The following is a 115,343-nucleotide window of genomic DNA, read 5'->3' as shown; positions in this document are numbered from 1 at the left end:
TTTAAGATCGCCCTGGCTATGGACACCCTCTGCTTTTCTCCCCCTGACAAGGTGCTTCCTCCCTCTCCCAGAACCGTGTCATACCCATCCGGAAGATCCATGATAAAATCATGACAGCAGGCAGCCTTAGCTGCCTCCACCACCTGCTGCCGGGTGGCCTCTGGCCTTCCAAACCTGATATTGTTCTCTATGGTATCGCAAAACAGATATACGTTCTGGAATACCATGGAAATGTTCTTCATCAGGCTGTCCAGTTTATACTCCCGCACATCATATCCCCCCAGGGTTATGGACCCCTCCTGGACGTCCCAGAACCGTGCAATCAGATTGCATAGTGTTGTCTTTCCCCCGCCGGAAGGTCCCACCACGGCCGTGGTTGTTTTTTCCGGGACCACAAAGCTGACACCGTCCAGGATCCTTCTGTCCCCATAAGAAAACTTCACATTACGGAAGCAGATATCACCGTGGTCCGGGGACAGTTCCTGCCCCTCGATATCCATGGTGGGCGTCTTGTCAATGGTATTGGCTTTATCCATGGAGGCCCCCAGCATTTGCAGGTTATCCGACATATTCCCTGCGCTCTCCAGTTCCTGATAGAGCATAAAGGATGCCACCAGCATCAGAAGGCAGCGGGACAATGTCATGGTCCCCTCCGTATAGAATGACAGGGCAGATATCACAAGCAGTGTGCTGAAACAGCGCACCGTGATCTGTCGGACCGCCGCCCAGGGCACCACGGAATACTCCAGGGACAGCGCCCTGGCGCAGCTCTCATCCACGGTCCTGGCAATGGTCTGGTGATTGTCTTTCTCCAGACCATAAGATCTCACCACGCTCATGCCCTGAATATATTCCAGCACCGCCTCCACCAGATTTTCCTGGGCATGCTGCCTTGCTGGGCCGGTCCCGGATGCTGCTTTCTGTGAAAGTTCAGTGACCAGCACATACACCAGAATACCGCAGATGGAAATGCATCCCAGCCTCCAGTCAGCGGCTGTCAGGACCAGACACAGGGCAAAGGTATTCAGAAAACCTCCGATCACCATGACCAGGCAGCGGGCCGCTGTGTTCTCCACATCACTGAGGGTGGTTGTGACCACTGCCGTAATATTTCCCAAACTATTCTTGTTAAAATATCCCATGGGAATATAGCGCAGCCGGTCCCCAATGTGGACCCGCCTTTCCGCCACCATAAAATAACCGGTTTCCGTCTCCCCATTGGTGGAATAATAAAAGCACGCCATCCTTCCCAGGATTGAAACCAGCATAATGCCCACCACTGGCGGAAGGGCTGTATTTCTCTGTCCCAGTATCATATCCAGGGACAGCATCAGGGCACCAAACTGCATGGATGCAAATACAGTTCCCATAAATGCCACGGCCATGGCCTTTATGAGCAGCTTCCTGCGGCTGCCTGCAAATCCAAAAATTTTTTTCAATATTCCAAACATTCTTCTGTCCCTCCTCTTAAGCCGCGTCCTGGGTTCCCAGATGAGCCTTCCACATGTTTGCATACAGGGGGCATTTTCTTAAGAGTTCTTCCTGCCTTCCCTGGGCTTCGATCCTCCCATGGTTCACCACCACGATGTGATCCGCATCCGCAATGGTGGACAGCCTGTGAGCGATCACGATCAATGTCTTCCCCCTGGTCAGGGCTGAGATTGCCCGTTGGATCACCGCCTCATTTTCCGGGTCAATGCTTGCAGTGGCCTCATCCAGGATCACCACGGGCGCGTCCTTTAACATTGCCCTTGCAATGGAGATCCGCTGCTTCTCCCCTCCGGAAAGATGACCTCCTCCGCCTCCGCAGACGGTGTCATATCCCCGGTCCAGGGCGCGGATAAACTCATCACAGCCTGCCGCCTTTGCCACGGCCTCCACCTCCTGGTCAGTGGCATCCAGGCGGCCCATGCGGATATTATCCCGGACCGAGCAGTTAAACAGATAATTCTCCTGGGACACATAGGCGATCCGGCGGTTCAGCTGTTCCTGTGGTATCTGCCTCAAATCCACCCCGCCCAGGGAAATGGAGCCCTCCGTCACATCCCAGAACCCGGCAATGAGCTTGGCTATGGTGGATTTACCGGAACCGGACGGTCCCACCAAGGCTGTCACAGTCCCTGGCCGGATCTTTAGATTGATCCGGTGAAGGACCTCCTCCCCCGCCGCTCCGTAAGTAAAGGATACCTGATCCATCCCTATAGCCTGTCCGCTAACAGCAGCATACGCCTGGGGCCGCTTAAGTTCCGGTGCATCCAGTATCCCGGCAATCTCCCCCACATTGGTGCCCACCACTGCCAGATCATCCACAAAGGACATAGCCGCCAGCAGGGGGCCGGTAAATCCCAAAGAAAGGACAATGGCTGTGAGAAGATCAGAGGATGACAGGCTGCCCCCGGACCAGAGGAACAGACCCACAGGCAGGACGGTCACCAGAACCGAGGGGAGTACGGTCTGCATTGTGGCCATATACTTCTGGTTATCCTTCATCCACTCCACATAATAACCTGCATTTTCCTCAACCGCCTCTGAATACTTTTTGTAGGAACCGGCCGACTGGCTGAATGCCTTGACCACCTGGATCCCCCCTATGTATTCCACAATTGCGTTGGCCATACGCCGTCCCACTTCCACCGCCCCGTCCCAGCGGGCCGCGTAGGTCCTCCCGCTTTGGGATGCCGCGGCCAGCCCGACTATGGTGGTGGCCAGACTAGCCAGTCCCAGCCTCCAGTCCAGTGTAAAGATATAAACTGCAATGGACAGGGGAACCAGCAGATTCGATGTCATTTCAGGGATCAGATGGGCCAGGGTGGGCTCCATTCCCTCCACCCGGTCCACAATCGTAGTCTTGTATTGTCCTGAAGGCGTATCCAAGACAGTGCCCATTGGAACGCGGGACAGCTTTGCCAGCAATTCCTTTCGCAGATCACGCAGTGTATAAAAGGTGGCTGTATGGGACAGGGCGGTGGAACAGTTGGAGAGCACCGACTTGCCCAGGTATCCGCAAAACGCAATGCCGCACCAGGGCAGACATTGGCTGATGCCTCCTCCTTTCAGAAGAATGCCGATCATCTTGGCAATACAGAAATACGCTGCCATATTGCAGGCCACTCCCGCTGCCGCCAGTGCCACGGAGACCAGAAAACCCCGGTGGTACTCCTCTGCCCATCCCCATAACACGGTGAATGGCGATGGTTCCTTTTTCTTTTTCATCCGTTCCTTCCTCCTGCTTCCCAAAAATTAGCTTCGACTAACTATGCGTCAAAAATATATCGGGAACCATAACTATGAGATTCCCAATATCTTAAACCATCCGGCGGAATAAAACTCCCTGAGGCCGTCCATATGGGCGAACGCCTTGTCCCGGGGCATGTCATGGCGTACAGTCTCAAACATGCCGTTAAACAGCGCGCTTGATACGATATGGATCAGTTCATCATCAATGGGCCGAAGCTTATATCCGCTTTCATTCATCCGGTCAATCAATGCATGGCTGGCATTGGCCTCTATCTCCACCAGCTCGTCAATATAGTGCTCATACCGGGTGCCGGAGGAACAGCAGATAATAAGCTTAAATGCATCAAAATTGTCATAGACATGCTTCATCATCCAGATCTGCCCATTATCCGATATCTCCGGCAGGCCGGATAGCTGCTGTTCCAGAGGCAGTTGGGAAAAGGACTTTTGTATCTCGCGGTAGCGCTCCAACAGCTCTGCGGCCGGCTTTTCCACAAGCGCGCCAAACAGTTCTGCCTTATCCGTGTAATAACGGTAAATTGCCCCGGTAGTTACCCCCATGGAGGCTGCAATACTCCGCAGGTTCGCCCCCTGAAATCCACAGAGTAAAAATTCTTTTTTCCCCATTTCCAGCAGATCTGCCGCCAGCTTTTCGTTTACCAGTCTCATCCTGTCCTTACAATACCTCTCTAACTCAAAAAATAACGTTGCTATTTGATAACAACGTTATTTTATAACCTTCTCATTGGTTTGTCAATCGTGAATGTAAAAATACGTGGTTACTGAATTTTTTTCTCTTTACACAGTTCTCCACTTCAGTAAAAGTGCTGAATTAAGGATCACGATCACCGAACCTGCATTATGTACAAGGGCTCCTATCACAGGATTTAGGATTCCGGTCATTGCAAGGATAACGGCCACAACATTTAATGTCATGGAAAATGTAAGGTTGCATTTGATGGTAACCATCATCCGCTTTGCAAGGCGCAGAAGATGAGGCAGTTCCTTTATATCATCATTTACAAGGACGATATCCGCTGCGTCAACTGCAATATCGCTTCCAATTCCGCCCATTGCAATTCCAACATATGCTTTTTTCAGGGCAGGAGCATCGTTCACCCCGTCTCCCATCATGCAGACCTGCTTGTTCCGGTTCTGACATGTATGGATCCACTTTAATTTGTCCTCCGGGAGACAGTTAGCCTGCACATTGGTGATGTGAAGCTGCCCTGCGATATGCCTTGCTGTATTTTCATGATCCCCGGTGAGAAGCACGGGTGTGACGCCGGCCCTTTTTACTTCCTCAATGGTTTTAGCCGCGTCCCTGCGCAGTGTATCTGCAAGGGCGATAAACCCTGCCGCCTCTTTCCCAACTCCCAGGAAGATGACCGTACATCCATTGTCCAGGTATTGGTCCGCCTTTTCCAGTATCCTGTCTTCAATTCTTATATTTCGTTCGGAAAACAATTCCTGATTACCGGCAATGACCGCTTGCCCGTCTACCAGGGCGGCCACGCCGCGGCCCGGAAGCATTTGAAATTGTTCCGGCTGGGGAATCTCATTTTCATAGCTTATGCGGTAAGAATGGACCACTGCTTTTCCCAGGGGATGTTCTGATCGCTGTTCCGCACCGGCCGCGTACCTGTAAAGGGCATGTTCCGGAACTGCTTCTCTAAAACTATGTACCGCCACCACTTCCGGCTTTCCATTGGTAAGAGTGCCTGTTTTGTCAAATGTAAGATTGGAAATGGAAGCCAGCCGCTCCAGGGCATCCCCTTCCCGCACAAGAAAGCCATGCTTTGTGGCGTTCCCGATCGCTGCCATAATGGCCGTGGGCGTTGCCAGAACAAGGGCACAGGGGCAGAAAACAACCAGTATTGTTACCGCGCGTATGATCTCCCCGGTTGCCAGCCAGCTGACCATGGCCGCGGTCAGGGCAATGATGACGATCCAGGTTGCCCAGCGGTCGGCAATCCCCACGATCTTTGCCTTTCCCGCATCCGCTGACCGGACCAGACGGATCATGCGCTGAAGGGAACTGTCCTCCCCTACTTTTGCGGCCCTCATGTCAAAGGAACCGAACTGGTTTACCGTACCGCTGGACACCTCATCCCCTGCACGCTTATCAACGGGCAGCGACTCCCCTGTCATAACCGCCTGGTTGATGGAGGTCTGCCCTGACAGGATCACGCCGTCCACAGGGATGGTCTCTCCGGGCAAAACACGGAGCAAGTCCCCCACCCGTACCTGCTCCGCCGGTATGATCTGCTCTCCCGGTATTTCCTGAACCCCGGCGCTCTCCTGCCCCCCGGAGCCGGCGATCCTTCTTGCGGTTCTTGGCGTCAGATGAACCAGTTTTTCAATTCCCTCCCTTGCCCTGGCCACGGTCATATCTTCAAGCAGCGCTCCCAACTGCATGATAAAAGCCACCTCTCCGGCAGCAAAGTCCTCTCCTATTATAACGGAAGCGATCAATGCAATGGAGACTAATACATCTGCCTTGATGTCGAATTCCTTTGCCAATCCTATGACGGCTTCCAGGATGATGGGCAAGCCGCACAAAATAATTGCGATCCAGGCCATCTGGAAGGAAAATGGCTGAATCCCCAAAATACTTGCCGCCAGTGCAAAGCCGGAGATGGCCAGACATATGATATCCTTTTTCATTCCTCCCCATTCCAGCATCTTTTCTGTTTTTTCCAGCATTTTGTTTCTCCCTTCATCTTTTCCTGCGGGCCGGACTCCGGCTGATTTCCTCAACCCCCGCCCATATATACCCATATGGGTATATGTATATATTATACCTATGGGGGTATAGGTTGTCAACCAAAATAGTATTAATAAAAATCCATACCTTGGTTGACTCGGTTTGATATAAGTGCTATGATGGGCACAGTTCATCACAGGTATTTATATGTTCAAGGAGGTGAAACAATGGACGGCAAACCACGAAGTCGTAAAACTGTATTTAACATCTCATATAACAACATGAACCGGACCGGTTACGCTGGGTGCGGCTGGCCGTCTATTGCATTTTCACAAAGCTAAGACGGACCTGTCGTTTCTTTTGCGCCGCCTCTCGGGGTGGTTTTTTGTTGTTTTATGGGAACTCTATTATGGAAAGGAGTAATCCCAATGATATTTTTCAGAAAAAGAAACATGGAGATCCAACAGAAACAAACTGAAAGCGAGCAGCTTCTGCGCACATTTGCGTTCCTTGATTTAAAGGACCTATACCATCATTTTTCAGTCCCGGAATCGGGCCTGGATTCCCGGCAGGCAGCCCAGCGCCAGGAGACATACGGCAAAAATATGATCACAACAGATCAGAACAATACCACATTCCACCGTCTTCTGACATCTGTTATCAATCCCTTTAATATTGTTTTGCTGATTATTGCAGTCATAACTCTTTTTACAGACGTGGTCTATTCCCAGCACCCGGACTATGTGACCGTGTCCATTATTCTGTCACTGGTAGCAGTGTCAAGCCTGGTGGCATTTATCCAGGGGGAACGATCCAATTCAGCGGCGGAAAAACTTTCAAACATGATCTCCAACAAAGCGGATGTGCTGCGGGATGGGAAACAGGCGGAGATCCCCATGGAGGACATTGTTCCCGGAGATATCGTTCGGCTGTCGGCCGGCGATATGCTCCCGGCTGATATCCGCTTTCTGTGGGCCAAGGATGCCTTTGTGGCCCAGGGTCCCCTTACCGGTGAATCAAATCCCGTGGAAAAATATGCCCGGATTCCTTCCGCCAAAGAGGACGCGCTGACCGACCTTCAGGATATTGGTTTTATGGGGAGTAACATGGTAAGCGGCAGCGCCACAGGTATGGTGCTGGCAACAGGCAATGAGACTTACTTTGGCTCTATGGCAAAATCCCTTTCCGGCGACCGGGCAAAGAACAGCTTTGAACGGGGCGTGGATTCCGTCAGTTCCCTTTTGATCCGCTTAATGCTCGTGATGGTCCCCATCGTCCTGCTGATCAATGGTCTTACCAAGGGGGACTGGGGCGATGCGCTTTTATTTTCCATTACCATTGCAGTGGGTCTGACCCCGGAAATGCTGCCGGTGATCATGACCTCCACCCTGGCCAAGGGGGCGGTCCTCATGTCAAAGCACCAGGTCATCATAAAGACCCTGGGGGCCATTCAGACCTTTGGGGAAATGGATGTGCTCTGCACGGACAAAACCGGTACCCTGACTGAGGACAGGATTATTTTGGAAAAATATATGAATGCGTCCGGGGATGAGGACAACCGGATCCTGCGCCATGCGTTTCTCAACAGCTACTTTCAGACCGGCCTTAAAAACCTCCTTGACCTGGCTGTCATTAACAGGGCCCATGAAAACGGCATTGACCCGATCCTGCAAAATTATTCACGGCTGGACGAGATCCCCTTTGACTTTTCACGGCGCAGGATGAGTGTCCTGTTACAGGATGGACAAGGCAAACAGCAGCTTGTGACAAAAGGCGCAGTGGAGGAGATCCTGTCCATCTGTTCCTATGTGGAGTGGAACGGTGAACTGTCAAACCTGGACCAGGAGATTTTGCAAAAAGTACGGGCCGTATATGAGCGGCACAACAGGGACGGTCTCCGGATGATCGCCGTGGCCCAGAAAAATGACGTTCCCGCCGTGGAATTGCGTGTGGAGGATGAGCGTGATATGGTGCTCATCGGTTTTATAGGATTTCTCGATCCGCCAAAGGAGAGTGCCAAGGCAGCTGTCACCGCACTGTCCAGCCATGGGGTCCGTACCGTGGTCCTCACCGGGGACAACGAAGGTGTGGCGGTTAAAGTCTGCGGCAAAGTGGGCGTGGACGTGTCACATTATCTCACAGGAAGGGAAGTCGAGGCCATGGACAACGCTGCTTTGTCGGAGGCAGTGGAAAAATGCAGTCTTTTTGCCAAACTGTCCCCCTCCCAAAAAGCACGTGTGGTCCAGGCGATCCAGGCCAATGGCCACACCGTGGGTTACATGGGCGATGGGATCAACGATGCTCCGCCCTTACACCAGGCGGATGTGGGCATTTCCGTGGACACGGCTGTTGACATTGCCAAGGAGACAGCGGATATCATCCTGCTGAAAAAAGACCTGATGGTACTGGAGGAAGGCGTGGTGGCAGGGCGCAGGACCTTTGGAAATATTGTAAAATATATTAAAATGGCTGCCTCAGGCAACTTTGGCAACATCATTTCCGTGATCATTGCCTCCCTTTTCCTCCCCTTCCTGCCCATGCTGCCCGTTCAGATTCTGACCCAGAACCTGCTCTGCGATTTTTCACAGATGGGGATTCCATTTGACCATGTGGACCAGGATTATCTGTTGAAACCCAGAAAATGGGAAACCCGGTCCATCAAATCCTTTATGGCATTCATGGGACCCTTAAGTTCCGTGTTTGATATCCTGTGTTTTGCTGTTATGTGGAAGATCATGGGCGCTGATACAATGCAGCAGGCTCCCCTTTTCCAATGCGGATGGTTTGTGTTTGGAACCGTATCCCAGGTTTTAGTCATCCACATGATCCGAAGCGGTAAAATCCCCTTTGTGCAGAGCCTGGCGGCAAAACCGCTGCTTGTGTCCACCACCATGGTAGCATTTTCAGCATTACTGATCGGCTTCTCACCATTGGCATCCGGGCTGGATATGGCCGCCCTTCCCTTTAGGTTCCTTCCCTGGCTGATCCTCCTTCTTGTGGGTTACTGCGTTTCAACCCAACTGTGCAAACAGCTCTACATCCGGCATTTTGGCGAATGGCTGTGATCAAACCATAAAACAGGATATAAAAACGGCAGGGCTGGTCGGTTTCCAGATCCCTGCCGTTTCGTTTGATCTTACTGTATCCAGACTCCCTGCTCATTTACCGGGTATCCGTCCGGTGTCACGGTGTTCTTTAGCATCATTCCCTGCTTTGCACCGTCCTCCGTGTTAAAATAATACCACTTCCCATCGATTTGATGCCATCCGGTGTACATACTGTCCCATGGATCTGCTGGCGCCCATACCTGACACGGAGTAAATAATAGCAAAAAATCCAAAAAAGGGAGAGACTGTAAAAAGGTCAATCTATTAGATACAAATGTCAGCTGAAATTTTTCCAGAATCCGGCTCCTGTATGAAAACGGCCGAACACAAAGTCCACGGTAAATGCCAGACACTCCCGCACCATGTAATGGGGCAGCAGGATCCCGGAAAAAGGAGCCGCGATCCCGGTGACATCCTCCCCACCGGCAGCCCTTGCCGTCACCACTGCCCGGAACACATGAAAGTTGCTGGTTACAATCCCCACTTTCAGGTCCGTGCTGCCAATGATCTCATAGCTGTTCTTAATATTTTCCACCGTGGTGGTGGAATGTTCTTCTTTTATAATACGCGCCTCACTGATCCCGGATTCTCTCATCAGGCGGGCCATGCATTCCGCCTCGCTGATATCCTCCCCCGGGCCCTGCCCTCCGGACAGCACTGCCTTTGTGTCAGGATTTTCATTAAGGTAACGGATGGCAGTCTCTGTTCTGGACCGCAGGGCCGGGCTTGGCTCCTCCCCATAGACACCGGCTCCCAGAACAATGAGATAATGTAACCCCGGATCTCCCCGGGACACCACGCCGGTGAACACCATGGCCTCCACCACCCCAAAATACAGCAGCACAAAAGCCGCCAAAATACAGGCAGCCCTCCTGGATCTCCTGCCCTTAAACCATGTTCTGCCAGTCTGCGCCATTTTCCTGTCCAAAAATCCCAGGGCCATCAAAGCCACGCCGGCTGCCAGCCAGATCCAGAAAGCGGAAAGCTTAAAACTCCTGAGTATTCCTCCCAGGAGATAATAAAGGATACACAAACCGCCCGCTCCCAGCAGGAGCAGGGATCTCAATCGTATCCCCCCATTTCTTTTGTCTTTCATTTTTACTCCTTTTGTCACATCCATCTGAATGCTGCCTCCATTATATCATCTGGACCAAGGTAATCCCAGAGCGTATTTGTAAAAATGGGATTGCAATTCTTCCTCAGATATGTTAACATATCACATCTTTTCGCATAAAAATAATGTGTGTACTCCTGGAGATTCCGAGAGTACACATGTATCATTAGGAGAAACGTTTATGTATCCAAAAGGAATCATCATTGAATGCTGCTGCGTTTTACTGGGCACCAATCTGGGCAGTGTTATTAAAAACAGAGTACCGGTCCGTATCAAACAGCCCATGAATACCATCTTTGGTATTGCCGCCATTGCCATCGGCGTCACATCCCTGATCAGGCTTGAATCCCTGCCTGCTGTCATCATTGCCTTGATCCTTGGGGCTCTGATCGAGGAGGGGATTGATCTGGACCGCAATGCTGCCGTCCCTGGTGCTGATCTGGCCCTGTTCCTGGCTGTTTGGCCTGATGATGTGATTTCAACAGAAATGTGAAGTTCTTCCAATCACTTCATGGAAGCAGGCTGCAGGCTGCCATGTAGGCATACATGATAAGGGGCATTGACAATGCCGACAGCAGGGTGCTCAGGCATACGATTTTAACCGCATACCCGTAATCCTGAGCTCCCTTTTGGGCATATACCGCCACATTGGATCCCACCGGCGCTATGGCTGACAGCAGCAGGGCCATAGCCATGGCCTGATTATCAGGAAACATGAACCGAAGCACAACAACGGTGATGGCCGGTATCACCATCAGGCGCACCGCGGAACACTTCCATGCATTTTTATCACAAAGTATCTCCCTTATGGGCACATGCCCCAGGTAAACTCCCAGGATGATCATGGCTATGGGTGCATTCAGCCGGGCAATCGCACCCATACTGCTCTGTATCATGCTGGGCACCGGCAGCTGGAGCAGAAATATACACATTCCTGCCGCCAGTGCCGCTACCACCGGGCTCTTTGCCACTTCCTTCAGGGACACCGCCCTCCTGTCTCCTGACAGTATCATCTGCCCATAGGTCCATTGGAGCGCATTTAGGAGCGCGATCATTCCTGCCGCGCAGATCACTGCCTGTTCCCCAAGCGTGGCTGTTATAAGAGGGATTCCCATGAAACCTGCGTTTGAAAAAGCTGCGCCGAAATTGTCCACCGGCTTTTTTTTCAATAACAGATGTGAAACCATCATGGCTGCCGTCAGCACGGCTATGGCTCCGGCAAAGGACTGCTGGATCATCCTTATGTTCTTTGCGGACCGCTCCACACAGAAGGATTGAATGATGACGCAGGGCAGGATCACATACAGCAGCAGATGGGCCATGGATCTGCTTCCTTCCTGGGTTATAAGATTCTTCTTATACATCCACCAGCCGATAGCCATATAGAGAAACATTATGATGATCTGCCGGAGGATAATGGCTGCTGTCTCCATGGGCACCTCACTCCGTCCTTTTCACAAATGCCAGTTCCCGGTTCAGGAAATACGGCCTGTAGAAGGCAACCATGTCACTCATAGGCAGTACCTCCGCCGGTACCTGGATGTGCAGGACATCCTTTATGTAGTTCCTGCGCTCCATGAACACATGATAAAGCTGCGGATACGCCCTTTGCATCTCTGCCCTGAGTTCCCGGTCCGCCAGCACGATCCCGCTTTCACATCCGGCGCCTCCATATCCGGGCTTACCGGGAATGATATCGATCTGGAGCATCATGCCGCTTTTAAGTACTTCCTCTGAATCCTGGTAGATCGGGGATGACATCCACTCCTCATCCCCGGTCAGATGTCCTGGATTCAATGACCAGTTGTACGTTTCCTTTGGAAGCACATTCTGTATCTTCCGGTACAGCTCCCCTCCCGTCATTCCGATCCGTATTGACTCCAGCCACTGTATCACTGCTGCAAAATAAGGTCCTGCCAGCTGTTCCACATAATCCTGCACAGGCTTGGGCAGCTGTTCCCTTTTCTCCACCGCATAGCCTGCCCTGCTGCTCAGTCCTCCCTTATACCCCACGGTCAGGGAAACCTTGTCTCCCGCCTTTACTTTCCTGCTTCCAGGGTACAGGTTTCCATTCTCAAACCGTTCTCCGGCTGCCGCTATGGTGACCACACTGCACCGCTGCCCTGATGCGTTTAAAAAGGCTCCCAACTCCATCTCTGTCATCCCGGTCCGGATGTGCTCCAATGCATCAGCCATACAGTCTCCTGCAAGGGCTGCGCCGAATTCATAGTGGGCAATCTCATTTGCATTGTTGGTGGTCCGCACCCCATGGCTGCCTATGAACAGATGGGACACATTGGCCACCCGGGAACTCCCAACAATGGTTTTCACCGCCTCTGTCAGATAAGCGGGCAGATCCAGCAGCTTACGGTTATCTTCCACACGGCTGGTGAACATTTTCCAGCCAACCATTCCCACCCGCTGTCCGTGCAACAGCCCTGCGTCCGCAAAATATTCATGAATGGGCCTGTCGTCTTCCATGGGCTGGTTGGGAAGTGATAAAAACGGCACATGTATAAGGCCGGCCGGTATCCGGCTGTATCGGACCATTTTTGTATTTTCATTTCCCAGCATCAGGAAAGCGGTCCTGTCCCTGTGAAGTACCAGTATCCCCTCCTCAAAGCGGGGAAGAAACCCGGTCAGGTATTCAAAGTTGGAACCGTGCTCAAGGTCGCCATAGATCACCAGAACATCCAGGTTTTCCTGGTCCATTTTCCCTATCACCCGGTTCAGGCGTTCATCCATGGTGGCATCCGTCAATGCCACCGGTATCCGTTTCCCCCTTTTTGGCGGTTTCTCGACTCCTGTCAAACAATATCTTGTCATATGTCCAAACTCCCCTTATAAAATATCAGAATATTTTTCCAACTAAAGTCAGGATCCCATGGATGATGATGCTTACCACATTGTAATCCACTGCCGGGAAAGCTGACTGCGCCACCCCCATGCCTGCCAGGACCGGATACATCACAAGAGGCAGGAATGACAGTAATAATCCTGTCACAAAAGAACCTGCAATCGCCCCTCTCCATCCGCCTGTGGAATTGCCGAACACCCCCGCAGTCCCTCCCAGGAAAAAGCAGACATTGGCAGCCGGGATAAATACTACCGGCGCATTGGTGCTGGCCATGACAAATACAGCCATCAGGCTGGCAATGTATGCGGAAAGGAAACCCAGCATGACCGAGGTGGGCGCATAGGGAAATAAGGTGGGGCAGTCCAGAGCCGGCCTTGCATTGGGAATGATCTTTTCGGATATAGAGATAAATGCCGCTGTGATCTCTGCCAGAAACATCCTGACTCCGTACATAAGGACGTTCATACCTGCGGTAAATGTAACAGCCTGGATAAAAGGCCATACGATCCAGTGAACGGAGCCAGCCATCTCCTGGGTGGTCTGCTGTCCGGCCGCAAATGAGGCAATGTAGAACAGGATCAACATGATCACAGACATTCCAAGGGTAAAATCCTTAAAAAAAGATAACCATCCAGGAAGTTTCAGATCCTCTGTGGACTCATTCTCATATTTTGAAAAAAGCTTCCCGATGTAACCTGACAATGCGTAGGCACACATACTGAAATGACCAATGGCCATATCGTTGGATCCTGTAATTTTCCGCACAAACGGCTGGCAAAGTTCCGGCAAAAAGGCGGAAGCAAAACCAATGGAAATACCTCCCACAAGGATTGCAGCCGTATCACTGTATCCGTGGGATTTGATGACCAGGGCAAGCATCGCTCCGAACATAAATTGGATGCTGGTGAGAAATACTATGTTTTTGAACCTGGTAAACCTTGCAAATAGCAGGTTTGCCACAAAAGCCACTATGAAGGTTACGGACACCACATACCCATAGTTTTCCTTGGCAAGGGCCACCGCCGCCTCCGACATTGCCACCACCCCATTGATGTGGAATCCCACCTGAAACAGCGTGTTAAAGCTTTTGAGAACTCCTGTAATGGCGCTGCCTCCAAGGTTAAAGATCAAAAATCCGATCACTGTTTTTAAGGTTCCCTCAAACACCTTGGTCAAGGGCTTTTTCTGGAGCATCAGGCCTGCAAAAGCCACCACTCCAAGTATGATGGACGGTTCACTTAATATACTGATTACTACATTCATGGTTTTCCCCCTTCTCTTTACCCCTTTTACTTATCTTCTTTTGCTTTCAGGAACATCTGCATTTCTTTAAGAAGATTTGCCTTGTCCACTATGTTCTGGATCCCCACAATATACCGTTTCGGGTACTCGGCCTTTAACTCAGCCGCCACATCCGACAGCGTAAAAATCCCGTCTCCGTCAAATCCCGGCACCCCGTCAAGGTTCGTGTGTTCAATCTCAATGGGCAGCCCGTACTCTTCTATGACCTGATTCATTTTGATCTTTAAGATCAGGCTTGATCCCACTCCTGCCCTGCAGGCCACTAAAATCCGATACATGTTCTTCCTCCTTACTGATTAAAAAAATCGCATACCATACTGCTGTCCTCTGCCTGATCCAGCACTTCCAGGAATTCTTTCCTGCCCAAAAGTTCCGCGATCCTTGAGATGTTGTGCAGATGTTCTTCCCCATCCGCAGACGATAAGAAAATGATATATTTGACCGGATCGTTTTTATGTCCGAAACATACCGGATCTTTTAATGTGGTCAAAGAAACCGCATTTTCCAGCGCCCCGTATTCCGGTTTTGCATGGGGCAGAGCAACGTGTTTCATAATGATAAAATAAGGTCCCTCCTCTCTGGTCACCCTGACGATCTCGTCCACATACGCCTGCGTCACCTTATGTCTGCCAACCAGGGGACGGGCTGACTTTCTTATGGCATCCTCCCAGTCGGCCGCTTCAATATTCAGTTGAACTTCATCTCTTTCCAATGGTTTATGTGTCATGCTGCTGCTCCTTTCATGAGTCCAATATACGTTCTCCTGATAAAAAGTTCAATCTCCATTCATGACAGTTTTTGTCTGGTAGCCGCACAAAAATTGTCCTAATCAGTACCCCCGGCAACAGTGGTCATCTTTTATAATAAAGAAAAAAGCAAAGGAGATTTTTATATGGCGTTTAAAGAAATATGTGCAGCCGGATCCAGCTATGAGATGGGGCTGGCACATGGAAGCAAGGCAAAGGATATGGTTGCCGGTACGATTGATTACTACAGGCAAAAATTTGAACCGATCTGGAACTGCTCCTGGGCTGAGATCAAAGAATTTTCCAATCAGTATTATGACCTGATCCAGGCGGACTTTCCCCAATATATAGAGGAGATGAGGGGCATCTGCCATGGCTCCGGCCAGCAGTTTGATGACATTCTGGCAATCAACTGCCATTATGAGATCGCACGAAAAGGGGGACTGACGGAGCACAGCTGCAGTGTGATCGGGGTGGAGTCCGGCCGCAGCGCGGACGGCCGTACTTATATGGCGGAGAACTGGGATTACGGAGTTTTCCAGAAACATAACACCATTATACTAAAGCTCACTCTTCCAGATGATACCAGGATTTGTATGGTGACAGAAGCGGGAATTATTGGTAGAATGGGTTTTAACAGCAGCGGGATCGGATATTGCGGAAACACCCTGAAAAATGACCACGTGGGCCTAAAACTGCCCCTCCATCTGATGAAACGCCTGATCCTTGAACAGCACACCCTGGAGGATGTACGCAGAATGGTACACACCTTTGGAACGGGAAGCTCCTTTAACATACTGGCCGGTTCAAGCAGGGATGGAATATGCGATTTTGAAGTTGACAGCCGTCAGGCCACGGAACTTTTGCCCGCAAACGGTCTGATGCTCCACACCAATCATTTTCTTGCATCCGGCCTGAATACTGACAGGGAATATATAAAATACCTGAAAAATGAATCGGTCCTCAGATATGATTCACTGAAACAATCCCTGGAACATTTGGAAAGGATCAGCTTTCAGGACATCAAAAAAGCACTGGTACAGCACGGCAATCATCCCCAGGGAGTATGCACCCATGCCGACCAGGCACTGCCTGTAAGAAAGCAGTGGGCAACCATCTGTTCATTGGTCATGGATCTGACAGAACAGACCATGTATATATGTGAAGGAAATCCCTGCGGACATACCTACCTTGAAACAAAATTACCGTAAACATTTCACCCATGGCAGTCTCACTTGGAGGGAAAGATGAATAAAAACACGCTGTCCATCATTGAAAAGATAATCATAAACAGGGTATTAACCGTTCCCCAGCTTATGGGGGAAACCTCATTTACAAAAAGACAGATCGAATACCAGCTGGAATCCATCAACACCGTCCTGGCAGATTCCTACGGCGTGCCAAAGGACAGGCTCTTACAGGCCAGTCAGCCTGTATCCCCAGAGACGTTGGATTTGTTGGAAAAGATATTTCTAAACCAGATCCGGCATTATAATTTCGATCATGAAGAGCGGCAGTATTATATCTTCCTGGCGATCCTGTGCAACCAGGATTATCTCACCATCTTTCATCTCACAGATGAACTGTCAGTGAGCAAGACCACCATCCAGGCGGATATGAAAGACTTACGGAAGAATCTGGAATCCTACGAAATACGCATAGACAGTGACCGCGTATACGGATATACACTGTCCGGTTCCCCCTCCTCCTGCCTGAGTTTTCTGGTGAACGGAATCACCGGTGTCCATGGTCCCGTAATGGAACATTTTTTCAAAAAACACTCTATCCATGTGACAGACCATTACATAGGGACGATCCGCCGGATCGCAGGTACCTGCGGCATTTCCTTTGTTGAGAGCAGATTAAGGGAGTTTGTTTACATCCTGGTCATCCTTTCTGTCAGCAGGCAGTTTCCAAGCGGGAACCCCTTTAAACTTCCTGACTTTGTTTCCGAAAAAATGCCCCAGCTGAATGAATATAAATTTGCCGAGACGTTGCTGAAAGAACTGGGGCTTGATCTGGAAGAGGATAAAATAGAATATATCAGCGCATGGCTCATCGGCATCTCGGTATCGGACATTGAGAATGAGACACCGGACAAGTCCTATCTGGTGGAACTGCTGCGTCAGATGCTGATCCGCTTCCAGGCCTTAAGCGGTCTGCAGTATTCTGACCACAACAAGGCTTTGGCACAGCTCTATTCCCATTTCAGGCCTGCTTTTTACAGGAATCTGTATCATTTGCCCGTATCCAATCCTTTAACCCGGCAGATCCTGGAGCAGTATGCCGCCACCGCCACCCTGGTCAGGGAGACCATTAAGCCTTTAAACTATATCCTGTACTCCCCTTTTGCAGAGGACGAACTGGCCTATCTCACTGTCCATTTTGCAAGCTTTACCACGCAGAAAACCTATGGCAGCCCATACAGAAAACAAGGTGCCATAGTCTGTAACGCGGGCACCGGCTTTTCCGCCCTGCTGAAAAAACAGCTGGCCGGCTTGTTTCCTGAATTTGACTTTTTCTCCACCGGTTATGACGGACTCCGCCGTGAACTTCTCACCCAGACATGCCATGCTGTTTTTACAACTTCATTGGATTTTCAGCTGGAGGGCCTTGATATCCCTGTATTCTATGTGCCGTCCATTCTGAACAGCCAGGACAAATACCGTTTGTCCCAAAAGGTGTATCAAACATTTGAATCATTTGCCGATCCACTTCCTTCCGTACATGATCTGATCACCATTATTCATAAACATGCACAGATCCTATCCGAGGGAAAACTCAGAGGAGACCTGATCAGCTACTTTTCACAAAAAAACGGCCGGTCCTCTCCCTCCCGGCCGCTGTCCCTGTCGGACATGATCCGCCCTGCCCTGATCCAGACCAGGGCAGCTGCCCGGACAGCCGAAGAGGCCGTGCTTTTGTCAGCACAGCCTCTTCTCACCTGTAACTATATTACCCAAAACTATGTGGATTCTGTTATTGATACCTTTAAGAGCAGCCTACACCACACCGTGATCATGAAATCAGTTGCCCTGCCCCACGCAGCGCCTGACCGGGGTGTTCTAAAACCAGGAATATCCGTCACCGTCCTGGAACATCCTGTCATATTCAACGTGGAGAATTACGATCCCATCAGATACATTTTCTGTTTAAGCGCTGTTGATTATGAATCCCATCTATCAGCCATGGCCAGTCTGGTGGAATTTCTGGAGGACAAACAGTTTTATGAGATCCTGAACACCCAGAGCTGCTCCAATATATTCAACTATTTAATGGTGTACGGCTCCCGTTCTTCATGAAGTCTTTCATCCAGTAAAAGCTTTTTTTAGGATACCGTTTCAGGCTTCCCTTTCCTTTGTCGTCCATGTCCACGTAAACCCATCCGTACCGTTTCTTCATCTCTCCCGTGGACAGGCTTACCAGGTCAATGCCTCCCCACATGGTATAGCCCAGAACCGGTATCCCATCCAGCTCAACCGCATCCTTAATAGCCTTAAAATGGTCCTTCAGGTAATTGATCCTGTAATCATCTTCCACCCAGAAATCCTCATCCGGTTCATCTGCCATGCCCAGTCCATTTTCCACGATAAAAAGCGGCAGCTGATAGCGGTCCCAGAACTCATTGAGCACATAGCGAAGCCCCAGGGGATCGATGGTCCAGCCCCACGGTGTGGCCTCCAGATAGGGGTTGGGATCAAAGGAGAGCACATTCATCTTAAGCTCACTGTCCGCCGTACAGGTGGTGGAACGGTACATGCTGAAACTGATGTAATCAATGGTCCCCTGGCTCAGGATCTCTTTATCCCCTGGCTCAATGACCAGCTCTACTCCGTTATCCTTAAAAAAATCCGCCTGCCAGACAGGGTATTCCCCCCGAGCCATGACATCGATATAAAACAGGGTACGGCGGCGTATGGTCATCTGTGCAAACACATCCTGGGGCCTGCAGGTCCTGGCATAGACCGGGCTGGCGGCATACATGGCGCCAAACAGCGCGCCGGGCATCATCTCATGTCCCAGCTTAACAGCCAGTGCAGATGCCACAAACATATGATGGGCACACTGATAGGTGGCTGCCATGGTACAGTCCGTGGTTCCCAGATGGCTGTAACCATTGAGGGGGAGGATGAGGATCTGGCCGCCATGGAACTGGAGGCTTTTTTTCGCCGATTTCTTTAATTCTTAACGTCTCTCCTTCTCCCTATCATATGCCTGAATATAAACAAAATTATCGTTTTTACGCTCCATCCTGTACTCAGGGTCCAGAACAGCTTCAATGAACTCTCGTCCTCCTGATTCCACTGCCACAACGTTCATCCCCAGTTCCCGCTCCACATCCTCCACAGTCAGGTCGTCTAAGAAAACCTGTTCCCCCATCCGAAGCATGTTGGAGGGGATCTGCAGCACATCTCCCAGATACTCTCCCCTGTCCTTGCGCTCTTTCAGCTGCTTGATCAGGTCCTGCCCTGTGATCAGACCGGACACCGTTATGGTTTCCCCAAAGAAATCATTGCGGATAGAGAAAACATGGATGGTAAGCATTGGAAATGCCTCCATGAGCTGAGCTGCAAACTCACAAATGGTGGGGTATGTCAGCTTTCCGGTTGCAATGGTCAGGGTACGACTTACCGCCCCTTTAAGGGCGCTGTATTCCGAACTCCCTGTAACATCACTTAGGGCTTCCCGGAACTCATTGATGAACAAACGCATCATGCCAACGCCATTCTCCAGCTGGATATAGCCGTCATACCGGTCTTCCTCCGGAAACTCCCTTTCTGCTGTTATATACCACTCGTCACTGGCATGGATAAAGTGAAGCCCATACTGCCGGTAATACCCCTCCTGGAAGCTTTCTATCAGATCAATGATCTCCCCTGCCTCCTCCTTGGTGTACAGCCCAATGGGAAATAATCCCTCCCTATATTTTGTGATACCTGCCGGAACCACGGAAACGCTTCTTAAAAACGGAAGATATTCAGCCAGGTCACGGATGGAGCGCTCCAGCTCCGATCCGTCATTTACACCTTTGCAGCACACAATCTGCCCGTTCATCTCCACATGGCCATCGTACAGCATTTTCAGATATTTCAATTTTTCCCCTGCAAAGCGGTTATGGAGCATCTTGCATCTAAGCTCCGGATTTGTCGTCTGGACAGAAATATTAATGGGTGCCAACTGCATCCGTATAATCCGCTCTATGTCCTTCTCCTTCATATTGGTCAGGGTGATATAGTTGCCCTGCAGAAAAGATAGACGGGAATCATCATCCTTAAAATACAATGTATCCCGCATTCCGGGCGGCATCTGGTCAATGAAACAGAAAATGCATTGATTGCTGCAAGAACGGTAATCACTCATCAGGCTATTCTCAAACTCCACGCCCAGGTCATCATCATACTCCTTGTCGATCTCCAGAAGCCACTCCTCTCCGTCCGGTTTTCGGATGACCACCTCAACATACTCATCTTTGATCATGTACCTGTAGTCAAATACGTCCTCTATTTCCTCATTATTAATCAAAAGTAGTGTATCTCCCGGTTCAATCTCCATCTCCTCTGCGATCGAATCAGGATACACTTCTTTTATGATATGTCCGCTCTTCTTTTTCATCCAATTGTACTCCCTGTTCCAGCTGACGCCATTCCTTTATGTTCGTATCCGAATATAACAAAGATGATGCCGGCTGTCAAGGGGCATGGGCTGGGTTCCCGGGTTAGAGAATTTAATTGTAGCCTTATCCTCAAGCTTTATTGCCGCTGATTCATCTATAGGATTACAGCCTCCGGTTGTCGCTCTCTACAGCAGCCCCGCTGATTCAAAGATATTCCTCAGTGCTGTCCTCTTTTCATCTGTTAAGGACTGGAGAGGTCTTCTTACATGACCTCCCTTATATCCCATCAGGTCACAGCCATATTTAAGTCCGGCAATGCCATATGTACCTGTCACCGCGCCGTTGACCGGGAACATCCTCTGATAGAGAACCCTGGCCCCTTCCCAGTCTCCCCCGTCAAACAGTTCCTGGATCTTAACACATTCGTCCGGGCAGCAATTGGCCAACGCGTGGACACCTGCCTTTATTCCCAGAGTCAATGCCGGATACCATGCGCCGGCAGTGCCCACCATTACGTTAAATGAATCCGGTGTCACTCTTTTATAAGCAGCCAGCTGAAGTACATTTCCCGAACTGTCCTTCATTCCAAGAATGTTGGGATGAGATGCAAGTTTCTGTACCGCATCCGCCTCAATATTTACGTGTGTAAACTTAGGAACATTGTACAACAGTACAGGGATATCCACGTGGTCCGCCACCTGGGTAAAATAATCGATCAGTGCATTGCTGTCCATACTGCTTCCGAAAAAGCAGGGGGTAAGGATCAGAGCGCTCTGCGCCCCCAGGCTGGCTGCACGGTTAGTAAGTTCAATCGTCTGGCGTATGGATTCCAGTCCGGTCCCTGCCATAACAAATTTATCGTCTGCTGCATGTTCTACTGTCAGCCGTATCAGTTCTTCCTTCTCCTGCCTGTTTAAATAACAGGTTTCACTGTTGGAGCCTAATACCAGATAACCGGTTAACCCCGTATTGTTCCATTTTTCAATATTGTGTACAAATGCATCATAGTCCACATCCCCATTTTCCTTAAAAGGTGTAACCATCGGCGGGATCACTCCCTTAAATTGAAAATTACTCATCTTTTTTACCTCCATCAAGTTTTAAATCACACTGATCACCCAGGCACAAAGCAGTCCGGTACCTGCCAGCACCACGTTTTGGGCAACGCAAAGGGTCTTAAGGGTTGTCTTTGTATCATAGCCAAAGAATTCAGCAAACACCCAGAAAAAGCTGTTATTCACATGGGAGCCGCAATGAGAACCGGCTGAGATCGATATAAATGCTGCGATCGGGCTCATAAGCCCTGCTTCGATCAAAGGAATGGAGAGGGAAGCGCCCAACAGGGCTGCTACCGAACCAGAACCCTGGGCAAATTTAGACAATGCAGTGATCAGAAACGGAATCAGGATCACTGGTAAAAAGCTTGCCGCCAGCGCATCTGCGAACATCTGTCCCGCCCCTGTGGCATCCACCACCTTTGCCAATGCACCGCCGGCTGCCGTGATGAAGATAACTGGGCCGGCTGTTTTTAGCGCGTCCCCAATTGCTCCAAAGGTCTCTCCTTCAGGAAGTTTTTTCTTCAGGAGAAGGATCGCTGAGATAATGCCGATCACTAGTGCGATATTCTTATCCCCTACAAAACCGGTAAAGGCAAGCACCGGTGATTCCTTCGCCAAAGCCATCCCGCAGATTGAATTTACTACGATCAAGATGATCGGAATCAGGATTGGCAGAATCGCCTCTATAAATGACGGCATCTGTGATTCTTCCACACTGGCTGCCACCGCCTCCTTCTTACCCGTGTCATCTGTGCTGGTAAAATAGCCGGCAGGCTTCTTATCCAAAAACAGCATGCAGAACAATCCGGCTGTTACTGTGGATATTGCAGCTACCACCAAACCGTATGCAATGGATGTCCCCACATCCAATCCGATGACCGCTGCCACAGCCAGGGGCGCAGGCGTTGGGGCAACATAAGCATTGGTACATAAAAGGGCACAGGCTGTCAGGGTTGCAAAGACACAGATCACCCTTCCGGTCTTTCTGGAGACTGCCTTAATAATAGGAGAAAGCATGATAAGTGCAACATCCGAAAATACCGGAATGGATACAAGATATCCTGTTGCTGCCAGTGCAACACCGGCGTTCTTTTCACCTGTGACTTTTAAAAGTGAAGTTGCAATCCTCTGGCATGAATTGGATTTCTCCAGATAGGTCCCAAGGATGGTCCCAAATATGATGACAAGACCTATGCTTTTACATGTATTTCCAAAACCTCCTGTCAATGCATTGATCGTTTCTGATGACCCGACACCACAGCCCATACCAATGATCAGGCCTCCTAAAAGCATGCTCATAAACGGACCAAGTTTGGTCTTGATCATCAGAAACAGCATAACTGCCAGCCCTAATAAAAATACTATCATTGTTTGCACGGTAAACCCCTCCCATTATTTTATTTTTCCCTATATAACCATACCGCTCCTTCATCCGCTCCTGAAACCATGGAGCGGAATGCCTTTACAACCCCTTTTGCCGGATGATCCGGCCTCCTTACACGCTTAAGCCGGTCACTGATCTCTTCCTGTGTAAGCTCCACATTAATGGATCTGTTATCCAGGTCAATAGTTATGATATCCCCGTCTTCAACTGCAGCAATGGGACCTCCTTCCCATGCCTCCGGTGTGATGTGGCCCACACACGGCCCCCTGGTCGCACCGGAAAATCTTCCATCCGTTATCATTGCCACTGATGTGTGAAGCCCCATTCCCACCAGCATGGCCGCCGGTATGGAAAGTTCCCGCATTCCCGGCCCGCCTTTAGGGCCCTCGTAGCGGATCACAAGAACGCTCCCCGGCCGGATGGTCTTATGGACCATATAATCCCTTAGATCCTCCTCTGAATCAAAGCATACCGCCGGTCCCCTGTGAAAGAACATGGACGGCTCCACACCGCTTTTCTTTACCACACATCCTTTAGGAGCAAGGTTTCCTGTAAGGACGGCAAAGCATCCATCAGGATACAGCGGATCATCAGCATCGTGAATGATCGCTTTATCCACCTTCCTGTTGAATTTATCCAGATACTCTTTTAAAGTACCTCCCGTGGCAAGCTTTTCGTCTAAATTCAGGTAATCCTTTATACTCTTTAAGGTTGCCCCCACACCGCCGGCTTTATAATAATCGTAAATGCTATATTGGGATGAAGGCTTAAACTTTGCTATACACGGCACATCCTTTTGTATCTCATCAAACCGTTTCATATCCAGGTTCAGATCCATGGTTTTGGCAATTGCACACACATGAAGCTGCGCATTGCTGGAACCGCCGGTTGCCGATATATGGCGCAGACCATTGATCAGGGAATTCTCCGTTACAATGTGGGAAAATGTCACTCCTTCTTTTGTCAATGCCACGATCCGTTCCCCCACATCCCTGGCCTGTTTATATTTTGCCGCAGAACAGTACAGCATTGTGGTGGAATCCATGGGTGACAGACCAATGACTTCTGAAAATACCCCCATTGTATTGGCGGTTCCATACATGGAACAGGTCCCGCAGGAAAAACATATATTTTCCTTCAATACAGTAAATGTATCCTCTGATATGGAACCCACATTTCTCTCACCGATGGACTCCTTCAGATCAGGGGTTACGTATGTCCTCTCCTCCCCCTCGTAAGGCAGCATGGAGCCGGCGGTAAGGAACATACAGGGTTTATTCAGGGAAGCGGCAGCCATCAACATACCTGGGACGATTTTATCACATGAGCACAAAAACACCAGGCCGTCAAAGGAATTTGCATTGACCATCGCCTCTACGGAACCGGCTATCAACTCCCTTTGAGGCAATATGTAATGCATTCCTTCCCCATGGGACATCCCGTCACAGGGAGCCGGAACATTAAACTCAGCCGGGGCACCGCCTGCGCACCAAATACCTTCTTTTACATATTTAACAAGTTCCCCCAACGGCTTGTGGCCCGGATTCACATCCGTATAGGAATTGACAATCCCAATGATCGGTTTACGCAGGTCCTCCGTCCGATAACCACAAGAATTCATAAGACCTACATAATATGCTTCTTGGGGATCATCTACACGTGAACATTTCCATTTTTCCATTATTCCTCTCCTCTACTTATCAAAACTGACCATATTATCTATTGTACAGCGCTGTTTTATTTACATATTTATTATATTTCATTCATTTATAAATGAAAAACAGTTAAATAGACACTAGTACACAAGATATTTCTTGTGTACTCCATCTTAATATGCTATTCTGGTTATCAGAAGGGGGAAATCGTCATGACAAATGGATTTAAGATGTTTCTGCTGGCAGCGGAGGAACTGAATTTTTCCAGGGCTGCGGAACGCGCTTTTGTGACCCAGCAGTGCCTGAGTGATCATATCAAACGCCTGGAAGAGATGTATCATGTAACACTTTTCCAAAGAAAACCAAGGCTGCAGCTGACCCCGGAAGGCCATGCCATGTTAAGATACCTTTCAAGGATGCAGGCGCTGGAGGACAGTATGATCAATGAACTGTGCGACATCAGCGAAGGGGTACGGGGTACGATCAATTTTGGCGTCAGTTCCACCAGGGGCGGAATCATTATACCAAAGCTTATTCCGCAGTTTCAAAAGGACTTTCCCAATGTAGACGTGCAGGTACAGCTTAATGATACAAAGCGTCTGGAACTCCAGCTTATCAACAACAAATTGGATATTTTCCTGGGTGTGGACACAAGCCAGCATGTAATGTTCAACAGAGCCGGTGTATGTGAAGATTCCCTGTATCTGGTCATATCAGATACCCTGCTCCGCACTTACTTTCCCGATACATATGAAACCCGAATGGCGGAATTTCCAAAAGGCGCTGACTTAAGCCTTTTTAAAGAGGTTCCGTTTGTTCAGGGCCATAATACCAGCACCACTACCTATGCCATCAGCCAGTTCCTGATGAAATATGATATCGAATTAAAGATTCCTATTTCAGCCAGTAATTTTGATATACTCATTGAGTTATGCCAGACCGGGCTTTACGCAACCATCACCCCCTGTTTTCATCTGATCCGTCTGATCCAGATGAACCGGATGCTGCCCAACGAAATGAAAATGCATGTATTTCCTATTAAGAACTTAAATCACAAGCTCAACGTGGAGATCATAACCCACCGTGATGCGCAGCCCCTGCTTCACATGTCCACCTTTGTCAGAATGCTGAAGGATTTCCTCATAAAAGAAAACATGGAAATTGAACGTTACCTGATCCGGCATTCTGTCTCGGTGTGATATCTTGATGTTGTGATAAATCTAAAGGAGACGATCCTCCTGTTACGGATGACCGTCTCTGTCATTCTTCACTGTTTAATTATGAAGTATTTACTCTTACCTTACCGCGACACCAACCTGCCCACAGCCTCCTGCCAGCCATGATGCATCTTTTCTCTCATCTGATCATCCATTTTCACATCATACCGATCATATTTCAGGCAGCCAAATACTTCCTGTTCATATATGCCAAGCCCGAATCCGGCAGCATAGGCAGCTCCCATGCCGGACAGTTCTTCCACCTGGGGCACAAGGACCGGCGTGTCCAGTATGTCACTTTGGAACTGCATCAGGTACTTGAAATATTTCAGGCCGTCCGTAGAACTTCCCCATGAGCAGGACGGCCTGATTGAAAAGTGGATATGCTATGGAAATGAATACATAACCGCAAAGGAAGTAACCGTCATCCCCGGCCATGAGGTACTGTTAAAAGACCAGGCTGCCTATGGCTGTATCATCATTCAGGGATACGGAACATTTGGCCCATATCAAGCCGAAGCTGTAAACATGATGAGAGTCGGCAGCAAAACAGCCGATGAATACTTTGTAAGCAGGCGGCGGGCCAATAACGGTGTACGGATTGCAAACAACGGCCTGGCGGAACCCATGGTTATCCTGCAGCATTTTGGTCCGGATCATGCTGTATTTATATAACTAAAGAACAATCCCTTACATATCAGCAGCAAATCCTGGCTTTACTGCCCGGGGGCCACTGTCCTGACGGTATTCTCTTCCGCCCCCGGTCCTATGTTTTCCGGTCCTGCCATGGCTGCTTCACCGTCACCGCCAGGCCCAATTTTGCTGCCGGTACCGGGAACAATCCCGGCATCCACACCCGAACCCGGGGGGATATCCGTATCCGGCCCGGATTCCATACCCGAACCTATGCCAGGTTCGATTGAAGGCTGGGAATTTGATTGTGGGGTTCCATTTTCCACTGACTCATTCCCCGCCTCATTTTCTGCCCCATCTACTGCCCCATTCTCTGCCTCATTACTAGTCTCATTCCCCAGTCCCTTCCCAGTCTCATCCCCCTGTCCCATCCCTGTCCCATCCCCTGTCTGCATCTGAACGTCCTGGGCTGTCGGCATATCCGCCGATGTGGGCTTTGTGTCTTCTTTTTGGCCGGATGGGGATGTTTTTCCGGAGGATATATTGGTTGTCTTTTCCTCCTCTGTCCCTTCCATGTGATAGCAGAGCACCGGGATCCCGGCTTCAATGTTCTCAAATATGGTTTTTGCAACAGCCGGAGGAAGATTGATACAGCCGTGGGATCCATTTTTCTTATAGATCGTCCCCCCAAAGCTGGAACGCCAGTAACCGTCATGCATTCCTATATTCCCGTTAAACGGCATCCAATATGTGACCGGCGTATTGTAATTCTTTCCTCTCAAAACTGCATTTCTCTGCTTATAGGTCAAATCGTAAGCGCCTGCCGGAGTGCTCCATCCCTTTGCCTCATTACCGGAGACAAAATCAGATTCGACCAGCAGCCTTCCGTCTTTATAATAGTATAAATGCTGGGCTGTAAGATTCATTTCCACATAAGTGGTTCCGTAATCAGGGCCGTCATGGCTGGCCGCTGTCTGAAGATACACTGGCTCCCGCTCCCGGCTTTTGCCGGACAGGATGATTGCTGTCAATTCATCTGTTTCCTTCTGTTGGTCGATCATCCAGCCATAATGCCCTTTTGTAATGGACACCGTAGGACCATAGGAGGTCTTAAGTTCCTTTGCTTTATAGGCTGTATTGTACTTCTTTGCCAGCCCCTGGACATATGCCTCTGCCTTTGACCTGTCTATCACCACTGTTCCGTTTTCGTCATCGGACAGCCACCGCATAATGGCAGTTCCATCCAACACCTCGCTGCGGCTTCCAAACCGGTAGGTCACAACCGTATCCGCATATGGTTTCCAGCGCTCCAGCCTGGATTTAAGATCCGGATCATGTTCCAGGATTTCCGGGCTTTTATAAACGCCTTCCTGTTTCAGTGAGATCCGTTGCTGTAAACCGGCAACTGCTTTTTCTGTCTCTTCCAAAAGCAGCTGAGGATCCGGACAATTTCCATATTTCTCCGGAATGATCTGAAGTCCCTCTCCGCTGACATAGGCCAAGTGTGCGTCCTCCGGTTCCCTGGTCTGCTCCGGCTTCAGGCATGCCAGACTAAGAACCTCCTGTTCAAACTTCCCTTTATCAAAGGAAACCATATAATCCTGCCCGTACTCCTCCCCCTTAATGCATCGGATTCCCCATAACAGTGGATTCTGATATTCCAGTATTGTCTCCAGGCATCCGTCAAAGACCGGTGCAAGACCAATGTCCCTGCCCAGGATACGCTCCTCTTTTCCGTCCCTCTCCTCCACCACCAGTTCATAGCCGCTGATACCTTCGGTGATCTTTGACTTGACCTCCTCCAGATCCATCCCTGATACAGAGATCCCCCCTATCACGGTATTAGGAAGAAACACTTTGTTATATTTTAGGCTGAATAGCAAATAAACAACCACTGCTGCAATCACTAAAACCTGTATCATACGTCTGATGCATCTCTGCCGCTTTCTACCGCGGCGCTTCCGTTTCCCAGATGTGTATGGTTTCCGTTCTCCGCCCACGCTCTGTTTTCCCCGGCTTGGGCTGCCCTGGCCCTTAGCCGCGCTCCTGGATCTTTCCAACCGTTCATTCATGTTGCTGATATCCCTCTCTATTATAAACTGACGCTTTTCTGCTGCATTTTCATAGCAATATTGTAGCATTAACTTTGTATTGCGAGAACCGGAGAATTGTATGGCGTATAATTTCGGTCAGCAAGCAAAGAGGGACCGGCGCATGGCGCACGGTCCTTCTTTGGTATGATCATTCAAATTATCAGCGGGATATTGGTCTCGGCTTCACATCGGATACGAATTTACGGGCCTCCCGTTCCTCCTGCTCCATGATCCGCCTCCAGGCATCCGAAAACTCTTCCAGCCTGTTTTCGCACAGCAATGTGCTTATCTCCTTTGCGAATCCTGTATATCTCGCCTGAATGTTTTGGTTTCTGATCCGATACAGCATCACCGGGTATCCCCAGGTCAGCAGTCTTTGCAGCTTATGATAGCATTCACGTACGGTTGCCAGGGGGCAATACTGATCAATCCATTTAAAATACGCTTCAAAACATAGATGCACTCTTTTTTCCTGAATGAGTTGGGTAAATTTTCCGGTCAGGCGCTTCAGCTCCTCCGCCGTACATTCCTTAATGGTATACATTGTAATATCACGTATCGTCAGCGCAAAAATCTGAAGGCTTTCCAGATATAGGCTCATTCCTTCCAGGATACCGGGCATCCCGAAATTCAGTTTGGCTGTTCTCATAACCACCAGGGTTCCCTTTCCATGGAATGACTGGGTAACTCCCATTTGTGACAAAAGTTCCAGGGTGCGCCGTACCGTGGCCACGGATACATGATACTTTTGGGCAATCTGGGGCAGGGAGGGAAGATAGGTGCCAATCTGATATTCCCCTTTTACCACTTCCCAGATGAGATGGCCTGCAAGGGAATATTTGATCTGAGGCCTGCGGCGGTAAATATTCCACTGAAAGGGAATCCTGCTGCTGCCAATTAAATATTTAGTTCCTTCCTCCCTGATAAAGCGGGACAGGTCATCCATCAATTCTTTGTATGAGCCAAAAAAGATCTCCCTCAATAACTCAATGATCTCATGATTGGACATCCCCGTGTTCATCGGTTCCTGGTTTTCCAGCCGCTTATCCGTAAGATATGGGAAACGCAGATAGCGGATTTCTTCCCAAAACAGGTTCAGGATCAGCTTATTATTCAGCGTTCCCAAAGTCAGGCTGTAAAGTTCCACCAATACTGATATGACCCCCAGTGAGGGAAAGGCAAGGGCATTCCGTATCTTATCCCAGTCCTGCTGCGTCCCTTTCCTAAGTCCCTCCAGCCACAATGGCCCCATAAGCAGCGGGGCCGATTGGATCATATCTTTGATCCCTTCTTCACGGAGGGCAAAATACTTTGCTGCATGTTCCTTTACATCGCCTGATTTGGCCGCATATGTAACCACCGCTGTCTGATTGCCGGTCATTTTTATATGGCCCTTTCGCACCAGCAGTTCCAGGGCCGAATGAACGGCGGCAGGACTCATATGGAAAAACCGCCCTGTCTCCGGGATAGACGGCAGACATTCGCCGCATTTATATACCGCAAAAAGGATTCTGGATTCAAAATATTCGTAAATCACACGGTATAGCCCGTCATCTGTATACATATCGTTTCACCGGGCCGGCATTTTCATGTCATTTGGCCAGCATTATCATGACCGGACCAATCCTATGCGGCGCGTTCCCTTCTTTTGCAGTTGTTTTAATGTATTGTAAATTCTTGTTTTTATTTTTGCACGATTATATTATACAACGCGCTTTGATCTCCCAAAATAAAGATAAGTCGATAGGTCCCGTCCTGTGCATTTTGAGGAACAGCAATTGTAACAGAAGCATTATCCTCTGTCATTTGATTCTCTCCCGGGTCGATTTTTGTATTGCCCTTTATCTCCCAGCCTTCAACTCCAATATATGTACCGTTTTCTTTTTTCCTGACCTCAACCTGAATCTTTGTGGGCTGTTCCACGTATTCCATTAAATATGATACCGTAAATGGGATAACTGTTCCCGGTGCAGCCACACGTCCCTCTTTTTCGTCTGCTTCCACACTAAGGTTATATACGGGATCAGCCTTTACTTCATAGGATACCCCGGTACTGCTGATAAGGCTTTTACCGGCATTTATACCTACTGCGAAAAGTTGAGCCTCCATACGATTGCCTTCCAAAGATAAACCCGTTGTATGGGTCGTATCCATAATAACCGTTTGGTCCTGGTTTTCATTCAGGATCAGGTACACATTTCCATTAATTGGATAGTAGTTTTTGTCTCCGTAAATAAATACGGTCCCCTTGGGGAACTCTTTCCCCGCCTGCGATGAGAGCACCACTGCGGTTTTGTCTGATAGACGTGCATCCTGCTGTACGGAAACGGATATGCTTATGCTGTGTTCTCCTCTGGAAAAACCGCCCTGGCTGCCCAGTGTTATTGCAGCCATTGAATTATTGACTGTAAAATCCCCTCCTTTGGAGTCAGCTCCCGTGTCATTGCGCAGTCTGAGACTATATTCATCCGGTTTCAGGCCGCTTGTTCCGTCAAATGATACTATGACTGTAATGGTTTTAGAGGCAACGTTTTCTGTGAATTTATTGCTCTCCCACATCTGTGTAAAATGATTCAGCGGGATTTTCCCGTCCTGTTCCGTTCCCATTACAGTATAGAGATAGCATTGGCTTCCGCTCAGAAGTGTAAGCTTTGTACCGGCCGGCAGCTCATGTTTTGATCCATCTCCATTCTGCAGCTCCAGCCACACGCCGGAAGCGCCAATGACAGAATCCTGATTTTGAAGGGTAAAGGCCGCTGTAACAGAACTCTCCCGGGATATCACCACCGGTCCGGTATCCATCATGCCATTATATTGTTTTCCTGGCGCCATCCCGATAGCCGAAACAATGGATTCCTTCCAATGTATATTCAGTGTGACAGGCACCTGATTTCCATCCCCGTCCGTCAGGGTCAAAATAATCGCATCCGTGTCCTTAGGCGTAAAATCACCATTATTGTATAGCACAAAATCCATTGGCGCCTCATACCGGCTGTCCGTGGTGCCGAGAAAGACCGCGCCCAATGATTTGTCATATGTGTACAGATCATATGGTTCACTCATCAGATTTGCAGTATTCCACCCCTGGCTCTGAACAGGCTGCAATGTAATTGCCACATCATAACCTTCCAGATCAGCTTTCACTGCTTTTAAGGCAATCCCGCTTTCAGGTACCTTTATTCCGGCCAGGCTCAGGCTTCTGCTGGAATCCGCCGGGATCACCATTCTTCCCGTATAGCTTCCGCTCTCTGTTGCATAGAGATCAACGGTCTGTTCTGACAGCGCACTTGCTCTGGTGACGATCTCCACATTCAAGGTTACCACTTCCATCAGGTTGTTTCCCGCATAGCGTTCCACCACCACGGTCACAGTTCCCAGGTTCTGGCTTACCCGGATGCCGTCATTGTAATAGGTCAGATTAAATTCAATTTGGGGGATACCTGTACTATCCTGGACCGGCGCCGTGTAATCCCAATCCTTTCCAATAACAGAGTTACTGCCGTTCTTAAGCGCCGTTTTATCGGAAATGACTCTGGACATCACATCCCCGTCTCCCAGCTCCTGCCGCATCATCAACCCAAAAGTGGTTGCCGGTGTGTTTTGTATCCTCTCTTTTTCCTGTGTTTCATCAATATCCACACCTGATGTAATCCATGTCCCTGTCTCCTGGTCCAGCCCTGCATCCACCAAAGCCAGTTTATCCGACAGCGTAATCTCACTGATAACATATCTGGAATCCTGCGCATCATCTATGGGAGGAAGCTCGATGGTACCTTCTGCAACAGCAAATCCATCCTCGCCCTGACCCGCATCCCCCAAATTCCGGGCAGTCAGAACCACATGGCGTGTAGCGCTGGCATTTTCCCCGGCCACTTTCCAGTAGCGGTACAATGTTCCTATATTGGTGTACCCCAGTTCCATATCTTCTCCGGGCACTACAAACCCTCCATCCGATGGATTCAGGTCTGAGGTCTTTACTCTGGCAAATGCATACGCCTCTGCCGTATCTCCCGCGATCATATAAAAATATCCTGTAACAGCACCGTATTCCTCAGAGCCGTCCTGGGCTGTGCTGGAAATACGAAATACCGTTCCTGTGGCAAGGACCACTGTATTGGGAATATCCGCAAGGGTATCTTTAGTCACCGCATGATCCTCAGTTTGATCCATACTTTTCAGGTTTGCCACCCCATTGGATGCTGAATCCAATACCAATGTGCTTCCATCTTCTAAAACCAGGCTGTTCCCTAGTTTACCCAGGTTCTCGAAATTCCCCTTGTCTCCAATCCTGTTTAATGAATAAAGGGCCGTCTGGTTGGAATTGGCAACATCCGACTGGCCGGCCAGCCGGACATGGGACTGGATCAGACGTACCTGGTCTGCTCTTTGTATTGACGTGACTGCGCCGCTAACCTGCTCCGGCTGACCCGTTTCAGGGGCAGCCGTGCCAAAATGATCCAGCGTTACCAGACGCACGTCACCTGCATCACAGGATGCACCGCTGCCAAACACGCCTCCCCCTATCTCCATCTTTCCGGCACCGGCCCCATTAAAGCCATATCCGGTTCCGTCAATATAAATATGGGAAAAACCGTTCACTGTTATAGTGTCATAGTCCAGATCAGCGCCGTCACCTCCGTAATCTCCTCCCGCATAGACCGAACCTCCCACAACCAGGTCAGATGCACCCAAAACCGGCTTTTCGTCTGCATGGGATTTATAATAATTACATTTATCAACGGCCCCTGATCCAATGTGGACATGAGTGGATCCATTGACAATCCCCTGAAATCCTCCGCCAAAGACCTTTCCTGTAACCGTACCGCCTGTCAGATTCACAAACACAAGACCGGCTGCGGAAGTCTCGTCCTGGACTCCGCTTTTGCCGTCATTACTCAGTTCGCTTCCTCCATAGATATTTCCCCGCACCCATCCGCCTTCCATATTAACGGTGGAGCCTCCGTAAACAAAGCGGTCATCTGTCTTTCCCAGAGCCCCTCCATATATGGAGCCGTTTACCGTCCCGTTGGTCATATGTACAGCAGTCCTCCCATATGTGAGTCCTTCCTCCCCGCCTCCGTAAACATTTCCTTTGACGGTTCCCCCATTAATCATTACTTTTGTTGACCCTCGGACCTGGGCTGTCTTTCCTCCCCCGTAGATATAGCCTTCCACAACTCCGTCCTTTATTTCAACCGCTACTTTGGTATCCTCACATACACGGGCACATGTTTCATACCCTGTCTTGCTGACGCCTTGGCCTCCGCCGTAGATATTGCCCCGGATCGTGCCTCCGCACACCGTGATATTGGCTTCCCCATTGAGATATGCGTTTTCCTTGCCGTACTCTTTGTCAATATAGCCTTTACCGCTTGCATATATACTGCCTGTTATAACAGCGTCATTGTCTATGGTAATGTTCGCTTGTCCGGTTAAGCTTCCAAACTCAGATGCCGGGGTACCGTTTTCTTCATTGCCGCCGCTCACCTCCGAATCTCCGCCTATGCCTGCGGCATATATATTTCCCACAGTTCCCCCTGATACCTCTATATTTACCACTGACGGCTCTCCGCCGCTTACCACATATGCGGCGGAACCGGAACCATAGATATTTGCGACATTTCCTCCCGTTACATGAATATCCAGTTTTCCCTGATAGGTTGGAATCGCTGTGTTCCTTCCCGAACCAGCACCATAGACATCCGTAACAGACCCGCCTGAAATATTTATCGTTGTATTACCGCTATAGGGGGCTTTCACAGTAGTGTAACCCTGGCATCCGCCGATCAGTTTTGCTACTGTTCCTCCTTTAATATTGACGCTCACATTTCCATTCTTAATTTCCCCGCTGGCGCTTCCGGCTACGATACTGCTGACGACTGCGGTTCCGTCCACTGTGATAACCGCCTCGTTATCATTTGCGTCAAACGATGTTTTACTCCGTATATACCCGATAATCCTGTTGAACCGGCCACTGCGGACTTCAATTCTGCCCGGCTTGACTGTCAATGTCCCGTCTTTTGATGCTCCGTACAAATACAATCCGTTACACGTAACATCATCTCCAATGAGTATACTATATCCATTGCCGTATATATGGCCCATGTCCCCCAAGATCAATGACTCAAAGGCGATATCTTCATATAGATAGAACTCACTTGTTGCTGTTGCTGTGGTGCTGAAAAATTTAGTATTCTTTGTGGTTCCTTTAATGGTCACAGGAACCGGAACATCCTTTAAAAAATGGGACACAGCGTCATAGTCATAATTTTGGAGTAAAATAATCTGGTTGTTATCCGCAGTTCCGCCCTCATCAGCGGGCTTTAATTTTGCAGCAGCCGCCTCAATTGTTTTAACCGGGGCACTCTCTATGCCTGGATTACTGTCGTTTCCATTGGTCTGGTCCACATAGACTGTTTCAAGCACGGCCACACCGTTCGCAGGTTCCGAGTACAGTGTATCAGGATTCTCTGCTCCAAAAGTCCTGGCCAGCTGAAGGGGCGTCACCGCACAGCGGAACCGCTTTGTGATATCTCCCGCTTCTACCAGACGCTCATATACAGGAGAGTCCGCGCCGGTGATGTCTTCCCATCCCCCATCCTCCCGGATATCCCCATCCTGTTCAGAACATTGCCACTGATACAAAAAGGCATATCCGTCCAGGCTTTTTACAGCTTCTTCTGTATCCTTATTGATCAAGGTGTAGACCGCGCGCTCCCCTTCCCGGTCCGCCTTAACACCCAGTTGGCATGTTCCAATGGCCTTCCATGCGGAATACAGGCTTAGATAAACGTCCTCTCCCACATCCATATACGCTCCGGGCGCCAATGCTTCCTCCGGTCCTGTCCCCGGTGCCAAGGTCCACCCGGCAAACTCTGTGGAAAAAAGGGCATTATCATCCCATGGGGACGTTATTTCTTCCGGGCATTCCGGCAGACAGATCTGACCTTCACGGGCCGGAAGTTCCATTTCCGCCACATCATCCAGGGCCACTGTAATATAACTGTCCGCCATCAGATAACCGGCACATTCCGCTGCTTCAATAAATGTATCATTATCCGGAGAGCAGATGACCATACCGGTCTGTCCCTCATAGAAAATTGTTTCCGGATTCTCTATCTTCTGCTGTGAAATATATTCAATGTCATAATCCGGATCTTTATCCTTATGGGTATTGGAATCCTTTTTGGTGTTACTCCCTTTATCTTCCTTTCCTGCCTCAATCCCGGAAGGAAAATCCTGGGTTTGGCCATCCTCCTTGTCAGGGTTACCCGTATCAGGATTCACCGTATCATCTTCTGATGTCCCTGTTATATCCCCGGCCGTGGAATTGGTTTCATTGCCAGAGCTGTCGTCCTTGGATGAGCCATTATCCTGCTCCTTGCCGCTGCTGTTCTGGGAAGAATCATCTCCCGGTAAATCCGGGGCGGTATCGGATGAGCCGGAGTTGTCTTCAGAATTATCTTCGGTGTTGTCTTCTGAGTTATCTTCAGAATTATCTCCGGAATTGTCTTTAGAATTGTCTTCGGAATTATCTCCACCAGTGTCTGAATTACCTTTGCCGGTATCGGTGTTTTCCCCGGAGTTGTCCGGAGTACCATCACTTGTACCGGCGTTTTCTCCGGCAGCGTCTGAACTGCCGCCATTTGTATCAACATTCTCTATGCCGCTGTCTGATTTTCCTTCAGAGGAATCGCCTCCCCCTGAAATATCTGGATTTTCTTCCGCCATTCCCTCCCCCACACGGGGAACCTGATAATTTTCTATCCTGGCAGTGACTGAAAACAGCTTCTCCGGCTCTGTCTGGTCCGGCTCTGTCTGGTCCCGCTCTGTCTGGTCCGGCTCTTCCTGCCCTGTTTTCTCCTGGTCCGGCTCCTCTTTCCGGGTTTCTGCTTTCTTTGATTCCTCTTTTTTAGTTTCACCTTTCGTGGTCTGGTCTGTTTCTTCCTGATCCGGCTTATCCGCTGCGGTCCGGTCCGGTTCTTCCTGATCCGGTTCCTTATTCGTGGTTTGATCCAGTTCTTCCTTCGCTGAAGGGTCTGACTCTTTCTGGTCCGGCTGGTCCTTTTCCTCTGCCTGAGATGGGGTGGCCGGTTGGACAGGTTCACTTTCTTCCGGCTCTGCCTTTTTCCATTCTGTGATCTCTCCTCCCTCAAATTCATTGCGGATCACAGTAAATCCCGGTGCCCGGTCCAGGCTTTCTCCTGAAAACGCATAGTCACCGATCCCCACAATGCTTTCAGGAAGTATCAGCTCTCCCTGCAGTCCACCTAATCCATAGAATAAATAATCGCCGATATAGGTGATCCCATCCTCAATGACCAATGCATGGATTTCATCCGCATATTCCGAAAAGGGGGCGGTATCTCCGGTAAAATCTCTTGTATCACCATATCCTCTAACGGTCAGCACGCCGTCTTTCAGGACTGCCTTCACATCACCGCCAATGTCAAAGGATTTTTTATTTCCTTCTCTCGCATATGCCAGCATGGACCCAAAGTTCAGATTGCTCAATATAAGGCATAAAGCAAGACACAACGCCAGCATACGCTGCCCATCGTATCTTTGCCTCCTCAATTGATGTTTCCGGCTTTTCCTATCCATCTCATTCCCTCCGCTGCAAAAAAATGACTGTTATACTCATTTGGCCACGGACATCACCCGTCCGTTCTGCTTAGATCAATGGCATCTGCAAATGAACCCTGACCCGACAATATTATATCGTCCTCTGATTTCAGCAATACCAATGAATAGATCCCATATCCGGGCGAACGAAACGTACATTGATCATCTTTATAATCCTTAATACGGATGTCAGCTTCATCCGGTATCACACCTGACGGCAATGTGATCCTTATATCTTTTTCACCATCCCCGCAGACCATGGTCAGCACCGCTGCAATATGGCCGGCCTCATCCTCCACCACATACTGGTTACCCAGCTGCCTTTTAAATACGCCTGTAAGCGTCTTTTTATAAGGCGATTCTGATTCTGCAACTACCTTTATTTCTTCTAATTCCAATGGTCCCCCACTGTTTTCAGGTTTGGTTGTGGGCGTAACCACAAGCGGCACCGGAGTCTTTTCACCTGCATTCATTGTCCCGCTTATCACGGCAGTATCGCCGTTAACAGTGCCTCCTGTCACACTCACTCTATACGTAATATCCGCGGATGTTACTCGCTGTGAATCCGCAAAATTACAGAGCTGGATTGTTAAGGATTCCGCCATAGGATCAATAAAATATATAGCCAGGCCTTCGTCTTCATTTAACAGGTCACTGGCAAAGTAAAATGTCTGTGCCTCTACAACACCGCTTTGACTCTCCTCTTTCATATAACGTGCAGCCGCTATTCCTGCCAGAAACAGAAGGAGCATAAAAGCAATGGCCAATATCAGAACCGTTCTTTTCCCATTTCTGCCCATTTTCCTCATCTCAGACGCCTCCTATTGCTGCTCAACCGGAATGGTCTGTTCCGAGCTGACCGTCAGTGTCACCAAATCAATCTCATCCGCATATTCAGTGCCCGTCTGTTCCTCCGGCCATGTAACAGCCAGCGTATACGTATGAATAACAGAAACAGAATGGGGCAGATAACCGCCCTTTACAACCGCCATTCCGTTATTTAAAGTTAATTTTCCATTTTCTCCGGTCTCCGCAAATGTTCCGCCATGATCGGGGCTGCTGATCTCAGGGGTGAGCGCAAATTCCAAAGGAAGATTGCCGGTGGTCTCCACCCCGATGGAATAGTCCTGCCCAACTTCACTTATCACTCCATCTTCCATGTTCGTAACTGAAAATATGTAATCCTTCGTTTTACCAGGGCGCAGCCCGTTTACATGAATATCAATGGCAGTGCTGCTGTTGCCCCAGGCTGCCACAGAAGCGGCGGCCGTTCCATCCGCCTGTGCCGTAAACCGCGCATAGGACAGAGACCAGGCAGATATGCCTGCTGCGGCAAGCAGCAAACCATATCCCACAATTCTGGATTTTGTCAAATGTTTTCTCATTCTGATAGATCCCCTCCTGGCCCCTTAACCATCCTGACCACATCCGCCCCCCAAATAAGCCATATGGCAAGCATCATGATCAACATCATTCCTGCTGGATTTTTCAAAAATAGTACAGCCTTCCCAACCATAGGAATCACAACAGCCACCCTTCCTATGATATGATTTTCAGAAAGCAGTTCCTTGTCCGGAACATTATTGGCATCCCCTTTTGTCACAAATCCTTCCTGTGCCTTTTCCAAAATCCGATGAGTGACTGACAAGCCTCCGCTGTCAAACACAACAATGTCTCCCACCCTGTATTCCTTCTCACGATGAACAATGACCAGATCACCGATTGACATTGACGGCTCCATACTGCCGGAAAGAATGACTGCCCGGGACCACCCAAACAGCTCAGGCCGTATAAAGAAGCAAAGGTTCAGCAGTACTGCTATAACCAATGAGGCCAAAACCGCTGTGCGTAAACATTTTCCCATGCATCCCATTCAGACATCTCCTTTCCCGCCCTCAGATTAAGGTGCTTCCTGCTGGGCTGATATTTTAAGCCTGACCCTATAAGACTCACCTGCTTCGCCCGCCGCCGTGTCGATCCCATCATTTCCGCTCTCATACGGCCACTTCCACTCCAGAACATAGGAATGGCTCTCACCTGCACCCAGGCGCAGGGTATCACTTTTTACAGCGCTGCCTTTCTGCGTATCCCACCAGCCGGTAAGGGGCTTTTTGTCCCCTTCGGTTACGATCCGGAAACGCATGGGAATATGAATACTTCCTTCCTGAATTGACAGGTTACATGTAACATTAAAATCATTTTTATTTTCCAGTTTAAAAGGATAGCTGCCCTCCACCCCGGGCAAAAGAGTCTGATCATCTCCGGCCGGACCGGAAAACAATTGGATTTCCTGGCCCTGTGTCCAGCTCACATAAAAATTCGGGATCGGTCCTTCATCTTCATGATCACCGGTGTTTCCGCTGTTTCCGCCATCTCCGTTGGTGTCCCCGCTGTTTCCGCCGCCGCTGCCCCCGTTGGTATCTCCGTTACTTCCGCTGCTTCCTCCGTTGGTATTTCCGTTATTTCCACCACCGCTGTCTCCGCTGGTATTTCCGTTATTTCCACCACTGCTGTCTCCGCTCGCCGCTCCGTTACTTCCGCCGCCGCCATTCATTTCCCCATTGTTTCCTTCGCCGTGTTCTTCCCTTTTTTCCGGCTTTTCCCCGTTTCCATCTGCATCATATATGCTTCCTGATATGCTTTCATCCGAATCCCCTTGTGCATTTGTACCTGATCCAATGGGAGACACCTGATTATCCCCGGATATAACAACGCCGCCTGCTCCCGGCTGCCCGCGCTGTCCGTCCGGGGTCAGGATTTCTGTGCCACTATTATTTCTCTCTATGACCGTTCCGCCCGGCAGTATGATGTTCCCGTTTTCCATTATCCTGGTCCCATCGGGCAGTGATTGATCCTGATCCGGATAAACCACTTCATTTTCAGGGGTCAGAAGAGCAATGCCCAAAGGACCTTCGCTTGCCGGCGCAATCACAGTTCCGTCTGCGCTGACCACCGCACCTCCGGGTGTTACAAGGGTCCCCTCCCTTCTATGCGCTTCTCCTGTGGGGGTCACTATACGGCCGTCCTCTGTCAGGTAGGTCAGTTTCTCCGGATCAATATACAATGTGCTGTTCTCTTCATCCAGCTCAATCACCACTTCCAGCATCCTGACATCCACGGCAACTTCTATGGTGTACTTCCCGCTTTCCTTCAGGCTTACATTGACTCCCGAATCCGCCTGAGCCGCAAAAAGGTCAATGCTCCGCTCTCCCAAGACATTGCCTGCCGGGTCTAAAATCCGGACCTGATGTTCTCCGCCTTCCACATGGAAAAATGAAAAACCTCCAGCCGCATCCGTAACCGTTTCCCTGGGCTCACTGTGGAGCTGGACCCGCCCCCGTGCATAGGGCCGGCCATTGGTATAATTGATCTTTCCGGTCAAATGGAATATCTGCTGTATTGCAGACTCTCCTTCGGTTCCGTCAGGCGTGAGGAGTATCGTATCAATCCTCTGACCGGATGATCCCGGAAATGCAGACCTGCCAAGAATATATCCAGCCGCACAGGATGACAAAAGCATAAGCAGAAATAACAGCAGTACGGGGATCCATTTATGATCCCCTGCCTTCTTTTCAGGAACAAAACTGTTCGGATGTTTTTTGATCATAATCCCTCTCCTCTGCCGGCAGACACGGCTGATATTCGGTCTAAGAGAAAAAACGCGGCGGCTTGCCACGTTCTTTCTCTTAGGCTGAATGCGCTAAGACACCCTGCCTCCGGCACAGGGAGGCGGGGGTGGTTAAGCTGTTGTGGATGTCGGTTCCACCTGGGTTCCGGTAGCTTTAATATCCAGTGTCCAGGACTTACCGGCATAGTCATTATCGTTACGTGCCGCGGTATCATCGGAGCCATAATCCCATTCCCAGTTAACGGTAATGGTCTTTTTCATGGCGTCAGCTCCATCTGCATAATTAATTGTTCCGGTTATGTTGCCCCCCAGATTATATGTTGTATCACCTACATTGAATATCAGATCATCCGGCAGGTCCACATCTGATGCCGCAGTAATCGTCACACTATAATCAATACCAACCTCACTGCCTGACCCGTCTAGCACAATATCAAATGATCCTTTTGTCCCTGGAGCAAGTACTGTATCTTTGATGGTGTCCCCCTCATAAGCGGTTCTTCCCATATCGATTCCGGTGAATTCGGTTCCGTTTCCAGCTGCCTCAAAATTCCAGGCCGCCACCGTTGCCGTTGCCGTCCCTTCTACCTCGGTTACAAACTTTGCCAATGTCCCTCCTGTCAGACAGGTTGTCATCAGAGTCAATACCAAGGCTAATGCACCAAGACGCGCTACATAAGATTTTTCTTTCATATGTATTGTCCTCTCTTTCATTTCAAACTGGGAACCATGTATGACCGCCCAGACACGGCTCCCATGTGTCTGAGGCACTGCACCCAGGTATTACTCCTGGCTTATATAACAGCTTTTATCACACTGTGCCTGTGATATTCAGCCGGTGCATTCGTTTTTCACTTACAATCCAGGCTCTTTTTCTTCCTGTCCCATCTTCTCCCTGGCCCTGTAGCTGTACAATTCCGCCTCCAGATCAGCCCTATGCTTAGCCTCTTTCCTGTCAAGCTCCCTTCTTCTCCAGATGTCCCACAGGATAAACAGGCAAAGAGGGCATATCATAAACAAGATCATTCCTGTTGTGGACTGCATAAACATGATCCCATTGCCCAGTCCTGTAATCTTTCCTCCCCGCCAGATTCCCTGCACCTGGTCCGCTCTCACAGCTTTCCGGTCTGCCGTGTTGTTCCCATCGCCCTGTGTAATGTACCGCACCTGACCGTCTTCCCCCTCCCGGACCGCCACGATCCTATGGGTGATGGCCTGGCCGGAGTCCAGATAACAGATCACGTCCCCTGTTTGAAGCAGGTCCGGATCTGTTTTATGTAATAATATCATATCCCCTGTCAGAATCTCCGGCTCCATGGAACCGGATAGGACAATGGCCGGTTTTACTCCAAATACCCCCGGCATCTCGCCCGGCTTTGTGTAGGTACTGATGATCAATGTCAGGTTTATAACGATCACAGGAATAAAGATCATACACAATATCCCGCCTATCACAGACCCAATTGAACATTTCTTTTGTTTGCTCATTTCTATTCCTCCTTTGGGGAGATGTTTTGCTGCATCTTCTGCCGGATTCGGAATACCTCCCGGCAAAACTCTATATAATCCATGTCAGTCTCTTGTGTATCCCGTCTTTCCCATTCCGGATCAGCCCCATTTGTAAATACATTGACAACAAACTGGTTTTTATCATGCTTCATTTTCCTCTGTACCTCCCGAACGCTCAGCTCATCCGCCCCACGGTCCCGAATCCTTGGATTTACATACTCAGATTAGACAAACAGGCAAAATAAAAAGCCGATGCTGCATGCGTCAGCCGGCTTACTAAATCCTGCAGCTGGCTGACATCCCTGTTAAAAGGGGAAATCCCTGTAGCTTTGCGTCACTAGCTTTCGCTAGTTTTGCTGATCGATCATTTATATTATGGGGTATTTCTAAAGGAAACATCTCATATGAGAGATTACATAATATACATTATGTAATAGAATTCCGACTGAAAGCAGAGCAACACTTTCGTGGGGAACATTCGCCATATCCAAATTCAACTCTGCTCATGTGTTTTGGAAAAAATAGTGAAAAGTAAGAGGCCGGAATCCGGAAAAGTATTGAAAAAAACAGGTTTTAGATGCATAATAAAAACAGGATTAGGAAAACACATTTATTGGCCATTACATAATGTATATTATGTTCTGGTCTTTTTATATTAGAAGGCACATCCTTGATAAAACACGGGCATGTTCTTCTTCACTGGTAAATGTATAGATCCTGGTATACTCAATATTGGAATGTCCTAATATATCGGCCAGATGCACGATATCCTTCTGCATCCGGTAATATGTGACTGCAAACAGGTGGCGCAGATTGTGGGGAAAGACTTTTTCAGGGCTGACTCTTGCGGTTTTGCACAATGCTTTCATTTCCGCCCATACATTGCACCGGTTGACCGGAGTCCCATTTTTAGTAATAAAAACAGGCCCTGAATGGATCCCATTCTGGCGGCAGTATTGGATCAGGCTTTTTTTCAGCTTCTTTGGCAAAAAGACCGCCCGCTCCTTGCCTTTGTTGTAAATGGTAACATTTCCCCTTTCCAATGCCTCCCTTGTGATAAACCGGTGTTCACTGACCCGGATGCCGGTACTGCAGATTGCCTGGATCATCAGGAACAAACGGCTGCTGGATTTCGCCTTTGCCGCCAGAGCCAGCCTGTTGTACTCTTCTTTTGTCAGTTCCTTGTCCTTTTTGCGGAACGGGCTTCTCTGTATTTTAAACAGCTTTACCTGGCAGTCCTTTTTTTGAATAAAATCCAAAAAACGGTTCACTGACACCAGCATACTATTGGCGCTGGTGGTCTTGTATCCCTCTATGATCGCCTGTTTATAGCCGATCACCACCTCTTTTGAGATTTCCCCACCGTCAGGCAGCCATGAAAGAAACGCCCGCACATCTCTTCCGTATTTCTCAATGGTTGCACCGGAGCGCTCTTCCTCCAATAAATAATTTCTAAACCGGTATAGCTTATCCTCTAATTCACCATGGATTTTCATGGATTGCTTCCTCCTGTCATCAATCGGCATCAACTGGTATATATACATTAAAATGTATGTCTTTTACTATCCTAACACAGACAGATACCGCGGGGAAGGTAGGGGTATTTTACAATTTTTAACTTTTTCATGATACTTCTATGACAGTAATGGTGAGTGTGGAAAGGTGCGCAAAAAAGCTGAACACTCGGATGTTTACGAAGTGTTCAGCTAATATCATTTTTATTCAGATATGCATATGTATCTGTTGGGGCATTGTCAGGGTTATCCCATATGCCTGTGCGACAAAATTGGAAACAATCGCCATGTACATGGCTGCACCGGCCATATTGATGGTGTTGCCCAGGGGCACCAGAAAGCTGCTGACTTCCGGTGTCAATCCCAATTTCTCGGAAGCCCGCATATTAGACGGAAGCACTGCCATATTTGAAGTGGTACTAAAAACAATGAGCAGCGGTTCCTGCATCGCGTCCAGAAATTGTTTAGGTGTAATCTTGCAGATAAAAAACAGCATTGGGGCATAAACTACCAATATAAATACAATAATGCATCCATATACAGGATCATTTTTCCAAGGGGCGGAAGGCTATCCAATATAGATTGCTAAAGCGCTTTACCAATCAATGCTTACATTGCTAACCTTCTTCGTCTCTCTGCCCTGAAATGCTGTGTTTCATGCTTCACAGTTCTTACCGTTATGCTTTTCTTTGAGAAGCTGTTCTTTTTTCATCAAGCCCTGCTCATATTTCCGGATTTTGAGATTCAATGTGTCCAAAGACCTCTGCATGTCGGCCATGCGCTCCTCAAGGCGCCTGCGCTGCTCGATCAGGATCCCCTTTCTTGCGTCAATGGTTTCATCCCCCTGTTTAAACAGGGCCACGTATTCGATCAGGGCTTCAATCTCCACACCGGCCTTACGCATACATTTCATCAATTCGATCCATCCGCAGGACTCTTCATCATAGTCCCGGATTCCCCCGGAAGTCCGGGGTACTCTGGGAATCAGGCCGATCCGCTCATAATACCGCAATGTGTCAGCCGTTATATCATACTTTTTACAAACCTCTGCTATGGTCATGGCATACTCCTTACAGGCACATGGTCAGTATCTTTCTGATATCCTCACGGTTCAAAGGTTTATATCCCTGAAGGATCCCTCCGCCGCAGGCTTTTTCAGCCATAATATCAAAATTGCTGTCATCAATGCCGATCTCAGTCAATGTGGAGGCTAAGCCCAGCTTGCCAAACAGGAAGTCCGCTGTCATCTCAATACTCTTTTCGGCTACCTCCATTTCCGGAAGGGATGGGTCAATGCCAAACACATTCACACCGTATTGATAGAACCGGTGGGCCGTAGTCACATCCAGGACATATCTCATCCAGCGGGGTATTACAATCGCCAGTCCAAGTCCATGGGTGATGTCATAGATAGCAGACAGCTCATGTTCAATAGGATGGCAGGTCCACTCACAGTTCTGCAATGCTCCGGCAAATCCATTGATCGCCCATGAACTGGTCCACATCAGGTTTGCCCTGGCCTCATAATGATCCGGCTGTTCCATTGCAATGGGCGCATACTTCATCACTGTTTTGATCATACCTTCCATAAAGCAGTCCAGCATATACATGCTGCCGCCTTCCGGAACAAAATAGATTTCCAGCAAATGAGACAATATATCGGAGGAGCCGCAGGCTGTCTGATACTTGCTCACAGAATAGGTCTCCGTGGGGTCTAAGAAGGATACCTTTGGCTGCATGGGCGGGAACATGCGGCCGATCTTGTCTTTTGTTTCCGGATTGCTGATCACACCGCCGGAATCCATCTCAGAACCGGTTGCCGCCAAGGTGAGCACGGTTACAATAGGAAGGCATTGTTCCACCGGCACCTTATCCAGGAGAATGTCCCATCCATCCCCGTCATAATAAGCTGCAGCACCAATGTACTTGGTACAGTCAAGGACTGATCCCCCGCCCACTGCTAAAAGCACGTCTATCTTTTCTTTTTTACAGATATCCGCACCTACATTTACGGAGGATACCCTTGGATTGGGATCAATGCCGGAAAGCTCAAACACTTCCATTCCGGCTGCTTTTAACTGTGCCATCACACGGTCATAGAGACCGCTTTTCTTAATGGAACCGCCGCCGTAGCACAACAGGGCCTTCTTTCCAAAAGCAGATACTTCTTTGCCCAGATTATCCAACTGGTCCGGGCCAAAGTATACTCTTGTAGGGATGTCATAAACAAATGAATTCATATAGATCACCTTTCCTTTCCAAAAACATATTTTATGGTAATTTTTCATATTCCCGGTCAGTAACCGGTTCACACCATTCATTACCTGTATTGGTTCCCGGCACCTCCACTGCAATATGGCTGAACCAGGAGTCGGCTTTTGCACCATGCCAGTGTTTTACCTCTGCCGGAATTGTGATCACCGTCCCCGGCTCCAGGCTGACCGCATCCTTTCCCTCCTCCTGATACCAGCCGCTTCCCGCCGTGCACACCAGAATCTGGCCGCCGCCCTCATCTGCGTGGTGTATGTGCCAGTTATTCCGGCAGCCCGGCTCAAAGGTCACATTTGCCAGAAACACAGATGACTCTCCCGGTTTTGTCAGCGGGTTCAAATACGAGTTTCCTGTAAAATAGCGGGCAAACCCAGTATTAGGCGTTCCGATGCCAAACATGTTGACTTGTTCAAATTCCTCTTTTTCCTGAATTTCCATGGATCTACCTCCTTGTGATATGGTCATTATAAGTGTTGGAGTCAACTCCAAGTCAAGAGGTTTTTTAAATTTTTTCCTAAAATGAAATATTAACTTCTTGTTTCACCAACTAAATTCGTGATTGACGATTTCAGTCTTACACAGAATGTGATATGATTCTCTTGGTAAGTGGATTCCTCCAGTCAAGGAGGATTATTAATGCCTAAGAAAAAAGAATATGATCACAAACAATGATATAGACCAGGGCGTTTTTACTGCATTCAATCAACCATATAAAAACGTTAATGTTAAATAGGTCAGCTGGGAAACGCAGCAAAAGCAGCCATTCAATAGTTAATTCCCTTTACAGCCAGTCTCCCCTCGCTGACTCCGAATATAATGTTTGGGATCCCTTCTTTTGTCAGGGAAAAACCTGCCATACTGGGTGACATTCCTTCCTCGTCCGCACCTTCTATTGACTCCAGCATTTCCGGCGTAAAAATACGGTCCCGCCCCAATGCGGTCAGCTCCTGCGCGGTATCAATGGAAATGCCGCCGTCTTTGAATCCAATATAAAGGGGATAGGAGGCCAGGGACGCTAATGTGTCCAGGTCCTTTGATGCCACTGCGGCTTTTATCTCTTTTGCAAAATCTGATACATCGGACTTTGGAACAGTGAAATTGTCTTCGTAGGAGTGGATGTCTGAGCCTGACACATGTTCCTCCCCTGCCCCGGCCTGCGGCAGTTCCCCGGTATGGATCTCTGCCGATACCTCAGCCCCTGTCATCTGTCCACAGGCAGTCATTGTCATTCCTGCCATTGTAATATAAAGTCCGCACACCATATTCCTTTTCATGATTTTTATGATCTTCATAAATTTCATAACCTCCATGATCTTATTCTCACCTTTCCACCTCAAACTCCATTGCCCCATAAGCTCCGGGAGCGATCTCATACTTGTCAAACACAATGACCGGATTTCCCTTCTCATTGACATAAAATTTTGTGTTCTCATCAATACCGGAAAATCCCCCCTCATCCTGTGCCCGGAATTCGATCCCCTCCGTTTCCTGCCGTTCCCTCATGGCAGTTTGAATGCTCTCATCCGCTTTCCGGACATACTCGTCTCCCAGAAGCGTCTGAAGGGTGGCAAGCTTTCCGTTCTTCAGATCAATGGAGTAATATCTGGCCTCACTGTAAGCAGAAGTCCAGCTCTCAGTCCCCATGACTGCAAAGGAAAGGTAATCTTCGGTCTGGGATTTGATCTCATACCACACATTGATCTCAATGTTGTGGGCCGCCCACTCTTCCTCGGTTCCCCCTGTCTCCATAAATGCTTTCTTGTATTCCATTGCCCGCTGCTGCGCCTCCTCCCCATAGCGGATGCACAGTTCGTGTATCTCCTGATTCAGGGAATCGTCCAGCCCGTTGGTGTCGGCAGCGATCATTTCCACGCTGGGGATCTTCACCGATATCTTCCAGTCCCCCTCATCCTTTTCATAGGAGCGGAAGGTGAGAAGCCGCGCAACGCCTCCAACCACCGGAAGCCGGGCCGCCATATCTGCAAACGCGGTATTGGTGTTCAAAGCTGTGGTAAACACGATTGCCAGCCCGGCAGCCACTCCGGCGCATTTTCCCGCAAGTACCTTTCTTCTGCGGATCCTCACCACTTTTTCCCGTTCCCTCTTCCTGGCCCCGGACTCTTCCACCGCTGCCTGCACCCGTTTAGAAAGTTCCTTTGGAATCTCGGTCTTATCATATTTTTTCTTAGCATCTTCTAACCGGCTCATACCTCCACCTCCTGGATACTCTGCTTTAACTGTTTTAATCCACGGTATAGCTTTGTTTTTACCGTATTCAGATTGGATTTAGTGACATAGGCAATTTCCTTCAGGGACAGTTCCTCAAAATACCGCAGCTTAATAATGGTCTGCACATCCGTTTCCAGACAGTTTAGCTGGTCATAAAGATCATCCTCCGAATCATAGCCGGTTTCGTAATAAGGCACATCCTCATCCATACCATCCTCTGTCAGGGTTTCCCGCTTTCGCTGTTTGATAAGCCCTATGCTCTCATTGACAAGAATGCGGTAAAACCATGTTCTAACGGCATTTTCATCCCGCAGCGCCTGATAATGGTCCAGCGCTTTTAAGACCGCGCTCTGGACAATATCCAGGGCATCCTCCTTGTTGTGGACGTAACTGTAGGCCAGACGGTAAAACTTATCCTGGTTTTCCACAATATAGTCCACGATCCTGTCATATAAATCCTGTCTCATGGGTCATTTCCCTCTCCGTTTTGTAATTTGCTATCTGATCTATAGATTCTTATTTGAGCGAAAAAGTTTCAGGGCAGGATCATCTTTTCTGATTTCCCGCCCTGACTTCAGCCAATCTATATTTTTACATTTTGGTACTCTCATCCGCCAAATATAACGCCTGAATGATCTTCACCCCGTTCTCAATCCCCGTATAGCCGCTGTCAATACACAGATGATAATTGCGGGGATCTCCCCAAACCTGCTCCGTATAATTGAGGAGATAGGACTTTCTCTTTTTGTCCAGCTGCCTGATCAGCCGGTCCGCGTCCGGTTCCGGCACGCCGTATAATTCAACAATACGGCGTTTTCTGTACGCTTCTCTTGCGTAGATGAATACGTGAAGCGCCCCTGGAAGATCCCAGAGGATCTTATTGCCTCCCCGCCCCACGATAATACACGGCGACTCCTCTGCCAGCCTGCGGATGGTTTTGGACTGTTCCAGGAAAATCCGGTCGCTTAAGGTGGTATGCCCGGCTGTCACGGAACCATACATATAGGAAAAGCGGTCCTGCCCCCGCTTTTCGGCATTCTCAAAAAAGTCCCGGTGGATGCCGCTTTGACAGGCCGCCTCCATAAAAAGCTGTTTATCATACAGCGGAATGCCCAGGTTCCCGGAGAGCTGCTCCCCGATTTCCCCGCCTCCGCTTCCATATTGCCGGCTGATGGTTATGACCGTTTTTCTCATGTATTTTCTCCTCTGTATGGGTTGTTTCCACCCGGGGGATTTCCTCCCGGTGATGTTCCGTTCACCGCAGCCGCCATATTCTCCGATGCGGTCCGCTTCATGGGCCTGACAGAGAACAGGCAGACCAGAATAGTCAGTATGTCAGCGGCCGGCTGGGCCAGATAGATGCCCGTCACGCCCAATGCCCGGGGCAGAATCAGGATAAAGGGAACATAGAACAATCCCTGCCTTATCACGGACAGGAACAGTCCGTACCTGGATGCACCGATGGTCTGAAATGTGATGGTCATCATGTAGCAAAGTCCAAAAGCCGGATAGAGCGCCACCTGGGAAATCAGCAGCTTTGCGCCGTAACCAATGACCGCCGGATTTTGGTTGAACAGCATGATCAGCGGCCTAGCCAAAAGTATGTAGACCCCGGCCACCAACACCGTAAGGACCAGGGAAGCCCGCAGGGCAAACCGGACGCACTCATGGAACCGTTCCTCCTTATTGGCGCCAAAGGAAAATGATGCCACGGGCTGATATCCCTGCATAAACCCCATGATCACATAACAGCCGATCAGGATCAGCCGCTGGACCACGCCGTACGCCGCAATGATCAGATCCGCATCCGCCATGGGCTTGGCGGCTATATTGGTCAGTGATGTGGCGACTGCAAGGCAGATCTGAATCACAGCCGTAGGAATCCCGATCACAGTAACCGCTTCTATCAGCCTCCAATGGGGCCTGAAAAATTCCTTTTTGATCTTTATAACAGAGCGTCCGCTCATATAGAACCATCCCAGAATGAAAAATGTAACAAACTGGGAAACCGTGGTGGCAAGGGACGCGCCTCCCACGCCCATCCCAAAGCCCCATTCAAACATGAATATGGGGTCCAGAACAACATTGAGGGCCGCCCCGGTGATCACTGCAACGGATGAGATCTTGACCGAGGATTCCGCCCTGGCCGCACAGTTCATGCTCTGGGCCGGAAGATTGGCAATGGCTGCGATAAACATCCAGAACGCATAGTCCTTTGCCTGGGGCAGCACGGCCTCGGAGGCCCCAAAGGATCGCAGCAGAGGTTCCATGAAAATGATGCCCGCCACACACAGGAAAAATCCAATCCCCACAGAGATCCCCACCACGGATGTAACGGTGCGGTTGTCTCCATTCTTATCCCCCGCTCCCAGCTGGCGTCCTGCCAGCACCGCTGCTCCGGCTGCAAAGATATTCTCCACCGATACCATGATCAGCAGCAGCGGCAGGGTCACTCCCACGGCAGCCAGTGCGATATCCGATCCCAGCATACCAATGTAGGCTGTGTCCACAATGTTATAGACCGCCTTGGCCAGCAGCGCCAGGGTTGCAGGAACCGCCAGATTTGTGATCGCCCTTGAGGGTTTCAGCTCCCCCAATATGGATTCCTGGGGTTTGTTTTCCTGGGGTTTGTTTTCCTGGGGTTTGTTTTCCCGGGTCATTGCGCCACTTCCTTTCGCTCCACCACACCGTAAAGCAATACGTCCAATGCCCTGCGGCAGTCCTCCTCATGTGTCTTAAAATCAATGTCCTGTTCCCTCATATTCTGGTATCGCACATTCACATAATCCTGGAACTGGACAAAGAGGTCCACCACCTTTTCCCGGGAGATCCCCGGACGCAGCCTAAGAGGCGCCAGGATCCGCTCCAATATGGAGAGATTCAGGTTATCAAACTCAGCCTTTTGCTCCCGTACCGCTGCCTCCAGGTGGCGGGGCGGCATGATGACAGACTCACAAAATATCCGCTGGTACATGGGAAATGCCTGAAAGAAATCAAACCTGGCATTAAAATATGCCTGGAGCTGCCGGTGCACCGGCTCATTGTCGAGGATCAGCGCCTCCCGCAAAAATCCCGTCAGCGTTCGGAAACATTCCTCCACACAGGCCAGATACAGCTCATCCTTGGTCTGGAAATAGTGGAAAATAATTCCTTTTGAAAATCCTTCCCCCTCACAGATATGGTTCACCGAACTGCCCCCATATCCCTGTTCCGTAAATTCCTTCAATGCGCTGTCCATAATCCGGCGCTTTGTCTGCTGATTCTTTTCTTCCCGCTTCATGGAACCCATCCTTTCAATTATTGACCTATTGGTCAATTTCTTATAGGATAGCATATATTGACCTAGTGGTCAATATTATTGATTATGAAAAATGTATAAAGCCATTGAAGATGACAAAAGAAAATACGCCTGCGCGGCAAATTACCGCGCAAGCGCATAAACCATCTACTTATATGTGACATCTAACTTCTCACGCTGTACGGAACGGTAAAATCTCACATCCGGATAACCGAGGACCAATGTCATTGCTGCACGTTTCCCCCGGGGTACGCTCATTGCGTTTTTGATTTTGTGTGAAGCATTGGCGGCCATTGTAAAATATCCGCTGTACAGTACGCCAAGTCCATGTGCTTCCGCTACAAATTCCATGTTTTGCGCGGCAAGTATACCGTTTGTTTGATTCTTAGCCAGGATCACGATCACGGCGGGAGCGTTAAAAAAGAAAAAGTGGTCATCTATCTCATGATTCCTTGCCATGGGGTTTAACAGATCCGCCAAGGGCTTTATCTTTTTAAACAGGCTAACCGCCATTTTCTCAATACGGTCCTTTTCCTGATCCAACACGACATAGGACACATCCTGCATATTCTTTGCCGTGTGGGTAAGCCTGCCTGCCATACTGTCTCCGCTTTTTTATTATTTAATACCAAATTATGCGCAACGCACACTTTAACGCACATGCCGCAGCCGACACATTTACTTCCATCCTACAGCATCAGCCGCAAAGCAGGACGGACACCGCCTCTGCACCTGCCCTCATCCAGATTGCCTTTTAAAATATTGTTGCCCTGGATGCCTATATTGCCGTCAGTCCCCCAGATATAGGCCGCTTTTATGCCAACACGGCCAGGTGAGCGGAGCCACCACCACCAGCCCCGTCCATTTTCAAGATGGTGCGCGATCCGCCTGCTGTTATTCATATCTTTTCTTTCAAACCAGTATCTTTGATTTTTTCCGGGGTGATAAAGCTTTGAACTGCTGTCGCCAAAATAGTTGCACGCAGCCTCCTCAAGGCTTAACAAAAAGATTCTGTCCCATGTGTCTGCTCCGCCTTTTGTGCCATACCACTGGTTGTCCATATTTTGATTCAGCACGGAAATGATCCTTGACCGGTCCCTTTCGCTGAACTTATTATAAAATTCCCCGTTAAGATATGTTCGCAGGGAGCATTCCTCCCATGTTATATCTTTGTAGACATCATGGTAAGACCGCTCCTCTATCACATATTCAGTTATGATCAATGCAGTATTGTCCTGTACGTCAAGCACGCGCCATTCATAATCTCCAAAGGATATCTTATCTCCTGCCTGCATCCTTACCTCCCATATTTGTTACAATGTACTTTGTTCCATTCGCCATTTGATCACGCTTAAGGAGATTATACCATGATTTGTGTCGGATACCTATTGGATATAAGGCGTTTTCATAAGTAATATACTTGTTCATTCTTCCCGATCTACCTTGCATTGTTCGATATAAGCTTTGTAAACCTTCTGCAATGTTACTAGAAAATCATCTAAATCTCCCGCTATTTTGGGTGAATGATAAAGAGAATCCTCATAATAACCCGGATTTATATCAAATGGTATCTTTTCCCCTTCTGCAATTCTCCTAAGTTCATACAAAAGGAGTGCACGTGTATCATTCATCGCCCTGCAAAATATCATCTCGCAATCCACATAGATTGCTTTTTTATCATTTACCTTTACCATATGCGCTTTATCCTGCATGTACAGGTATAATTTTCGGATCATGTTCAATCCGTCAACTATTTTTCTAAATCCATTCTTTAAGGTCTGTGAGCTGAAATCTTCAACCGTAAAACTACATCGCCCTGTTCTATGATCACTTTTTCCCACATTAATAAAAGCAATTGTTTCAGTAATAGCCCGTTCAAAATCTTCCATACTGCATTCATATTCAAAATCCGTTGTAAAGGCTGGCCTGTTAAAGCAATGCAGCAGCTCCTCCAGTACCCGTTGATCCGTTACCGGTTCCGGCAGAGTATCAATATTTTCAGATATACATTTATATGCCTTCATAAACCGTTTATGGTCATCATCAAATAACCTTTCAATTTCCGAAATCAAATCCCTCATATCAACAATATCAGAAGACTGAAATCTACCATGTGAAATCCTTTTTATTTCCTCCTGGCTTTTCTTTTGAAATTTAACTTTTTTATCAATTGAAACGCACACAAATATTATCTGCTTACCGTATAATTCAGCGATCAATGTTCCATCTATTGCATTATCCGGATGATAGATCTTAGTATAAGCATCCACTACCTTATCAAAACCGCAAGCAGAAGTTACCTGAATCCCTATTCCGGCAGCGTCATCGCCCAAGTCTATCCCTGGATAATTCAACCGTACGCTATTTAAATCTTTACAACTATATCCATATACAATATTAATTATGTTACGAATAAATCCCTCCGATATCCTGTTTATATCTGTATAATTTTTGAAATTACAATATTGAATATAATTACATAAATGACACAAACGTTCTTCCAGATACGCAAATTGCTCCTGCCGCTTCATTTTTCACCATGCTTCCTCTTAAATTCACTTTCCTGCTTCCACGTAGATACATTTTCTGTCTTATTTTACCATACTGAGGAATATGCAACAAGAAAAGTTCACAATATAAATGATAGAAAAGATTGTATACATTAACCTATTACATCCCCTGTGAAAATCTGGTATATTAAATACTGCAATATGGCTGTAGCTTCTGTCGTGAAGGTCATTCACAGAAGCCGCAGTCTTTTTTGTGCTTTCATCTATCCATCATTTATGCATTCAACTAAAACGGAGGTCATTATGAATCAAAACGCAAACCAATATATGGCGGAGGAATCCATCGGAAAACTGATGCTCCGCTTCTCCATCCCCTGTATCATGTCGCTGCTGGTATCCGCCCTGTATAACATTGTGGATCAGATCTTCATCGGCCGCGGGGTGGGATTCCTTGGAAACGGCGCCACCAATGTGGTATTCCCCATCACCATTATCGCTCTTGCCATTTCCCTTCTGGTGGGTGACGGCTGCGCGGCTTACCTGAGCATCTGCCAGGGGCGCATGGACGCGGAAAATGCCCACAAGAGCGTGGGCAACGCCATCGGACTGATCACCGTGTCGGGAATCCTGCTGACACTGGTGTTCGCTCTGTTTCGTGACAGTATCCTCACAGGATTCGGGGCAACGGTAAACAATATAGAATATGCCAGGGAATATTTCTCCTGTCTGATCCTGGGTATTCCCTTTTTTATGTTTGCCAACTCCATGAATTCCATCATCCGTGCGGACGGCAGCCCGCAGTTTGCCATGGGTTCCACCCTGGTCGGCTGCATCATCAACGTGGTCCTCGACCCTGTGGCCATCTTTATCCTGGGATGGGGCATGAAGGGGGCGGCGCTGGCTACCATTGCCGGGCAGATCGTCTCCGCCCTGCTGGCGGTCTACTACCTTACCGGGACCAAATCCTTCCGGCTGAAACCTACAAGCTTTTTGCCAAGTGCAGGGATCCTGAAACATATCCTGCCTCTTGGGATCAGCAGCTTTCTCACCCAGATCTCCATTGTGGTCATCATGGCGGTGATGAACAATGTGCTGGTGCTTTACGGAGCACAGTCAAAATACGGCTCCGACATTCCCCTGACTGTGGTGGGAATTGTAATGAAGGTGTTTCAGATCGTCATCTCCATTGTGGTGGGGATCGCCGCCGGAGCACAGCCCATTGTGGGATATAACTACGGTGCAGGCCTATGGCACCGGGTAAAATGCATTTTCCGTACCATGATGATAGCCGAATTCTGTGTAGGGCTTGTCTCCGTGGTATGCTTTGAAGCATTTCCCATACAGATCATCAGCCTGTTCGGAAGCGAGGATGGTCTTTACAATGAGTTCGCCGTGCTGGCCTTCCGCATTTTTCTCAGCGGAATCGTGCTCTGCTGCCTCCAGAAGGCATGCAGCATTTTCCTCCAGTCCATCGGCAGACCGGCCCTATCCATGGTGCTGTCCCTGCTCCGGGATTTTATCCTGAGTGTGCCCCTCACCCTGCTTTTGCCAAAGCTGTTGGGAGTCACGGGAGCGCTTTACTCCGGGCCCATTGCGGATGTGGCGGCATTTGGCGCAGCGGTGCTGATCATGGGCGTTGTGCTTAAAAAGCTGACGCGGCTGGCTGATGAGAGCGAGGCAGAAAGACACAGAGGAACCAATACCGCTCAGGCAGTACTTTCGGACGTATAAAAAATATCCTAACTGCGGATCAACATAATACGTTTGTTCCGTCTGTTCCAGACAGAGGCCCATCTACCTCCGTCTCCCAAATCTCCTCCTGAACTCGTCCTCATCATTCGCCGGACCACGCCCAAAGCCTCCGCAAAAGGGTCCCTGGGGTCCTTCTCCATGAAACGGCCCTTCCTGTCTCTCACCCCGGGTTGCCCGTTCTCCCCTCGGGGATCCGTCCATTCCCATGCCATGGGCATGATGATGGGAACGTACGCGCTCCCTGGGATTTTGGGCAAGGATATAGTCATGCATTTCCTTCATTCTTTCAAATGTATACTCCTTTGCGTGCTCCGGATCCAGCTGCCCGATGATGGCCTGTTCCAGGCGCTCCAGGTACTGTTTAAACTGTTCCTTCTCTTCCTCGCTAAAGCAGTCAAAGAGCCGTTCCGTGTCGCGGTCATCCAACCCTCCGGCCTGGTCCACGGCCTTTTTTCCTTCTTCCGTCAGTACAATATTCATGCTCCGCCTGTCCTGTTCCGAGGGTACCCGTTTCACATACCCTTTGCTCTCCAGCTTCCGCAGCAGTTCGCTCATGGACTGGGTGCTGATCCCCAAAAGATAGGACAGCTCCCTGTGGCTGATCTCCGGTTTCAGTTTTAAAATCGCCAGTATCCTCCCCTGTCCCTTATACGGACTTCCCATAGGGCCATTTTCCCGTGCTGCTTCTGTCTGGTAACGGTGTAAAAGCATACCTATATGAAAGAAATGCTCTGACAGGTGCTTGTTTTCCTGTTCCATGCCGCTGTGAGCGGTGGTGTTCTGGTTCGCATTATCCTGATTTCCACCATTCTGTTCCGTATTATTCTGTTCCGTATTATTCTGATTCGCATTGTTCTGTTCCATATTATTTTCCTCCATATTGTTTTTCTCCATACTGCGTTCCTCCTCGCTTTTCGCTTTTTTGCCCCGCATCTATTTGTCCTGTATCTTCTCCCTGCCTGTTTTTTGTCTTCTCTCCAACCAGTCCCCCGATACTCACCACCGATTCCTGGCTAAGATAATGTTCCACCCTGCACGCATCATGTTCCGCCACTTTCTCCGGAACCCCGATGCTGCACAGAAACTGTTTGACAGTCTCATAGGAGTGGTTGATCTTTGCCGCAATATCATACCCGGCTTTTGTCAGGTCCACCTGGTGGTTCTCGTGGACTGTGATCAGATCATCCGCTGCCAGTTTGCCAAAGGCAATGGATACACTGGGCTTTTTGACCGACAGGACCTCTGCCACATCCGTGGCTCGCACATACCCGTTTTTCTCTTTCAGATGCAGAATCGCCTTTAAATAGTCTTCTTTTGAAGCAGTGATATTCATAGCTTACCTCTCCCGCCTGCCATATTAAGGCCTGCCATATTAAGGCCTGTCATACCAAGGGCCTGTCATATCAGGGACCGCTCATATCAGGGACCCCTCATACCAGGATCTGTTCCATACTGAGCGAAAATGCCGGGCACAGTCCCAATGCCTTAATATCCTCCGAAATGCTGTCCATGCACGTGTTCACCTCCACAGGCGAACAGACCGGATTCACTGTGACCTGAAGGGAAATGATCCTGCTTTCAGGTCCGTAGTCGTGCAGATCCACCTTTTTCAGGGTCACCATATCCTTTTTACAATCAAATATTGCCTGGATCTGTGCCATCTGCTGCCCTGAGACCCCTTCTCCAAGGAGCAGTACAAAGTGCTCTGCAAATGACTTCAGCCCATCCTTTAAGATCAGCCCGCTGATCACGATCCCCACGACCCCATCCACTGAAAATCCGGACAGGGAATACAGACAGGCCGATCCCACTGTGAGAAGTGTCATACGGATATCCGCCGCCTCGTTCTGCTCGCAGGCTTTCAGCGCAGATGAATCCAGCTGCTTATTCATATGGCTGGTGTAGAGCGACATGGCGTACTTTACAAGGATGGAAAGTGCCGACACCCCGTAGACCACGGCCGGAAATGAACGGTCCGGCGGATACAGGATCCACAGGATGGACTCCCGAAGCATGGCTGCTCCTGTAAGAATGATGGTGATGGCAATGATAAGCCCCAGGACATATTCACACCTGCCGTGCCCGTATGGATGAAGATAATCTTCCTTACGTCCCGACATGTGAAATCCCAGTATCACCAGCAGAGAATTCAGAGAATCCATCAGATTGTCAAAACTTTCCGCCAGGACCGCCACATTCCCGCACAGCGTTCCCGCCAGATACTTACATACAAACAGTACAACATTCCCGATGGTGGAAAAAAGACCGACTTTAGCGCCCAGGCTTTCCCTGGAAACCGTTTGTGGTATTGTCTGTTCCATATTGATCAACTCCTCTCAAACACGGATTGCTGAAGCTTTTTTCATCCATGCTCCGGAATCCGTCCACAAAACGCAAAATACATCAGGTACCTGTCATAAATATAGCAGGTACCTGATGTATTGTCAATATGAACGTACGATTTATTTTTTAAAAAATTATTTTTCCTTCTCTCAGCGGACAAGGACGCACGCCCCTTGGCCGCTGAGGATATATTACAGTGATGTTACACATCATGCATATGAAAAACAGAATGCTTGCTTATAAAGATAAACCATCTCCTGATTTAATGATCAAGAGGATCCACCCTACCCGCTGCAAAGCACTCAAAGGAATACCCCATCTCCAACAATGTTTGATCCTCCCCATATTCCGCCACAAATGTGGCGCCCTGGGGAGCATTTCCCGTTCCGGTCCCGAACGGTACTGTCAGCTCAGGATAGCCTGCTGCTGCAGGAGCCGTGGTCCCTGAACTGTTTAAAAAGACAAGCCCATCCAGGCGGTCCCGGTCAAACACCGCTGACAAGGCATCATCTGCATTCCGTATGGATCCATTGATCCGGTCCATATCCGCGTTTTCAATCGTTACCGCTTCCTCCAGCAGATCTTGTCCGTATTTGATATTCCTCTGGGGATTATTCCGGTTAAACACGATCAGTTCTTCCAACGTTTGGATAGGAAAATGATAGGCCTGGGCATAATCTTCAAAATCCTTTTTAAAAGAAAGCGCAATATGGTGAAAGACAATGATCCCGTTCTCATTTAACTCCGGTTCCACCACATGAACTCCCATATCCTGAAGTGTTTTCTTTAACTCATCCAGTTTTTCTTTGTCATTATATTCATATCTTATTAGGCCTATTGTCTTTCCTTTTAAGGCATCCGGCCTATAATCCGGCGAAACCGGGGTGTTGGCCGCGCCGTTGTACGCGGTCCCCGCATCCTCCACACACTTGGCAAGGATCCCTGGGGTATCGATTTTTTTAATAAGCGGGAAAATGCCTTCTGACGAGATACTTCCTCTGGAAGGTTTGAACCCTACAACCGAGTTCATGGCAGCCGGAGCTATAACAGAGCCGTCCGTTTCCGTTCCAACGGACACCGGAGCCAGATTGCATGTCACCGCAACGGCGCTGCCGCTGCTGGAACCGGAAGCCGACAGCTTTAACGGCCCGAACGGGTTGATCGTCTGCCCTTTATTGCCGCTGTATCCGGCCGGCATAACGCTGGATACATAACCGGAAAACTCTGACAGATTGTTTTTTCCCAGAATCACCGCCCCGTTTTCTTTTAGGGTCTTTACCAATTCTGCATCCTCTGAGGGATAATAATCCGAAAAAGCAGCCGTACCTACGGTGGTTGCCATGTCCGAGGCATTCATGTTATCTTTCAGCATGACCGGTATTCCGTACATACCACGACCTGCCTTTGGGTTATCCTTTCGCTCCCGGTCCCTTTCCCTGGCATCCTCAATGGCATGGGGATTCACTGAAATTACGGAATTATACCCTTTTTCCTTCTGGTCAAGGGTCTGGATCCGATAGAGGCAGATCGCGGTCATTTCTTCATAGCTGATCGTTCCTTTGGCTGCTTCGTCCTGGATTTCCCGGATGCTTTTTTCAAGAATATATGGTTCCTTTTTCCTGATCTCTTCCATCTTCATCCCGTGGAGCTGTTTTTCAATGGAATCCAGCACCCTTTGATTGTTATAAGAGATCCATGCCTCGCCCGGAGGGGCTGCTGCTTTTATATAGATAAGCACTCCTGCCGCCAGAACGATCCCCACACCTGCCGCAGTGATTCCTATTCTTTTTCTTTTATCCGCACCTTTTTCCGTACTTTTATTTATGCCTTTACTCATCTATTTCTCCTGGCAAAGCTGTTATTTTCGGATATATCCTTTCACCTAAAACATGGTTTTATTCTTTACCAAACCATGGTTTTATATCCTGTTATTTTACGAATGCCGGCAGCTGCACAGTGCAGCACGGTTATTTTTATAATAACACCCGGATTTGACATTCATGTGACAAAATAAAAAGCTCCATGGACCGATTACCGCTCCATGGGCCAAAATATCTCCCCGTCAATATCCGCTATATCACTCAGAGGGATCCCGGTCCCATCCCACAGGACAAGGAGGTTTTTATATTCGGATAACTGTTTGATGCTGCCTGTGACCGTGGCATAATGCCCTCCTTCCTTTTTCTCATCCGGAACAAAATATGTGACTGAAACAGAAGGGCGCTCTTTTAACTGCCCCTTCAAACATTCTTTAATGATCAGCAGCTTTTGGTCCAAAGTCTCCTTTTCATCCTCATTCAGCTCTATTCTTCTGTCCGTCAGCCGCGCCGTCTCTTTTACTGCGGATTCATATCCCGTCAGGGCCGCAAACGGGGAAAACTGGGCCGCCCGGTCCGAAACCGCCATCTGAGGCCTTGACAGGGAAACATGGCGGGGCAGGTTGATGATATCATCATAGCGTTGGGGATCATCCTCTTCTTTGCGTATCATGCCTTGTGACCTCCGATCTGCTTGTTGCGCTTCATGGTTGTAGCGCCCTCCTCCAGGTTCATGCCCTTAAGGATCGCATTTTTCCCAAATTTCTTCTTGATGTCCAGCATTGCTTTCTGCATCCGTTTCTCCCGTTCCTGATCCTGTCGTTCCTGTTCCCTCTGCTTTTCCATTGCCTCATAATCCGTAAACAGATCCAGCTGTTCAAATGTCTCCTGTTCCCGGATACCGCTCTCCTCCTCCACATGGGCCGCGGCAACGCTGACCCGGCGGACCAGCAGGTCCCTGTCCACAATCCGGTCGTACAGCCTCATGGCTGCTTCCATGATCAGCCTGGCGGACGAGGTTTTGCATCCCAGATTCTCTGATCCGTGGGCATGTCCCGGGATCCGGCGTCCATATCGGTCCGTCACAATGGGTCCCTTATACCGGCTGCGTATCTCCGGCCGGGTTAGATTCTCTATATCATAGCCAACCGTAAGCACGATCTGGTCCGTCACCATCCCTTTATCCACCAGGTCCAGGGCCAGAAGATCCGTCATTTCCTGGACGATCAGCCTGGCCTTTTCAAATCCGTACGGGCACAGCAGCACCTGGCCGGAACCCATGCTGCTCTCCTGGGGTTTATATGCCTTGATGTCCGCAATGGTGCACGGTTCCCATCCCCATGCATGGTCAATGAGAAGCTCTGCATTGATCCCAAACAGCTTGTACAGCAGATCCTCATTATAATAATCCCCCTGTCTGCCCAGGGAACATCTTGCAATATCGCCCATGGTATAAAGGCCGTGTTCCTCCAGCTTTTTCGCATATCCCTTTCCCACACGCCAGAAATCCGTAAGGGGCCGGTGGGTCCACAGGATACGCCGGTAGGACAGTTCATCCAGTTCAGCGATCCTGACTCCGTTTTCATCCGGCTCAATCCGCTTTGCCACAATATCCATAGCGATCTTACAAAGGTACAGATTCGTCCCAACCCCGGCCGTGGCCGTGATCCCGGTGGCCTTTAGCACATCCAGGATCATTTTCCTGGCCAGTTCACGTGCCGTGAGGCGGTAGGTGCCCAGATAGCTTGTCACATCAATGAAAACCTCATCAATGGAATAAACGTGGATGTCCTCCGGGGCAATATAATTCAGGTAAATGTTGTAGATCTTCGTGCTGTAATCCATATACAGGTTCATGCGGGGCGGGGCGGCAATATAATCCAGTGATAATGCGGCATCCGCCTTCAGCTCCCTGTCATCCGCAGAACTTCCGGAAAACACATGGTCCGGGGCCTGTCGCCTCCGTATGGCATTCACTTCCCTTACCTTTTGGACCACCTCAAATAATCTGGCCCGGCCGGGAATCCCATAAGCTTTTAGGGATGGAGAAACCGCAAGGCAGATGGTCTTCTCCGTTCGGCTGGTATCCGCCACCACCAGATTGGTGGTCAGGGGATCAAGGCCGCGCTCCATACATTCTACCGAAGCGTAGAAGGTTTTTAGATCAATGGCAATATAGGTTCTGCTCTCCGTCAACTGTATCCACTCCTTTTGTCCGTAAACCATAACATCATTTTCACCTCTCGGACAGTAATATTATATCATATTATTCCTCTGATTTTGTACAACATGTAAAGAAAAGGCCGCCGCCCTCACGATTTTTCAACCGCAAAGGCAGCAGCCTCATTAAAACTAAAGCAGTCTTACCGGTCCATGCCTGCTCCCATCATACGTAAGATCCGAAAGGCCTGCTCCCTTCGCATCTCATGGTTATTCCAGGCTTCATGGCTGGCCCTGCACTTTTGCTCCGTGTCCCGGAACCGCTCTTCCAGGGTCACGGTCCGGTCTCCCTTTACCAGCTTATCTGCCAGGTACACGATAGCCGCCTCATTGATCTCCTCCTGTTCCAGGCAATGGTGCTACCGGATGATCTCTGCAACCGCGGGATAACCTTCCCGCATCAGGATCCTGGTTCCTTCCCGGGCATGGTTCTCCCTGTGCCGCGCGATATCGTGAAGCAGGGATGCACTGCGGATCAATCCCTGGTCCAGGGACACTCCCATCTGTTCCTGGACCTTTCCCAGCACTTCTGCTATGGATGCAACTTTGCAGCAGTGTTTCCTGACCGGCTCCGGGGTCCTGTAATGTTCCAGCATTGCGGCACACTCCTCATCTGTGGGATACAGCCTTGGCATTCTTCCCAGTTCCAGTAGCTGGTAATTAAAGCTGCCGTTCTCAAGCTCCCGCACCGCTATGCGGCTGATCCCTCCGTATGGCTGGAACAGGGCCCGCGATGTCTCCAACGGACTCCCGGTAATGCCGGCCAGAAAACAGCAGTTGATCCCTGCGTGGGCAACCACCGCCACATCCCCGTCCGTCTCCTTCAGGATCCTGGTGACCGCCCGTTCCATCCTGGATTTCGCCTCGGTTCGTCTCTCCCCTTTTACGGGTTCCTGCTCCAGCGTTTTATCCAGATCCGCCATGGGAACATTTTCCCACTCCCCCATATCAAGCTCCTGGAGGTCCTGGTCGATCCGTACCGGTATTGCCATCCGGTCCGCTCCATTCTCATCCGGTATCCGGTTCCCATCCCGCCCGTCCGTTTTCCATCCCCCCAGGATCCGCGCGGTTTCTATGGAACGCGTAAGCTGGCTGCAATAGATATGTTTCACCGGATGGAGTCTAAAATACTCCCTCAAATCTTCTGCCTGGCGTTTCCCCCAATCGTCCAACAGTAAATCGGTCCGCCCAATGCACCTCTTAATTCCGTTGGGAAATCCCACTCTCCCGTGACGTATCAAATAGATTATCCTCATATCAGCTTCCCTCATTTCCCTTATCGGTTCCCAATACTCTGTCTGGCATGGTTCCACTGGATCAGATCCCGGTATTCTCTCTGTGTGTCCACATCCTTTAAAATCCCTTCGTCCTTTGTCTCCAGTTCCAATATGACGGCCTTCGTCCGCTTCACAGCTTCCCAAAGACCGCCGTCCCCATTGTCCCCGCAGACCGCCGCGGCAATCCGGCGTTCCATCACCAGGGGATGGCCGGGAATACCGCGGCACACAGGGTATACAACCTCCGCGTCCATGTTTAAAAGACCGGCAATGGTGTCCGGCCTGACAGCCGGAATATCCATGGGCATGACCATGACGCGTCCGCACTCTCTGACAGCTGCCTCCATCCCCAGCTTCACAGAATCAAACATCTGGGTCTCCCTATACCGCTCATTTCTCACAAACCGGACGCCCAGCGGGCGTAAATGCTCCTCCAGCTCATTTGCTCTGAATCCCGTTACCACCACCACAGGGTCCACTCCCAGCTGAAGGAGCGTGGAAACCACTTGACGGGAAATAGTATCCCCGCCAAAGGGAAGCATGGGTTTAAATGCCCCCATCCTCGATGAAAGACCGGCTGCCAGCAATACCGCACCTGTTTGTTTCATCCCTTTATCCCCTTTCCGGGAAATGACTTCCATCCCCCAAGCTTCCCATCCATTAGATCTCCTTGCCCTCCAGTGAACGGACCAGAAGTTTTTTCATTTCATCCGCCTGATCCCGGCCATCACCGGTCAGTATCACTTCCCGGCATACAAGAGCGGCTGCCTGTTCCATTGTCCCGCTGTTTATTTCCTTCCCCCGAAGAAATGCTTCGGTCTCGATCATGCGCACCGGCACAGGTGCGATCCCGCTGTATACGATCCGTGCATCCCTGATCTTCCCGTGCTGCACAAGATATGCAAACGCCACGCCGGACCCATGACCAAATTCCAGATATCCGCTGGTGTAATCCCCAGATTTTGGAATTTCAAACGTCTGAATCACCTCTCCAGGTTCCAGCTGCCCGGCCGGATCGGTCACACTGAAAAAATCCAGCGCCCGCCGGCTCCTTTTATTCGTCCTTATCTGCGCATCCAGGGCGGTCAGGATCGCCCGGGTACAGGATCTGTTCACTCCGTAGCATCCGCAGTTCAGACACCGGACAGCTTCCGTGCTGACCGCTTCCCAGTCTGTACCGCAGTCTGTACCGCAATCCCTATCCCCCAGCCCGGATGATATAGGGGCTATCCGTTGATCCATCCTTCCGGCAAATGCTTCCCAATCAAAACCAATAAATGTTTTTCCAGGTTTCATATATGATTTAAGGCCAAAGTCCAGATTGATCCGGTTGGCGGTCTCATAGCCTCTGCGCACCTCCCTCAGGAATTCCGGCGCGCTGCAAGACATGTGCGCCCCCTCTGCCAGACGGTCAAATTCATTCTCATCCCATTCCCCGCTGTCCGCGCCGAACCGGAATACGACCCCCATGCCGGACAGCGCCCGGATATATCCGCTAAATTCCGTTTCCGGGAAATCAGGAATCATTTTCTTAAGTTCCTTTGTGAGTTCTTCCTCTGACCGCTGTTCAAACACCCATACGCGGTTTCCAAGCTTTCGCAGATAGAAAGCGGCAGCTGCCCCGGCCGGACCGCATCCTTTGACGGCGATCCGCTTCCCGCTGTCACCGGATGGAACGGCGTAAAATATCTCAGGATGGGCCGCGATATCATCCCCCATCGCCTGAAAGACCCCGCTGATCCCCACGCTCCGGTCATGCTTTGAACGGATACAGGCAGCCTCACATTGTCCGCACATCCGGCAGGTAACAGACGGCATGGGATTATACTTCATGATGATCCTCCGGGCCTCCAGACCGTCTTTGTCCCGCAGCTGCTCCAGTACGGCCGGTATCTCCATGCCAACCGGGCAGGCGGATACACAGGATGTTGTTCCAACCGCCTTGCCTCCCATCACGGAAAAGGCGCATCCCTTTTCCCAGAGGGCATGGCACTCCGTACCGCCTTCTTTGATACAGGGCACTGCGCTTCCTGTGAAACCACAGTTAACATTCTGAAAAATTTCATCACATATGGTTGGTGCCTTTACGCCGGTGTCTTTGTCCTCCGATGTTTCCATCGCTGTATCCACCGCTGTGTCCTCCAATGCTTCCTTCCCTCTGCCGGTCAGCATCACCGCAGCGTCAAACAGCGGTTTCGCCTCCCGTTTCAGCAATTCTGATTCAGCCATGACGGAAAGCGTTACCCCTGCTCCAACCGTTATGATATCCTCATTTTCAGAAATGCAGCAGTTTAATGTCTGTTCCATAAACAACGCCTCCCCCATATTTCCACTTGCCACTTACAATATCCGGTTCCTAACCGGAGCCGGATATTGCCGCAGCATTTCACTTATATATTATTTGTCCGGTACAACCCGCCTTACAGTCCCAGGGACCTCTTGATCTGTACCTTTATCTCCTGAAGCTTGTAGGCGTTTTCCTTAAGAGGCGCCGCGCCGGCGCAGGCCAGCTGTGCCGCCTCCTCCGCCAGTTCTTCGGTGACGGCCTTGCCTGTGAGAAGTTCCTCCACCTTGAACAGGCGTACCGGAACAGGGGCTATTCCGCCCGCTGCCAGGCGTGCGCCGCGGATGACTCCGTCCTCCTCCTTATATGCGTAGGCAAGGGAGGTAACGGCAAAGTCAATGGACTCCCGCAGACGCATCTTCAAATAGCCGGTGCGCCAGCCTTCCTGTTTGGGAATTGTGATCTCAGTCACGATTTCTCCCGGCTCCAGTTTGTCTGCGGCATGCATCACGCCGAAGAAATCTTCCGCCTCAAATACCTGTCTTGTGGTGTGGATTTTTGCGCCGAGGGCGATCAGCACCGGACTCATGTCGGAAGCATTTACGGAATAGCAGCCGCAGTTCATGCAGCGCCCTGCCTCGGCTTTTGCTTCCTCCTGTGTCAGGCTTTCTGAATCTTCTTTTTCCAGACAGCGCTCATTTACCGGCGTATCCTTCTCCACCGCAGCCTTTGGAATCTCAATGGCCAGGCTGTCATGGCGCAGGAATCCTTCTTCCTCCTTTTTGGGCTGAAGCGGGAACCCCATATAGCTGCTCATGCTTCTGGCCGCAACGCCGCCATCACGGACCGCCTTGATGGCAACAGACGGACCGGAGGCCGCATCGCCGCCTGCATAAACGCCCGGCGCCCTTGTATCCTTGTGTTCGCCAACCTCGATCAGGCCCCTTGCATCCTTTAATTCCTCTTTGTATTTCTCGCCCAAGAAGTCCAGGTCAACACGCTGTCCGGTTGCAAGGATGATACAGTCGGATGCGAACATCTGCTTGTGCGCGTCATCATAGACCGGACTAAAATGTCCATGCTCATCAAATACGGACACGCATTTCTTGGCTTCCAGTCCGGCTACCTGTCCGTCACCGGATTCCACCACGCGCTCCAGGCCCCAGCCGTTATAAATCTCCACACCCTCTTCCTCCGCGCGTGCGATCTCTTCCTCTGTGGCAGGCATCTCCTCCCGCTGCTCCAGACACACCAGCTTTACCTTCTGTGCGCCCAGGCGGACGGCTGTCAGAGCAACGTCCATGGCAACATTTCCGCCGCCGCATACAAGAACTTCCTTCCCGATCTGCCTGCTCATGAACTTCTTCACTTCCACCAGGAAATTGAGGCCGAAATGGGTCAGCTGCTCGCCTTCAATACCAAGGATCGGCTGTTTCCACGCTCCCGTATCCAGGAACACGGTATCGTGATCCTGTTTGATGGTTTCCATGGCAATATCCTTGCCCACTTCCGTATTGTACTTAAACTGTACTCCCATTCCCGTTATGGCCGCCACCAGGTCGCGGACATAATGCTTGGGCAGACGGTATTCCGGTATTCCGTACATGAGGACGCCGCCGGCTTCCTCCATCTTCTCATAAACCGTGACCTGATGTCCGGCCTTGCGCAGATAATATGCGGCTGTCAGGCCTGCTGGGCCTGCTCCCACGATTCCAACCTTCTTACCGGTCTCCTGGCTGGGAGCCGGATAGAATCTGGATGCATGTTCCAGAATGTAATCTCCCAGAGCGCGCTCTACGGAGTGGATGCTGACTGAATCCCCGTGCTGGCACTGGTTGCATTTTGTCTGGCAGGTATGGGGGCATACTCTGGCTGTGAGCATGGGCATGGGGTTCACCTGCATGATAATTTCAGCTGCCCCGTCCCAGTTGTCCTCTCTGATCTTCTGCATATAAGCCGGGATATCCGTTCCCGCGGGACATTCCGCGGAACACGGCGTTATGCCTGCTTTCATGCCGCCCATGACGGAATGGTACTGATTCCTTCCATGGATGGCGTAGCATTCCTCTCCGCCCTTTCTTGCACACATCAGGCGTCCGCCTATGTTATCCGGATAACGGTAATACCAGCAGCGCACATCCTGGCAGAGGTTTCCGCCCATGGTTGCCGCATTCCTCACAATTGGGGATGCGATGCTATGTGCTGCTTCCCGGACCGCGTTCAGCCCGCCTGCAAGCAGGCCGGATTCCTCGATGTCGCAGAGCTTTGTCAGCGCGCCGATGGAAACCGTATCGCCATTGTCCCTTATGTATCCGGTATCCGAAATCTCCTTCAGGTTTACAAGCAGTTCCGGATAATCCGGCAGCAGGTTCTGTTTCAGGGTTCCGATCAGATCCGTACCTCCGGCAACCGGCTGGGCTTTTTCATATGATTTTAATGCCTCCGATGCTTCCTCAAAACTACCGGCATTGATATGACTAAATTTTTTCATTCCATTCACCTCCCCTTAAGCTTTTCCAAGTGCTTTCAGAATCCGGTCAGGCGTTGCCGGATACTCGTTGATCTCCGCTCCTCCGATGGCGTTCTCAATGGCCATCAGTACGGCCGGCGGTCCTCCTGCTCCGGTTATCTCACCGATTCCAATGGCGCCGAACGGGTGGGCTGTGGGGAACTGGGACTCCAGGATCGATGTATCAAAATGGGGAAGTTCATTAAAGGGCCTCCACTTGTAATCGATCAGGTTGTGAGTCATAATACGTCCCAGCACAGGATCCAGCACATGCGCTTCCAGCTGCGCGGTATCCAGACCCGCAGATCCAAGGCCGCCTTCAAACTGCATCTTCAGCTCGATGGGGTTCACGATCTGTCCCACATCGGATGCGCCCAGTACGTCCACTACCTTTACCAGTCCGGTATCCAGATCCACTTCCACTTCCACAAAGATCATGACACAGTTGTTGTGGTTAAAATCTCCCTCGATCCCGCCTGTACCTGTGATTGAATAATACAGAGGACAGATCCGCAGCCATGGAATCCGGTTGGACGGGTCATCCTTCTTAAATATCATCATATCCTTTGTATCCAGTTCCTCGGGACTGCATCCCATCACGGGAGCCGCTTCCTCAAGCAGCTTCTTTCTGGCCTCTGCAGCCGCTCTTCCAACTGCCGCGCCGCCAGTGATGGTTCCTCTGGAACCGGCCAGTCCGAAATCAGCCGGGTTGGTGCCGTTGTCGGCCTGCACCACAGTAACTGCTTCCATGGGAACGTTTAACACCTCTGCCGCCACCTTTGCAATGGCCAGACGCTCGCCGTTGCCGCATTCCGAAATAACGCAGTGTACGGTCACCTGGTCATTTTCCAGGCGCACATATGCAAATGTCTCGTCACTCTGTGGATCACCGCTGCTGTGAAGGCTGAAGCCCACGCCGTACGCCTTGTTACCTTCCACTCTGGTGGGCTTGCCCCATCCTTTCCACTTCCGGTACCATCCGAATTTCTCCGCCGCCACATCAAAGCACTTGGTGTAGTCGATCACCGGATTGCTGTATTTGTGTCCGGTTCTCCAATAATACTCATCCCCCGCCTTGCAGAAATTCTTCTTAAAGACGGTAACAGGATCCATATCGATCTGCTTTAATGCCCGGTTCAGCAGATGGAGGGCGCAGGATTTCAGTTCCTGTCCCCCAAATCCTCTGGCAATGCCCACCGGGGTCAGGTTGGATACCACCACCTTGGCGGTCACGTCCCAGTTAGGTGTCTGGTTGAGAACCAGGTTCAGCTCGCCCAGGCCTTCCGCTACCTGGCCCTGGGTCAGCTCGGAGCCAACGCCGGTGCTCACAAGCCAGTCGCCCTTGATCGCATGGATCATGCCGTCCTTCTTAACTCCGATCTTGCCGATAAACTTGTTGCTGAGGCGGCGCTCATATGTAAGAAGATGCTCTTCCTTTGTCATGTTGAATTTAACGGCGGATCCCGCCACCTTTGATGCCGCTACCACAAGCATACTGGTATAGCTCAAGCTGTCCTTGTTGCCGTAGCTTCCGCCCACGTTAGGGGTGATGGTGGAAATGTGCGCCCCAATGGTCAGTCCCAATGGTTTGGCAACCATGTTCGGTCCCTGCGAGGACGCCCATACGGTTACATGGGAATCATCTTCCCATCTGGCCGCGATAAACGGAACCTCGGGTGCTCCCGGGAAGGACGGCTTGTCATAAGAAACCTTGCCTTCCACCACCACATCGCTTTCTTCAAAGCCCTTTTCCACATCTCCCTCGCGGATATAATAAAATGGCGGATCATTTCCCTCAAAATAGCTGCCGGGAGGCAGACAGTTGTTCTCGTAGTGGTACCCCTTGGATTCGATGTTATCCTCTGCCCGGTACACTTCAGGCGCACCCGGCTTGATGGCCTCCTCCACATCATATACAGGAGTCAGCTGCTTATACTCCACCTCGATCAGCTCCAGCGCTTCCTCCGCAATGTCATTGCTCACGGCGCTCACCGTTGCCACCACATCACCTGTAAAACGCAGATGCTGATCCATCACCGGACGGTGGGCGGGAACGCCCGTCTTCCATGCCGGCGCGTTCTTGTAGGTCATGACGGATTTCACCCCGGGCATGGCCTCTGCCTTTGAGGTATCAATGGAAACAATCTCCGCATGAGGGTAAGGGCAACGCAATACTTTCATGTATAGGACATTGGGTATTTTTATATCATCACAGTAAACAGCCTTTCCGGTCACGATCGCACGTCCATCCTGGCGGCGGCGCACTTTTCCAATATGACGGTATTCAGACATTCTTATTCCCTCCTTTACAAAATAGACTTCACTGCTTCGATCACCTGGTAATGGCTGATGCAGCGGCAGTAATTGCCCGACAGGGCATCCTTTATCTCTTCCTCTGTCGGGTTGGGATTCTTATTTAACAGGGACTTTACCGCAATGATAATGCCCGGCGTGCAGAATCCGCACTGGAATGCACTGTGGGACAGAAATGCTTCCTGGATCGGGTCCAGTTCTCCTGTCACCGGATCGCTTAAGCCCTCAATCGTAACAATTTCTTTTCCGCCGCATTCCGCTGTGAGCGTGATGCAGGATGCCACCGCTTTCCCGTCCATGAGTACGGCACAGCATCCGCATGCCCCCTGTCCGCAGGACATCTTGGTTCCCGTCAGTCCAATCCTCTCCCGCAGAGTCTCCAAAAGTGTCTCGGATTCCGGAATCTGGCCCAGCCTCCGCCCAATGGTAAACTCATACGTTTCCCCATTAATCTTCAGAGTCAATTCGCTGCCCATTATAATCCTCCTTTCAAACATATATTTGTACATCCAGCAACAGGCAGTTGCTAGTTAAATATATGACAATCATATCTCCAACCAAGAAAATATTCTATCATGGGGACGAAGGTTTTTTGTGTATTATTGTCTATATGTAGACATTTTTCTCCTGTCTTATTATATATTTTTTACTTGAACGGCACACTGTTATTTGTTATAATATTATTTTAGTTATATATATTGTACATGGAAGCCTGGGAGGATCAGCATGGGGAACATCAGTTTTGTTTTCGAGGATGATTTTATTAAATACAAGAACATGTTTGAACGGTACTGCCCGCCTCCCCTGAACGTAAAAAAGGGAACTGATCTGTGCAGACAGTGCTATACCAGCGACTGGATGTACTACCTGGCGGACGGCATTGCCAAGGTATATATGACCAATTATGACGGTAATGACCGCATTATTGATTTCATGAAAAAGAATACCCTGATCGGAATGGACTGTGTGATCCCAACCCTAAAGTCCGTGGTCAGTATCTCCTGCGTCACCGATATCCACGTCCTCCCCTTTAACGCGGATATCTTAAAAAAGATGTTGGAGGAGGACCCGGAATTTGCTTATGACCTGGTATTATATTACGGAAAAGTCCTGCGCCAGGTAACTTACCATTCCGGGAACCTGGGAATCAGCAATCTGACGGCCCGCTTTGCCAATTTTCTCTATCTCTTTACAGATACGCCCGAATACAGGGAAAAGGGCAGGATTTCCATGACGCAGGAAGAAATTGCCGCGTCCATCAACATTTCCCGCGCCCAGGTGGCTAAGATGTGCGGCCAGATGCGGGGGGAGGGGATCATCGAGACAGGCAACCGGTCGATTGTGATCAAGGATCTGGGAAAGCTTCGGAATTATTGTCATTTGTAATCATAAAGCATAACAAAAATCCCCGCAGTCCATGTTGAAACTGTGGGGATTTCTATATTAGACCGCTGCATCCATCGGCAATTCACGTGACCGGGCGGTCATGATGGGCGGGTGAAGATCACGCACACCGGGCTCTCCGTGTGGATCACATCCCCCACCGGCATAAGCTTTCCGCTCCTCCTGTCCAGTTCAAACTCCACCAGTGTATCCGACAGCTCATTGGCCGCAAGGATCCGGTTATCCCCGGTGGATACGGTGATAAACCTGGGCTGCTGTCCTCCGGTTTTCACGCAGTCCGCAAAGGTGAGCATGCCGGTTTCAGGGTCAATGCGAAAGCTGGTCAGGCTGTCATGCTTCCGGTTGGATACGACCACGTACTCTCCCAGGGGATCCATCACAATACCGCTGGCCCAGCCGTCTCCGGTATAGGTGTCCGGCAGGGTAGGCAGGATCTGTTTGGGTGTCAGCAGCCCCTGCGCGGCATCAAATTCATAACAGGTCACTGAATAGTCCTTCTCGTTCACTCCATACCCAAACCGGTTGCCCGGACACATCACAAAATGTCTCGGTTCCGCGATCTCACGGGAGCGCACCGTGCAGGTCTTCTCCAGTTCTCCTGTTTCCCAATGGATCCTGAAAACCACCACCTGTCCGAATCCTGCCTTACGTCCCTGGCAGGATACGATGAGATAAGCGCCCGTTTCATCCTGAGCCACCTGATGGGGATGGGACACGTCCCCCGTCTTCACACCGGGGATCGTATATAAATGTTTCCGTTCCCCCAGCGTTCCGTCCTCCATTCTGGGAATGACCGCCACGGTCCCTGTCTGCAGGTTAGCCACAAATACCCAGCGGTTGGATGCGTCCACCGAAAGGTGAACCGGGTTGGTTCCTCCGGTAGATACCGTATTAAGCCGGGTTAGTTCCCCTGTCTCCCTGTCCATGGAAAAGGAGGTGATCTCACTGAAATCTCCATGTATGGTGTAGAGAAAATGTTCTGTCCGGTCCATGCAGAGGTAGGATGGGTTGACCAGGTCTCCCACGGTCCGGCGCCTGGTCCATTTTCCTGAATCATGGATTTTGAAAACCTGGATCCCTCTGCCCCTGGCGCCCCGTTCCTTCGTGGTCCTGCAGCCCACGTATGCAAATCTGTCCATATGTATCCTCCTAGATCGTGTTTGAAATTTTTTTCCGCCATTTGTTTGCTATTTGTACGCCGCCTGTATTCCATCTGTACACCCGCTTCGCGGCCTAATCAGCAGAACAGCTTAAATCCCCCCGCAAGGGCGAATATGACGATCACCATAACCGCTGAAAACGACAGGGCAAACAGTCTTGCAAACAGAGATTGCTGCACCTTTTCCGATGCATCCGTCTCCTGGGTATAAGAGGCCAGAAGCAGGCTTCCGCCCGTGGACAGAGGGCTGATCCCGGCCACGGTTGCCCCTCCCACAATCGACATGACCATCTCCAGCACACTGGTGCTGCCTCCCACATTGGATACAATATCCGGCACCGTGGGGATCAGAGTGGGAAGCACCACACCATTGGCAGAGCTGAACCAGGACATGATACCGGCCGTCAGACCAATGAGAGGAGCGGCCGTCACCTGGTTCATCATGGAGGCCAGCAGATTGGAAAGCAGCTCAATACCGCCCATCTCCTTTGTCACGCTCATCAGCACATTCACACCGCAGATCAGGATCAGCACGCTCCACGGAACCAGCCGGACGGCCGCCTTTTCATTCACCGCCCCGATCAGGATCAGCGCCAGCGCCAGGGCAAATGACACCAGCCCCACATCATACTGAAAGCCTACAACCGCAATGACCAGCACAAGGATGGCTGCAATGCCCATTTTCTGCTGACGGTTAAAGGCAGGAAGGTCCGAGGCAGATACGGCATGATCTGATTTTAGCTTATACCCCTTATAGGCCACATAAAGCAGTACTGCGCAGAGGAGGTTTGCAGCGGTAACGCCTGCAAACACCGGCGCCGCCATGCCGGAAAAACCGAATTCGGCCGTCAGGTCCGTCACAATGATACCGGATAATGCGATGGGCGAGGCAGTCCCTCCCACCGCCCCCAGGATGGCCATACATGCCATGAGCACAGGTGACGTATCCATCTGGACTGCCAACGAAACCGCGAATATGATCATTACCGACTGCACCGAGATCGCCCCGGGCCCGGCCGCCGACAGGCCGTAGGAAACAGCGTAGATGATTACCGGGATCAGATAAACATGCGTTCCCACCAGGGTCACCATCTTCTTTGACAAAAGCTCCAGCGTATGGTTCTCCTGCAGCAGACAGAAGAAAAACATGGTGCCTAAAAGCGTGATAAACAGCTTACTGGGAAACCCGTTAAATATCACTTTGGTATCCACGCCGCCGATCATCCCAAGAACAAATGCCAGGCCCAGCGACACGATACCCACATTAATCTTTCTCACAAAACCCAATACAATGGCTGCGGCCAGAAACAGCAGCGCAATTGCCTGAAATACCATATATATACTCCTTCCAAAGCCGCCCGGACCAAAGCCCGGGCCAGTTGTGTACTGCAATGACTGCTTTGACCCATGATGTAACATGTACTGCAGCGTGTGCCATTTGCATGGTCAGAACCGGATTACACCGATCAATGTAGAGACAACCAGAAGAAGGATACTGGCCGGCCACAGAATACGCAGGGAATATTTGATATGCTTGCCAATGGTGCTGTCCGCCAGGCCAAGGCCCACATAGACCGCAGCCACGCTGGGGCTGATGGGAGTGCCGAGGGTTGCAGTCAGCAAAAAGGTGGCTGCCACCACTTCCGGCGAGATCCCGAACTGTTCCACCACGCCCAGTATAATGGGCATCAGTGCATAATAAAATGCATCGGTTCCCAGGATCATAATAAGGGGAACCGCAAACAAGGCCATAAACCAGTGCATATGGGGTGCCACTCCGGCCGGAAGAATGCCCACGATCGCGGCAGCCATAGCCTCCACCATGCCGGAATCCTTGATCACGCCCATAAAAATACCCACGGAAAACAGTGTCATGGTCATGATCATGGCGGACGCGGCATAGCTCTTAAGCTGCTTTGTCTGTTCCGCCGTGTTGGGGTAATTCACAGTCAGCGCAATACAGAATGCGATCATAAAAATAAGGTGCAGAGGCAGGCCGATATCCACAAATAACAGCGCCAGCATCAGGACCGTAAGCCCAAGGTTAAACCAATAGAGTTTCTTTCTTTTGGCAGTGCCCTCGCCTGCCCCTTTCTCGTCAGCCGCCGTATCATCCTTATCAGCTCCGGCTCCATTATGTATCTCGATCCGGGCGATCACAAATGCGATCCCAAATGCGATCACCGCCAGCGCTGCAACAGAGGGCATGATAAACTGGTACAAATCTGAAACCTCGATCCCGATCACGGAAGCCGCACGCATGGTGGGACCGCCCCATGGAACGATATTCATAACACCGTACATGCCGCACATGGTTCCAAGCAAAGCTTCCGGCCGGACCTTCAGCCGCTTGCAGATCGGCAGGAATGCGGGAACCACGATCAAAAACGTGGTTGCGCCCGAGCCGTCCAGATGTGCCACAAAGGTAGTGATAACCACTGCAAACAGCACGGTGGTAACATTGTTCCCCACCCGTTTGATAAGGAAATGGATGATCGGATCAAATAGCCCCTCATTGGACATCAGCGTAAAATAAGAAATGGAAAAAATAAACAGAACAGCCGTACTGAGCATTGTATTGAGACCGGTCTTCACAAACCCGCTGATGGCTTCGATCCCAAATCCACCGGCTACTGCCGCGATCAGCGGCAGCAGTATAAATGCAACCGGAGGCGACAGCTTATCCTTGATCAAAACAAACATCAGCACAAACATCAAGATAAATCCAATTACTGCTAAATTCATGTGTAAATCCCCCGTTTATATTAGTGTACACCATTATTCCATAGTCTGCCACGCTTTAATCCAGGTGCAGCGGGCGTATCTTTCTCACCACATCCAGAATGGTGCCGTCCCTGGCCTCCACAACAGCCACTACCTGGTCTTCCCACTCCAGACGGTCCGGTGTTCCCACCAGGCCGTATGCCTTATCCCGCAGCGTCTCTATGGTCACATGGGCGATCCCGGCGGCATCCAGGCAGTCGATCAGGTCGCGGCGCAGCGGGTTCACGGCAATGCCGTAATCCGTCACCAGCACATCCACACAGTCTCCCGGCGTGGTAACCGTCACCACCTCATCGCAGACCGTGGCCATACGCCCTCTGGTAAGAGGTGTGACAATGATACAGCATTTGCTTCCGGCCGCCGTGTCCGGATGGCCTCCCGGCGCGCCCCGCAGCACCCCGTCCGAGCCGGTGATCACGTTCACATTAAAATCCGTATCGATTTCCAGGGCGGACAGCACCACGAAATCCAGTTTATTTACATAAGCGCCTTTATTGGCCGGATTGGCGTACTCACTCAAGTCCGTCTCATGGTGGTTGGGATTCTTAAAAATGTGGTCGATCGCCCCCTGGTCAAAGTCCTGGGTATCCAGAATGTGCTCCACCAGCCCCTTATCCTGAAGACGGCAGACCGCACTGCTGGTCCCGCCCAGTGCAAAGCTCATCCGGATATTCTTTTCCAGCATATGCTCCTCCAGGAACTGGTTCACCGCCAGGGACGGTCCTCCCACACCTGTCTGGAAGGAAAATCCATCCTTAAAATACGGTGTTGCGGCAATGACATCCGCCACATGCTCGGCCATCATAAGTTCCCTGGGGTTATCCGTCATACGCGCTTCTTTTGTGGAAATCTTACCGGCATCACCGATATCATCCACCAGACACACACAGTCCACATCAATGGCGGATATGGAAGATGGCAGATTGGGAAATGGCGCCAGTGTATCCGTTATGATAACCGTGTGGTCTGCAAAATGGGAATCATGGATGGCAAATCCCATGGAACCGCAGTTGTTCTTTCCGCCCACGCCCTTGGCATTGCCGCAGCAGTCGGAGGTAGACGCAGCCAGAAACGCGATATCAATATGCACCTCTCCGGCCTCCACCGCTCTCGGCCTGCCGCCGTGGCTTCGGATGACCGCAGGTGTCTTCAGTCTGCCCGCGGATATCACCTCGCCGATCCGTCCCCGGACCCCGGACGTCTGAACTCCGATTACCCTGCCGTCTTCTATATAATCTGCGATCACATCCTGGGCATTGCCCAGCGATGTGGCCGCAACCGTAATATCCTTTAATCCCATTTCCTCCACCAGGACCTTTGCCACCATGCCGGCCACATAATCCCCGTCCCTGAATTCAGTATGAAAGGAAAATGTCATCCCGTCATGGGCGCCGCACCGTTCACATGCTTCTCGGATGCTGCCGCACACCTTGCTCTCCAAAGGCTTTACAAACCTCCGTGTGTTGGGGGAATCCTTTTTCACATATTTGCCATCCATATAGTATTTGCCCTGATATACTTCTTTTCCATTTACAAGAAGTTCGTCAGGAATGTCTCTTTTTACCGCATTGATCATTGACCGCCACATCCTTTCCCTTTATAAATCACCCTTATACACGCCGCAGGCCTTTGCCAGCGCAATCACTCTCCTCGCATCCTCAAAAAACGGAATATCCACCATCTTGCCGTCAACCGTATACACGCCCACACCGGAATCCGCCTGTTCATTAAAAGACCGCACCAGCTTCTCCGCGTAAGCAATCTCTTTGGCAGCGGGGGCAAATGTCTCATGTACAAACCGGATCTGCTTGGGATTCACGATGCTCTTGCCGTCAAATCCCATTTTCCGGTTCTGGATCACTTCCTCCTTAAACCCGTCCATATCGTCAATGTTGGGGTACATGGTGTCAAAGCACTGAACGCCTGCCGCCCTGGCCGCCAGCAGCATCTGTCCCCTGGCTGCCAGCATTTCAATGCCGCCGCGTTCAATCTGCACATGCATGCTCTTTCTGAAGTCACCTCCGGAAATGGCGCACCCGAACATCCGGTCCGAGGCGGTCACGATCTCATAGGCGTTCATTATGCCCTTTGGGCTTTCAAGCGCAGCCATCAGAAGGGTTCTGCCCTCCTCCACGCCGAATTCACGTTCCGCTGCCAGCGTGTGCTCCTCCACGGTCCTCACGTCCTGGGCGCTCTCACATTTTGCAATGCGGATTCCGTCCGCGCCCCCTGCCACCACGCAGCGGATGTCCTCCTGCCAGTGGGGCGTATCCAGTCCATTGATCCGGACGATCACCTCCGTATCGCCGTAATCAATGTGTTTCAGGGCCTGAAACAGGGAGAATCTGGCTGCATCCTTCTGGTTCTCGGCCACCGCATCCTCCAGATCCAGAATGATACTGTCTGTTCCATAGATATACGCATCTTTAATCAATCCCGGTTTCTGTGCGTTCATGAACATCATGGTCCTGCGCAGCCGGTTTTTCTGTGGTCTTGGACGTGGAATCATTTTGCCATACCTCCCCATGGAATATTTTTTTCTGCTGCGCCGCAGCTTCTGTATACCGCGCACTGCACCCTGGCTTTGAGGGTGCACTCCAGAGCGCCCTTGTCCACCACCTTTACAACTCCTTTGCTGACCCCCAGTGTGTCAAGGGTCTCCAGGACCGCCGCCTTGATCTGGCGCCCGTACTGGTTCATCACACTGCTCTCAATGGTCAGCTCGATCCCCTGCTCTCCCGGCTCCACCGTAACCTGCGCATCGCTGGACTCCAGGGTGCCCGCGATCGCTGTTTTCAGAATTTCCATAAGCTCTTCTCCTTTTCCTGACTGATTGCTCTTGCATGCCTTTATTAAACACCGGTTCCAGGCAAAAGTAAAAGTCAATTTTTTCGTAATATACCATTCTAATTTTGAATCGTATTTTTATTTACATTATTACTTTTTATATTATAATGGTCTTATAAATACATTATTTTTTAACTCATTCCCAGATGGTTCTCAATTCATTCAATTCTTATATGGAATATATATTTCTTTTTATCCATTCCTTATAAGAATTGAATAAAATACTTTTATCATGGAGGCGGTTATGGACGAACGCGATTTTGAACTATTGGATATTTTGGAAAAAACAAAGAACATCACACATGCGGCTGACCTTTTGTATGTGACACAGTCATCCCTGTCAAAGCGCATCACCGCCATTGAGAATGAACTGGGTGTAACCCTTCTGATCCGCTCCAGGCAGGGGATCCATTTTACCCCGGAAGGTGAGGAGGTGCTTAAATATACCACCCAGGCAGCCAGACAGCTCACCTTGATGCGGGAGGCGCTGAATATCAGCCGTTCCTATGTATGCGGCACCTTAAATGCAGGAATATCCATCAACTATGCCCTCTACCAGCTGCCGGATGTGCTGGCCCGATACCGAAAACAGTATCCCCATGTAAATACCCACGTCATCACGGACCAGAGCCGGAATATTTACATGCAGATCGCCCAGGGTCTGATCGATGTTGCGATCATCCGGGGCGAGTATCCCTGGAAGGAACATAAGGTCCTGCTGGACCGCGAAAATATATGCGCGATCTGCAGTGCCAAAGACAAGGGCAAACATCTTGGAGAAATTCCATATATTGGGAGAAAAACAGATATGGTATTTGAACGGGAGACAGCCCAGTGGATGCGCGAACATAATATACAGCCTCAGCAGCACGGCATCTTTGTGGACAATATTACCACCTGTGTGGAGATGGTTACCCGCGGGCTGGGCTGGGCCATTGTTCCGGAGATATGCCTGAACGGCTTTTCCGGCGATATCCGCCCTCTTACCTTTGCCAATGGGGAGCCCTTTGTCCGATCCACCTATATCATGTATACAGATACCGCGCTTTCTTTGCCCCAGGCCGAGGCATTTATCAATATTGTGCGAAACCAGGAAAACAAAGGAGTTTGACATGTCCGACTATACCATTTCCCGGATTTTTAAAAGCGACCTTCATGGCAGCCGGCAGATGGATCTGCTGCTGTTACAGGAAGGAATCCGCAGGGATCCCAATCTGGATTACTCCTGCGGACTGTTTGATGACAAAATGCAGCTGGTTGCCACGGGAAGCTGTTTCGGCAATACCCTTCGGTGTTTGGCGGTCAGCCGCCTGCATCAGGGCGAAGGGCTGATGAACCGCATTGTGACCCATCTCATGGAGGTACAGTATTTCCGCGGCAACACCCATTTATTTCTATATACAAAATGCTCCGCCGCCAGATTCTTCCACGATCTGGGATTTTATGAAATTGCCCGGATTGACGGGCAGGTAGTGTTTATGGAGAATAAGAGGAATGGATTTGACAAATATCTGAAAGGTCTTAGCGGTGATCTGGCACAGCATGGTGCAGATTGCCGTGGTGCAGATTGCCGTGGTACAGGTTGCCGTGGTACAGGTTGCCGTGGTGCAGACTTCCGTGATGCAGCCCCCGGATCCAAACCGGTCTCAGCCATTGTCATGAACGCCAATCCATTTACCCTGGGCCACCTGTATCTGATCGAAAAAGCGGCTGCACAAAGTGATCTGCTGCACATTTTTATTGTAAGCGAGGACGTCAGCCTTGTGCCCTTCCAGGTGAGAAAACGGCTGGTCATAGAAGGGACCGCTGGGATTCACAATCTGGTCTACCATGACAGCGGGCCTTATATTATCAGCAACGCAACATTTCCCAGCTACTTTCAAAAGGATGAGGATGCCGTGATCGAAAGCCATGCGCGGCTGGACCTGGCTATCTTTGCCCGGATCGCCGGGACGCTGGGGATCACCTGCCGGTATGTGGGGGAGGAACCATTCAGCCGGGTGACCGGTATCTACAACCGAATCATGGAATCCCAGCTTCCAAAGGCCGGTATCCATTGCCGCGTGATTCCCCGAAAGCAGGCGAACGGCACGGCAATCAGCGCCTCCTCTGTGCGCAATGCCATCAGGGAGAACCGCATGGACCTGCTTGCCGGTCTGGTTCCCGACAGCACTTATAGGTATTTTTGCAGTGGGGAAGCAGGGCCTGTGATCCGGGCCATTACAAGTCAGGATGATGTGATCCATTATTAGAAGGAGAGACTACCGATATGAATATTGATTGTTCCAAGATTGCGGTCGGCAGGGAAGCGGCGCTTTTAGACATGCTGGATGCCAGAGAACGCAGGCAGGATATGCAGAGAGCTCTGATCGGACAATACCATCTTCCGGTCATTTCATTTACCCTTAATATAGTGGGGCCGGTAAAAGTATTTCCCCTGGCTGTGGAAACATTTTATGAGGGAGTGGACCTGATCGGGGCGCAGCTTAACGCCTGGAAGATTCCGGTCCTCTGTACCCGTTCCATCACGGCCCACACCGGCTGCGAATACTTTTGGGTCGTGGACGGAGATCTTTGTTTTATCAAGGAAACCCTCTGCCTTCTGGAGGACAGCTTAAGCTTCGGACGGCTGTTTGACATTGACGTGATCAACACGGACGGGCGGAAGATCTCCCGGACCGAGCTGGGATTTCCGGTCCGCAAATGCCTGCTCTGCAGCCGGGACGCATTTGTGTGCGGCAGGGCCAGAACCCATACGGTGAAGGAACTGCTTAATAAGGAATGCCAGCTCATGAAAGAGTATTTCACCTGCAGGTACGCAAAAAAACTTTCCTCTCTTTCCATGCTGGCCCTCTTATATGAAGTCAGCGTCACGCCTAAGCCCGGCCTTGTGGACCGCAGCAATACGGGCGCCCACAGGGATATGGATATTTTCACCTTTGAGGCCAGCGCCGTTTCCCTGAACCATTTTTTTGAAAAGTTTGCCCTGTGCGGTATGGAAAACAGCCATGAATCATTTTCCCGCATCTTCTCCCGTCTCCGCTCCCTGGGCATACAGGCTGAGGATGCCATGATGAAGGCAACGCACAATATCAACACCCATAAGGGTCTTATCTTCTCCCTGGCCATTATGAACTGTTCCCTGGGTTATATGTACGCCAATCAGATCCCCTATTCCCAGGACAACCTGCTGTCGGTAAACCGCAGGCTGGTGGAGGATGTGCTGGAGGATTTTAAGGATATCACAGCGGAAAATGCCGGGACAAACGGTGAGCGCCTGTATGCCCTCTATGGAATGAAGGGCGCGAGGGGGGAGGCGCTGTCCGGGTATCATACGGTTTTAAAGGTGGCCCTTCCTGTGCTTAAGGACTATCTGGGAAAAGGGTTTTCCATCAATGACGCCGGTGCCATGACACTGTTACATATCATAGCAAACTCGGAGGATACGAATATTGTGAACCGCTCTTCTTATGGGGAGATGAAAGAGATACAGGGGAACCTTGGGAAAATGCTTCAGGAGGAAGAAATCATGCAGGGACAGGATGCAAAAGCTGGACTAGATGCAAAAGCCGGACTGGCGTATATAGAAGATCTGGACCGGGACTTTATACAACGCAATATCAGTCCGGGAGGAAGTGCGGATCTTCTGGCGCTGACGTATTTTATTTATCTGTTTGAAAAAGAATTTGGGTGAGGGAGGACTGGCCAGTACAGGGTAACCGTCATCGGACAGCACTTACCTGACACGGTTCCTCCCTCTTTGTCATCCCAAATCTTTCCGCATATATTTTCCCAGCATTTCCTTTAAAACCTTTATCTCCACCGGCTTGGCAAGAAAGTCATCCATCCCGGCTTCCAGACAGCGTTTCCGGTCCTCCTCAAAGGCGTCCGCGGTGAGAGCGATAATAGGGATACGGGCTGCATCCGGCCGTTCCAGGGCACGGATGGCCCTGGTTGCCTGATATCCGTCCATAACCGGCATGCGGCAGTCCATTAAGATGGCGCTGTAATACCCCGGCTTCCGGCTTTGGAATGCCTCAACGCCCTCCTTTCCATTGACAGCCAGTTCCGTGGTCAGGCCCAGGAACTCCAGGATTCCCATCATGATCTCCTGATTAATGGCATTATCCTCACACAGCAGTATGCAGGCAGACTGTCCGGCGGGATCACCGGCCGCATCCGCTGCCAGTTCCTTCTCACATGGTCCCTTGGCGGCCGGGACATCCATCTCGATCACGAATATACTTCCCTTGCCGATGCTGCTCTCCACATGTATGGTGCCGTTCATCAGGTCTACCAGCCGTTTAACAATAGCAAGCCCCAGTCCGGTGCCGGACATTCCCATGGCCTTTCTGCTCTCCTGGGTAAATGATTTGAACATCTGCTTTTGGAACTCCGGGGACATGCCCATCCCATTATCCTCCACCCGCATGGTCAGGTGGATCATTCCGCTGTCCTTGGGCACTCCTTTTATGGTGAGTGTGACTGTTCCTTTTTCATCCGTATATTTGACCGCATTGGACAGCAGGTTAAACAGGATCTGGTTAAAACGCTGCTGGTCCGCCAGAACTGTGATCTTCTCATCCACATCGATCCTGAAATCGATCTGTTTTTCCCCTGACAGGGGAAGGATCACGCTTTCCAGATACCTGCGCAGTTCCTTCATGGAGTATGCCTTGGGGTGCAGCTCGATCATGCCGCTTTCAATCTTGGACATGTCCAGGATATCGTTGATCAAGGTCAGCAAAAAGCCGGATGAGATTGAAATCTTTTTCAGATAGCTTCTCATGGCCTCCTCTCCCACCCCGTCCTGAAGGGCCAGCTGGGTCATTCCGATAATACCGTTCATGGGTGTGCGGATATCATGGGACATATTGGCCAGGAACTCTGACTTGGCTTTGCTGGCCTCGTCCGCTTCCCTCACCGCCTGCTCCAGCCTGCGCTCTTTTAACACTTCATCCGTTCTGTCACTGACACAGAAAATCCACTTTTTCTGCCAGTCTGCTACCTCCGGAACATAGCCGCTCAGGCGCAGGAGCTGCTGCTTGCCGCTCCCGGGATTGCTGTATGGAAAATCTACGTAGAAATTTTTCTTGTCTTTCATGATCCTTTGGATCCGTTCCAGTTCCTCATCATCAAACGGAAGCTTGATGGATCTGGTATCATGATCCAAAATCTCCCTGCTTTCAAACCCCAGGATACGCCCGATATTTTCAGAGACATAATCCACCTCGTCAGTTTCATGGTCAAACACCAGGAAAACGCTGTCCACATTTTCAGCAAGGAGCCGGAAAAGCGTATTGCGGTATTCCCTTTCATGAAGCTTTGTTTTGGTAATCCGGTTATTATAGATAATGAGCAGAACAGCTGCTAGAAGGACCACCACCACAAACGCGCCCACAAGATAGGCCATGCCGGAGGATTCTTCTTTTATCACATCATAGGGTATCATGGTGATCAGATATTCCGCTGCAGCGTCATTGACCGGGACAAAATAGAGATAGACCTTTTTCCCTTTCAGGCTGACAACCGCACTTCCCGTCTTTCCTCCCGACAGGGCGTTCCTTATCTCTCCGGCCGTTTTTGTGTCACCGTTTTCATTCAAGGCACTATACAGATCACCATGTACGTTCTCCGGCATGATTCTGTCCGAGTAGATAACAAACTCACCGGTTCGGGCATCGATCACGCAGGAAAATCCCTGCCCGTCATAAAACTCCATAACACTGGGCACATAATACCTGGACAGATTGACCATTCCATAGAGTACGCCTGCCTTTTTATCTTCATGGTATAGATCCGTGCGGTACGCAATCTGCCGTTTGCCGTTTGCCTCCCAAAAAGGCCTGCTGACATTACTGCCCTGGGGAAAGTCCAGTTTTGCGGCAAAGTCAGACGCTTCTTCCGGCTGTCGTTGGCCGGAGGACACACATTTTCCATCATCATATGACGCGATCATCTCACTGAAACCGGAATCCGGGGCTGCCTGCAGTATATCTGCCGCCTCGTCCCTGTCATAAAGCTTTCCCAACACCTCCGCCATGTTGGCAAGGACTGCCCGGTCCGCATCGGTGGCATTGGAGATACACTGGACCCCGGCCAAAGAAGTGGTGCGGATCGCCAAAACAGCCGCATCCCACTGTGTATTTGACAGATACATGGTAAAACCGATCACTGAGGCAATGATAAGGATAACCGATGCGATGATAACACCCATATGCTTCCAGTTTACGTGCTGCTGCTTTGGAAGCTTGTCCGTATCTCCGGCATGTCTGCCAACCCATTGGCGCAGCTGTCTCATCTGTCTGGCATCCTTTTGGATGATTTCTTCCTTTTCCATCAGCTTGGATGCATATTCATCCAGTTTAAGGCGGTCATCCTTCAGCTGGTTATTAGCCATTACCAGATTCGTGGCATCCAGGCACAGACAGACGATCTGGTCAATGCCGCGGCTGTCACGGCTGCGCACGCCCTTGATATCTCCCCAGAAATAGCTGTTATCGCTTTTTCTGATACGCAAAAGCGCCTTAAACTCATCCCCCTGATCCATTGTGTCCAGGACGGCCGCCCGCAAAAGCCCCCGATCTTCCGGGTGGACCGCATTGCTCAGTCTGCCGGCTATGGCTTCCAGGTACTCCTTCTCATTCCTGTATCCCAGATAGATGAGCATATTCTGGTTGATAATAGCCAGAGGAAAGTCCTTCCCCAACTCCATGGCAAAGATCCCACCGGGCAGCATTGTATTCACAAAATCGCGCAGGACATCGGATTCATGCTGCTTTGCAAACTCAAAGGGAAAATACTCTCCCTGTTCCTGGTGTCCTTCCGGAATAGAGGTATGCATCTCGCAGATCTTGGACCGGCCGTTCTCCATCTTTGTCATACAGGTAACGCGGCTTTAACAGTTCCAGCGGCGACCAAGAGTCCCTCTCCATCCGTGAATCTCCCCCTATTCCCGCAGCAGATATGCGTCTTTCGTATCTTTATTTTATCTTCCGTTTTCATCCATTCTATCATAGAAGATGGGCAGATGCAATGACCGGCAGATTTGGGAACGGGTGTGTGAAAAATCCTTCGGACCGGATAGCCTATTGGATCGGGCCGTCTGTTTGATGAACTGCAGCTGCCTTCCTAAAAAAATCCTCCAACTCCCTGACCGGCACCAGAAGGCCGTCCCGTGAACCGAGTAAATGCTTCCCAAACCGGTAGCTTGGCACTGCGTCCAGGCGGTTCTCTCCCCAGGCGTACCGGTTGCCTGCCAGCACCTGCTCCCGGTAACGGTCTTCCTCTATACAATTCCTAAAAGCATTGTGGTCTGCCCCGCACTGTTTGGCAAGCCCGGCAAGTACGTCTGTTGATGCAATATCCATGTTCTTGTCAAAGCATGCCTCATAAACCAGCCTGTGGTATTTCCACAGATTTCCCCCGTGCTCCTGGATATAATACATGCCCTGGATCGCACGGTCGCTGTGCATAAAATAAGTTTCCGGGTATGGATGTGACTCACAGGGACGCCATGTAATCTCTATCCGGGGATAGTATTCCAGAAGATTCAGCAGATTCTTGTGGCCGCGGTAGCAATAGGGACAGGCATAATCAAAAAACAATTCTATGTTTATCATTTCAAACCCCTTTCTTCTTTTATATCATAGGTATCTCTTTCAATAAAGTGAACCGCCCACTGATCCCAGTAGCCCTCATACACTCTGCCATCCTGTCCGTCAAAGTTCAGCTGATACATCCTGAATGTGACCAGGATATCCTTAGGCTGCCACTGTTCCTCATATGTATATTTGTAACTCATTCCCAGCCGCTTCATTACCTCGCCGCTGCGGGGATTATTCACATCATGGGTGGCTGTAATATAAAGAAAGCCATCCCTTTTCAGCTGCCGGATCACCGCCCTGCATGCCTCACTTATAATTCCATTGTGCCAAAACTCCCTGCGCAGTCCATACCCCAGATCATAGGGAGCCTTTGTTCCTACATTAACATATCCAATGGGTATCTGGTCACTCTTTAAACAGACGGCATAGCAATATCCCCGGGGCTGCCTGTAAGCATCCCTGTATTTTGTTTCAAATAATGCCCTGGCTTCCTCCAGTGTTTTCAGAGGGAACCAGGGCAGATAGGTGTTCACCTCCGGATCACTGTATATGGCAAACAGAGCATCTATATCCTGCTCGGTAAATTTCCGTAATATCAGCCGCTCCGTTTCTAATGAGGGCGTATTTATAAATTCCATTACTTATTGCCTCCTATATCTTATTTCGTATCATTATATCAGAAATCTATGGTACAATATAGCTGTTAAATCAAAATTGGAGGAGGTTTCGGACATTGACTGAGAGAGAAAAGATGCTGGCCGGTCAGCTTTATGATTGCGGTGATAAAGAATTACTGGCCGAGTGGCACAGGGCAAAGGATCTGGCAAGGGACTATAACAATACCGATTCTTCAAATAAAGAAGAAAAAGAGCGCATCCTTAATTTATTACTTGGCGGTCGAGGGGAAAATTTATGGATCACGGCCCCCTTCTATGTTGATTATGGAAACAATATCTACTTTGGGAATAACTGTGAGGTTAATATGAACTGCACCTTTTTAGACGACAACAAGATTGTCATTGGAAATAACGCCCTGATTGCTCCCAATGTACAGATTTATACTGCTTTTCATCCAACCAATGCAGCCAGACGGTTTGGCGGTCCCAAAGAGGACGGTTCCTTTGAATTTTGCAAGACGCAAACATTACCTGTGGTGATCGGCGATAATGTATGGATTGGCGGCGGGGCCATCATTATGCCCGGTGTTACCATTGGCAATCATGTTGTGATCGGTGCGGGAAGTGTTGTTACAAAGGATATTCCCGACAATATGATCGCCTGCGGAAATCCCTGCCGGGCTGTAAGGGAAAACAGGTAGCGCACACTTATGGTTCACAATGGTGTACATCATAAAACCGCCTGCCCCGGCCGCACCAGGAACCGTTCCGATGCTTCCTGTGCAGCCAAGGCAGGCGGCAACTCTGTCCGCAATTCTATTCTTAATTCTGTTCGCAGCTCTATCCGCAATTCTGCTTAATTGTCAGTTCCAATCATCTATTCGGTCATCTCAGCCGCCGGTTCCGTCACTGGTTCCGCCTTTTGTTCCGCCATCTGTTCATCATATACCTGTCGGACGCGTATTGCCAGCTGTTCCATATGGTCATGATCTGTTCCGCAGCAGCCGCCCAGTAATTTCAGTCCGTAATCCTTATGTAACTTCATCATCTCATCCGCCCACTCATCCGCCGGGCTGCTGTACACGACCGGACTGTTATCTAATTCCTCCGGGCTCAGAGGAGAGCCGTTGCCTTCCAGTCCTAAGAAGCGTTCCCGAACCGCATTGGTGCGATTCCGCCTTTTATCCAGGGCAGACATAACATTTCGCGGATGAACGCAGTTGACCTGGTAAAACATAGGGGGATGATCCCCTGTCTTGGCGTCAATATAGTCAATGGCCTCGCTGAGCCACGTTCCATCCATCAGCTTTCCGTCCTTACGGATCAGGAATGTGATAAAGTACGGAATGGAGGTTTCGCTTAATGCCCGGGCGCATCCGGCGGCATCCGGCAGACTGGGTGTCAGGCCGTTCCTCACATGGTCGATCATGGATGTCTCCAGCTTTTTCGCATGGTCTGTATAGTATAAATAAGCCTCCTCCTCATCTAATCCGGAGAAGGGATTATAAGGATCGCCGGTGAAACCCATGGTGGTGCCAATGAAGATCTGGTCGCGGATAGCGGGATAACCGTCCACGATGGAACGGCAGTGGTTCAGATTATCCGCTGATACATCCCGGTCCTCCCAATAGGTTCCTTTCCCCATGGATGGGGTGGTAAACTTGCTGTACGGATGAAGAATCATTGGAAGATCATATTTCTGTGCAATCTGTATGTAGTCATGAAACACGGCGTCCAATCCCCGATGCCCATTCTCAGTATAATAAAGGCCGGCCAGCTTCAGCGGGGGCGTTGGGTCCTGATGTGTAAAATTACGTTTGATCCGTTCCCCCACAGATCCCTGCAGCATCATGATGGGGACTTTTGCAAATGTTTTTTTAAATTTTTCTCTCCGTTGTGTGGTTGTCATGTATCATACCTCCTGCTTTTCTTTTTATAAAATACAGCTTGCTACACCCCTGGGAGAGCCCTGACCCGGTCCCATCCCACTCTTCCTTACTATAGCATTTTTAGGTATGATTTTCAATAGATATATCGTCATGTTGACTTTACTTTATATCCTGTTTTATCACTTCCTGTTTTCTTCTTCCGGAAAAATAATCTTGAATACAAAGAAAAATATAACCATGGATACCCCCTCCAGTAACCCCAACAGGCTCCATGTAATTTTCTTTCAGGTATGTATAACAGTATTTTTGAACAAAAATATATTTTTCTATGCTTCTCGCTGAAACAGAAACAATTCGTTCCCAGAATATTGAGACCAATGGAGTGGATATCGAACGGGTTAAGACCATGATGCAGTACATTCACGAACACTACATGGAACGTCTGACACTGGGCAGTATTGCAAATGCGGCAAATATCAGCAACCGCGAATGCGCACGGTGTTTCCAGCGCTGTATTGGAATATCTCCCGTCAACTACCTGAATGATTACAGGGTCCGCATGGCAGCCCAGATGCTGCTGCAGACCAGCGACAGTGTTCTTACCATCAGTGAGAACTGCGGTTTCAGCTCCAGCAGTTATTTTGCCAGGGTCTTTCATGACGCTATGAATTGCACGCCGAAGGAGTATCGGAGGGATCATTGAGTACAAAGCAATTAGATGTGATATGATGTTGTTTCCGGAAAGCAGAACATCCCCTGGTCCAATATCCGAACCAAGGGATGTTACCGTCCAGGACCCTTACCCGACATACCTCTCGCTCTCACGCCACAGTTCTTCTGCATTCCCTGTATGATAGGACAATTCAGACGAAGGGCACGGCCTGGTACTCCGGTCATAATAAAGCCCTGATCCCCTGACCAGTTCCTTAGACACCACCAACTCTGCCAGCGCATCCGATGACTTTCCCAGATCCCCGAACCGCTTTGGCATTGTACGCTTTACAACTTCGATGGAAACCTTATTCAGAGGCATAAAATTCGTTTGCATAAGTCCGGGATTAAAAGCATTCACACATATCCCACTGTTTTTTTCCAGTCTGCGCCCCAGTTCATAGGCAAAATACAAGTTACAAAGTTTAGAATAAGAATACCTGATGGTATCAGCGGCCAAGGAAGAATCAGGATGCGCCAATTTTTCCGTTCCCGGCCACTTCATGGTTTTTCCCGGCGCATCATGCATATCACTGCTGGTCACAAAGATCCTTCCATCCGGCTCCATATGGGGAAGCAGCAATTTAGTCAGAAGAAAATGTCCAAGATGGTTTGTCTCAAATATAATATCAAACCCATCCTCTGTTAAGCCGGTATGTTTGCCGCTGATGCCCGCATTGCACAGCAATGCATAAACAGAGCCGTAGTCTCCCTGCTCATAAGCGGATGCAAATTTCTTCACAGAAGCCAGGGACGCTGTATTTAGTTCCATACATACAACATTAGGATTGCCGCTTTCTTCTACGATCCTTTCTCTGGCCTGTCCCGCTTTTTCCAGGCTGCGGCACGCAAGGATCAAACGGAAATCCTCCGAAGCCTTTGCTATCTTCTTTGCGCTCTCAAACCCAAGGCCTGAGTTTGCTCCTGTAATGATCACATTTTTCATCATAACTGCTCTCCTTCCGCTTTCTTTTATAAACACTGTTTTTCCTTACCGCGATATCTTCTGCAGGAGGCGGGATAACTGCCCGCACTCTTCTTCCGTCAGATTCTTTGTCATCTGAAATTCCAGCGCGTCCGCCAAGGCAAGCAGTTCCTCTTTCATCTCCACGGCATGATCCGTGAGAAGAAGTATTTTCGAGCGCTTATCCTGCGGATGGGGGATCCGTGTCACAAGGTCACTTTTTTCAAGTTTTTGGACAAGTCCTGTCACGGTCGGATTCGTCATGGCAAATTTTGTTTCAATATCGATCTGCCGCACAGACCCCATAGGAGCATGGTAAAGCACCATGAGTATCTTAAACTGGCTGCCTGACAGTCCATAGGGAGCTAATAATTGATTCGAGATTTTATCAAACACCAATGCAGTCTTCTTTATTTGGACTGAAACTTTATTGTCATCCATTTGCTGCCTCCTTTAAAATAGATAGCTTCCTATGAAACTATATCATAGGAAGCTATCTATTTCAAGTGACTATTTGTTTTTACACCAAATTTCCTGAAGGAATTAGCATGACCTTACGCGAACGTGATCACGGTCCCGGTCTTACACTCCAGGGCCTCCAATGCCTTATCCAGACTGGTGATGATGGCTTTTTTCTGCGGGTTCTGGCGCACAAACTTCATACATGCCTCTACCTTGGGAAGCATACTGCCCGGGGCAAACTGCCCTTCCTCCACATACCGGGCCGCCTCCTTCAAGCTCATCTTGTCCAGGCTCCTCTGATCCGGCTTGCCCCAGTTCACAGCAACCTTTTCCACCTCGGTCAGGATCATCATGATATCCGCATCCACCTGCTCTGCCAGAAGTTCCGCCGCAAAATCCTTATCGATCACGGCAGCCACTCCTTCCAGCGTTCCGTCAGGGTTCTCAACTACCGGGATGCCGCCTCCTCCGCAGGAAACCACGATCGTAGATTTCCAAAGGTTCTTGATCGCATCGATCTCCACGATTTTCCGGGGAGTGGGGGAGGCGACCACTCTGCGCCATCCCCTTCCCGCGTCCTCTTTCATGGCGTATCCCTTTTCCTGCATCAGCTGCTTTGCTTCCTCCTCTGTGTAAAAGGGACCGATGGGTTTTGTAGGGTTTTCAAAGGCCTTATCGTCTTTGTCAACCACAAGCTGCGTGGCAACGGTCACAACCGGACAGTGCTTGTTCCTGACGCTGAGCGCATACTTTAATGCCTGCTGAATATGGTATCCGATATAGCCCTGGCTCATGGCGCCGCACACATCAAAGGGCATGGCAGGTGTCACATCCCTGGCAGCCTCAAAGGCCAGAAGGATCCTGCCCACCTGGGGGCCGTTGCCATGGACAATACTCATCTCATAGCCCTGTGCACTGATTTCAGCCAGTCTCTCGCAGGTATGCCTTACCACCTCCAGCTGTCCCTCTGAGGTGGGCTTACTGTTCTTGGACTGAAGGGCGTTGCCGCCCAGGGCGATTACTATTTTTGACATGATCTCACCTCTTTAGTCTCATTCGTCCTGCTTGGACGCCTTTCCCACATTCTTTGTGGCGCAGTGCACACCGCCGCCGCGGATGTTCAGGGCCGTACTTACAAATGGCACGATCTTTCTGTCCGGGAATACCTCCTGCAGGACGGCAAGGGCCTGCTTATCCCGTTCCCTGATGCTTTCCGGCCTGCCCTCCTCCCAGTAATTCTGCGCGATCACAATATTGTTGAGAATCAGGAAATTGACGTAGCTTAAGGCGGGCTGCATGATCATATCTCCTGTGGGCATGGGGGTCCCGTCATCCAGGAAGTCATTTCCTTCCCCATAACGGCAGGACCATGTATCATTGATCCAGTCGCCCGGTTTGGAATATACATAGAAGGGCTCCGGCGCAGGCATGCGCACGATCTTATATGGATTACCTTCCGCGTCCGTTGCATTTTTCAGGACCTCGTATGCGGCATCGCATCGCTCTTTTGTAATGCGGTGTGAATTCAGCTTGGCAGCCTCCTCCTCCGTGATCTCGGTGAGAAGAATGGTATTTGGTCCCACAAATCTGGCAAACTCGTCCATATGGCCATTGGCGGAAGATGAACGGTAAACCGGTTCCCCATCCACATAATCCAGCACTCCCGAGGTGGTAAGCTCATCATCAAAGACACCTTTCTCCAGCCAGAGCACTTTCTTTAAGTTAAACAGCCTCTTTAACTCCTCCTCCACTTCCTCTGTGGACATATGGGGATTTCTCTTGGTCACTTCGGTGTCCCGCAATGCCATCAGCACGCCGTTTCCGTTGAATTCCTTATCCCCGCCTTCTGTGATCAATGTGGAATTGAGGAAATCCCTGCAGCCGATCTCAAGGGCGAGATGGGGAGCAAATTTTGCGCACAGGGTGGAGGTCACACTGTCAATGGTGCTCTGTCCGTACATGTTAAACCTTGGGTTGGCCAGGAGACGGTGCCCTTTGTCATCCACCATAATGTCGGGGCCGTAATCCCTTGTCCAGTTGCTGCCGTCCGGATAAGTGGTGATCACAACCTGCTCAATATCCACATCTTCCTCTGCCAATGCCTTTTTGCAGCTTTCCACACGCGCCTGATCCGGGCAGTTCACGTACACGGTCACGCCCTCCGCCTGCTCCACCATGATCTTGATCAGCTGTGCAAATGCTTTGTGCAGACTGTATCCTTTAATGCACTCCGCCATTGCCGGCCATCCCAGGATCACATATTCCTGTGGCTCAAATTCTCCCGGTACGCGAAAATCACTGTAATCCAATCCTCTGTATTTTAATATGTCCATAACCGATTCCTCCTCTATCTCTCACCTAACACTGCTTTTATAACAGCCTTAATGGTATGTTTTCTGTTTCCTGCTTCCTGGAAAATGTATGCTGCGTTCTGCTCAAAGACTTCATCCGTCACTTCCATTCCGCCCTTAAGGAACTCACGCAGATCCGGGTCCTCGATCACGGACAGCAGCTTCTGTCCTGATGCATGGTCCATATTATGGGTGGAGGGCAGCATGTGGATTACAATACAATCCGGATTTTCCGTGCGCTCCAACAGTTCCCTGTTCACCTGGTAGGGGCGGAAACGCACGATTCCCGGAAGCCATGTCTCAACAGGATCTGTGAAAAATCCCCAGTTCTCTGTTGTGATCACATCCACGCCCTTGATGGCATTGATATCATCTGTTTCAATAAATTTGCACTGGGGGCTGTATTTCGCAAACAAATCTTCCACGATCTTACGTTTTCTGGCATCCATTTTCGTATCCCAGTTGGGGCTTACCACACCCTCGGGCACAAACTTGCGGAAGGTAGCCTTCTCTGCCGCTGTCAGTCCCTCTAGTGCCTCATCCATTTCCATGTAAGATGTAATGTAAGTAAAGTTCATACCCAGCATAGCACACATAACGCCATATGAGAAGGAGTTCACGGCGCCGCCCCGTCCGATAAAGCACAGGGTCTTTCCCTTGTAATTCTCACGTCCCCAGACTTCATCCAAAGTCATGGCGTCTGCCAGCATCTGAGTGGGGTGCTGATGGTCTGTGTAACCATTGATAATGGGGACCGCGCTGTCCTTTGCCATTTCCAACAGCGTGCTGTGCTTTGCCCCCCTGTATCCGATGGCGCTGTACATCTCACTGAATACTCTCATGGAATCCTTGATTGTCTCCGTGTTTCCAAAATGGGAATTGGAAAGGAACGTGGTCCCCATCCCCAGATCATTTGCAGATGTCTCAAATGCACAGCGTGTACGTGTGGAGTTCATCTCAAACAGCAGCAGAAAGTCCTCCCCGATATAGTCCTGATGTTTGATGTGTTCCCTACTCTCCTTTTTCAGCCGGATCGCCAGGTCCAGAAGATACCGGATCTCCTCCGGTGTAAAATCCTCCAGTGCAAAAAAGTTTCTTCCTTTTAATGATATTGCCATTTTTTCTTGTCTCCTTTTTTTGTTTCCTTTTATTCCAGTGTTATCTGCACTTTTTCAGTTTTTCTGTGTTTACCGCCGCTTTGTAACCAGTTTGAATACTTGATCCAAATTTCCATTTAGATAATGCACAATGTTCATTGCTGACGTCCGCTCCAGGTCTTCCACCGAGGAGGTGGAATAAAACGCGGTGTGGGGCGTTATGATGACATCATCCCTTCCAAGGAGGGGGTTCTGTGCGATATGTTCCGGTCTCTCATCCCGGATAGTGTCAAGGGCGGCGCCTTTGATCAGCCCCTCATCAAGGGCCTGCTTAAGATCTGCTTCCACCACCGAAGCGCCCCTGCCCGCATTTATGAAATAAGGATGTTTTCTCATCCTGCGGAATGCGTCTATGTTAAAGAGATCGTGATTTTCCTCTGTCAGGCTCATGTGATTTGAGATCACATCCGCCTCCTCATATATATCCTCCGGGGAGTCCGCCAGCTTTACCCCAAAATCTTCCGCATATGTGGGACTTACATATCTGTCATAGGCCATGACATCCATTCCCAGGGCCTGTGCACGCAGAGCAACCGCTGTCCCGATCTTTCCAAGGCCAAAGATGCCCAGTGTCATATTCTTGAGCCTTTTATTAGGCTCCACGATCTGATAATCCCAGTTGTGGTCACGTTCCAGCGCATGCATGTAATGTTTCAGGTTTTTAACCAGTGCAAGCATGACACAGATCGTATGCTCCGCAACGTCAATGGTGCAGTACTCCCCCACAGGGCACACTCCAATATGACGGCGGTTTGCCTCGGCCAGATCCACCTTGTCATAACCGGTTGCATTGATGGATATCACCTTCAGGCCGGGGGCATGGACCATGGCCTCTGCATCCATCTCAATAAAACCGGTGAGCAGGGCGTCCGCCCCGGAAAGCCTTTCATAAAACTCATCCCGCTTTTCATCCGTGTACTCGTATACTTCCACCTCACACTCCTCCCCCAGCCCGTCCTTTAAGACTTGGGTTTCCAGATCGTGTGTGGGCATTAACAGTTCTGCATAATCTGCAATCAATATCTTCATATCTTCCCCTTCCGGCAATCCTGCCTTAACCCATCAGCGTCAGTCCCAGCGCAAATGCCAGACACACCAGGAAGATCACAACCAGGGGTTTCCAGACCGCTTTGACCCACGACATGTAATCAATCTTTGCGTATTGCGTACAGGTCATGACCGCAATGGAGGTTGGTGTAAACATCTTGGCAATGCCAAGGGCAAAGTTATAGATGATGATCATTACATAGGGCGGTACTCCTGCAAATGTGCCAAGGGGTACCATAACCGAGATGGTAGCTCCCGCAAGTCCCGTGGAACTGGGGAGAAAGCAGGCAAATATCAGATAGATAACAAATGCCAGGATCACAAAAATCACCACCGGCAGGGAGCCGAGCGTCACTTCTGTTGCATGAAGGATGGTGGATGTGATATTTCCCGAGGTCATGATCACCTGGATGCCGCGTGCCATGGGAACGATCAATGCTGTTGACACAAGCTCCGCCGCACCTTTGATGATAATGTTGATGATCCTGTCCAGATCATATCCTGCCATAAATCCTGCGATCAGGCACATCACCAGCATAAGGGCTGTCAGTTCCGTAAAGTACCAGTCGCCGAACGCCACCACATTGCTTCCGATCACGGTGCTGATAATGGGAGTTGTGTTGATCCACTCTGCAACGGATGTAAAGAATGTAAAATGTTCGTTGATGGAAGTCCATGGGAACAATGCCAGCAGCATGATCACAAAGGTCATGATAAATACGACCACAAGCCCGGTCATATGCTTCACATTGTTTGATGTACCGCTGTTTTCCTCAGCGTTTCCAAAAGCTTCCAGATCCTCATTCCGGCGGTAAAACTGCACGGATTTTTCGGGATTGGCCTGAACCTTCTTTGCATAAAGACTGATCAGGGCCGCAACCGTACCTGACAGTACAAAGAAGAGGATCAATCTGGGAATGATACCATCTCCAAAGGATATTCCCGCAATATCCGAAGCAATGCCTGTGGAAAAGGGGTTGATCGCCGATGCCGCACATCCGATCTGCGTACCAAATACGGAAATCATCACAACCGTGATTGTATCCATACCCATGGCCAGGAATATTGGCAGGAATAAGGATACATAGATGGCGCATTCCTCATATGCCCCCTGGGATGTGCCAAGGAACGACAGGATAAACACCAGAATGGTTATCAGCACATATGGTTTTTCCTGAAATTTCTTTGCCACGGATGTCAGCGCATATCCGATCACACCTGTCTCTTCCATCATCTTCAGGAAACTTCCGAAAAGCATGATGTAAAGGGAAATGGAGATAGCTCCGCTCACGGCTCCATTCCCCACCATGCCCGTGATCGGCGCCGTGATCACATCCCACAGTCCCTGGGGATTGGCGGGCAGTTCCCTGTACGTTCCTGCAATTGCATAACCGGCTTCGTCCAGTTCGTATTCTCCGCCAGGTACAAACCAGGTCAGAAGGGCCATCAGCACAATGACTGCAAATATAACAACATACGAATTCAGGCCCTTCTTTTCCTTTTTCTTCTTTTGGGTTCCTCCCATTTTTAATTCACCTTCCTCTTCTTTTTGTTTGCATTTTCCAGTACTGCATTGCGTGATTTTATTTTAGGGGAAATGGGTCCGGAAATACATTGGTCAGACATACAAAGTCACGATCAAAAGAATGTATGAATCACCAACGTGAAAATGTCAAAAAAATGAGACTGTTAAGGCAACAGTCCCATTCTATATACTCATACAGATTCATTCCCCAGGCGGCGCGGATCTGGTATTAAGCCACCACAATAACAGCACCAGCAGCACAATCCTGCCCAGGTCAAATATAACGCTTTGCAAGCTACCCTGTCCGTAAAATACCATCCGAACGGCGGCGTACACCATATAAAGGATCAGAACAATTTTTAAAAGTTTCCATCTGGATTCTCTTTTTATCATACTATCTATAACCTCACCTAAAATAATCGGAACATTTTTGTCAGCAAAATAATGATCGGCAATGCCAGCACCGTCTTCTCTAAGAATATACAGCAGAGATCCTTTAGTTTGACCGGCACTTTTGAGGAGATCAGGATGGAACCGATCTCGGTGATATATATGATCTGGACCAACGACAATGCGCCCAATACAAATCTTGTTTTTAAGCTCCCCACCCCTGCCAGCAGAATGGAGGGCAGGAACATGTCGATAAAACCGATAATGGTTGCAGGCGCCACAGAAAAGGCATCCTCAATCCCAAGTAACTGCAGATAGTATCCAAAGGGAATGGACAGCCATTCAAATACCGGTGTATACGCCTCCACCATGCAGGCAATGGTTCCGAAGGCCATTACAATGGGCGCTGTCTGGAACACGATCCCCATAAATGTATCCAGTCCGCTGACCAGGATCTGTTTCAGCCCGGGTCCCTTTGCCGCCTTCTCAACAGCCAGCTTCAATGCCCACTGGTGCATGGTGTATCCTTCCAGTTCTTCCTCCTTCACCTGCTTGCCCACGTCCGGGCAGAACTCCTCCGGATACAGGCAAAGGGGCGGGATCCGGATCATAACGGCCGCGCTCAACACTCCGGTAATTGTGACAATGAGATAAAAGGGAACAAACAGATGATCCACTCCGATCATGGCAGCGATCACCAGGCTGAATGGCAGGGATACGGCGGAAAAGCAGCACGCGATCACAATAGCCTCTCTGGCCGTGTAGTATCCACGCTCGTACTGCTTAATGGTGAGGACCGCCCCCACCGTATTGCTCCCCAGCCATGAGGCCAGCAGATCCACCGCCGCCCTTCCCGGCAGGCGGAATACCGGCCTGGTCACCCTGCGTAGCATTGTCCCCACATAGTCCATGATCCCGAAATCCGTCAGCAGCGGAATCAGAAATGCCGCTGCCATAAACCACACGGTAATGGTCTTGAGCAGATTCAACATGGTCCCGCCCGTATCCGGAGAGATCACAACATGAAAGCCAGCTCCAAAGTAAACCATGACCGCAAACACAGCTCCCAGAACACGGCATACATAATAGAACGTATTGCAGGAAAAAAGGCTGTTCCAGCGTTCACTTTCCACGATCCAGGCCGGCTTTAGGAGCCGTCTGACAGTGGAGCATACTGCCGACAGGACAATGGCTGCTACCACCACAGTGGTGATCACAGGGGCTAACAGCTTTTGCATGAGATCCGTAATGATGCCAATGAGTATGGTCATATTCCCCTGCCACTGGATGGGAAGCAGAAAGATCACTGTTCCCAATACAGACGGAATAAGAAATCTGCATAACTCCTGTAAAGTATACGTTCTGTTGCCTTGGCTCTCCATATCGTTTCTCCTATGTGATGATTCTATGTTCCGCCCCGCTGAGAGGTCTGATTTTTAAAACCAGTATAATCTGTTGATACTGTTTTTTCTATTGTGTATATCTACAAAATTACAGTTTTGTTTTTATATGAATCACCAATTCATTTTCCGGCCTTTTCTATTTAAGTTTAAATTATCATCTTTGCATGTTCAGGGAACAATGATATAATCTCAGATAAGGCGGTGGATATGATGGGAGATAATTCATTAAAGTATACGTTTCACAATGATTTCAAGGAGGTTTCCATAAGGGATCTTCTCAATACAAAGCAAATGTATTCCTGTGATACGGTCATAACACAACAGGGACTTCAGCGTGTCATAAAAAGCGCAACCGTTATGGATGTGGAGGATATTGACGACTGGCTCCATGAAGGGGATATCCTGATCATAAGCCGTTTTATGCGCACCTGCCTCACTGAAAAGTTCATCAATACCCTGCACCAGAAGCAGATTTCCGGTGTCATCACACATAAGCTGTATGAAGAATATATTACCACGGAACAGAAAAACTTATTGATGAATTATCATATTCCCCTTATATTTATAGAGGACAATGTTCCGTGGCGCGATATGATCGTCCTGATCCAGAATCTGGTCATCAACAATCAGACTCAGTACCTTGTTGAGAACCAGAATTTCCAGAATTCCATCATCAATTATCTGTCCAAAAACTATACCCTCAACAGCCTGTGTGAGATCGTACACAACCTGACACAGATCACCATCGCCATTGCAGACTACAACCTGCGGCTTCAGGACAGCTCAAACGATAATAACTGGAACACGGAACTGTATAACCTGAGGGTCAGCGCCCTGCACCACCGCATTCCCATTGGCGAGAACTTTAACGGCGTCACAATGAACGGCTACAGATACCAGGACACTGCCATTAACGGGGAGTATCAGTATTTTATCATTCCCTCCCATATTTCAAAATTTACCTCCGCATTTTTTATCATTGTAAAATACCGGTCCTTTGCGGAAACACTGCCCCCGGAGTTGATCTGCCGGCTAGAGACCATTGAGTCCATCTATTCTCTGAAAAACAGTATTACCGCTGAATTCGAGAAATCAAATTATTATTTTAAAAGTGTTGTTTTTGAAAGTCTCCTGGATATGTCCCACGAAGACCGCGCCCGCAAAAAGCAGATCGGCCTGAGCCTGAACACGGAGCTCAGCGGCAGCTATTACCTGCTTTTGATCAACAGCCGCAAGGACTTAAATATCTTTAACAATGTGGGACTGCTGACCGGATTTATCAATCATTTAAAACATATCAAGTTATACAATAATAAATTCCTGGTCTTTTTATATAAGGAACAATGGGTCATCCTGATCGATGATAAGGTCCCCTCCATCAAGGCCATGGGCGCACAGTTATACGATGCCCTTTCCACCTATTTTAATTCCTCCCATTTCATCATGGGGATCAGTGACCTGCACCATTACTGGGATCTGAGAAGGGCCTTTAATGAAGCTGCTTTTACCATCAATTACGCAAAAAACAAACAGGACAATGTGTGTCTTTTGGTATACGGGGAATTGGGGATCATCAAATTGTTCACCGACAGCAACGGCAATATCAATGACGCCTACCTCAATGAACTGTATCAATCCTATTTAAAACCCATTGTGGATTACGACAAAAAGCATTCCTCGGACCTGTATCTTACCCTGGAATACTTTTTCTCCAATGAGCTTTCTTATAAAATAACAAGCGAAAAATTATTCATCCATGTCAACACCCTCCATGCCAGGATCGCAAAAATAGAGAACCTGATCCATGTCAGCTTCTCTAATCTTGACAGTATTATTGGGCTTCGCCTTACAATCCTGTTGAATCAGTTTGATTATTTTTCCCATTATAGATAGGAGACATTATAATGACGAGTATGTACGAAGAAGGATTAAAATTACTTGATGAGAAGTTTGGTAACGGAAAAGATAATCTTATTTCCCTTGCAACGATCGCCCGGGAATCGGGTACTAACGGAAAGCCTCGCCCGGCTGTCCGGTGTGTGGATGCCTATTATGAAGACTGCACATTTTATATTGTTACATATGGAAAATCAAATAAAATGTTGCAAATAGAACAAAATGCCGAGGTTGCGGTTGCGCTCTCCTCGGAGATGTTTACTGCTATGGGAGTAGGGGAAAGCCTTGGTTGGGTACTTGACCCCCAAAATGCAGAAATAAGAACAAAACTTCGTACAGCTTTTGCTAACTGGTACGATATGGCGAACAATGAAAAGGATGAAAATTGCTGTATTTTAGCAATTCATCTCACAAGGGGAACCTTAAATATTAACCATTGGGAAAAACTATATCACTTGGATTTTGTAAATAAGACAGATAGGGAAGATGGAGGGATTATCTAAAAAGCCTTTCAAGTTTGGTCATGCTGGCAATAAAAAGACACATATCATTCCGCACAGATATCCCTGGAATGGTATGTGTTTTTGTTACTAAGCATTTATGTGTACTCTCGGAATCTCCCGGTACTCAGATTTGTGAGATGATTTTTTGTCAGTTGTGCACCAATTTATGAAGGGTACACGGCGTGTACGTTGATTAAATTTGTGTGCGACTGGCGGAAAATCAGCCGCAAACATGGGTGCCGAGGAGACTCCGAGAGTACACTTATTAATCATTACGTCCCAAGCAGCACCGCCGCCGCCTTCCTGTTATCAGAAGGCACCCAGCACAGACAGCCTTGTTCCACAGTGACCGCCTCATCCGTATCCGAATACATATCCTGTACAGTCTCCGGGCACCCTTGGGGCAGGTCTATGCTGATCCGTTCCGGCAGGCTGCCGTCAAATGTGTGAAGGATAACACAGGCCTGCCCTCCGTCCCTTCCCACGCGCACCACTGCCTGCCATCCCTTTGGATGGCGGATGCTGCCTACGGCAGGTCCGAAGCGGTACGACTGGCCATGCTTGATGATGGGCACCAGCTTTTTGTAAAACTTCATTCCGCGGTCAATGACTTCCCACTGGCTTTCCGTCAGCCTTGTCACATCTCCGGACAGGCATAATCTCCCTAAAAATGTACTTACAATGGAGTACGCGATCCGTTTCCCGGAATCCTGTTCCCGGATCACGGCCCAGATCTGGCTCTGTCTTGGCAGGATCGCCCGGTGGAGGTTGGCTGCGATAATGGGGATCTCCTCACATTCATGGGCATCGGAAAAGGATGCCATGCTGGTACTTGCCATGAAGCGCGGTTCCAGCCTGTGTCCGCCGGACGCACAGTTTTCCAGAACAATGCCGGGGATCTCCCTTTTGATCTTATCCAGAAACTCATAGGTTTTTTCCACATTTTTCCGCAGGCCTTCCCCGATGGACTCTGAGCCGTCACAGCCCATTCCTATGGTGTCATTGTAGTCGATCTTCATATACTCAAACCCATATCTTTTAAGCATTCCGATCACCCGTTCGCTCAGGTACTCCTCCACCCACGGATCGTTCATGTCCCAGAACCTGCGCCTGGTGGTGGTCAGCACTTTGCCGTCCAGGTGAAGGAGGTGTTCTTCCATCTGGTAGGCCATGGACGCCTTTCCCACATTTTCAATCTCAAACCAGATTCCCGGCTTCAGCCCTGCCTCCTTGATCGCCTTCACGGTCTGTTCCAGCCCTCCCGGAAACAGTGTCTTTGAAATATTGTAATCCCCCATGCTGATATCCCAGGGAATACCGTCCTCCTTGTACCACCCGCAATCGATCACAAAATAGGTAAAGCCCTTTTCCCTGACTGTTTGTAATATCTCCACAATGTTCTCATGGGACGGACATCCCCATGTGGTGCAGTATTCGTTAAATACCATGGGAAGTTCCTGTTCAATTCCGGGCCCATTGTCCGCCGCCTTCTGTCCTGCCTCCGTCAGCCGTCCGGTGAGGATGTCGATGGAGTCCGTGTTACATACGGTGACAATTGATTCCGGCGTTGTAAAATGTCCGCCCGGGCCAACCTGTTTCATCCAATGCCCAAACTCCCGATCCGCAAGTCCGCCGCTGACTGCAATATTCTCATCAATGCGGTAAACCTCCATCTGCCAGGATGCGCCATGCGCCAGCTGAACGCCCCAGAACACATGGTTTTTCCTGTCCTCCATGGCCAGGAACGGAAAATAGTGGTTGACCGGAAGGGATCCCACCTGACCAAACCGCTCACACCGGACCGACTCCATGTTCCATGACGTATCCAGCTGCAGTTCCTCCATGGATTGGGTGAGGAGGGTTCCCTCCTGGCTCCACCGGCTCATCAGGCGGTGTACCTGAATCTGATCGTGGCAATCTCCCTCCAGATACGGCGAGATACCGGTCAGGGAAAAACTGGAGATCATCTCCAGCAAAATGGTTTCCCGGCTTTCATTGGTCAGCTCATTCCACATCCTGACCCAGGGCATGCCCTGTTCCCAGTGCAGAAAATGCCTGATCCCGCAGCCCCGGTCATCCCTCAGATGCGTAATGACTGTCAGGGAATCCTTTTCCTCCACCGTTTCCTGGCTTTTATAATGAAGCTGGTCCACGCTCCCGCCATTGCGCAGCGTATTGCCCGGCGCATATGCTCCGTTGTAGACGTCTCCGGCCAGCTTAAGCTGCACCATACCGTCCAGCTTTGCCTTCTTCTTTCTGTAGGCCGGGACCGGCATATGGGTTGGATACAGCTCCAGGCCCGCGTGCTGCTCTTCATCCAGCAGATAACGCGCCGTCATGTCTCCCAGTGTGTATTCTTTTAATATTGTATCCATTCTGATATCCTCCTGATGGAAAATGCTCCTGACGCGGCACACTCATCCCTTAACGGCGCCCACGGTCATTCCTTTGATAAAATACTTTTGCAGACACATGAACAGGACCGCAATGGGCAGCACCGACAGTACGATCGCGGCCATGGCCGTTGTATAATCGCTGGTCTGGGCGGAAAAAAGGGACTGGATCGCCACGGTAAGGGTTTTCAGCTGTTTTTTGCTCACATAAAGACTGGCCAGCAGGTAATCGTTCCAGATCTGAAAGGCCTGCATGATGATCAGCGTTGCCATGGCGGGCTTCAGCAGGGGAAGCACGATTGAAAAATACGTTTTAAACACAGAACACCCGTCAATCCTGGCCGCTTCCTCCAGTTCCACCGGAACCGTGGACATAAAACTGTTCATGAGGAATACGCCAAAGGAAATGCCCGTTGCCATATACATGAAAATAATGCCGAATCTTGTGTTGGTCAAATGCATTTTAAAACCAATGGTATAGATGGGAAGGAACAATGCCTGGTAGGGTATCAGGATTCCTACAATAAAATATATGTAGCAGAATTTAAAGAACCTGTGCTTGCAGCGCGCAATGGCCCACGCCGTTATGCCGCACAGCATGGCAAGCACGAATACGCTGACCGCCGTATAGATAAAGGTGTTGATGTAGGTAGTTCCCATATTCAGCTTATCGATGGCTTTCACATAATTATCCAGCTGAAATGACTGCGGAAGCGACAGTGGGCTGTTGATATACAGCTCCTTCTTTGTCTTAAAAGAGTAATTGACAATGATAAACAGGGGGGCCAGGAAAAGAGCCGCCAGCATGGTCATGAGCACCTGGACCACAGCGGTTGTTTTGGTATAGGGCTGGCGGATCTTTTCTTCCTTTTCCGTTCTGTCCTTTTTCAATCCTTTCATCACGCCTGAACCTCCTTACTTTTAAGTCCCTTCACCTGGATCAGGGCCACCAAAAGCAGGGCCACCACCAGGGTAACTGTCATTGCGGAACCGTATCCATACTGCCTGCCGTTGATGGCCGTGGTATAAGTCTGGTAGATCACGGATGTGGACGCCCGCCCCGGACCTCCCTTGGTGGATGATACCAGCAGGTCATATACCTTCAGGGAGCCGGTGGTAATGCCCACCACACAGATGGTAATGGCGGGTGCCAGCATGGGGATGGTTACGTTAAAAAACCGTTTTACTGCTCCGGCTCCGTCCACCTTGGCGGCCTCATACAGATCGGAGGGCACAGACTGGAGACCGGCCAGATAGATCAACATCCAGTATCCGATCCATTGCCAGTTGTTGGCGATCAAAAGCCCCCAGAGAACGGTTTTTCCACTGCCGAACAGCATAAAATTAAAATTGGTTCCCAGCCAGTCATTCACAGCCGGAAGCACGTTGGAAAACATTTTAAGCCACACAAAGCCCACGATCACGGCACTGATGAGACAGGGAATAAAAAAGGCTGCCCTGTATATTTTCTTGCAGCGGATCCCGCTGTCCAGGGCCACTGCAAACAGCAGGGCTGCAGCATTCTGGATCAGAGTGTTCCCTATGGTGAATTTAATGGTAAACCACCATGCGCTTCGGAAATTATCATCCTGAAACAGGTCCATATAGTTCCTGAATCCTACAAATACCTTTTCCGGTGAGATTCCGTCCCAGCTTGTCACCGAATACCGGAACGACAGAAGCAGCGGGAGGATCAACCCGATCGTAAATATGATAAAGCCGGGAAGAACCAGAAGCAGATACTGCAAAAAGAGTTTTCTGCCCATTATTTCGCTTTTATTTTTAGGCATCCTCATTATCCCCTTTCATGCCAGACAGATCAGTACAGTTCAGCGCGAGTACATAGTAAGGCGCAGTTATTATAACCGCGCCTTTCATTTTATTTGGCTGCAACGCTGGTATGTTATTTGGTTGCGGAACTGGCATCCACCCTTGCATCGGATGCGGCCAGAACATCCTCAAAGGTTTCATCGCCCTGAAGCCATGCGGCGATATCCTTTGCGTTCTCTTCCTGGAATCCTCCCCATACAAGCTGGTTGTTGCCCAGAGTAACGTCCACGATCATATCATCGGCAGCATACTTATCAATATCTTCCTGACTGGGATTCTCAAAGGTCGGTGTCACATCCTTCAGCATGGAGGCAGTCTTGGTATAATCATAGATTTCCACAGCCAGCTCCTTGTCGGAGGTCAGCAGATCCAGAACACAGTTAACAGCGTCCGGATGTTCGGTCTTTGCACTTGTCATCAGGGTAATATTGGGCTCAAATATCAGCTTGGAATCCCCTGTCTGGTTGGGAAACGGGAAGATACCAAACTCAAAGGCATCATCAATATCCAGGAAGTTCTGGATGGACCAGGAACCGGAAACCTTCATAGCCGCTTCCCCCTGCACCATCCTGGCATCACAGTCAGTCTGCTCCATGCTGAATGTGTTGGCAAAGGTATTGTCAAAAATCAGCTTATTATACTCATAAGCGGTCTGAAACTCCTTACTGTCAGCAAAGGATACCTCTCCTGCCCTGAACTTATCTCCCCACTCCGGGTCCTTGTTAAATACATCGTTCATGGCAAACTGCATGGTCACATTGCCGATGGACCAGGTATCTACCATATGGCTTGCAAATGGCGTAATCCCTTTTGCGTTGCAGTCATCTATGATCTTCTGCAGGTCATCCTGTGTTTTGGGGATCTCCCATCCATTTTCCTCAAACATGGCCTTGTTGTAGTAAACTCCCTGATACAGGGCATTGTAAACCATTCCGTATGTCTTTCCATCCACCGTCACATTTTCCCTGGCTGCGTCCAGGCCACGGTCCAGATATGTATCATCAATGGTACCAAGCACTCCCAAAGGAGCGTAGGTCGCCACATCCTGCGCTTTTCCGATCATAATGTCCGGAAGCCCCGACTGGAGGTACTGCTGCATTTTTGGCTGGAAATCATTTCCCCAGTCCACACATTCCCACTCCAGGGTGATGTTGGGATATTTTTCAGCCAGAGCCTCATCGATCATATCCTCGATACCGGCGTCCGTGGTGGACTGCCCCGCCAGCACGGTCAGCGTAACCTTTTCATCAGATCCGGACGGCTGCGCCGCTTCGCTGCTTCCTGCCTCTGCGGCCGGTGCCCCTTCAGTCTTTTCCGGTGCCGCGGTCTGTGTCCCGCCGGAACTCCCCCCGCATCCTGCCAATACACAGGACGCCGTAATTGCTGCCAATACACCCAATACCTGTTTTCTTTTCATGAACGTTCCTCCTTGTTATGAGCACTTAGCGTCCGTCTTTTGGGCGCTTACGTGCGATACATGTCACTGGCACTTAGTGAGGTCTCCCTCGAACTTAGTGCAGTGGCTCGTTATGAGCACTTAGCGTCCGTCTTTTGGGCGCTTGCACATGATGTTTTTGATATACCAAGTATACTTTTTTTCCGACATGAACAAATAGGACTAAATTGAAAAAGGAGTTGCACATTTTTGTGAAATGTACAACTCCGCTTATATTGACCGTATTCATATAGATATCACTCATTCATACTCTCCGCCCGGTTATCATCCGCAAATTCCAGAACCTCCTCCAGGCTTTTCTTTCCCTGCAGCCAAAGCTGCTGCTGGGCTGCGACCGCATTCTGGTAGGACCACACCAGCTGGTTATTGCCAATGGTCACATCCAGCACCTGACCGCTCTGTTCGTAATAATCGATATCATCCTGAATGCAGCTCCTGTATTCAGGCTCAAATCCTTTTACGGTGGGCTGCGTCTGCGTATAGTCAAGGATCTCACTCTGAAGCTGCTGATCGGAAAATATGCCCATGAACAATTCAGTGATCAGTTCATCGTATCCGGTGCGGGCGCTTTTCATAAAAGTCATATTGGTTTCGCGCAAAAGCCTGGCGTCCCCGTGCTCATTGGGATAGGGAAATATCCCAAATTCATCACCACGGTTATATTGGTTGGCAAACTGCAAAGACCAGGAGCCGGTCAGGTACATAGCCGCCTGTCCGCCGGCAAACCGGTTATCACTCTCATACTGGTCAATACTCAGTGCATCCTCCCAGGAATGTTCCAGAATATTCCGGTTGTTCTCCAGACACCGCCTCATAGCCGGACTGTCCGAGAAATTCACCTTTCCCTTCCGGAACTGTTCTCCCCAGTCCGGCTCATCGCAGAACACCTCATTCATCATAAACTGCATGGTGGTATTGCCCAGGTTCCAGCTCTCCTGGAAATGTCCGGCAAAGGGGGTAAGACCGCGGGACGTTAATATCTCCTGTATCTTTAAAAGTTCCTCCCTGGTCTGAGGCACTTCCAGTCCATATGTGTTGAAAATCTTCTTATTGTAAAGTACCCCCTGATACCATGCATTAAAAGGAAGTCCATATACCGTGCCGTCCACCGTAACCAGGTCCAGGGCATCCTGTTTGATCATAGCCGAACAGGACTCTGCAATAGGAGCCAGATTGCCGGTCCCCACATACGCTTTTACATCCTGCGCTTTTCCCACAATGATATCAGGCACATCCCCTGCCGCAAATCTGGAGCGAACCTGCGCATCAAAGCTCTCTCCCCAGTCCACACATTCCCATTCCAGCTTGACATCGGGATAATGTTCCTCCATCCACTCATCGATCATATCCTCCATGCCCGCGTCTGAGGTGGACTGACCTGCCAGCACGGTCAGGATTACCGCATCCGACTCCTTTGCAACGGCCTCCGCCTTTTTTCCGCAGCCTGACAAAAACAAAGATACAATGATGCAGGCTGTTATGATCCGGCTGAATGCCGTTGTCCGGCCGGCCGCACTCATCCTGCCGGCCGTTCCTGTCCTGCCGGCCGCCTGCGGCCGCCGCCCATACACATGCACCGGTGATCCAATGCTGTTCTTCCCTTCCAATCTAATCCCTCCGTATATCGCCGGAATTTGCTATGGTGTGGCCCGATGGTTCCGGACACTGCACCGCGTTCCTGTAATCTCTCGGGCTTCGTCCAAAATATTTTCTGAACACCCTGCTGAAATATGCGTAGTCATCATATCCCACCATAAACGCGATCTCAGTCAGGCTGATCTCGCTTTCACGGATATAGCTGTCGGCCTTTTCCATCCTTTTCCTGGTGATATACAGCATCAGGTTCTCCCCTGTTTCCTGTCGGAATGTTTTGGAAAAATAGGTGCTCTCCATTCCGAACTGTTTTGCCAGGGCGGAGAGACTAAGATCCTCGTTGTAATGCTCATCTATGTACGCGGCGGCTCTGCGCATGATGTCGGACACCGTATGGACTGCTTCCTCATATCCCACAGACATGCAGTACTCGATCACATCGCGCACCCCATCGCATAGAATGCCTGCATCCAGGCGCTCCACCGTCCGGTCCGACATGTGGATCATATGTTCCAAAACAGCAGTCTCCTCCGCGGACAGACTGCTGCCCAGCGTCTCCGGAAATGTATTCAATATACGTTTGACCGTCTGCTTTACCTCCAGATATTCCCACTTATCTTGGGCGCAGCAGTCAAGTCCGGTTCCCTGGAACACCAGGTTCTCAATGGCTGCCCGGTTCTTTTTTCGTATCAGTTCCTTCAGTTCCCTGACCTGGCTGTCGCCGAACCGGCTGCTTATATTACGGTTTCCACCGGAAATCCCGGAGTGCCCCGGCACAAGCAGCACATCCTCCGGCGTGTAGGTACGCGTCATCAGCATGGAGATATCCTGGATATATGCCTCATGGATACTGTCCATGGAATAGGAGTGGCCGCTGAGCATGATGGTGATGGTTGACTGGAACAGGGGCTTTAGCTGGACCATAAGGTATCTGGCCTTGTCGGTCAGTTCCCGGTTGTCCAGCTCCGACACAATGGCAAATTCATTGGGGCGGTATATATGGTTGAACACAAACGGGGCCTCGCTTTTCAGGCACCGCCGTATCTCCTTTTTCACAGAGTAGGACAAAAGGTTCATATCATGCCCATACCGTTTGACCAGATTGCCCATATCGTGGATCTTCACCAGCATCAGGCTCATCCCTGCAAAGTCCATGTCATTGTTGATGGTGATGATCGAGGTGAAGGAGGAGCCCTCCCGCTCAAGAAGCTGGCTGAACTCCCTGTCCTGTAAAAGGGAGGCTGCTTTTAACAGCTGGATCTGCTGCTCCTCCCGGGCCCTGGCATGGGCCTTCCTGGTGCTGATGATCTCCAATGCCCTGGACAGGGCATTCACCAGATCGATCCTGGTGATGGGTTTTACCAGATAATTGATGGACCCGGCCATGAACGTATCCTTTACATACCGGAAATCATCATAACCGCTGACCACAAAAGTAATAATATCCGGGTACTTATCATGTATGATCTCCAGAAGTTCTACCCCATTCATAAAGGGCATGTTGATATCCGTGATCAGAATATCCGGCTCATCTGTTTCAATGCGCCTGAGCACTTCTTCCCCATCCGCTGCCGGTTCCATGCAGCAAAGGGAATATCTGGACCAGTCGATCATGGAACACAGCTTTTCCCTGGTCCAGTATTCATCATCCGCTATCAGGACTTTATAGACTTCTTTTTCCACTGTTCAACCTCCCCCATTGTCAGTCTTGCTACTGTCAGGTACACCCGTGTCCCTGTCCCCGGCGCGCTCTCCACCCGTATTCCATAGGAATCGCCGTACAGCATCTTTACCCTTGCGTTTATATTGATCAGACCGATGGAATTGCCCCGCTCCACCAGATCCAGATCATTTTCCTTCATCTTTTGGTTCAGTTCCTCCGCGTTCTCCAGCCCCACTCCGTTGTCCTCCACGGCAATGATCAGATTATCCTCCTGTACCTTGGCCCGGATCACAACGTGTTTTTCCCCTCTCACATTGCGCAGTCCGTGGTTTAAGGCATTTTCCACCAGCGGCTGTACACAGATCCTTGGGACCGTGTCCTTCAGGACTTCATCATCTATATCAAATTCATAGGCCACATGATCCCTCATCCTCACATCCATCACATAGATATAATTCTTCAGGTGCACGATCTCTTTGGCAACCGTGGAAAATGGATTCTTCATATCCAAACTGTACCTAAAAATATTGGACAGGGACTGGCACAGATGGCTTACCTCATCACAGTGGCGGACCTGGGCAATGCTGCTCATGGTATCCAGGGTATTATACAGAAAATGCGGATTGATCTGGGCCTGGAGTGCGTTATACTCCGCCCGGTTCAAAAGCAGCTTTGTCTCATACTCCCTGACAAGGAGAGCTTCGATCTGATCCAGCATCTCGTTAAAGCTCTGCCCCAGCGCCCCTATCTCATCATGTTTTTTCACCGCTACGCGCAGGTCTGTCTCCCCTTTTTTGATCCGGTCCGTCATTTCCGTCAGTTCCTCCAAGGGACGGGTCAGGCTCTTGGACCAGAGGAAGGTGAACACCAGGGTGATCACCAGCATCACGGCCGCTATGGTGAAAAGGCTGGCCGTCAGAGTGCGCTGATTGGCTGCCAGCAGTGCCTGGGGCATCAGCGCATACGCACTTAAGTTATATTTGTTCTGTTCCACCTGGAAAAAGACTCTCTGGCTGCCGCCTGTGGGAAGGCTGAAATCCTGTTCTCCCTGGCGTAAATGGTCTGATATCCCGTCAAAAAGCTTCCGGTCATTTTCCCCCAGACTGCCCACGGATACGGCCGCCCGGTCCCCCACGGGCTGAAGCCACATAAACATATCGCTGTCCGTAATGAATTTCTCCATCCTGTACCGGAATATCTTGCTGTCCACATCACATGCAATGTAACCGATCATCTGGCTTGTATTGCTGTTATTATACAGCTTCATCACAAGCCGGATAATATCCGTATCACGGTATGGGTTAAAATAGCTGGAAACCAGCATGGTTGTCTCGTCCGAGTGGGCATACTGCCTGACCAGATCCGCATTGTTCTCCTCTGCATGTTCGTAAATATCCAGGGGATAATTATGGCGCGGGGTTACGGCCCTGCGGTATGTGCTGATGATCTCATCCTCCCCGTTATAAAGATACAGGGCAACCACTCCATCGGAGGTGTCAAAGCATTCCATGGCAATGTTATAGGACTCCCTGTAATACTTGTCCCTCAGCAGGGAAATGGATTCCTTTTCCTTTAAATCCCGGATCAGCTGCTGGCGGTTGTAGACCTTTATGATATTATTTTCCATGGATTTGAGGATCGTGAACAGATCATCCTGCATATTCCGCAGCAGACTGAAGCTCTCCTTTTTCGCCTGATTGTAGATCAGAGTGGAGGATTTCCTGTTAAACAGCCAGGTCTGCAAAAGAAGGGCCGTCATGGTGCAGGCCAGACAAAGGATCAATATTTTAAACCGCATTTTCTGCGGCAATTCCATTCTCTTTTTCATATGAATCCCCCAAACGTGTTTGAGGAAAGTATATCAAATTTTGTATTTTATTTCTACCGGAAATCGTATTCACAACATTATCCTCTCACGGTACAGTTTCCACTGATTTTCAAAGAAATAGTCCACCTCCGGAACAGGCCGGACCGGACGCCATTCAATCTCACATTCAGTACCCTGACAGATAACTTCCTGAATCATGCCTGCATGGGATCCGTTATCAAGGGTGCATTTGAACAGATCCGGCAGTCTGCTGTCCGGTTTCCTGCCATTTCCATCTGTATACAGGGCCGACCCCCTGCTTCCTCCGCTGCTTTTACAGTAGTCCAGCATGGACGACAGGTATACCATCTGAGATATGAGCATATCCCGCAGTCTGTAGAACAAAGGCAGCTGGTTCATCCCAGGCCGTTTTACAAGGTGCAGGTATTCTGTCAGTTCTCTCCTTGTATCATAAAGCGCCGCCTGGATCTGTCTCCCTTCCCGTATCATTCCTCCGTATGCGCTCATCCGTTTTGCTGCCTTCAGCCATAAATCCTGAAGGGTTTCCGCTCCGCATGCAAGCTCCGGGATTTTTATGAACCGGTATGCATCTCCTCTTAGAGCATGTTCCGCCTCTCTCTGCTTGTTCCCATCTTTCTCCGGCCATCCTCCCTGACGCAGATCATAAAGCTTCCTTTGACGGATCCACTCCGCTGCCCGCACAGCTCCGGCCTGACCGGCATTCAGTGCAGTCCCTCCCGGCCTTGTGACTCCGTGGCTGCCGCAGACTTCACCCACTGCAAACAGTCCGTGGATATTGGTTTCCCAATGAAAATCCGTTGAAATCCCTCCGTTATTGTGCTGGGCGCAGACAGCTATCTCCAGTCTCTCCTGATATAGATCCACCCCATGATCCCCATAATAACCGATTGCCGGCCTATTCATCTGATTCAGCCTCTCAATGGGTGTCCCTGCCAATGCCCCTGCCTGTTTCAAATACGCATATGCCTCCGGCGCCAGCTGGTCATATCGGATTGGGTGTCCCCCTGTATTCCTTGTAAAATCAAGATATACCCGTCTGCCCTTTAATATGGTCTCCTGATATACCAGCAGATCAATGAGTGAGGATCCGCCAAACATTTTATCCACATCAAAGGGCCATTGATATCCTTTTAGAAAAATAAGGGAAAGCATTTCTTCCGGTGTCTCAAAATGATCCAGAAGAAACTCCTTTTCATCTTTTCCTTCGGCATCTGTGGATATAAATGTGGGAAGTACCTGCATATAAGTCCCGCTGACGTTCCATCGAGGTTTCAGTGACGCCATTCCAAACTGCCACTCCGTCAGGTTCTTGCCTATCGCCCCAGCTTCAAACGCCATACCGCTGGCTCCAAGCTGTGACATGGGGTATACACTGTCGTGGTACATGCCGGCAGGCCCGCCTGTTGCTAAAATCACATCCCTGCACCAGATGATTAGGTAGGAGACTTCCATTTTATTGTTCTTGTCTAAGCATAAAATCCCATATAACCGCTTCTCCCTTACAAGAAGACGGATCACCTGCAGACCGTCCAGGATCCGGATCCCCTGCCTTTTCACGGCGTTTTCCAGACATTCCGTCATAAGCCTGGAAGTATAAGGTCCGGCACTGGTAGCCCTTCTTCCTCTGTCGTGATCTGTCTTATAGCCCATGAACTCCCCATATTCCGTACAGGGAAACGGAACTCCCAGATCAGCCAGGCAAAAAAAGCATCTTGTGGACAACGCGGCCTCACAGAGAGCCAGATCCCCGTCCACACATCCGCCGGCAAACAAGTCCTCTGCCATGGTGCGGACTGAATCCCGATCCGCACCCGCAAGGGACAGTTTATAGTAGGTCTGTTTATCTGAGCCGGTATTCCTTGAAGTCCCAGCTTTTATATTTTCTGTTATAACCGCAAGATCTGTCTCTCCTGCCTGGTGAAGCTTTAATGCGGCTTGAAAGCCTGCTGCTCCGCTTCCTATAACGATATGTTCAATTATAAGTTCCTGTACATTCATATTTGTTCCCCTTACAGACGTTTTATATGGAAACCGCCATCCACGTCAATATAATTGCCCGTTGTATAAAGAACCTTGTTTGAACAAAACAGGCTCACCATCTGTGCCACATCCTCCGGCTTTCCCCAACGCGCAATGGGCATCCCTCCATTGGCTATCATCCTGTCATACTTATCAGTAACGGCGCTGGTCATATCTGTTGCGATCACGCCCGGACGCACTTCGTTCACAACAATCCCCTCTGATGCCAGACGGTCTGCAAAGAGGGTTGTCAGCATGCAAACCGCTGCCTTGGATATGCAATATTCTCCTCTTGTAATGGAGGAAACTTCTGCTGAACATGAGCCCACATTCACGATATGCCCCTTATTCTCAAATACCTGCTCCTGGCTGATCATCTGCTTTGCCACAAGCTGGGTCAGAAACATAGTTCCCTTTGTATTAATTCCAATTACCCTGTCAAAGCTTTCCTCTGTCATCTCAAGAAGGTCTTTCCTCTCCCTGGGAGCAACCCCTGCATTGTTTACAAGAATATCTATCCTGCCAAAGCGTCCCACACTTTCCTTCACCAGCCGTTCCCTGTCTTCTGCCAGGGCAATGGATCCCTGTACATAATGCCATGTGATCCCACATTTTGTAAGCTGATCCAGAGCTTCCTGATACACCGTCCGGCTTCCTGTGGCCAGAATCACGATCTGGTATCCATCTAACCCTAACTGTCTTGCCACAGCATATCCGATCCCCCGGCTTCCGCCTGTTATTACCGCTGTCTTCTTCATGTGATCTTCCCTCCCTTTTTCTGAAATCAGCCTCTGAAATCAGCGGGCTGATACTTCTTATTTTCCTGAAAATCCCTGTAGAATGGCATAAATATATCAGGATCACGGATCACGCAGCCAGTTGGCTTATGTGCCCTGATCAGGTCCCCGCATTTACCGCAGGTCATACACACCCTCTTTGGATTAATCCTTCCATATCTGATGATCTCATTTGCAAAATCGGGATCCGCAAAGGCCATTCTT

General features: G+C 49.8%; 98 protein-coding genes and 1 riboswitch (2 of these 99 cut by a window edge). Of the genes, 15 read left to right on the top strand and 83 right to left on the bottom strand.

Going from position 1 to position 115,343, the window contains the following annotated elements; genetic code table 11:
* The 4 genes from CLFS41_RS26255 to CLFS41_RS26240 all read right to left on the bottom strand — a co-directional run.
* Window positions 1-1,451, bottom strand: partial view of an ABC transporter ATP-binding protein gene (locus CLFS41_RS26255; RefSeq protein ID WP_045094010.1) — the 5' portion only. It extends 277 nt beyond the left edge of the window; 1,451 of the gene's 1,728 nt are visible here — the first part of the coding sequence; the start codon lies at window positions 1,449-1,451; its stop codon lies beyond the left edge, outside the window.
* A 16-nt stretch (window positions 1,452-1,467) separates the two neighbouring features.
* Window positions 1,468-3,213 (bottom strand): ABC transporter ATP-binding protein, encoded by a 1,746-nt coding sequence (locus tag CLFS41_RS26250; protein WP_045094009.1) that lies wholly within the window; start codon window positions 3,211-3,213, stop codon window positions 1,468-1,470.
* A 72-nt stretch (window positions 3,214-3,285) separates the two neighbouring features.
* A complete protein-coding gene (locus tag CLFS41_RS26245) occupies window positions 3,286-3,906 on the bottom strand; it encodes a TetR/AcrR family transcriptional regulator (RefSeq protein ID WP_040415456.1) in 621 nt (206 codons plus the stop codon).
* A gap of 129 nt (window positions 3,907-4,035) precedes the next feature.
* Window positions 4,036-5,943, bottom strand: coding sequence for a cation-translocating P-type ATPase (locus tag CLFS41_RS26240; RefSeq protein ID WP_045094008.1), 1,908 nt, complete (start codon window positions 5,941-5,943; stop codon window positions 4,036-4,038).
* A gap of 429 nt (window positions 5,944-6,372) precedes the next feature.
* On the opposite strand from CLFS41_RS26240, the gene mgtA reads away from it, so the two are divergent.
* Window positions 6,373-9,009 carry a magnesium-translocating P-type ATPase gene (mgtA, locus tag CLFS41_RS26235; protein ID WP_045094007.1) on the top strand — a complete coding sequence of 879 codons (2,637 nt, stop codon included), beginning with the start codon at window positions 6,373-6,375 and terminating at the stop codon, window positions 9,007-9,009.
* 71 nt (window positions 9,010-9,080) lie between these two features.
* Here mgtA and CLFS41_RS29645 read toward each other — a convergent pair whose 3' ends face one another.
* Window positions 9,081-9,221, bottom strand: coding sequence for a hypothetical protein (locus CLFS41_RS29645; RefSeq protein ID WP_082082698.1), 141 nt, complete (start codon window positions 9,219-9,221; stop codon window positions 9,081-9,083).
* Window positions 9,222-9,328: 107 nt separating this feature from the next.
* Entirely contained in the window at window positions 9,329-10,147 is an 819-nt protein-coding gene (locus CLFS41_RS26230) for a YdcF family protein (protein ID WP_161797515.1), read from the bottom strand.
* A 199-nt stretch (window positions 10,148-10,346) separates the two neighbouring features.
* Between CLFS41_RS26230 and CLFS41_RS26225 the strand changes: the two genes are divergently transcribed.
* Entirely contained in the window at window positions 10,347-10,658 is a 312-nt protein-coding gene (locus CLFS41_RS26225; RefSeq protein WP_045094006.1) for a DUF554 family protein, read from the top strand.
* 16 nt (window positions 10,659-10,674) lie between these two features.
* Here CLFS41_RS26225 and CLFS41_RS26220 read toward each other — a convergent pair whose 3' ends face one another.
* Genes CLFS41_RS26220 through CLFS41_RS26200 form a run of 5 tightly spaced genes read right to left on the bottom strand, consistent with a single transcriptional unit; the run spans window position 10,675 to window position 15,051 of the window.
* Entirely contained in the window at window positions 10,675-11,598 is a 924-nt protein-coding gene (locus tag CLFS41_RS26220; protein WP_045094037.1) for an AEC family transporter, read from the bottom strand.
* A gap of 7 nt (window positions 11,599-11,605) precedes the next feature.
* On the bottom strand, window positions 11,606-12,991 hold the full coding sequence (locus tag CLFS41_RS26215; RefSeq protein ID WP_045094005.1) for an aminopeptidase P family protein: 1,386 nt from the start codon (window positions 12,989-12,991) through the stop codon (window positions 11,606-11,608).
* A 25-nt stretch (window positions 12,992-13,016) separates the two neighbouring features.
* A complete protein-coding gene (locus tag CLFS41_RS26210; RefSeq protein ID WP_045094004.1) occupies window positions 13,017-14,285 on the bottom strand; it encodes a PTS ascorbate transporter subunit IIC in 1,269 nt (422 codons plus the stop codon).
* 26 nt (window positions 14,286-14,311) lie between these two features.
* Window positions 14,312-14,602: a PTS sugar transporter subunit IIB gene (locus CLFS41_RS26205; protein ID WP_045094003.1), complete on the bottom strand. Its 291-nt coding sequence runs from the start codon at window positions 14,600-14,602 to the stop codon at window positions 14,312-14,314.
* 11 nt (window positions 14,603-14,613) lie between these two features.
* Complete coding sequence (locus CLFS41_RS26200) at window positions 14,614-15,051, bottom strand: PTS sugar transporter subunit IIA (protein WP_045094002.1); 438 nt, start codon at window positions 15,049-15,051, stop codon at window positions 14,614-14,616.
* Between the two features lie 165 nt (window positions 15,052-15,216).
* Between CLFS41_RS26200 and CLFS41_RS26195 the strand changes: the two genes are divergently transcribed.
* The gene (locus CLFS41_RS26195; protein ID WP_045094001.1) at window positions 15,217-16,281 is read left to right on the top strand and encodes a C45 family peptidase; all 1,065 of its coding nucleotides are present in this window, start codon (window positions 15,217-15,219) and stop codon (window positions 16,279-16,281) included.
* Window positions 16,282-16,317: 36 nt separating this feature from the next.
* Window positions 16,318-18,372, top strand: a complete 2,055-nt coding sequence (locus tag CLFS41_RS26190; protein ID WP_045094000.1) for a PTS sugar transporter subunit IIA — start codon at window positions 16,318-16,320, stop codon at window positions 18,370-18,372.
* Here the strand turns inward: CLFS41_RS26190 and CLFS41_RS26185 are convergent.
* From CLFS41_RS26185 to ilvD, 5 genes are all read right to left on the bottom strand, one after another.
* Complete coding sequence (locus CLFS41_RS26185) at window positions 18,335-19,153, bottom strand: family 1 glycosylhydrolase (RefSeq protein ID WP_242856922.1); 819 nt, start codon at window positions 19,151-19,153, stop codon at window positions 18,335-18,337. The genes CLFS41_RS26190 and CLFS41_RS26185 overlap by 38 nt on opposite strands.
* Window positions 19,154-19,255: 102 nt before the next feature.
* Window positions 19,256-20,683 carry a DUF512 domain-containing protein gene (locus CLFS41_RS26180; RefSeq protein WP_045093999.1) on the bottom strand — a complete coding sequence of 476 codons (1,428 nt, stop codon included), beginning with the start codon at window positions 20,681-20,683 and terminating at the stop codon, window positions 19,256-19,258.
* A 186-nt stretch (window positions 20,684-20,869) separates the two neighbouring features.
* Complete coding sequence (locus CLFS41_RS26175) at window positions 20,870-21,763, bottom strand: dihydrodipicolinate synthase family protein (RefSeq protein WP_045093998.1); 894 nt, start codon at window positions 21,761-21,763, stop codon at window positions 20,870-20,872.
* Between the two features lie 21 nt (window positions 21,764-21,784).
* Complete coding sequence (locus tag CLFS41_RS26170) at window positions 21,785-23,110, bottom strand: GntP family permease (protein ID WP_045093997.1); 1,326 nt, start codon at window positions 23,108-23,110, stop codon at window positions 21,785-21,787.
* A 29-nt stretch (window positions 23,111-23,139) separates the two neighbouring features.
* The gene (ilvD, locus tag CLFS41_RS26165) at window positions 23,140-24,807 is read right to left on the bottom strand and encodes a dihydroxy-acid dehydratase (RefSeq protein ID WP_045093996.1); all 1,668 of its coding nucleotides are present in this window, start codon (window positions 24,805-24,807) and stop codon (window positions 23,140-23,142) included.
* A 186-nt stretch (window positions 24,808-24,993) separates the two neighbouring features.
* On the opposite strand from ilvD, the gene CLFS41_RS26160 reads away from it, so the two are divergent.
* Window positions 24,994-25,980 carry a LysR family transcriptional regulator gene (locus tag CLFS41_RS26160; RefSeq protein ID WP_045093995.1) on the top strand — a complete coding sequence of 329 codons (987 nt, stop codon included), beginning with the start codon at window positions 24,994-24,996 and terminating at the stop codon, window positions 25,978-25,980.
* A 101-nt stretch (window positions 25,981-26,081) separates the two neighbouring features.
* On the opposite strand, the gene CLFS41_RS29940 is transcribed toward CLFS41_RS26160, so the two are convergent.
* A complete protein-coding gene (locus CLFS41_RS29940) occupies window positions 26,082-26,309 on the bottom strand; it encodes a hypothetical protein (protein ID WP_117450563.1) in 228 nt (75 codons plus the stop codon).
* A 7-nt stretch (window positions 26,310-26,316) separates the two neighbouring features.
* Here CLFS41_RS29940 and CLFS41_RS26155 point away from each other — a divergent pair, with 7 nt between their 5' ends.
* Window positions 26,317-26,673: a hypothetical protein gene (locus tag CLFS41_RS26155; protein WP_152649086.1), complete on the top strand. Its 357-nt coding sequence runs from the start codon at window positions 26,317-26,319 to the stop codon at window positions 26,671-26,673.
* A gap of 41 nt (window positions 26,674-26,714) precedes the next feature.
* Here CLFS41_RS26155 and CLFS41_RS26150 read toward each other — a convergent pair whose 3' ends face one another.
* The 24 genes from CLFS41_RS26150 to CLFS41_RS26040 all read right to left on the bottom strand — a co-directional run bounded on the left by CLFS41_RS26150 (window position 26,715) and on the right by CLFS41_RS26040 (window position 54,329).
* The gene (locus CLFS41_RS26150; protein ID WP_242856921.1) at window positions 26,715-28,703 is read right to left on the bottom strand and encodes a L,D-transpeptidase family protein; all 1,989 of its coding nucleotides are present in this window, start codon (window positions 28,701-28,703) and stop codon (window positions 26,715-26,717) included.
* A gap of 181 nt (window positions 28,704-28,884) precedes the next feature.
* On the bottom strand, window positions 28,885-30,288 hold the full coding sequence (locus CLFS41_RS26145) for a GntR family transcriptional regulator (protein ID WP_045093993.1): 1,404 nt from the start codon (window positions 30,286-30,288) through the stop codon (window positions 28,885-28,887).
* A gap of 119 nt (window positions 30,289-30,407) precedes the next feature.
* Window positions 30,408-37,328, bottom strand: a complete 6,921-nt coding sequence (locus tag CLFS41_RS26140; RefSeq protein ID WP_045093992.1) for a hypothetical protein — start codon at window positions 37,326-37,328, stop codon at window positions 30,408-30,410.
* Window positions 37,329-37,381: 53 nt separating this feature from the next.
* A complete protein-coding gene (locus CLFS41_RS26135; RefSeq protein ID WP_045093991.1) occupies window positions 37,382-38,158 on the bottom strand; it encodes a hypothetical protein in 777 nt (258 codons plus the stop codon).
* A 12-nt stretch (window positions 38,159-38,170) separates the two neighbouring features.
* Complete coding sequence (locus tag CLFS41_RS26130; RefSeq protein WP_007859214.1) at window positions 38,171-38,734, bottom strand: hypothetical protein; 564 nt, start codon at window positions 38,732-38,734, stop codon at window positions 38,171-38,173.
* Window positions 38,731-39,222 (bottom strand): signal peptidase I, encoded by a 492-nt coding sequence (locus tag CLFS41_RS26125; RefSeq protein ID WP_007859217.1) that lies wholly within the window; start codon window positions 39,220-39,222, stop codon window positions 38,731-38,733. Before CLFS41_RS26125 ends, CLFS41_RS26130 begins: the two co-directional genes overlap by 4 nt.
* A 27-nt stretch (window positions 39,223-39,249) precedes the next feature.
* Window positions 39,250-40,956, bottom strand: coding sequence for a carboxypeptidase-like regulatory domain-containing protein (locus CLFS41_RS26120; RefSeq protein ID WP_045093990.1), 1,707 nt, complete (start codon window positions 40,954-40,956; stop codon window positions 39,250-39,252).
* A 132-nt stretch (window positions 40,957-41,088) separates the two neighbouring features.
* Entirely contained in the window at window positions 41,089-41,670 is a 582-nt protein-coding gene (locus CLFS41_RS26115) for a hypothetical protein (protein WP_045093989.1), read from the bottom strand.
* Window positions 41,671-41,832: 162 nt separating this feature from the next.
* Entirely contained in the window at window positions 41,833-42,465 is a 633-nt protein-coding gene (locus CLFS41_RS26110; protein WP_045093988.1) for a signal peptidase I, read from the bottom strand.
* 2 nt (window positions 42,466-42,467) lie between these two features.
* Window positions 42,468-42,638 carry a hypothetical protein gene (locus tag CLFS41_RS30510; RefSeq protein WP_007859224.1) on the bottom strand — a complete coding sequence of 57 codons (171 nt, stop codon included), beginning with the start codon at window positions 42,636-42,638 and terminating at the stop codon, window positions 42,468-42,470.
* 129 nt (window positions 42,639-42,767) lie between these two features.
* A riboswitch (cyclic di-GMP riboswitch) is annotated at window positions 42,768-42,854 on the bottom strand.
* 282 nt (window positions 42,855-43,136) lie between these two features.
* Window positions 43,137-43,982 (bottom strand): tyrosine-type recombinase/integrase, encoded by an 846-nt coding sequence (locus CLFS41_RS26105; RefSeq protein ID WP_045093987.1) that lies wholly within the window; start codon window positions 43,980-43,982, stop codon window positions 43,137-43,139.
* 226 nt (window positions 43,983-44,208) lie between these two features.
* Window positions 44,209-44,529 (bottom strand): cation:dicarboxylase symporter family transporter, encoded by a 321-nt coding sequence (locus CLFS41_RS26100; RefSeq protein ID WP_227162089.1) that lies wholly within the window; start codon window positions 44,527-44,529, stop codon window positions 44,209-44,211.
* A gap of 126 nt (window positions 44,530-44,655) precedes the next feature.
* Window positions 44,656-45,060, bottom strand: a complete 405-nt coding sequence (locus CLFS41_RS26095) for a MerR family transcriptional regulator (RefSeq protein WP_007859232.1) — start codon at window positions 45,058-45,060, stop codon at window positions 44,656-44,658.
* A gap of 10 nt (window positions 45,061-45,070) precedes the next feature.
* Complete coding sequence (locus CLFS41_RS26090) at window positions 45,071-46,240, bottom strand: iron-containing alcohol dehydrogenase (protein WP_045094034.1); 1,170 nt, start codon at window positions 46,238-46,240, stop codon at window positions 45,071-45,073.
* Window positions 46,241-46,271: 31 nt separating this feature from the next.
* The gene (locus tag CLFS41_RS26085) at window positions 46,272-46,709 is read right to left on the bottom strand and encodes a cupin domain-containing protein (RefSeq protein ID WP_007859236.1); all 438 of its coding nucleotides are present in this window, start codon (window positions 46,707-46,709) and stop codon (window positions 46,272-46,274) included.
* Between the two features lie 326 nt (window positions 46,710-47,035).
* A complete protein-coding gene (locus CLFS41_RS26080) occupies window positions 47,036-47,563 on the bottom strand; it encodes a hypothetical protein (RefSeq protein WP_152649085.1) in 528 nt (175 codons plus the stop codon).
* A gap of 28 nt (window positions 47,564-47,591) precedes the next feature.
* Window positions 47,592-48,479: a DUF3298 and DUF4163 domain-containing protein gene (locus CLFS41_RS26075; RefSeq protein WP_045093986.1), complete on the bottom strand. Its 888-nt coding sequence runs from the start codon at window positions 48,477-48,479 to the stop codon at window positions 47,592-47,594.
* Window positions 48,476-48,967 (bottom strand): sigma-70 family RNA polymerase sigma factor, encoded by a 492-nt coding sequence (locus tag CLFS41_RS26070; protein ID WP_007859242.1) that lies wholly within the window; start codon window positions 48,965-48,967, stop codon window positions 48,476-48,478. Before CLFS41_RS26070 ends, CLFS41_RS26075 begins: the two co-directional genes overlap by 4 nt.
* Window positions 48,968-49,091: 124 nt before the next feature.
* On the bottom strand, window positions 49,092-49,694 hold the full coding sequence (locus tag CLFS41_RS26065) for a cytidylate kinase-like family protein (RefSeq protein ID WP_045093985.1): 603 nt from the start codon (window positions 49,692-49,694) through the stop codon (window positions 49,092-49,094).
* Window positions 49,691-51,160 (bottom strand): MATE family efflux transporter, encoded by a 1,470-nt coding sequence (locus tag CLFS41_RS26060; RefSeq protein WP_045093984.1) that lies wholly within the window; start codon window positions 51,158-51,160, stop codon window positions 49,691-49,693. Before CLFS41_RS26060 ends, CLFS41_RS26065 begins: the two co-directional genes overlap by 4 nt.
* Window positions 51,157-51,780 (bottom strand): TetR/AcrR family transcriptional regulator, encoded by a 624-nt coding sequence (locus CLFS41_RS26055; RefSeq protein WP_045093983.1) that lies wholly within the window; start codon window positions 51,778-51,780, stop codon window positions 51,157-51,159. The genes CLFS41_RS26060 and CLFS41_RS26055 overlap by 4 nt, the downstream gene beginning before the upstream one ends.
* 165 nt (window positions 51,781-51,945) lie before the next feature.
* Window positions 51,946-52,398 carry a nitroreductase family protein gene (locus tag CLFS41_RS29935; RefSeq protein WP_347469009.1) on the bottom strand — a complete coding sequence of 151 codons (453 nt, stop codon included), beginning with the start codon at window positions 52,396-52,398 and terminating at the stop codon, window positions 51,946-51,948.
* Between the two features lie 89 nt (window positions 52,399-52,487).
* Window positions 52,488-53,093, bottom strand: coding sequence for a DUF6273 domain-containing protein (locus tag CLFS41_RS29930; RefSeq protein ID WP_007859259.1), 606 nt, complete (start codon window positions 53,091-53,093; stop codon window positions 52,488-52,490).
* Between the two features lie 129 nt (window positions 53,094-53,222).
* Window positions 53,223-54,329, bottom strand: a complete 1,107-nt coding sequence (locus CLFS41_RS26040; protein WP_045093982.1) for an SMEK domain-containing protein — start codon at window positions 54,327-54,329, stop codon at window positions 53,223-53,225.
* A 282-nt stretch (window positions 54,330-54,611) separates the two neighbouring features.
* Here CLFS41_RS26040 and CLFS41_RS26035 point away from each other — a divergent pair, with 282 nt between their 5' ends.
* Window positions 54,612-56,039, top strand: coding sequence for an MATE family efflux transporter (locus tag CLFS41_RS26035; protein WP_007859263.1), 1,428 nt, complete (start codon window positions 54,612-54,614; stop codon window positions 56,037-56,039).
* 63 nt (window positions 56,040-56,102) lie between these two features.
* Here the strand turns inward: CLFS41_RS26035 and CLFS41_RS26030 are convergent, their stop codons facing one another.
* The 13 genes from CLFS41_RS26030 to CLFS41_RS25975 all read right to left on the bottom strand — a co-directional run bounded on the left by CLFS41_RS26030 (window position 56,103) and on the right by CLFS41_RS25975 (window position 71,299).
* A complete protein-coding gene (locus CLFS41_RS26030) occupies window positions 56,103-56,954 on the bottom strand; it encodes a MarR family transcriptional regulator (RefSeq protein WP_048930286.1) in 852 nt (283 codons plus the stop codon).
* Window positions 56,926-57,393, bottom strand: coding sequence for a metal-dependent transcriptional regulator (locus CLFS41_RS26025; RefSeq protein ID WP_007859267.1), 468 nt, complete (start codon window positions 57,391-57,393; stop codon window positions 56,926-56,928). Before CLFS41_RS26025 ends, CLFS41_RS26030 begins: the two co-directional genes overlap by 29 nt.
* 97 nt (window positions 57,394-57,490) lie before the next feature.
* Entirely contained in the window at window positions 57,491-58,381 is an 891-nt protein-coding gene (locus CLFS41_RS26020; RefSeq protein ID WP_045093981.1) for a cation diffusion facilitator family transporter, read from the bottom strand.
* A 284-nt stretch (window positions 58,382-58,665) separates the two neighbouring features.
* Complete coding sequence (locus CLFS41_RS26015; protein WP_007859272.1) at window positions 58,666-60,240, bottom strand: amidase family protein; 1,575 nt, start codon at window positions 60,238-60,240, stop codon at window positions 58,666-58,668.
* 194 nt (window positions 60,241-60,434) lie between these two features.
* Window positions 60,435-60,893 (bottom strand): hypothetical protein, encoded by a 459-nt coding sequence (locus CLFS41_RS26010; RefSeq protein ID WP_007859275.1) that lies wholly within the window; start codon window positions 60,891-60,893, stop codon window positions 60,435-60,437.
* Window positions 60,890-62,446, bottom strand: coding sequence for a DNA methylase (locus CLFS41_RS26005; protein ID WP_045093980.1), 1,557 nt, complete (start codon window positions 62,444-62,446; stop codon window positions 60,890-60,892). Before CLFS41_RS26005 ends, CLFS41_RS26010 begins: the two co-directional genes overlap by 4 nt.
* Before the next feature lie 137 nt (window positions 62,447-62,583).
* Window positions 62,584-62,757: a hypothetical protein gene (locus CLFS41_RS30185; RefSeq protein WP_161797514.1), complete on the bottom strand. Its 174-nt coding sequence runs from the start codon at window positions 62,755-62,757 to the stop codon at window positions 62,584-62,586.
* A 42-nt stretch (window positions 62,758-62,799) separates the two neighbouring features.
* Entirely contained in the window at window positions 62,800-63,696 is an 897-nt protein-coding gene (locus CLFS41_RS29190) for a histidine phosphatase family protein (RefSeq protein WP_161797513.1), read from the bottom strand.
* Window positions 63,697-63,716: 20 nt separating this feature from the next.
* Window positions 63,717-64,325, bottom strand: a complete 609-nt coding sequence (locus tag CLFS41_RS25995; RefSeq protein ID WP_040415491.1) for a nucleotidyltransferase family protein — start codon at window positions 64,323-64,325, stop codon at window positions 63,717-63,719.
* 52 nt (window positions 64,326-64,377) lie between these two features.
* Window positions 64,378-66,024 carry a hypothetical protein gene (locus tag CLFS41_RS25990; protein ID WP_045093979.1) on the bottom strand — a complete coding sequence of 549 codons (1,647 nt, stop codon included), beginning with the start codon at window positions 66,022-66,024 and terminating at the stop codon, window positions 64,378-64,380.
* 113 nt (window positions 66,025-66,137) lie between these two features.
* On the bottom strand, window positions 66,138-68,492 hold the full coding sequence (locus CLFS41_RS31055) for an FAD-dependent oxidoreductase (RefSeq protein WP_045093978.1): 2,355 nt from the start codon (window positions 68,490-68,492) through the stop codon (window positions 66,138-66,140).
* Between the two features lie 15 nt (window positions 68,493-68,507).
* The gene (locus CLFS41_RS25980; RefSeq protein ID WP_045093977.1) at window positions 68,508-70,802 is read right to left on the bottom strand and encodes a xanthine dehydrogenase family protein molybdopterin-binding subunit; all 2,295 of its coding nucleotides are present in this window, start codon (window positions 70,800-70,802) and stop codon (window positions 68,508-68,510) included.
* Window positions 70,803-70,816: 14 nt separating this feature from the next.
* The gene (locus tag CLFS41_RS25975; protein ID WP_007859286.1) at window positions 70,817-71,299 is read right to left on the bottom strand and encodes a (2Fe-2S)-binding protein; all 483 of its coding nucleotides are present in this window, start codon (window positions 71,297-71,299) and stop codon (window positions 70,817-70,819) included.
* A 250-nt stretch (window positions 71,300-71,549) separates the two neighbouring features.
* Here CLFS41_RS25975 and CLFS41_RS25970 point away from each other — a divergent pair, with 250 nt between their 5' ends.
* A complete protein-coding gene (locus tag CLFS41_RS25970; protein WP_007859287.1) occupies window positions 71,550-72,209 on the top strand; it encodes a Crp/Fnr family transcriptional regulator in 660 nt (219 codons plus the stop codon).
* A 98-nt stretch (window positions 72,210-72,307) separates the two neighbouring features.
* Here the strand turns inward: CLFS41_RS25970 and CLFS41_RS25965 are convergent, their stop codons facing one another.
* The 6 genes from CLFS41_RS25965 to citD form a co-directional block, all read right to left on the bottom strand.
* Window positions 72,308-73,366 (bottom strand): lactonase family protein, encoded by a 1,059-nt coding sequence (locus CLFS41_RS25965; RefSeq protein WP_045093976.1) that lies wholly within the window; start codon window positions 73,364-73,366, stop codon window positions 72,308-72,310.
* 98 nt (window positions 73,367-73,464) lie between these two features.
* Window positions 73,465-74,721 carry an SLC13 family permease gene (locus CLFS41_RS25960; RefSeq protein ID WP_007859289.1) on the bottom strand — a complete coding sequence of 419 codons (1,257 nt, stop codon included), beginning with the start codon at window positions 74,719-74,721 and terminating at the stop codon, window positions 73,465-73,467.
* Window positions 74,722-74,832: 111 nt separating this feature from the next.
* A complete protein-coding gene (locus CLFS41_RS25955) occupies window positions 74,833-76,131 on the bottom strand; it encodes a citrate:proton symporter (RefSeq protein WP_045093975.1) in 1,299 nt (432 codons plus the stop codon).
* A gap of 55 nt (window positions 76,132-76,186) precedes the next feature.
* Window positions 76,187-77,746: a citrate lyase subunit alpha gene (gene citF, locus CLFS41_RS25950; protein ID WP_045093974.1), complete on the bottom strand. Its 1,560-nt coding sequence runs from the start codon at window positions 77,744-77,746 to the stop codon at window positions 76,187-76,189.
* A gap of 21 nt (window positions 77,747-77,767) precedes the next feature.
* Window positions 77,768-78,679: an aldolase/citrate lyase family protein gene (locus tag CLFS41_RS25945; RefSeq protein ID WP_045093973.1), complete on the bottom strand. Its 912-nt coding sequence runs from the start codon at window positions 78,677-78,679 to the stop codon at window positions 77,768-77,770.
* Window positions 78,676-78,978, bottom strand: coding sequence for a citrate lyase acyl carrier protein (gene citD / locus CLFS41_RS25940; RefSeq protein WP_007859297.1), 303 nt, complete (start codon window positions 78,976-78,978; stop codon window positions 78,676-78,678). Before citD ends, CLFS41_RS25945 begins: the two co-directional genes overlap by 4 nt.
* A gap of 283 nt (window positions 78,979-79,261) precedes the next feature.
* Between citD and CLFS41_RS25935 the strand changes: the two genes are divergently transcribed.
* Genes CLFS41_RS25935 through citG form a run of 3 tightly spaced genes read left to right on the top strand, consistent with a single transcriptional unit; the run spans window position 79,262 to window position 82,711 of the window.
* Window positions 79,262-80,128 carry a LysR family transcriptional regulator gene (locus CLFS41_RS25935; protein WP_007859299.1) on the top strand — a complete coding sequence of 289 codons (867 nt, stop codon included), beginning with the start codon at window positions 79,262-79,264 and terminating at the stop codon, window positions 80,126-80,128.
* 1 nt (window position 80,129) lies between these two features.
* The gene (locus tag CLFS41_RS25930; RefSeq protein WP_045093972.1) at window positions 80,130-81,269 is read left to right on the top strand and encodes an adenylyltransferase/cytidyltransferase family protein; all 1,140 of its coding nucleotides are present in this window, start codon (window positions 80,130-80,132) and stop codon (window positions 81,267-81,269) included.
* A gap of 17 nt (window positions 81,270-81,286) precedes the next feature.
* The gene (gene citG / locus CLFS41_RS25925) at window positions 81,287-82,711 is read left to right on the top strand and encodes a triphosphoribosyl-dephospho-CoA synthase CitG (protein WP_045093971.1); all 1,425 of its coding nucleotides are present in this window, start codon (window positions 81,287-81,289) and stop codon (window positions 82,709-82,711) included.
* Between the two features lie 69 nt (window positions 82,712-82,780).
* Here citG and CLFS41_RS29185 read toward each other — a convergent pair whose 3' ends face one another.
* From CLFS41_RS29185 to CLFS41_RS25910, 3 genes are all read right to left on the bottom strand, one after another.
* On the bottom strand, window positions 82,781-85,900 hold the full coding sequence (locus tag CLFS41_RS29185; protein ID WP_052665881.1) for an ATP-binding protein: 3,120 nt from the start codon (window positions 85,898-85,900) through the stop codon (window positions 82,781-82,783).
* A 205-nt stretch (window positions 85,901-86,105) separates the two neighbouring features.
* Window positions 86,106-86,639: a DsbA family protein gene (locus tag CLFS41_RS25915; RefSeq protein WP_045093970.1), complete on the bottom strand. Its 534-nt coding sequence runs from the start codon at window positions 86,637-86,639 to the stop codon at window positions 86,106-86,108.
* On the bottom strand, window positions 86,636-87,262 hold the full coding sequence (locus CLFS41_RS25910) for a GNAT family N-acetyltransferase (RefSeq protein ID WP_195415265.1): 627 nt from the start codon (window positions 87,260-87,262) through the stop codon (window positions 86,636-86,638). The genes CLFS41_RS25915 and CLFS41_RS25910 overlap by 4 nt, the downstream gene beginning before the upstream one ends.
* Before the next feature lie 95 nt (window positions 87,263-87,357).
* Here CLFS41_RS25910 and CLFS41_RS25905 point away from each other — a divergent pair, with 95 nt between their 5' ends.
* Complete coding sequence (locus tag CLFS41_RS25905) at window positions 87,358-87,942, top strand: sugar O-acetyltransferase (protein ID WP_045093969.1); 585 nt, start codon at window positions 87,358-87,360, stop codon at window positions 87,940-87,942.
* A 176-nt stretch (window positions 87,943-88,118) separates the two neighbouring features.
* Here the strand turns inward: CLFS41_RS25905 and CLFS41_RS25900 are convergent, their stop codons facing one another.
* Window positions 88,119-89,150, bottom strand: a complete 1,032-nt coding sequence (locus CLFS41_RS25900) for a homocysteine S-methyltransferase family protein (RefSeq protein WP_045093968.1) — start codon at window positions 89,148-89,150, stop codon at window positions 88,119-88,121.
* 362 nt (window positions 89,151-89,512) lie between these two features.
* Here CLFS41_RS25900 and CLFS41_RS25895 point away from each other — a divergent pair, with 362 nt between their 5' ends.
* The gene (locus tag CLFS41_RS25895) at window positions 89,513-89,833 is read left to right on the top strand and encodes an AraC family transcriptional regulator (RefSeq protein ID WP_242856920.1); all 321 of its coding nucleotides are present in this window, start codon (window positions 89,513-89,515) and stop codon (window positions 89,831-89,833) included.
* Between the two features lie 96 nt (window positions 89,834-89,929).
* On the opposite strand, the gene CLFS41_RS25890 is transcribed toward CLFS41_RS25895, so the two are convergent.
* The 9 genes from CLFS41_RS25890 to CLFS41_RS25850 all read right to left on the bottom strand — a co-directional run bounded on the left by CLFS41_RS25890 (window position 89,930) and on the right by CLFS41_RS25850 (window position 99,119).
* Window positions 89,930-90,790: an SDR family NAD(P)-dependent oxidoreductase gene (locus tag CLFS41_RS25890; RefSeq protein WP_045093967.1), complete on the bottom strand. Its 861-nt coding sequence runs from the start codon at window positions 90,788-90,790 to the stop codon at window positions 89,930-89,932.
* A 42-nt stretch (window positions 90,791-90,832) separates the two neighbouring features.
* Window positions 90,833-91,246 carry a MarR family transcriptional regulator gene (locus CLFS41_RS25885; RefSeq protein WP_045093966.1) on the bottom strand — a complete coding sequence of 138 codons (414 nt, stop codon included), beginning with the start codon at window positions 91,244-91,246 and terminating at the stop codon, window positions 90,833-90,835.
* 113 nt (window positions 91,247-91,359) lie between these two features.
* A complete protein-coding gene (gene arcC / locus CLFS41_RS25880) occupies window positions 91,360-92,301 on the bottom strand; it encodes a carbamate kinase (protein ID WP_007859341.1) in 942 nt (313 codons plus the stop codon).
* Between the two features lie 18 nt (window positions 92,302-92,319).
* Complete coding sequence (locus tag CLFS41_RS25875; protein ID WP_045093965.1) at window positions 92,320-93,600, bottom strand: agmatine deiminase family protein; 1,281 nt, start codon at window positions 93,598-93,600, stop codon at window positions 92,320-92,322.
* Between the two features lie 14 nt (window positions 93,601-93,614).
* Window positions 93,615-94,736 carry a hypothetical protein gene (locus tag CLFS41_RS25870; protein WP_007859345.1) on the bottom strand — a complete coding sequence of 374 codons (1,122 nt, stop codon included), beginning with the start codon at window positions 94,734-94,736 and terminating at the stop codon, window positions 93,615-93,617.
* A 69-nt stretch (window positions 94,737-94,805) separates the two neighbouring features.
* Entirely contained in the window at window positions 94,806-95,804 is a 999-nt protein-coding gene (locus CLFS41_RS25865) for an NAD(P)-dependent oxidoreductase (protein WP_045093964.1), read from the bottom strand.
* A gap of 25 nt (window positions 95,805-95,829) precedes the next feature.
* Window positions 95,830-97,347, bottom strand: a complete 1,518-nt coding sequence (locus CLFS41_RS25860; RefSeq protein WP_045093963.1) for a YfcC family protein — start codon at window positions 97,345-97,347, stop codon at window positions 95,830-95,832.
* A 201-nt stretch (window positions 97,348-97,548) separates the two neighbouring features.
* Window positions 97,549-97,740 (bottom strand): hypothetical protein, encoded by a 192-nt coding sequence (locus tag CLFS41_RS25855; RefSeq protein ID WP_007859357.1) that lies wholly within the window; start codon window positions 97,738-97,740, stop codon window positions 97,549-97,551.
* 17 nt (window positions 97,741-97,757) lie between these two features.
* Window positions 97,758-99,119: a YjiH family protein gene (locus CLFS41_RS25850; RefSeq protein WP_045093962.1), complete on the bottom strand. Its 1,362-nt coding sequence runs from the start codon at window positions 99,117-99,119 to the stop codon at window positions 97,758-97,760.
* A gap of 228 nt (window positions 99,120-99,347) precedes the next feature.
* Here CLFS41_RS25850 and CLFS41_RS25845 point away from each other — a divergent pair, with 228 nt between their 5' ends.
* Both CLFS41_RS25845 and CLFS41_RS25840 read left to right on the top strand, forming a co-directional pair.
* On the top strand, window positions 99,348-101,033 hold the full coding sequence (locus CLFS41_RS25845) for a PucR family transcriptional regulator ligand-binding domain-containing protein (protein WP_007859359.1): 1,686 nt from the start codon (window positions 99,348-99,350) through the stop codon (window positions 101,031-101,033).
* An 11-nt stretch (window positions 101,034-101,044) separates the two neighbouring features.
* A complete protein-coding gene (locus tag CLFS41_RS25840; protein ID WP_045093961.1) occupies window positions 101,045-101,539 on the top strand; it encodes a hypothetical protein in 495 nt (164 codons plus the stop codon).
* A 272-nt stretch (window positions 101,540-101,811) separates the two neighbouring features.
* Here the strand turns inward: CLFS41_RS25840 and CLFS41_RS25835 are convergent, their stop codons facing one another.
* The 10 genes from CLFS41_RS25835 to CLFS41_RS25785 all read right to left on the bottom strand — a co-directional run.
* Entirely contained in the window at window positions 101,812-103,914 is a 2,103-nt protein-coding gene (locus tag CLFS41_RS25835; RefSeq protein WP_045093960.1) for a glycoside hydrolase family 36 protein, read from the bottom strand.
* Window positions 103,915-103,956: 42 nt separating this feature from the next.
* A complete protein-coding gene (locus CLFS41_RS25830) occupies window positions 103,957-104,832 on the bottom strand; it encodes a carbohydrate ABC transporter permease (protein ID WP_045093959.1) in 876 nt (291 codons plus the stop codon).
* Window positions 104,832-105,722 carry a sugar ABC transporter permease gene (locus tag CLFS41_RS25825; protein WP_007859364.1) on the bottom strand — a complete coding sequence of 297 codons (891 nt, stop codon included), beginning with the start codon at window positions 105,720-105,722 and terminating at the stop codon, window positions 104,832-104,834. Before CLFS41_RS25825 ends, CLFS41_RS25830 begins: the two co-directional genes overlap by 1 nt.
* 113 nt (window positions 105,723-105,835) lie before the next feature.
* Entirely contained in the window at window positions 105,836-107,179 is a 1,344-nt protein-coding gene (locus tag CLFS41_RS25820; RefSeq protein ID WP_007859366.1) for an extracellular solute-binding protein, read from the bottom strand.
* A gap of 275 nt (window positions 107,180-107,454) precedes the next feature.
* On the bottom strand, window positions 107,455-108,825 hold the full coding sequence (locus tag CLFS41_RS25810) for an extracellular solute-binding protein (protein ID WP_045093957.1): 1,371 nt from the start codon (window positions 108,823-108,825) through the stop codon (window positions 107,455-107,457).
* A gap of 1 nt (window position 108,826) precedes the next feature.
* Window positions 108,827-110,494 carry a helix-turn-helix domain-containing protein gene (locus tag CLFS41_RS25805; RefSeq protein ID WP_045093956.1) on the bottom strand — a complete coding sequence of 556 codons (1,668 nt, stop codon included), beginning with the start codon at window positions 110,492-110,494 and terminating at the stop codon, window positions 108,827-108,829.
* Entirely contained in the window at window positions 110,467-112,302 is a 1,836-nt protein-coding gene (locus CLFS41_RS25800) for a sensor histidine kinase (RefSeq protein WP_045093955.1), read from the bottom strand. The genes CLFS41_RS25805 and CLFS41_RS25800 overlap by 28 nt, the downstream gene beginning before the upstream one ends.
* Before the next feature lie 69 nt (window positions 112,303-112,371).
* The gene (locus CLFS41_RS25795; RefSeq protein ID WP_045093954.1) at window positions 112,372-114,321 is read right to left on the bottom strand and encodes an FAD-binding protein; all 1,950 of its coding nucleotides are present in this window, start codon (window positions 114,319-114,321) and stop codon (window positions 112,372-112,374) included.
* Between the two features lie 11 nt (window positions 114,322-114,332).
* Complete coding sequence (locus CLFS41_RS25790) at window positions 114,333-115,100, bottom strand: 3-ketoacyl-ACP reductase (RefSeq protein ID WP_007859375.1); 768 nt, start codon at window positions 115,098-115,100, stop codon at window positions 114,333-114,335.
* A 26-nt stretch (window positions 115,101-115,126) separates the two neighbouring features.
* Window positions 115,127-115,343, bottom strand: the final stretch of a protein-coding gene (locus CLFS41_RS25785; RefSeq protein ID WP_045093953.1) for a hypothetical protein. 1,139 nt of this gene lie beyond the right edge of the window; only the last 217 of its 1,356 coding nucleotides appear in the window; its start codon lies beyond the right edge, outside the window; it ends in the stop codon at window positions 115,127-115,129.

The sequence above is a fragment of the Clostridium sp. FS41 genome, from assembly GCF_000954015.1.
GTDB classification, from domain to species: Bacteria; Bacillota; Clostridia; order Lachnospirales; family Lachnospiraceae; genus Enterocloster; species Enterocloster citroniae.
The sequence above is the reverse complement of the archived record's forward strand: the minus strand, read 5'-3'. Positions and strand labels throughout refer to the sequence as shown.

Bases quoted from the DNA above. Each gene is read 5' to 3' on its own strand.
- CLFS41_RS29935 (WP_347469009.1), bottom strand. From the start codon at position 52,398: ATGGCAGGCAGGCTTACCCACACGGCAAAGAATATGCAGGATGTGTCC.
- CLFS41_RS25995 (WP_040415491.1), bottom strand. From the start codon at position 64,325: ATGAAACAAACAGGTGCGGTATTGCTGGCAGCCGGTCTTTCATCGAGG.
- CLFS41_RS26195 (WP_045094001.1), top strand. From the start codon at position 15,217: ATGGCGTTTAAAGAAATATGTGCAGCCGGATCCAGCTATGAGATGGGG.
- CLFS41_RS29645 (WP_082082698.1), bottom strand. From the start codon at position 9,221: ATGTACACCGGATGGCATCAAATCGATGGGAAGTGGTATTATTTTAAC.
- CLFS41_RS25915 (WP_045093970.1), bottom strand. From the start codon at position 86,639: ATGATAAACATAGAATTGTTTTTTGATTATGCCTGTCCCTATTGCTAC.
- CLFS41_RS26215 (WP_045094005.1), bottom strand. From the start codon at position 12,991: ATGACAAGATATTGTTTGACAGGAGTCGAGAAACCGCCAAAAAGGGGG.
- CLFS41_RS26190 (WP_045094000.1), top strand. From the start codon at position 16,318: ATGAATAAAAACACGCTGTCCATCATTGAAAAGATAATCATAAACAGG.
- CLFS41_RS26200 (WP_045094002.1), bottom strand. From the start codon at position 15,051: ATGACACATAAACCATTGGAAAGAGATGAAGTTCAACTGAATATTGAA.
- CLFS41_RS26170 (WP_045093997.1), bottom strand. From the start codon at position 23,110: ATGATAGTATTTTTATTAGGGCTGGCAGTTATGCTGTTTCTGATGATC.
- CLFS41_RS25960 (WP_007859289.1), bottom strand. From the start codon at position 74,721: ATGGTATTTCAGGCAATTGCGCTGCTGTTTCTGGCCGCAGCCATTGTA.
- CLFS41_RS26245 (WP_040415456.1), bottom strand. From the start codon at position 3,906: ATGAGACTGGTAAACGAAAAGCTGGCGGCAGATCTGCTGGAAATGGGG.
- CLFS41_RS25850 (WP_045093962.1), bottom strand. From the start codon at position 99,119: ATGGAGAGCCAAGGCAACAGAACGTATACTTTACAGGAGTTATGCAGA.
- CLFS41_RS26125 (WP_007859217.1), bottom strand. From the start codon at position 39,222: ATGGGATGCATGGGAAAATGTTTACGCACAGCGGTTTTGGCCTCATTG.
- CLFS41_RS25980 (WP_045093977.1), bottom strand. From the start codon at position 70,802: ATGTCTGAATACCGTCATATTGGAAAAGTGCGCCGCCGCCAGGATGGA.
- CLFS41_RS25900 (WP_045093968.1), bottom strand. From the start codon at position 89,150: ATGACAACCACACAACGGAGAGAAAAATTTAAAAAAACATTTGCAAAA.
- CLFS41_RS25835 (WP_045093960.1), bottom strand. From the start codon at position 103,914: ATGGATACAATATTAAAAGAATACACACTGGGAGACATGACGGCGCGT.
- CLFS41_RS26095 (WP_007859232.1), bottom strand. From the start codon at position 45,060: ATGACCATAGCAGAGGTTTGTAAAAAGTATGATATAACGGCTGACACA.
- CLFS41_RS31055 (WP_045093978.1), bottom strand. From the start codon at position 68,492: ATGAAAAAATTTAGTCATATCAATGCCGGTAGTTTTGAGGAAGCATCG.
- CLFS41_RS26115 (WP_045093989.1), bottom strand. From the start codon at position 41,670: ATGAAAGAAAAATCTTATGTAGCGCGTCTTGGTGCATTAGCCTTGGTA.
- CLFS41_RS29930 (WP_007859259.1), bottom strand. From the start codon at position 53,093: ATGCAGGCAGGAGATAAGATATCCTTTGGAGATTATGAATGGCGCGTG.
- CLFS41_RS26225 (WP_045094006.1), top strand. From the start codon at position 10,347: ATGTATCCAAAAGGAATCATCATTGAATGCTGCTGCGTTTTACTGGGC.
- CLFS41_RS25945 (WP_045093973.1), bottom strand. From the start codon at position 78,679: ATGATTCCACGTCCAAGACCACAGAAAAACCGGCTGCGCAGGACCATG.
- CLFS41_RS25875 (WP_045093965.1), bottom strand. From the start codon at position 93,600: ATGGACATATTAAAATACAGAGGATTGGATTACAGTGATTTTCGCGTA.
- CLFS41_RS26150 (WP_242856921.1), bottom strand. From the start codon at position 28,703: ATGAATGAACGGTTGGAAAGATCCAGGAGCGCGGCTAAGGGCCAGGGC.
- CLFS41_RS26130 (WP_007859214.1), bottom strand. From the start codon at position 38,734: ATGAGAAAACATTTGACAAAATCCAGAATTGTGGGATATGGTTTGCTG.
- CLFS41_RS26055 (WP_045093983.1), bottom strand. From the start codon at position 51,780: ATGAAGCGGGAAGAAAAGAATCAGCAGACAAAGCGCCGGATTATGGAC.
- CLFS41_RS25890 (WP_045093967.1), bottom strand. From the start codon at position 90,790: ATGATGAAAAATGTGATCATTACAGGAGCAAACTCAGGCCTTGGGTTT.
- CLFS41_RS26105 (WP_045093987.1), bottom strand. From the start codon at position 43,982: ATGAAAATCCATGGTGAATTAGAGGATAAGCTATACCGGTTTAGAAAT.
- CLFS41_RS25855 (WP_007859357.1), bottom strand. From the start codon at position 97,740: ATGATAAAAAGAGAATCCAGATGGAAACTTTTAAAAATTGTTCTGATC.
- CLFS41_RS25965 (WP_045093976.1), bottom strand. From the start codon at position 73,366: ATGGACAGATTTGCATACGTGGGCTGCAGGACCACGAAGGAACGGGGC.
- CLFS41_RS26060 (WP_045093984.1), bottom strand. From the start codon at position 51,160: ATGACCCGGGAAAACAAACCCCAGGAAAACAAACCCCAGGAAAACAAA.
- CLFS41_RS26160 (WP_045093995.1), top strand. From the start codon at position 24,994: ATGACAAATGGATTTAAGATGTTTCTGCTGGCAGCGGAGGAACTGAAT.
- CLFS41_RS26205 (WP_045094003.1), bottom strand. From the start codon at position 14,602: ATGTATCGGATTTTAGTGGCCTGCAGGGCAGGAGTGGGATCAAGCCTG.
- CLFS41_RS29190 (WP_161797513.1), bottom strand. From the start codon at position 63,696: ATGAGGATAATCTATTTGATACGTCACGGGAGAGTGGGATTTCCCAAC.
- CLFS41_RS26085 (WP_007859236.1), bottom strand. From the start codon at position 46,709: ATGGAAATTCAGGAAAAAGAGGAATTTGAACAAGTCAACATGTTTGGC.
- CLFS41_RS26030 (WP_048930286.1), bottom strand. From the start codon at position 56,954: ATGGAGAAAAACAATATGGAGGAAAATAATATGGAACAGAACAATGCG.
- CLFS41_RS25970 (WP_007859287.1), top strand. From the start codon at position 71,550: ATGGGGAACATCAGTTTTGTTTTCGAGGATGATTTTATTAAATACAAG.
- CLFS41_RS26220 (WP_045094037.1), bottom strand. From the start codon at position 11,598: ATGGAGACAGCAGCCATTATCCTCCGGCAGATCATCATAATGTTTCTC.
- CLFS41_RS26090 (WP_045094034.1), bottom strand. From the start codon at position 46,240: ATGAATTCATTTGTTTATGACATCCCTACAAGAGTATACTTTGGCCCG.
- CLFS41_RS26230 (WP_161797515.1), bottom strand. From the start codon at position 10,147: ATGAAAGACAAAAGAAATGGGGGGATACGATTGAGATCCCTGCTCCTG.
- citD (WP_007859297.1), bottom strand. From the start codon at position 78,978: ATGGAAATTCTGAAAACAGCGATCGCGGGCACCCTGGAGTCCAGCGAT.
- CLFS41_RS26240 (WP_045094008.1), bottom strand. From the start codon at position 5,943: ATGCTGGAAAAAACAGAAAAGATGCTGGAATGGGGAGGAATGAAAAAG.
- CLFS41_RS30510 (WP_007859224.1), bottom strand. From the start codon at position 42,638: ATGAAGCATGATAAAAACCAGTTTGTTGTCAATGTATTTACAAATGGG.
- CLFS41_RS26135 (WP_045093991.1), bottom strand. From the start codon at position 38,158: ATGAGGAAAATGGGCAGAAATGGGAAAAGAACGGTTCTGATATTGGCC.
- CLFS41_RS25840 (WP_045093961.1), top strand. From the start codon at position 101,045: ATGACGAGTATGTACGAAGAAGGATTAAAATTACTTGATGAGAAGTTT.
- CLFS41_RS25820 (WP_007859366.1), bottom strand. From the start codon at position 107,179: ATGAAAAGAAAACAGGTATTGGGTGTATTGGCAGCAATTACGGCGTCC.
- CLFS41_RS25825 (WP_007859364.1), bottom strand. From the start codon at position 105,722: ATGCCTAAAAATAAAAGCGAAATAATGGGCAGAAAACTCTTTTTGCAG.
- CLFS41_RS26010 (WP_007859275.1), bottom strand. From the start codon at position 60,893: ATGATACGCAAAGAAGAGGATGATCCCCAACGCTATGATGATATCATC.
- CLFS41_RS25885 (WP_045093966.1), bottom strand. From the start codon at position 91,246: ATGGATGACAATAAAGTTTCAGTCCAAATAAAGAAGACTGCATTGGTG.
- CLFS41_RS26015 (WP_007859272.1), bottom strand. From the start codon at position 60,240: ATGAGTAAAGGCATAAATAAAAGTACGGAAAAAGGTGCGGATAAAAGA.
- CLFS41_RS26145 (WP_045093993.1), bottom strand. From the start codon at position 30,288: ATGTATACAGATGACGGGCTATACCGTGTGATTTACGAATATTTTGAA.
- CLFS41_RS26075 (WP_045093986.1), bottom strand. From the start codon at position 48,479: ATGAGCCGGTTAGAAGATGCTAAGAAAAAATATGATAAGACCGAGATT.
- CLFS41_RS26120 (WP_045093990.1), bottom strand. From the start codon at position 40,956: ATGATCAAAAAACATCCGAACAGTTTTGTTCCTGAAAAGAAGGCAGGG.
- ilvD (WP_045093996.1), bottom strand. From the start codon at position 24,807: ATGGAAAAATGGAAATGTTCACGTGTAGATGATCCCCAAGAAGCATAT.
- citF (WP_045093974.1), bottom strand. From the start codon at position 77,746: ATGATCAATGCGGTAAAAAGAGACATTCCTGACGAACTTCTTGTAAAT.
- CLFS41_RS25860 (WP_045093963.1), bottom strand. From the start codon at position 97,347: ATGGGAGGAACCCAAAAGAAGAAAAAGGAAAAGAAGGGCCTGAATTCG.
- CLFS41_RS29185 (WP_052665881.1), bottom strand. From the start codon at position 85,900: ATGACAAAGATGGAGAACGGCCGGTCCAAGATCTGCGAGATGCATACC.
- CLFS41_RS26185 (WP_242856922.1), bottom strand. From the start codon at position 19,153: ATGGCAGCCACCTATCAGTGTGCCCATCATATGTTTGTGGCATCTGCA.
- CLFS41_RS26035 (WP_007859263.1), top strand. From the start codon at position 54,612: ATGAATCAAAACGCAAACCAATATATGGCGGAGGAATCCATCGGAAAA.
- CLFS41_RS26250 (WP_045094009.1), bottom strand. From the start codon at position 3,213: ATGAAAAAGAAAAAGGAACCATCGCCATTCACCGTGTTATGGGGATGG.
- CLFS41_RS26070 (WP_007859242.1), bottom strand. From the start codon at position 48,967: ATGAGACAGGATTTATATGACAGGATCGTGGACTATATTGTGGAAAAC.
- CLFS41_RS26180 (WP_045093999.1), bottom strand. From the start codon at position 20,683: ATGAAAAAGAAGAGCGGACATATCATAAAAGAAGTGTATCCTGATTCG.
- CLFS41_RS26020 (WP_045093981.1), bottom strand. From the start codon at position 58,381: ATGGAACAGACAATACCACAAACGGTTTCCAGGGAAAGCCTGGGCGCT.
- CLFS41_RS25800 (WP_045093955.1), bottom strand. From the start codon at position 112,302: ATGAAAAAGAGAATGGAATTGCCGCAGAAAATGCGGTTTAAAATATTG.
- CLFS41_RS25795 (WP_045093954.1), bottom strand. From the start codon at position 114,321: ATGAATGTACAGGAACTTATAATTGAACATATCGTTATAGGAAGCGGA.
- CLFS41_RS25845 (WP_007859359.1), top strand. From the start codon at position 99,348: ATGATGGGAGATAATTCATTAAAGTATACGTTTCACAATGATTTCAAG.
- CLFS41_RS26175 (WP_045093998.1), bottom strand. From the start codon at position 21,763: ATGAGTAATTTTCAATTTAAGGGAGTGATCCCGCCGATGGTTACACCT.
- CLFS41_RS25865 (WP_045093964.1), bottom strand. From the start codon at position 95,804: ATGAAGATATTGATTGCAGATTATGCAGAACTGTTAATGCCCACACAC.
- CLFS41_RS25955 (WP_045093975.1), bottom strand. From the start codon at position 76,131: ATGAATTTAGCAGTAATTGGATTTATCTTGATGTTTGTGCTGATGTTT.
- arcC (WP_007859341.1), bottom strand. From the start codon at position 92,301: ATGTCAAAAATAGTAATCGCCCTGGGCGGCAACGCCCTTCAGTCCAAG.
- CLFS41_RS25910 (WP_195415265.1), bottom strand. From the start codon at position 87,262: ATGGAATTTATAAATACGCCCTCATTAGAAACGGAGCGGCTGATATTA.
- CLFS41_RS25930 (WP_045093972.1), top strand. From the start codon at position 80,130: ATGTCCGACTATACCATTTCCCGGATTTTTAAAAGCGACCTTCATGGC.
- mgtA (WP_045094007.1), top strand. From the start codon at position 6,373: ATGATATTTTTCAGAAAAAGAAACATGGAGATCCAACAGAAACAAACT.
- CLFS41_RS29940 (WP_117450563.1), bottom strand. From the start codon at position 26,309: ATGCAGTTCCAAAGTGACATACTGGACACGCCGGTCCTTGTGCCCCAG.
- CLFS41_RS26110 (WP_045093988.1), bottom strand. From the start codon at position 42,465: ATGAGCAAACAAAAGAAATGTTCAATTGGGTCTGTGATAGGCGGGATA.
- CLFS41_RS25990 (WP_045093979.1), bottom strand. From the start codon at position 66,024: ATGGAACAGACATTAAACTGCTGCATTTCTGAAAATGAGGATATCATA.
- CLFS41_RS26040 (WP_045093982.1), bottom strand. From the start codon at position 54,329: ATGAAGCGGCAGGAGCAATTTGCGTATCTGGAAGAACGTTTGTGTCAT.
- CLFS41_RS26065 (WP_045093985.1), bottom strand. From the start codon at position 49,694: ATGAGAAAAACGGTCATAACCATCAGCCGGCAATATGGAAGCGGAGGC.
- CLFS41_RS26005 (WP_045093980.1), bottom strand. From the start codon at position 62,446: ATGGTTTACGGACAAAAGGAGTGGATACAGTTGACGGAGAGCAGAACC.
- CLFS41_RS25870 (WP_007859345.1), bottom strand. From the start codon at position 94,736: ATGGCAATATCATTAAAAGGAAGAAACTTTTTTGCACTGGAGGATTTT.
- CLFS41_RS25935 (WP_007859299.1), top strand. From the start codon at position 79,262: ATGGACGAACGCGATTTTGAACTATTGGATATTTTGGAAAAAACAAAG.
- CLFS41_RS26080 (WP_152649085.1), bottom strand. From the start codon at position 47,563: ATGAAGATCATAAAAATCATGAAAAGGAATATGGTGTGCGGACTTTAT.
- CLFS41_RS26210 (WP_045094004.1), bottom strand. From the start codon at position 14,285: ATGAATGTAGTAATCAGTATATTAAGTGAACCGTCCATCATACTTGGA.
- citG (WP_045093971.1), top strand. From the start codon at position 81,287: ATGAATATTGATTGTTCCAAGATTGCGGTCGGCAGGGAAGCGGCGCTT.
- CLFS41_RS25790 (WP_007859375.1), bottom strand. From the start codon at position 115,100: ATGAAGAAGACAGCGGTAATAACAGGCGGAAGCCGGGGGATCGGATAT.
- CLFS41_RS25830 (WP_045093959.1), bottom strand. From the start codon at position 104,832: ATGAAAGGATTGAAAAAGGACAGAACGGAAAAGGAAGAAAAGATCCGC.
- CLFS41_RS26025 (WP_007859267.1), bottom strand. From the start codon at position 57,393: ATGAATATCACTGCTTCAAAAGAAGACTATTTAAAGGCGATTCTGCAT.
- CLFS41_RS26140 (WP_045093992.1), bottom strand. From the start codon at position 37,328: ATGGATAGGAAAAGCCGGAAACATCAATTGAGGAGGCAAAGATACGAT.
- CLFS41_RS25975 (WP_007859286.1), bottom strand. From the start codon at position 71,299: ATGGGCAGCGAATTGACTCTGAAGATTAATGGGGAAACGTATGAGTTT.